Here is a 115343-nt window from a genome sequence, read left to right on the forward strand (position 1 = left end):
TTTCCTTTGAAAATTATGGTGCCGTCATCGGGTTGATATATACCAGCCAGTATTTTCATTAATGTTGATTTACCGGCGCCATTCTCTCCCATTAATGCATGAACTGTCCCTTTTCGGATTTTTAACTGGACGTTGTCTAAAGCCTTAACACCGGGAAACGATTTGGAAATATTACTCATTTCTAAAATATATTCCTTAGTCATAGGCATTACCTCATTTTCTAATTTTTAATCTTTTTTCATTTTCTCATATAAAGGATACCTAATCTTATACGGTATCCTTTATATGATTTTATTTCCAAGTTAGTCAACAGTTTATTTATTTACTTTTGCCATTTTTTGATATACTCATCACATTTTTCAGGTGTTACTAATTCATACGGGATCCATATTGTTTTGTCAATTTTTTCACCTTTTGCTACTTTATAAGCTGCTTCTATTGCGCCTTTACCCTGTCCTGCCGCATCCTGGAACACAGTTACATTCAATTTGCCTTGTTTCATAAATTCCAGTGCGTCAGGAGTAGCGTCCACACCACCAACAAGAATTTTTCCTAACTTTCCAGCCTGCTCAATTGCCAGGATAGCTCCGATTGCCATTTCATCATTGTTAGAGGCAACAGCATCAATTTGCATACCGGACTGCAGCCAGTTTTCCATTATTTGCATCCCTAATGGTCTCTGCCATTTTCCTGTTTGCTCTGCAACAATTTTAATATCAGGATATTTTTCTTTTATAACTTTTTTAACTCCCTCAGTTCTCATTCTTGCTGCTTCGTGTGCCAGGTCGCCCTGGAGGATTACAATATTACCTTTTCCACCCATTTTTTCGGCTAAATATTCCATTTGCATGATACCGGCCTTAATAGAATCTGAACCTACATATGCTGTAGCCTCTTCCTGATTCTTGAATATTCTGTTAACGCTTATAAGCGGAATGCCTGCATCCTTACACATCTTGGTATAAGGCTCTGTAGCATCCGTATCTACCGGGTTAATTACAACTACATCAACTTTCTGAGCTATAAAGTTCTCCAACTGTGCCAACTGTTTTGCTGTATCAGCTTTCGCATCAACAAATATTACCTCTGCATCCGCTAAAGTATTAGAATAAGCTTTCATGGCATCTATCATATAAGACAGCCACTTATCATCAAAATCAGACATTGAAACACCGATTCTAACTTTTTTCTGTGTCTTATCCTCTTGTTTTACTTCCTCCTTTTTAGGTTGCTGCTCACTTGACGAGTTATTAGGTGCCGTTTGTTTTTGGGCACATCCTGCAAATAAGCTTAGCACCAACATAAAAATCAGTACCCCAGCCAAAAGTTTTTTGTTTTTCATTAGACATCCTCCTCTAAAAATATAATATTTTTATATAATCTAAATCCTTATATATAATAATAAGGACTTAGTTTATAACTATAGAAATTTTTTTAAGAACTTTAATTAAAAGCTGTGTTTTATATCAACTATTAAAGAATAATAAATCATAATCAAATAACATTTTAAGGAAAATTATGAGCTGCAATAAATACTATCTATATATTCTGAATTGTCAAAAAGTCAAGATATTAGAGCCGTAAAATTAAGCATTGAAAATTATTGCAATTAAATTGAATATTTATCAGAAAATTAATGATGATTATATAAAATAAGAACTACCTATATATAATGCGCTAAATATTTTGCATAACTAGTCAGTGCTTTTGTATAAAATATTTAATTCTATTTATATAGTTAAGTGTATTTCTAGTTTTTATACTTTTGTGCCCGAGCACGTGAAATGTAAAAAAAAATTATATATCTATATTTTCTTTTGTTATTATTTCCATCTTAGTATATATTTGTTGACTATCAGGCAATTTATTGTAGAAAAAGTACTCAAACAGTATCCTGATTGGCAAATATCCTTGCATGAAAGGGTCTTGAGTTATAGTAAAATCTACTATTTTATCTTTTATTAACTCTATCGTTTCGGGAATTTTATCAAAACATACAAATTTAATGTGTCGTTTGTTTAATTCTTGGATAGCCTTGCCAACTCCTCCGGTTCCTATTCCATTTGTTACATAAATAGCATTTAAAGAGTCCTGCCTTTTTAAAAATTCAACCGTCTTCAGATATGAAGATTGACTATCATGTATATTTTCTAAAACTTGAATGATATTTATATTTGGATATTCCTGCTCAATAATTTCTTTAAAACCGGCAAGTCTTTCTTGTAAAGCTTTAATTTTTCCAATTCCAGTTATTACTAGTACATTTCCTCCATTCGGAAGTAACTTGCCAATCAAGTCTCCAGCAACTCTTCCGCTCTTTTTCAAATCCTGACCTACAAAACACATTCGCTCTATACCGGTTATATCAGTATTGAAAGTTATAATTTTTATATTTTGAGTAGTAAGTTTTTTAAGTTCTTCTCTTATTATTTCTTCATCTAGTGGTGATAAAACCAATGCAGATATATTTTTATTATGTAACTCTCTAATAAACATTAACTGTTCCTGCACATTGACACTGCTCATGACGCAGCATTCCACAGCAATACCAAATCCTTTTAGTTCATAAGAAGCTCTTTTTACACCTTCATAAACTTCCTGAAATAAAGGGTCATACTTGTTTAAAATGATAACGCCGATTCTTAATGGCTTTTTTTGAAAAGCTAACGCTTTGCCGGCAACATTTGGCTTATATCCCATTTCTTCTGCTATCTTTTTTACCCTTTCTCTAACTTCTTGGCTTACACCCGGCCTATTATTTAAAACCTTATCAACAGTTCCCCTTGATACATTTGCTGCTTCAGCTATTGATCTTATAGTAACCCTCATATCTATCTCCCAACTAAGTGCTCGGACACGTTTGAGTTTATTATACATTACTTTAGTATATAAAGTCAATATTTTAATAAAAATCTTTCAAAAATTTTTACAATTTTCACAATTCGACTGAATATCTTTATTGGTAAAATTTATCATTAATTCCAATACCAAAAAACTTAAAGTAATATATTAGAGTACATTCCAATGCATACCAACGTTCCGATGACATTAGAAGTATAATTGTATTACTTAACATATTTTAAGAAATATTTACATCTTAAGACTATATGCTACAAATACAAGTGTAAAGTTTTCGGGAAACAAAAATTTATCAAGATGAAACTTATATACTAACTCCAGAATCATGTCAGGTATATATAATATATCTATAAATAGTGGAAATCCTGCTGCAACATGCTTTACAATCTTATTTAATTCTCAAAGTCCTGATATGCCTTATCTTAAATTCTTTTGCGTAAGTTCAGTTATTTTAGTTTTAGTTGATGAATATTATTCTGGTCTCCAAGCTTTTGTGCAATATTTCACCATAATATTCATCAACTAAAAATAATAGATATATCCAGCACTCCAAATTTTAAATTTATTAATTTTTTAAATCACCTTTCTTGCAAATTGTATAATGCAGGACGTTTTGGAATAGAAATTGGAACTATTTGACCTGTTTGCTGAGCTTTCACACAAGCATCAGCTGTCACTGCAGCAACATAACCATCCCAAGCTGAAGGACCATGGAACTGACCTTTTTTAACTGAATCAATCCACTCTTTAAGCTCAGTATCATAAGAATCACTAAAACGTTTTTTCCAATCTGTTAAAATTTCTACAGAACGTTGAGCACCACTACGCATGAGGACATTGGACGGTTCTGGCAATCGTGCAGTCCCAGTCTCTCCTACAACTTCACACTGAATATCATACCCATACTGGCAATTTACAAATACTTCTACATCAATTCGTACTCCACCTGCAGTTTGCAATAAAACAATTTGGGGATCTTGAAGATGATTTTCTGCATGACGGGTCTTCTTGGGCATAAGTATCTGAGCCGAAATAAAATCGTCATTGATTAACCATCGTAAGACATCGATTTCATGAATAACCGTATCAGTAATGGCCATATCAGTGGTATAACTGCTTGGCACCGATGGATTGCGGTGAGCACAGTGTGCCATTAATATCTCTCCAATCTTCCCATTTACAATTACATCTTTTAAAGCACGATAACCTTTGTCATACCGACGCATAAAACCTACTTGTACCAATTGTTTGCCATGCGCAACTTCTGCTTTAACAATGTTCATACAGCCCTCTGCAGTGGTAGCTAATGGTTTTTCGCAAAATACCGGCTTACCTGCCGCAATAGATGCCAAAACATATTCCTCATGAGTCGGTCCCCAAGAAGTAACAATAACTGCGTCCACATCAGCAGCTCTAATCACGTCTTGTCCGTTTTTTTCAATCCTTACTCCCTCTAAGTTTTTAACAGCTGCTTTTGCTCGTCCTTCATCAATATCTGTAACTGCAACAATTCTAGCTCCTGATAAATTTTGAGATATTCTGCGAATATGATCCTGACCAATAGCTCCCGTACCAATAACCCCTAATTTTAAAGCCATAGATTTAATTCCTCCTTTTAGATTTTATCTTGTCAACGTGCCCGGGCACGTTGACAAGATAATTATATATCAATTTATTTATAAAGTCAACATTTTTAACAAAGCAAGTTTCGTATAAATGTAAACATTGATTCTCCTGCAATAACTCAAAAATATAAAATCTTTTGAATAATTATACTGCTTTTAGGTCTTACAAAGGTGCATTCACTGTATATTTATAATCAGAACTTAATAAAAATGAGTTATTGCAGTAAAATCAACATTAAAAATGTAATATATTGGACACCATAATACAACAGTAGGTGAGAATTGTCCCCTGTAGCAAAATTATCTTGTTAAAGATACACTGGTAAAGCTTTCTGATATTCAAAGGATAACAGACTCATACTAAGGGTGGATAGCGGTTACGGTTCTGATGATAACATTCAGAAGATCCGTCATAGCGTTTTGTTTGTGCTTCCCCAAATAAGTGCTTTGACCCAAAAGTTTATGGAATGCATGCAGCCCATATCCTTCTTTCCAACATAGCAATTGGTATTAATTGTTATATTATGGAGTTTTCAAGGGTCACTATAACCTTAATCTGTAAATATTTATCAAAATATGTTAAGTAATACAATTATACTTCTAATGCCATCGGAACGTTGGTATGTATTGGAATGTACTCTAATATATTACTGGAAAACAATTTACAAATCGCACCTGAGTCATTTGTACAGAACTTGGGCAACAAAAAAAATTAGAGTGCATTTAATATTTTTTATAATATCAAATGCACTGGTAAAATGGTACAGTTATTTTAGTTTATACAATATATAATTTTTTATTAAACAACTTCTCAAAATTCTTCTCACTCTTCATAGCTGCCGCAATCTCCAGTTCAGGATAATTGCTGGACTTAAGCATAATTTGGATACTGTCGTCAGTAATATAACAGGCTATATCTTCAACACTGCCATATTCATTTCTATCCAATTTTTCTGCTATCCTTAAAAATAAGCTTAGCTTTTTAATAGTTTCATAATCACTTTTATCAATCAGTGCATCATACTCTTTCCAGTCTTGTTTGAAATCTTCATTCTCATGCATTGCAACGATAAATGCACACATTACCAATTCCCTGGCAGTTAATCCATTGATCCTTGAATTTAATACCAGGTAGAATCCATGCTTGTGATGGTTGTAGTAGTCAACATACATCCCTATATCATGCAGTAAGGCCGCAGTGCTTAAAATCTTTCTCTCTGCTTCACCCAAGCCGTGTAATTCCTGCATCTGGTCAAAGAGAGACAGGGCTAACTTTTCTGTATGCTCACTGTGCCCGATATTGACATCATAATTTTTCAACGTATTTTCAATGCTATGGCGCAGGACATCGCTAACGATTTCATCTCCATTGTTACATACCTCAAGATATTTCTTAAAAAATACCCCTTCTCTCAGGCCGTTGCCGCTGATGATCAATGTGTCTGATTTAAGATAGTCCATTAAACATCTTACCGGTGCAAGTCCGGCTGCAATGATGTCCGCCCGTTCTTTACCCACACCCGGAATGCTCTTCCTGTCCTCGAGGTTGCTTTTTGTTACTCTGTCATAGGCATAGGTTACTGCATTATAGGACATCTGATAATTATGTAAGCTTTCAAGAGGAAAACCGGCCTTCTTTTTATCTATCTTTGCCAGTGTTCTTATTGACCCTCCCAGCCCAACAATAGGCAGCCCTTTCGCCTCTTTTAACCACTTTATATCTTCCAACTGTTTGTACATAAATTCTTGCAGCTTTTCAAGGCTATCCGACGTAATAACATCTTTTAATAAAAACTTTTCTGTTAATACCACAGCTCCATAAGGCAAGCTTACAGCATTTTTGACTCTCCTGTTTTCAACCCGGACCAGCTCGGTACTTGCTCCTCCTGTATCTATGATTACACAATCCTTTATTTGTATTGTATTGATTACTCCCAGATAGCCATAATAGCCTTCATCTTCACCGGATATTACCTGGAAATCGAAGCCTGTCTCAAATTTAACCTTATCAAGGAAAAAACGCTGATTGACGGCATTGCGTACAGCTGCTGTAGCAATGGTAAAGACTTCATCTACTTTATGTACCTCTATCAATTTCTTAAAAAGCTTTAATGTATACAAGGTTCTCTTTATTGCCATGGGTTTAAGCGTATTTTCTTCACCCATCCCTTCGCTGAGCCTTACCATTTCCTTAGCCTGGTCTATCATCTTATACGAGCCATCTTCATACACCTTCATGATAATCATACGGACTGAGTTAGAGCCTAAATCTATGATGGCAAATTTTTTATTCAATATCTTCCACCTTCTATTTTAATTATTCTTCATCTTTATTAAACACACCGTCTGAAGTAATTGGCTCAAAAACCGGCGTAATCCGTTCTCTATTATACCGCTTTACTTGTTCATATGCAAGGTGGCAAAAATACTCCTGGGAATTCAAAGGTTTTTTCCCCCTTTTATCAACTTTTTTATATTTCCCTTCAGAATTTAATATTCTCGCTTTCACAGTATCTTCCAATGTGATATCAAGAATGCCCAGTACCCGTTCTTTTAATACCCTATCCTCAATGGGGAAAAGTAATTCTACCCTTCTGTCCAGGTTTCTGGGCATCCAGTCGGCACTGGATAAAAAGATATCCTCTCTGCCGTCATTATAAAAATAATAAATTCTACTATGTTCCAAGAACCTTCCTACAATGCTCCGTACTGTAATATTTTCACTGATACCCTGCATACCCGGCCTTACACAGCAAATCCCTCTTACAATAAGGTCTATCTTTACTCCTGCCGATGAAGCTTTGTAAAGAGCCGTAGCAATTTCAATATCTACTAAAGAATTCATCTTGGCTATAATTCGAGCCTTTTTACCGACTAAAGCATTATGCATTTCGTTTTCTATAAGCTCTATAAATTTAGTTCTTAGCCCCAGAGGCGCCACTTCTAACTTATATAATTCCGGCGGCTCGGAGTACCCAGACAACATATTGAATACAGCAGACGCATCGGCCCCAAAGTATTCATTACTTGTAAACAACCCCAGGTCGGTATAGAACCTGGCAGTAACATCATTATAATTCCCTGTACCCAGGTGAATATATCTTTTAATTCCCTTTTCTTCTCTTCTCACAACAAGCGTAATTTTGCTGTGGGTTTTTAAGCCTACAAGTCCATAAATAACATGACATCCTGCCTTTTCCAATCTTTTTGCCCATTGAATATTATTTTCTTCATCGAATCTGGCCTTTACTTCCACCAACACTGTTACCTGTTTTCCCCGTTCTGCCGCTTCAGCCAAAGCTTTAACAATGGGAGAATCACCGCTTACCCTGTAGAGCGTTTGCTTGATTGCCAGCACCTTTGGGTCCCGTGCGGCTTCCTGGACAAATTCCACCACAGGTTCGAAAGCCTCATAGGGGTGATGTAATAAAACATCTCCATTGTTGATTACTTCAAAGATATTATGCTCCTCCGGTAAGTCTTGAGGAGTTTGAGGATAATGTGGAAGATATTTTAAATGTTCATAACCTTCAAAGGAATATATTTTCATAAGAAATGTCAAGTCCAAAGGCCCGTTGATATAATAGATATCATCTTGATGGGTCTCCAATGCATCTTTTAAAATATGGACCAGTCTTTCATCCATGTCGCAACTCACTTCCAGCCTTATGGCCGCACCCCATTTTCTTTTCTTGAGAGATTTTTCAATCTCCAGCAGTAAATCTTCCGCTTCATCTTCCTCTATGCTTAAGTCTGCATTTCTGGTTATTCTATAAGGATAAGTACAGATGACATCGTGCCCTGCAAATAGGCAGCCTATATACATCGTAATGACTTCTTCCAGAAGAATAAAGTGTTTGCTGCCATACCCGGGACTGGGGAGTTCCACTATACGGGGTAGTACAGAGGGTACCTGTACAGTTGCAAATATATATTGGTTTTCTGTTTCTTTATCTTTAATCAGGACACCCAAGTTTAGACTTTTATTTAGAATAAGAGGAAAAGGCCTGCTGGAATCTACTGCCATTGGCGTCAAAACAGGGTAAATTTCATTGGTAAAATATTCATCCAAAAAGTTTCTCTGCTCATCGGTCAAGTCTTCTTCATAAACCATATGAATCCCGTTTTTCTTCAGTCTGGGAAGCAAAGCCCTGTTAAACATATTGTATTGTTCATCTACCATTTTATGAGTTCTTATTGAAATCTTTTTTAACTGTTGTTTAGGTGTAAGACCAGCCGGATCAGGCTTGTTAAACCCTACATTTACCTGATCCTTTAACGACGCAACTCTAATCATAAAAAATTCATCCAGATTGGAGCTCACAATAGATAAAAATTTTATCCTTTCTAATAGCGGATTACTTCTATCTTTTGCTTCCTCTAAAACCCTATCATTAAATTCCAACCAGCTTAATTCCCGGTTAATAAAATATTCCGGTTTGTTAAAGCTCATTTCATTCATATCCTATCTTCCTTTTTATCTTTAGTATGGGTGTTACGCCAAAAACCTCTTGAAAAAATTCTGCTTTTGTTTCAAAAGTCCATTCTTCTAATAAGGCGTCCTCTACAGTTTCTACCTTTATGATTACTTCCTTTTCTTCAAGGTTAATCTTCATTCCTCTGATTTTTTGCTTATGACTTCTATCCAGTGCATCAGCAAGTCTTATAATTGCAACCAGCTTGGCTACAATAACCCTGTTTTTTTCATCCAATTTGCGGAAGTTTTCATGACTGTATCCTGGTACCTCCCTGCTGTGGTATCTTGCTACATTTGCTATAATTTCCAGCTCTTCCTTCGAAATACCAATTAAATCGGAAGCCATAATAATTTCATAGGAATGTATATAATGCTCATTAAAATTAATATATTTTCCTATATCATGCAGTATGGCAGCCAGCTGAAGCAGCAATCTCTCCCGTCCTCCCAATCCGTGCAGCTTATAAAGTGCATCAAACAGGGCAAGAGACTTCTGCTCTACATCCTGTGCATGAGGTTGATCATACCGGTATCTCCGGGCTAAAAATCCAGCTGCAGAAATAATATCCTCCACAAAATCCTCTTGTCTTTGTGTATCAAAATTTCTGTCTATGATATCCGAGATAATCCCATCGGCTAGTGATATCTGCGGGGCATACATACCTTTAGCCTCTGTCATATCTAAAAACATTTTAAAAATCATCATAGAAGGCAGTAGAATATCCGCACTCTCATGAGGGACACCATAATCCTTTATAAGCGAATGGGCAGACTTGTACATAAGCTCTTTATAAACAGTCTCAAAATCTTCCCTTTTTATAAATCTCAGTTTTTCATGATCATCGGTTTTATTGCATAACTTGCTGATAATTCTGATTTCTCCACTCAAAGCTATAAAATTTTTATAAGTATCCTGTGGTTGAAAAACTTTCAATCTGTCAATATTGCTAACGATGTATTCTTCCAGTATTTTCGGAAAATTCAGCGTCCTTCCCTCTATACTGGCAAGAATTTCTCTAATCCTTAGCGAACCAAGCTTGATATTCTGGCTAAATACAAGGGATTTATGATTATACGTTGATACTTGTATACTCCCTGAACCTATATCCAGTATCATTGTTCCCGCATTTCTTATTTCTCTATAATTCGGTATTTTTTCCCTCAGAGATTTATATGTTAAAAATCTTTCTTCAGAGTTACTTATTACATCTATGTCAAGTCCTGTTTTCAATTTAATCTGGTCGACAATATAATCCTTGTTCTGTGCTTCCCTGACAGCACTTGTTGCCACTGCCCTGTATGTCTTTATATGATAATCGGTCATTAACCGCTTAAAGCCTTTTAATATTTCACAAGTCTCGTCTACTGTTTCAAAACTTACTTTTCCCATGGCAAATGTATCACGGCCAAGAAATATAGGATGCCTCAGCATTTCCAAAGTCTTTATTTCCCCGTTTTCCCACACTTCAGCGATTTTCATTCTTAATGCATGAGAACCCACATCAATTCCGGCAATAATTTCACTTTTGTTTTTCCTGCTCATACAATTCCCCCATGGTGAATACAATATATATTTATTCTTTTAATTATAACATAAATTATTTATATTTTTGTTAAAGTTGTGTTAATTATTACCGTAGTATCAGTGTAATAGGATGTTTTATAGGGCATGATCAGATTTTACATTTTGTCCCGACCAAATTTTCTGAGAAGTCCATTCACTCGGTGCATCACTCCAGAATTCATCCTCAGGTGGAAGTCCAAGCGGCAGGAATGCTCCCATGCAAAGATAGAGACTGCCAGTTGATATGTATGTTTCCCCCATATCGGGCTGGCTACCACAAAAGCCAATTTTAAGCCATCCATCCTGATCAAAAGTGCCGGGTACACTGAATATTCTATTAATCACTGCCGTCAACGCACATCTTACCTGGGATGGGGAAACTTCATCAGGTAAATTCTTCTGGAGTGCCATCTGTGCCAAGTGCTGGAAAGCCCCACACCGGTAGGCCATAGAACGACCAATTACCGGAAATGTCCCTTCTGGCGAAATCATACGCTCCTGAATTGCAGCATATCTCTGTGCCCTTTTTAATATGTTTCTTTTTAAAGCTTCCCATTCTTCATATTCATCACCCACTGTAAGAATGATATCTACAAGCATGGGCTGTATTACAAAACTGTTATAGTAATCCCAGCGGAATTCAGGCCCATCACCATATACGCCATCTCCCAAGTACCATTGTTCATGCTGCTTCAACGCATAGTCCACACGCATCCGGTCCCACGCTTCTCCTATTTTGAAGAAAGCGGTTTCAATCATTGCAGCAAATAATAGCCAATTATTATAGTACGGTTTGCGGGTTCTTGTAGCTTTAAGTGCCGTGACGAGATTTGTTTTAACACGGTCATCCAGTTTCAGCCATAGTTCATTCGGAGCCCTGAGAATAGCATGAGCTAGGAAAGCCGCATCTACGATAGGTTGATCCCCGAAGGTGAAATTGACACAGTCAGGCGAACCTGGATCGGTCGCGGCGTCAATCGCCTCCCTTGCCAGAACACTAAACTTTTGTCTGAGTTCTTCCTCCTCCCCATGAAGATTACAGCACTCAAGCCAGGGAGATACCCCTACAAGAGTTCTAGCCAATGCTTCAAGGTGTGAAAATTGTCTTCTATCATGCCTACCTTCCACAGGCATACTTATTTTAAGTCTTCTTTCAGCTAATGCTTCCAATACAGGTGTTGATATTTTAACAAGTATGTCTACCCAAAGTTTTCTATCATATATTTTTTCTGGCATTTGCCCACATCCTTTAAACTTTATTGATGCAAAAACATCATCTGTCTTCACTTCAATTCTCAAATGTCAGCAGCGTAATAATAAAAATATGTATAGCCATATATTCCTTAAATATATGGCATACTTCATAAATTTTTTGAAACCGCCTCTTATAAGCTACCAATACAGCTTCCAGTCCTTTATGAGTCTCACCAGTGCCTCAAAATAATAATAATCACCCCATATATTGCACTCATCGACCCCTTTTCTATGGGGCTTGCTGTAAACCGCATGGAGAAGTATCCCGTTGGATTGTGGACAGCTTGCAGTTGTATAATTCTCCGCAAGTGACTTGACAATCATTAAAGCAGCGTTTTCATATATTCTTTTGTAAGGATCGCTAAGAGGCAAGTGCTTCGCAATTTCCAGCATACCACATGCCGCAATGGCAGCAGCTGAGCTGTCCCTCTCCTCTTGTCCGTCAGTAAAAATTAAATCCCAATAGCAAACGTAATCCTCGGGCAACCTGTTCAAGAAATAATTGGTGACCTTTTTTGCCAGCTCCATAAGCTCCCAATCACCCGAATATATATAACTCAAAGAAAAGCCGTATATGCCCCACGCCTGGCCCCTTGACCAGCAAGAGTCATCGGAATAGCCCTGTGCAGTCCTGCCATATTTCGGTTTTCCTGTCTCAACATCCATATAGAAGGTGTGATAACTTGAAGCATCTTCTCTAATGATATATTTCATCGCCTGGCTTACATGGCTGTACGCAATGTTATAATATTTTTTATCTCCGGTCACTTCACTGGCCCAATAGAGCAGCGGCAGATTCATACAACAGTCAATAATCATCCTTCCCCTTTGTCCAGGATCATTTAAGTCTCCCCATGCCTGTATTATCCCTGCTTTATCAAAGTATCGGGTTATTAACAGATCTGCAGCCATCAATGCAGTCCTTTTAACCTCCTCATTCCCGGTCAGCTTGTAGGCAGCCACACACGAAAGGCTATATAAAAATCCAAGGTCATGGGTATCAATGCATATTTTCTCATCAATCCGCTTCTTAAAGCTGTCAAGTTGTATTTCCGCGACCCTGCGGTATTTCTCATCTCCTGTTACTTCATAGGCCAGCCACAGCATTCCTGTCCAGAAGCTTGACGTCCAATCGGTATTGTCAATGGCAGGATATACATTATTTACACTAGCCGGTGCTGGAAACCTATATGTAAATTTCTCAAGGTTTTCATCAATTTTCTTTAATATATATTTAATAGAACTCTCGCAAAATTCCTTAGTGACCCCTGGCAGCTTGTCATACCTATCAGGAAATCTGATCCCTTCATCTCTTATCTGTCTCAATTTTCTCCCTCCCATTCTGTTTAGAAATTTACCTGTCAAAAGTATATTTATTAAACATGCAGTCTTACAAAATATTAGAAATTATTCTATTTTAACACACTAAAACAGACATGGAATAAAATATCCTCCCCTTCGTTCAATAGTGTCAGTACAATTCGAAAAGCAATTTTTTTCTCCCCAAAATGCCCGGAATATTCATGTTCTTCTATGGCAGCGGAACATTTACCGCTATCGTATTGCATAAGAACGGCTACATCTTTTTCAGATATTTTAATTTGTCCTTCCTTGAGAACTTCCGGTTTATAATGGGTAATAAAAGCTTCTATCACATTATTACCGCCCCTATTGAATGTAAATCTATCCTGAATACTTAAAACAGCTATTTCTCCCATATTCTCATTCCAATTGTTTTTTATCAATTCAAACTTTCGTGTATAAAGGCTCAAGGAATCCACTGAATATGCATCTGTCAAGTCGAGCAAAAACTCGCTGCTGTTCTCTTCCGTTTTTATATGAATCACCTTGGCAGCCGATGAAATACCTGGCTTTTGGAGCTGTCCGTTAATCATCGGAACAGAATGGCCCAAAGAGGACGCATTAATAAAGCTGTATCGAGTCCCATCTCTAAAAAATTCTTTTGTGTATTCAGGACAGCCCAAATCCGGAAGTAAATTGAAACCTTTATAATGCAGGATGAAATGTCCCAAATCGTTATGGTTGTGCGGTTCATCGTTATTGCCACCCTTTGCGGCAAAAGCAATTAAATCCCCGTTCAAGCTCTCATATTTTTCAATAAACCACTGTACATTCGGAAAATAATACTTCCCTTTTTTCAGCCTGCTTTTACTCTCTATGTTTGCACTAACCCCCCAAAAAAGGTCCCTTATGAGATAGGTCCATTTATTTGTATGATCTTCACCATATAACGAACATAAACTATAGTCGTACCCCATATCTCCAAAAATACTTTCAAGGCGTTGAAACAACCCAATATTGGGTTTGAAAATTTCTAAAGAATCTGAAAAATTCGTCGTTATACCATTTGAAAGCTGTAAAGCTGCCGGGAGTTCAGCAATCTTTCTCTTTTTATCTTGTTTAGACCCGGTATGGAATAAATCTATTTCCCCATTAGTCCTCTCCTTCAAAAGTTCTGCAAAAAACACATAAAAACTAAAGCCATATCGCCAGTACCCTAGACCCTCGGGAGTAGCGCCGTCATCCCCGAAGCCTTCAAGATAAGAATCAAGAATGCCAATAACACGCTGAAGTATTAATGTTAACCTTTCAATATTTTTAACCATATAAATGGCAGTGCAGCCGATGGATCCCGCACACACAGAAGCCCAGTTCATCCTGGCTGTTTCCCACCAAAACATATGCTCTCCCATGAAGGGCTTTAAAATCCTTCTTTCAAGTTCCCTCTGCACTCTGTCAACTACGATTGGATTTATTCTATCACCAATCAAATAATTGATTTCAGCAAGGGAAAATCCCGTTTCTGCAGCGAACAGGTCAATAAATTCTTCCGAAAGCCAAGGATTGTTTTTAATCCCCTCAAGACTGGTTGGAAGGTGCGCAGGAAGAGCCCATGTATACTGGTCACAAAAATCCCAGAGCATATCTTCAATTTGGTTTATATATTGGTCCGTCTGGTCAATCAAAGTAACAGCTGCGAGAGAGAACAGGATTTTCCAACGGGTAAAGTACTCTCTTTCATATATTATTCGATTTCCATCGATACTGAATTGGTGAAATAAGTGAAAGCTTAAATCTGGAAGCTTATTATAGCATATACCTTCCGCGTATGTCTTAATCGCATTGTAATACTCTTTTAAAAAGGGATGGTTTTTAATTTTTAAGAAATTATCATTGTTTCTGGCTTCATTAAAAAGGCTATACCCTTTCTGATTTCCATTATATAAACTGTTTTTTATCATACTGGAGCTGATAGTATCCATGTTTCTCTCCTCTTTCGCTTATAAACTTATTCGTTAGCATCAAAATAAGCATGTGTACATTTTCTCTGCAATTGTGCTTGTAGTGGGGGCATTTAATATATTTGAAGAATATTATTAACAGGCTCTAAGCCTTTTCGCAACGTTCTTTCCATAATATTCTTCAAATATAAAATAAAATATACACCCCTTGTAGTGCATAAGCTTGATTCTCTCTACAGACTTTTCAAATCATCTGCTTTACCCGTTCTACCTCCACAACTTTACATTATATTCTATTTACTGGCGTAAAATTCCTGCATTACATAAAATGCCGGTTTTCTATACTTCTTGTCCGCTGAAAGTAGGCCCTTAGTATTATAGTAGTTCTGTGTAAAGTGCAATCTTCTCGGACATCTGAAGTCGTAAAGAATCCAGGGACTTGTTCCTTTAACATAAGGTATTCTTCCCAACACATCCACCTGTTTTTTGAAAATGTCAAGCTGGCAATCTTCCGTACCTTTTTCATCCACTGTACCTCTCTGCCTAGATTTTGCATCTGCGCCAAACTCTGATATTACTACAGGCTTACCTGGTTTACTGTTATCAAAAAGTTTGATGAGATTATTGAAATCGGTCTGATACCAGCCATAATACTGGTTTGCACCGATGATATCCAGATACTCCGCAAGCCTATCGTTTATAATATGATTTACATGGTCGAGCATACATGCAGCCGACACAAGTCTCGTAGAATCCAGTTCCTTTGCCTTTTTAACAAGTGAACTCATAAATTTTAGTCTGGGTTCTGTGTCTGCATTTTCGTTTCCAACAGACCATATGATAACACTTGCCCTATTTCTATCCCTCTTAATTAACTCTGTCAATTGATTTTCTGCATCCCTGTAGGTTTCTTCATTATTAAAGTCTATCGCCCAGTAAACAGGTATCTCTTCCCAAAGCATGATTCCCATTTCATCCGCCAGTCTGGCAGCCTTTTCGGTATGGGGGTAGTGCGCCAGCCTCATATAGTTGCAGTTCATTTCCTTTGCCAGTTTGAAATTTTCACGGATTTCTTCTTCGGTCACCGCTTTTCCATTAACGACACTTTCTTCATGGGTACAGATGCCTTTTAGAAATATTTTCTTACCATTGAGGTATATATCTGTCCCTACCACCTTGATTTCACGAAATCCGATATTTTCATGTATAACATCTTTGCCGTATGAAAGTGATACATCATACAGCACCGGATTTTCAGGGCTCCACAGTTCCGGACTGGTATCTATAAAGGCAGAACCTTTACCATTGCTTATGCTGATCTCGCAATCAACGTTTAGCCGGTTGATTCTTAACCTGGCCGTACCTTCAGTAACAGGACCATCCACTGTTACTCCAGCCTGTATCTTGCTAAAATTGCTGCCGGGCATAAGCGTAATAGTGAAGTCCTTTATGAATGTTCCCGGAAGCCTTATTAACTCCACATCTCTGTACAATCCGCCATAATTAAACCAATCTGTGTTTTCACAAGGCACATTCGTTCTTTTGCGGGTATTGTTTACCACCACGATGATCCTGTTAATCTCCTTCAAACAGCTGGTAACTTCAACATAGAAAGGTGTTGAACCTCCTTTATGATATCCAAGATATTCCTTATTTAAGAATACTTTTGCATCATAATTTGCAGCCCCGAATTTTATAAAAACTCTTTCTTCCCCTTTGTTGAAATACTTGAAAGTGCGTGTATATACGATACTTCCTTCATAAAGGAATAACTTCTCCTGATGCATGTTCCAGCAGGATGGGACGTATATCTTTTCCCAATCATCAAAGCTAAAATCGATCGGATTATATCTTCCCTCCTCGTCCTGGTATTTTTCCTCATACCATTTTGCTCTGAGACAGGTATCATACTGGTCTATTCCGAAATTCCACCATCCATTCAGCAGTTCTTTATCCCTTCCGCCGTCATAAATCATCGAATCACTGGTAATTTTCTTTGATAAATATTCATCTTCATAGTTTTCGTTATGAATGCAATTAACAAAATTATCTGCCTTGTTTGTCATTTCATTCACCTCAATTTCAAATAGATTATCCTTTTAGTCCTGACATTGCAATACCTTCTACAAAGAACTTCTGTGCGCTTATAAATATAATGATTACAGGAAGCAACGAACAAACCGAAGCTGCCATAATCAGGGAATATTCAGCTGAGTACTGCGAAATGAACATTCGAATCCCCAATTGGATAGTTTTCTTTGCATTAGAGTTAATATAAATTAAAGGCCCCAGAAAATCATTCCATACAAATACAAATGTAAAAATACCTAAACTGGCCAGCGCCGGCTTTGCCAGTGGCAGCATTACCTTCAAATATATCCCAAACTCACTAAGGCCATCTATTCTTGCAGCTTCTGATAATTCATTAGGGATATTCAAATAAAATTGCCTCATAAGAAACACTCCAAACGGACTAAAAGCTTGCAACAATATAAGGGCCATATGGGTATCCGTTAAATTCAGATACTTCATTATAATGAATTGTGGAATCATAACCACCTGGAACGGCACCATCATAGTAGCAATATAACCTAAAAACAAAAGATTGCGTTCGGGAAATTCAATTTTCGCAAAGGCATAAGCCGCCAAACTGCAAGTTACAAGCTGTAACGTTGTAATGATAAACGTTAATTTAATGGTATTAAAGTAAAACAGCAACAGATCAATCTTCTGCCATATGACTATGTAATTTGACCACACAGGGTTCTCTGGAATCCAATTTATCGGAAAATCAAAAACATTCATCTCTGTTTTCAAAGAAGCAGAAAGCATCCATAAAAAAGGCAAGATCATGGTAATGGATGAAAAAACAATAATAGCGTAAAGGAAAGTTTTACCCGCAATATGATATAACTTCATTTTTGTAATACGTGACAATGTTGACGGTTTTATCGGATTTACATGAATGTTTGTTGTCATAGCCTAATCCCTCCTGACAATTTAAATTAATTGGTATAATTGACCCACTTTTCCTGAAAACGAAACTGAATAAACGTAATAATAAATATAATCAAAAAAAGAATAAGTGCCATTGCAGAAGCATAGCCAAATTTAAAGTTAATAAATGCCTGAGAATATATTTGATAAACTAAAACAGAAGTAGCTCTACCAGGTCCCCCTTCTGTCATGATGTAAATCTGGTCAAATACCTTAAAGGAATTGATTAAGCACATAATGACAACAAAAAACATTGTAGGACTCAGCATAGGAAGCGTAATACTCCAAAATTTCTCCCATGCATTTGCCCCATCGATAGTGGCAGCCTCATAGAGCTGATTTGAAATAGATTTTAAACCTGATAAGAACATCACCATGTAATATCCGGCCGATTTCCATACGCTCATGATAATTACGGCCGGCATAGCCCATTGAACCGAGGCCGTCCACCGCGGAGGATCATTGATTCCCATGGTTTTTAAGAACATGTTGATGGGTCCGAAATCTGCATTATATAAAAATTGCCACACCACCGAAATAGCTACTATAGAAGCAACATGCGGAAAAAAATGAATGGCACGAAAAACTGTAATCCCTTTCACTCCGTTGTTCAGGGCAACTGCTAATGCAAGTGCTACAATAATGGTTAAAGGTACCGTGGTGAAAGTATAACAAATAGTGTTCCAAAAGGAAATAATAAAGCTACTGTCCTTAAACATGAGTTCAAAATTTTTCAGTCCTATAAATTTTGCAGGATTGGCACTATCCCATTGCATAAAGCTTAAAACAAAAGCTGCCAATACAGGAATAAAAGTAAAGATAAAAAAACCAATAAAATTTGGAAGAAGAAAGCAGTATGCAGTAATTCTATTTCGTTGTATGATTGCTTTTCCTTTTTTAGATTTTGACTTTTTTTCTGTCATTTTGATTCTCCTTTATCCCCAATATATTCTCAATGCCCTGCAGCAAAACGCAGGACATTGAGAAGCCATAAACTTTTATTTATTTTGCTCCATAATTTCTTTTCTTCTCTTTTCCATATCGGCTATCGCAGCATCAACCGTTTTATTTCCAGTTGCTACCATTTGAATTTCTTCATCTACCATTTTTCCTAATAGCCCACTAAGTTTATGTGCAGGCCACTCTAAATATATATTATTTGTTTTTAATGCATCCTGACCCTCTTTCGGAAAATCGGGGTTTTCATTGAATATTTTCATAACTTCTTCATCCATGTATCCAGGAATCAAAAGATTTTTCGCAAGTATTTTTGCCCCTTCTTTACCTCCTATAAATTTCGCAAGTTTCCAGGCTGCATCTTTATGCTTGGTTTTGGAATTAATTACAACAGGAGTGGTTAAACCAATAGTAGCGTCATTACTCCCTTCCCAAACTGGCATTTGAACTATGCCCCAATTTATATTGTGCTTACCATCTTGTTTATCTTTTACCAGTGCATTGATAAACCATGTGCCCATGTATAGCATACCAACGTTGCCTTTCTCAAAAATTCCTCTATAGTGAGCCCCCATAGATTTGTTGGTTGCATAGTCAGCAGCAGATTTATCTTTTAATTGTATATCACAAAGCAGCTCCAGACCATCCTTCAACATACTGTAACTGCCTTCCACCATGTTGCCCGCCCCTTTTTGTAAGCCCATCAAAAAGTACGCGCTAGCCCAGGTCTGAATATATGAACCATAAATCTTATTGTTTCCTTCACCTGAAGTCAATTTTTTAGATGTTTCTTTAAAATCATTCCAAGTCCAGTCATTAGTCGGATAAGCAATTTTTGCCTGGTCAAATAAGTCTTTATTATAGAATAACAGCCAATAATCACTCCGATATGGTAATCCGTAAAGTTTACCATCAATTTTAAGTTTCTCCATCATACTGCCATATGGCTCTAAGTTCAAATTATCCTTTGCAACTAGTTCATCGATAGGCATTATCTGATTTTTCAGAACCATACCGGCAAAACTTGAAGGGTCCTTTGCATAGAATACATCAATAGCTTCCCCTCCGGCTAGCATGACGGTTAATTTATCTGCATATTCTTTTGCAGCAATATCCAACACTTCAATACCTATATCTGGATTCATCTTCTTAAAAGTCTCAATAATCTCCTTGTCATACCCTGATGTTTCATAGTCCCAACAAGAAAATTTTAGTTTTACCTGTTCTTTCTCCTCTGGTTGTGCTTTAGATTCTTTTTTTTCTGTGTTCGCCGCAGACTGCGTCTGTTCTACTTTTTTTCCACATCCTGCAAAGAATGTGACAACCATTAAGAACGTGAGTAATAATGCTATACGTTTTTTTGCATTTTCCATATTTATTCCTCCTACACATTAATTTGTTCTACATTTTTATGATAGCTTTTTTTTAATGGGTTTAAAATGGAGGATTATTGTATTTGTTGCATTTCCATTGGTAAATTTGCATCGTTATTTAGCTATAATTATTGTTGAAATTAATCGTAAATGAAAATTATAAATATTATTGTATTATCCCCAGATTTATTGCATTTTTACTGAATTCTTAAATTCCCCTGGACTCATTCCGGTTATTTTTTTGAAAATTCTATTAAAATAGTATGTATTCTCATATCCCACCTTCAAGCCAACTTCATATACTTTATATTGAGTTGTCTGTAGCAGTACTTTGGCCTTTTCAATTCTCATTTGAGTAAGATATTCCGAATAGCTTTTACCGATGTACTGTTTAAGCAATGTGCTAAAATAGGAAGGGTTTAAATTGACCTCATTTGCTACCTCTTTAAGTGAAATATCTTCATTATAGTGTTCTTCAATATATTTTTTCGCCTTTACAATAATACGTGGATAGTCCATTTCCTCCTCTTTTTTTATATAACATATCAAATCCTCCATCACCATACGGATCCATTCTTTAGCCTCTTTAATACTTTTTATGTATAAAAGTTGATGGTAAGAACGGTAGCTTCTGTTCATTATATCCATAATATTTAGTTGGTTTGTTTCACAAAACTCTGATATCATGTAAAGAAGTTCCAGCATTACATTAAAAACAGACTGCGGACTTAAAGGCAATGTAAAAATATCTTTAAGAATTCTTGCAGATAATTCTTCTATCTCATCTTTACTATAAAAAGCTAATGCTCTGTGCAATCTCTCCTTCATATTCAATATAGAAATTTCGTCTTTTTGGAATCCACATTCCTTTACATCGTTCCATAGAATAATCCCCTTATCTCCCTTGAAAAACCGGTATTTTACGGCATCTGTTGCCTGATAATAGGCCTCGCGTATTCCCTTTATTGTTCTTTCACCTTCACCCACCCCAAATACCGCAGTTATATCCAAATACTGTTTCAACATTTCAATTAGCCGCTGTGCTACTGTCATAATAAGCTTCTCACTAATTTCTACGTTACCATTTTTTGAAGAAACAAGAATATAGAACTCACTGGGTTTTCCTTCAAAACAGTATCCATTTAGGGAATCGTTCACGATTTCTTCGGTGATGTTTATGATTGAACAATTCAATACATGTAATTCATCATCCGATACTTCTTCAAACCGGTGCATTTCTCCAATCTTCATCATCATACAATAAACATGTTGCGCATTTAATTGAATATTCAAGAATTCCATGGATTGCCTTAATTCTTCTTCATCTGTATAAAAACCGCTTAAAATATCTCTTAAAAAGTTCCTTCGCATTACATGCAGGTTTTTCCTTACATGACGGTCAAAACTCATCTTTTTATCTTCATTTTCATTTTCTTCTTTAATCCTGGCACGTACTTTTTCCAATATCCTGATCAGATGTTCAGGCTCCATTTCCAGCTTAAGTATATAGTCCTCTGCTCCCAGCTTCATAGCTTCCTTTACCAGCTGAAAATCATCATAACTGCTTAAAGCAATTACCTTGGGACTTTTGGTCAACAGCATAATCTGCCTCATCAGCTCTATTCCATCCATGACCGGCATTCTGATATCTGTAATGACAATGTCAGGGTGGGTGTCATAAATTATTTCCAATGCCTTTTTGCCGTCGCTTGCTTCCCCGATAAGCTCAAATCCATTTTCTTCCCAATTAATCATAGATTTAAGACCAACCCGTACAACTGCTTCATCATCAACAATCAATATTTTCAATGTTGTCATCCTCACTTTCACAAAATACTACTGGCAATCTTACAGTTACTTTTGTATACTTATCTTCTATACTCTCGAAAAGCAGACCATATTGCTCTCCATACATCAGTTTTATACGTTGATGAATATTACTTAGTCCTATACCTTTAATACCTCTGCCACTTCCACTGTCATTGTCTTTTTCCAAAATAGACGTTATTTTTTCTTTACTGATCCCCACACCGTCGTCCCATATTTCCAACTTAAGATCTCCGCCGTCTTTTTGGACTGATAGCAGTATATTACCGGTTCCATTCTTAGGTTCAATTCCATGAAATATTGAATTTTCTACAATTGGCTGTAAAATAAATTTTGGCACTAAACATCTTTGTAAATTCTCGTCCTGTAACTTTTTTTCAAAATTAACCTTGCCTTTGTAACGAATTTTCTGGATATGTATATAATCTTCTAGAATATCTAATTCCTCACTAAGAGTAATTTTTTCATTCATATCCCCCAAAACAGCTTTGAGAAGCCTTCCCAAGCAACCCACCATTTTTTTTATTCCTTGTGCCCCCTGCATTGCAGCCATCCATTTTATAGAATTTAACGTATTATACAAAAAGTGTGGATTTATCTGGTTTTGAAGCATTTTTATTTCGACTTCTCGCTTTTCCTTTTCTTTTCGAAGGCTTTGATGAATAAGATTTTGTATATCTGTCGCCATCTTGGTAATACTTTTGCCTAACTCACTTATTTCATTACTACTATTTAAAGTGATTGAATAATTAAAATTTCCTTTGGCAATCTCATTGACCTGTCTTACCAGAATCTGGATTGGTCTTGTGAAATTACCGGACAAGTAAAATGAAAGAAATCCACTTATCAGCATTGTGCCCACAATAAGCAGGATAGTTGTATTTGCAACAATTCTTAGCTGCTCTTCAATCTGAAACATAGGAACAACTTCTATAATTCTCCAACCTGTCTTGTAAGATATTTTATGTACGATAAGACTCTTCTTTCCATCAGTATCTATTTCAAAAAAATATGAATTATCCTTTAACATTTTAGCAAACATTTCAGTATTTTTTATATTACTAGCAACCAAGTTTATCTGATTACTAAACAGAACATTGCCCTCCTCGTCAATCAAATAAAATTTTTCTCCATTTTCTAGAGGTATTCCTTTATAACAGTCCTCAAAAAATTTCTGCCTAAAAAACAAAATAGAACATCCGAGATTCTTGCCACTATTTATATCTAAAATTTGTCGGTATAAAAGAATGACATATTTATTATCCGAAATATTTGTATAGTTCTTAAAGATACCACCCCATACAACCTTACCGTTGGCCTGTTCTCCTTTTCTAAACCACTCCTCCTGTTTCAAATCGTTTATATCAATCAAGTAGGCATCAAGACCATTTCTTAAGTCAAGTGAATTATTCCCAAGAATAAAAAATGAAGAAATATAACTTGTAACCGGAAGATACTTGAATTGTTTTTCTATACTTTCAATCACTTGCTTCTTTTCTTGATCATAATTATCTACTTCTGTAGGATTTCTTTTAAGTAATTTCATAATATCCTTATCTACATATATCCAATCTGTCAATTGATTGGCTTGTTCAACATGATTCTCAATATTGTTCATGATTTGAGAAATAATCTTATAGTGGCTATCACCCACACTTTTTTTCACTGCACTCTTTGAAGTAATATAATAATAGATGCTAATTATACTGGTAGGTATAAAAGCGATTAAAATAAAATATATTAAAAGTTGGTCTTTTAACGATAATCCGGGTCTTAAATGTATTTTTTTCATACTGCTGCACCCCATAAATTAAGAATAAAAGCACTGCGCTTTTATGATTGTTACCTTTATATTTATATAAAACAAAGGAATTTTACACTTCTATTATACTCTGTACTTGGTTTTGCTGCAACAACTCAATATCAGCGGCTCAAAAACTATAAAATTTATTCTGCTGTTAAAAACACCGTTAACACCTTCTTTGGGTTAGATGATGCTGCGCAATAAACTTGTAAACTGGTATTTACTTTTTTAACTTTTATGATTATTTATACTTGCTCTGGGTATAAATAATACCGAAATAAAATTTCATTACTGAATGGAGGCATAATTATGGAAAGATTAGTCGGAAAAGCAGCTCCCGATTTTTCAATGAAAACCGCTTTGGGAGATGGACAGGGATTTGGAGAGGTAAGCTTGCAAAGCTATAAGGGGAAATGGCTTGTAATGTTTTTCTATCCATTAGACTTTACCTTTGTCTGCCCGACGGAGATTACCGGATACAGTAAAAGATACAATGATTTTAAAAATGCCGGTGCCGATGTATTAGCTGTAAGTACTGACAGCCAGTATTCCCATCAGGCATGGATTAACCTGGATCCAAGTAAAGGCGGGCTTGGCAAATTGAACTTCCCAATTGCATCCGACCTTACAAAATCCGTTTCAAAAGACTATGGCGTTTTGATTGAAGAAGAAGGAATTGCTTTAAGAGGATTATTTATCATTGACCCTCAAGGAATTTTAAGGTATTCGGTGATTCATGACCTTAATGTTGGAAGAAGTGTAGATGAAACGCTTCGCGTGCTGCATGCACTCCAGACTGGTGGATTATGTCCGGTCGACTGGAAACCGGGAGAAAAAACACTATAAAAATACACAAACATAGGGCGGATACGCAGATCCGCCCCTATTAAATATTATTAAATGTATCGTACAGGATGAGTAGTATCATGTATTAGTCACTAATTTTGAATCTCCATACAACACTTTGAAAATCACCTTTTAATTCAGGAATATTGAGTCCAATAAACATAAGTTCATCTCCACCATAAATTTTATCGGTATCCATTAACCTGTAATTTATAACAGGATTTAATCCTTTCAACCGTAACTTTTTCATCGGTGGATTTGGTTGAGCCAGTATATTAAAGTAAGCAACCAAAGCCTCCGTTTGATCTTCCGAGACAAACATCCATGCCGCTTCATTTCCTTCAAAAGGACTTATAAGACGATAAAATTCACCAAACTGGACAAGGTGTCTGATATCTTTATAGTAAGCAACCTGTTTTTTCACAATTCCTTTTTCTTCTTCGGTTAACTTTGTAAGGTCAAGTTCATAACCAAAATTTCCTGACATCGCTACATTTCCACGCATCTCCAGAGAAGTATTACGGTGCACCTGATGGTTGGGAACAGCGGAAACATGGGCACCCATGGTACTAACAGGGTAAACGATACTGGTACCATACTGGATATACAGCCTGGATACCGCATCAGTATTATCGCTGGTCCACGTCTGCGGCATATAATATAAGATGCCGGGATCAAACCTTCCTCCTCCGCCGGAGCAACTTTCAAATAAGATGTGTGGAAAGGCCCTGGTAATCTCGTCCATAATCCTGTAAAGCCCCAAGACATATCTGTGGGCTGTTTCCCTCTGTTTTTCAGCCGGCAGACTGGCCGAACCTATTTCTGTCAAATGCCGGTTCATATCCCATTTTACATAAGTAATCGGGGCACTCGAAAGAATATCGGAAACCATTTTGATGATGGCGTCGCATACTTCCTTACGCGACAGGTCCAGGACCAATTGGTTCCTTCCTTCGGAACAGGGCCTATTGGGGACATGCAGGCACCAATCCGGATGTGCCCGATACAAATCACTATCTGCTGAAATCATCTCTGGTTCAAACCACAAGCCAAACTGCATCCCCATATCATTTACCTTTTTTACGATATCTTCCAATCCCTCCGGGAACTTTTTCCTGTTAACAAACCAATCGCCCAATGAACAGTTATCACGATCCCTTTTACCAAACCATCCATCATCCAGAACAAAAAGTTCTATGCCCAATTCCTTTGCACTCTTTGCGATACTTTCAATTTTTTCGGCATTAAAATCAAAATATGTCGCTTCCCAGTTATTGATAAGGATAGGTCTTACCCTGTCCCTGTATTGTCCACGGCAGAGCCTGGTCCTGTATAGTTTATGATAGGTCCTGGACATCTTTCCTATACCGCTGTCCGAATAAACAAGTACAACTTCCGGTGTCTGAAATTCTTCACCCGGTCCCAGTATCCATGTAAAATCAAACGGATTAATACCTATTGAAACACGCGTATTATCATACTGGTCAACTTCAGCCTGAGCAAGAAAATTCCCGCTATAGACCAGATTGAAACCATAAGCCTCTCCATAGTCCTCATTGGTATCTCTGCGTAAAAGTGCTATAAAAGGATTTTGTTGATGACTGCTGGTCCCCCTGCGGCTTTCAACCGATTGGCTGCCCGATACCAGTGGACGCCTTTTAATATGCCTTTCCCTGGCCCATGCTCCTGAAAGCTGCATGAAATCAAAATTCGCATCTGAAAAATCAACACTCATGCTTAAAGCACGAAGGATTTTTAATGGTTGGTTTCCTTTGTTCATAAAAAGTACTGATCTGGTAATTGCATTAAATTGTTCATAAACTGTATAGGATAGTATCACCTCCAGGCCGGTTACCGTATCAACCAATTCCAACTGCAATGTTTCCGCTTCATCCTCACTTTCAATATAAGTAGCCGGAAGACCCTTTAATTGCGGTTTGCCTTTTAAAATTTTATGGGATTTGTACCTTAAATCCGAAATTGTAGAGCCATTCTCAAGTTGTATCTGGTATGCGGGACTACGGAAATCCGTATTCCCATATGCCGGATATTCCTGCGGAAGGGTATCCAAAGACAAGCTGAGGTCGTATGGATACGGATTAGGAGAAAAAGCCCTCTCTTTAAATTGTAATAGATGAGACAAATTGGATGTTTTTACCTTTTTCCCCCAATAAAGGTGAGCAACATAGCCCCGTTCCAAGACCTGCAAAACATAACTTGTATCTTTGGCCTGTAAATGAAAGATTCTATTCGACTCATTATAAATAATGCTCATAATCTCCTCCTGTTTTAAGTATTGATTTTACTTTTTCATATTATAATTGCCCAGGACAACCTCCCAGGCAATTATTTGAGACTATTTATTTTGCGCTCTCAACCGGTCAAATTCTTTTTTCATATTTTGAGAATATTGTTGCGGTGTGATTGCACCGGCGAGCAAATCCTGGCCGTTTTTGCACATAACATCCCACATGCCGCTGGGAAGATATGCACGGTCAAAATACGGGAAAATACGTAAATTACGATATTTCTCATAATAAGGGGTTAATTCACCTAGATCTTCATTTGCACCCGTAAGGCCGGCAGGAACTCGGTTAACTTCGGCAACTTTTCTGATATTCTCGGGCCGCGCCAGAAAAGCAACATATTTTTTGGCAACTTCTATATTGGGAGAATCTTTCCATACTCCAAATGTTGTCCTCTCTCCTCCCACAAAGGTCGGCTCATCTCCTTCCACCATAGCCGGAATGGGCATGATGCCGGCCTTCAGATCCGGATTGATTTTCTTTGCCTCACCGATGATGGTAGGATTGCTGACACCTGCAAATGCAACTTTGCCTGCCGCAAATGCTGCGATTGCATCGGAACTTCTCGCCGTTAACACATCCTTATTAATTAGTCCTTTGTTTTTAAGTTCCAAAAGTTTTTCAGATAATAAGTCATATTTAGACCAGTCAAACGTACCATCCAGAATTTCCTGCGCATAATTATTTTCCGGGCTGATTAAAAGAGGAGTCGAATACAAATCATAAAAGTTGCCAATCCCGCCGGGATTCCCTCCATCAATATACATTGGAATAATTGTCCCGTTGCTTTTTTCTTTGATTGCTTCACAAGCGGCAATCAATTGGTCAAACGTAGCCGGTACTTTTATTCCGTATTTTTCCAAAATTTCTACGTTGAAGATTGGGCCTGTCCTATCCTCATCCATGGGCAAGACATACAATTTTCCGTTTTTATCCGTTACAATGGGCCTAATGGAGTCTTTAACCCTCGGCGCCCATTCTTCGTGGCTCAAGTCGGCTAAAAATGCCCCGTAACGCCTGACTGCCCATCCGTGCGTCCCAAATACGTCAGGCATATCGCGGGATGCCATTTTTATTTTCATGATATTTTCATATTCCGTCGTGCTTGCATTGAAATCTACTATAATATCGGGATTCTCGTTTTTAAAATTCGCGGTAATTTCTTCTATAACACCTTCTACAGTCATCCCTTTTGGATAATAAATACTGATTCTTACTCCCGAATCTTTTTTGGCTTCTTCCACATGTTTTAATTGTACATTGCCATTACAACCGGTAAGCATTATGCCAGACACAAGCAGGGCGCCTAAAACTGCCAGCTTTTTATGATTTCTCATCGAAATCAACTCCCCCGGGATTATTTTATTTTTTATATTACATTACGCTTTTGTCCCTGTCAAGGCAATTCCCTGCACAAATTGTTTCTGGAAAATAACAAACACTAAAATCATTGGCCATATGGCAATAACGGAACCTGCCATGAGGACCGGGTAATCGGTAGAGTACTGGCCCACAAGGGAAGCCAATCCTGAAGCCAGTGTCATTTTTTGCATGGAAATATTGACAATCAAAGGCCACATAAGGTCTTTCCATGCAAATAGTGCAGTAAAAATTCCAAGAGCAACTAATCCAGACTTGGCAAGGGGAAGCATTACATTCCAGTAAATTCGCCAGTGGTTGCATCCGTCGATCACCGCCGCCTCCTCCAGGTCATTGGGTATGCCCATAAAAAACTGCCTTAAAAGAAAAGTTCCGAAAGCACTTACAATACCGGGTGCGATTAAAGCCTTGACGGTGTTTAGCCAGCCCAACTTTGCCATTAACATATATTGGGGAACAATAAATATTTGTCCCGGTACCATAAGCTGCATTAAAACCAATATAAAAAGCAAATTTTTACCGGGAAACCGAATCCTGGCAAAAGCATAGGCCGCCATAGTACTAAACAAGGACACTCCCAGTACCCTTACCCCTATCATTACAATGGTATTGTAGTAGAAGGCAGCGAAAGGCAATATTGCCACTGCTTTTGAATAATTTTGCCATACGGGTACTTTAGGAAAAATTATTGGAGGAATAACCGTAGCTTCACCAAAAGATTTAATAGAAGTAAGCACCATCCATATAAAGGGTGTAACCATCAATACCGAAAATATGATTAAAACTGTATGAATAATTCCTATATTGATTTTAGCGTTTCTTTGCACAAAACCACCTCCTGTATCATCACTGGTAATGGACCCATTTCTTCTGCATCTTTAGCTGTATCGCTGTAATTAACAAGATAATTACAAGAAGCACCACTACAATTGCTGAGGCATAACCCTTTTCGTTCATTTGAAATCCGTACTTGTAAAACAGGTATGCCATGGATTGCACGTCTTCCAGCACAGGACTTTTCTTTTCAAACATCATGAAAATGGTATCAAATACCTGCAGTGAAGATGTCAAGGACAATACTACAACAAAAAACAGGGTTGGCGATACAAGTGGAATGGTAATCCTGAAAAATTTATAGAGAGGTCCGGCTCCGTCAATATCCGCTGCTTCATAGAAGGTTTTTGGTATTTCTTGAAGTCCTGATAGCAAAATAACCATATAATAGCCTGCCATGCTCCAAATACCCACAATAATAACAGAAATAATTGCAAATTTAGGACTTGTCAGCCACTGAATTTTATTTATTCCTACAAGAGATAATACGTAATTTAACAATCCGTAGTCGGTAATAAACAGCATTTTCCAAACCATGGCAATGGCTGCCGGTGTAGAAACCACAGGAAGAAAGTAAATAGTCCTGTAAATAGTCTTTCCCTTTATATTGGCATTTAGCAAGACTGCCAGCACCAAAGAAAGAAATACGCCAAAAGGCACAACACCTATGGTATAGACGAATGTGTTGTACATTGACTTGAGGAAAACTGTGTCATGAAATAATTTTACGTAATTTCCCATTCCAATCCATTTCGTCCTTCCAAAGTCGCCATATTTGGTGAAACTGAGATAAATAGTCTGGAAAATGGGCCAAATATTCAGGATAATAAGTCCCGCCATTGTGGGAAAAACCATAAAATAAGCCCAGGCGTAGTCGTTGAGCTTTTTTTTCATCATGGCACTGCTTTTTTTCTGTTGTTGAATAACTGCCGTACTTGTATTGATTTGCTGATTTACCATACCTACACCTCACATAAAATTGAAAATATGGGATGCATTTAATTTAGTTGAAAATATATTTTGCCTAGGTGAGCAGCAACATGTATTCCATGTTTTGCCATCAGCTTATATTATTATTCATGCGGACAAAGGCGCATTGTTTCACCCGCAGAGTTTCGAGGTAAAGAACGGGTTTCACAATTGCGCACCTTTGTCTACGGCTCTTTGCGCAAGCTTTAAATTCCGCCTCTTAGGATTCAAACTATTTTCACATTATTCTTCAACTAAAAAATATACACCCCTTTTCGACAAATTCCTACTCTTCTGCCAGATATTCGTCCATCTTTTGAGCAAGCTGTTTGCCGCCTTCTTCAGCAGACAGTTCCTTTGTCCAAACTTTTTTCAGTATGTCATTTTCTGCTTCCTGCCACTTCGGTCTAGTCTTTGAGTTGGGGTAAATTACACCATACTCAAGCTGGTCAACATAAATCTTCAAGTTAAAGTCTTTGTTAAACTCTATCCATGGCTGCTGGGTGCCCTTAAATGCCGGAATAGCAGACCCGTGCTGTGCTTGGATGAGGTTTGCCTCCTTTGTAGCCAAGAAACTTAGGAATTTCCATACTGCTTCCGGATTTTTGGTATTTGCAGCACCGGCATTTCCAAGACCGTTATATATGGTTGCCCGCTGTTTTCCTTTGGGAAGAACGGTTACATCACAATTTTTTCTTACATATTCGGTATTTTTCATGTCGGTTACCATCCATGAGCCCATCTGGATCATAGCCAGTTTACCAGATTTGAACATATCTGTTGCTCCGGTATCGGCAAACTGCTCTAGTGTAGGAGATACTTTGTGTACATGAATTAAATCTGTCCACCACTTGATTGCTTCTATGGTTTCAGGCTTGTCATATCCTGATTTTTTCTTATCCTTTGAGATAACTTCTCCGCCGTTCTGATAAACTGCGTTATAGAAGCCTTCCTGGTTGTTATCAGGCTGTGTTGCAGCAAATCCGTAGATGCCTTTTGCAGGGTCGGTCAATTTCTTTGCCGCTTCCAAAAGCTTATCCCAATCCCAGGTTTCATCCGGATACGGTATTTTGGCATTATCAAACATTGTTTTGTTGTACCAGAGGCCGATGGTGTCGAAATCTTTTGGAATGGCCAACAACTCTCCATCGTATTCGTATGTCTTAACAAGGTCTTCGGGGAAGTTTTCCAGTTTTACTTCCGAGCTGGATTTTATTTTGTCACTGAGAGGCATCAGCATTTTAGCATCTGCATATTTCTTGAATTGTGCGACATGCATCCAGAATACGTCAGGCAGTGCACCACCGGTTGCTGCCGCCTCAAGCTTTGTCCAGTACTGATCCCATGGGGTAACTTCAACTTTTACCTTGATACCAGGGTTCAGTTCTTCAAATTTGTCTGCCATTGCCCTCATGCCGGGTTCCTGGTTCTTATCCCATATTGCATAGGTAATGGTTGTTACTTTTCCTGAATCTTTTTGGGCAGAATCGTTTTTTGTTTCGGCAGCACCCTGGTTTTGCCCGTCCTGAGCGTTTTCACTGCTGCTCTTACCACATCCTGCCAAACTCATCACAATTAAAAGTGTACACATCAATACTGCAATTATTCTTTTGGTTTTTTTCCTCATTTGAAATTTGCCTCCTTGACTTTTATTATTTTATTTGCAGCTATATTTGAATTATAACATGGACTCCGGCATGTTCATATGACACAAAACTATAATAGCAGCGCTCATTTCTATACAAAGTGCATAAAATTTTTACACCACTTGTCGTTTTTCTGTTAACTTGTTATAATACTTATTAAATTTATATTAACTTTTGTATTTTGAACGTGTATAGAAATTATAACAAAGTTTATTATGGAATATATATAAATAACACTAAGTATGTTACATTATTGTTATTTAGTTCACGGTTCACAGTTCTCAGTTCACAGAAATTAGCCAAGAAAATACTGTGAACCGTGAACCGTGAACTGTGAACCGTGAACTAAAATAAGTACTTAGTAATACTTATATAGAATTCTATTTCAGTGGGTGTGAAGTATTTTATGAGGTTTATTTATTCATTACGTTTTAAATTAATTGTTCTTTTTCTGCTGAGTATTGTGATACCTGTTTTAACGCTTTCCTTCGCCATGCCTTTTTATTATCAAAATTTAATGGAGAGGGAAACCAAAATACTGACAGCCAGTACGCTGACGGCAATGGCCCAAAACATCTCAACTTATCTGGATGATTTGGAAAGATTGACCATAATGCCTTATTTAAATGACGACATTTTATTTGCCGTCAAGTTGAAAGCCAGGGGGGAATATGAACACTCGGACGAGTATGCCCGGCTGATTGCTGACAGGGCTCTCAATAGTACTTTGCCTAATTTTTTGCAAAATACCAGAAAAGATATTTTAGGCTTTATTCTTTTCACCTATGATAATTCGTTGTTTGCTGCATGGAAACACGACTACACACAGATAATTAAAGATTATCCTGTTTCCGGGCAGGAATGGTATAGAGAAGCGGTGAAAGCAGACGGGAAGGTCGCATTTATCGGATTGCATACATCGGACTATTTTTCCCCGCCGAATGTAACTGAAGTTTTTTCGGTAGCACGCCTGATTAAAGACCCCAACACACACGAACCGCTGGGTGTAATCATGGCAGATGCAGATACTTCGATATTTGGAAAAATGGTGAGCAGGATTAAATTCAATGTAAATTCCATTGTGTCCATCCTGGACCACAATGGACGCTTATTATACTCTAATCAGCCTTTGTCAGCTGATATCCGGAGTCAGATACAAAAAAATGCTCCCATTATAAAAGGTGAACAGGACTCTTATACATTAGTTGCAAAAAACATTGAACCTGCTGATTGGAAAATCGTTGTCCTGCTCTCTTACTCCGAAATTGCATCACGGGTAAGATGGATGTATACCATTGGCGTTTTATTTGCAATAGGCGGTTTGTTTGTTACATTTTTACTATTCTCCGGGCTTTCACACGGGATCATTACTCCTTTTAAAAAAATGATAGAAGTGATGAAAAAGGTTGAACAGGGAAATTTAAAAATTCAATTCCAGACACGGGGGAATGATGAGATAGCACAATTAGGAAATGCATTAAATAACATGATATTTAAATTAAATGAACTCATTGACCGGGAGTACCGAGCCATACTCAACCAGCGCAATGCTGAATATCATGCACTGCAAGCCCAGATTCAGCCGCATTTTTTATATAATACCCTGAACGGATTTATTGGACTCAACCGGTTAGGCGACCGTAAAATGTTGGAAAAAGCGATTTTATCCTTAACAGGCATGCTTCGCTATATTCTAGAACATGATGATTGGACATCGATTGCGGAAGAATTTCTCTTTTTGCAAAGATATTGTGGACTTCAAAAACTTCGGTTTGACGACCGTATGAAAGTAAATATTCAATTTGATGATAAAATAGGAAGTTATAAAATTCCAAAGCTGCTTTTACAGCCAATTGTTGAAAATGCCATTATACATGGCATCGAACCGCTGGACCGAACATGCCTTATAGATATTTGGGCAGGATTAGAGCAAAAAAATGATCAATCCCTATTGAAAATTTCTGTAAAGGATGATGGAGCAGGCTTTGATAAAAGTTCTCAATATATCAAGCCCAATATAGGTCTTTCCAATGTCCAGGAGCGGTTAAAGATGGCATATCAAGATGCCATCTTTGAAATTGAAAGCCAAATAGGTTCGGGGACACACGTTGTGATTACAATTCCAGAAAAGGAAGTGAAAAGATGAAAATATTGATAGCTGACGATGAAAAAATGGTCAGGATAAGTCTTAAAAGCATGTTGATGGATATGAATTTACCATTGGAAATTGTCGGTGAGGCAAAAAATGGGGAAGAATTTGTGAATATGTTAGAAACATTTACTCCTGATATCGCTTTTGTGGATATAAAAATGCCTAAGCTCAATGGGTTAGAGGCAATCAAAATTGGGAAAACCGTTTCACCCCATACCCAGTGGGTTATTCTTACAGGATTTTCACAGTTTGATTATGCTCAGGAAGCCATTAGACTTGGTGCCTCCAACTATTTGCTAAAACCGGTAAGCCCTGAAGAATTGGAAGAAACACTTAAAATATTAATAAAACAAAATAAAGAATATCAGATAACCTTGAATAAAAAATTTGAGAGAGATATTATCTCTTTGTACTACGATATAGATTTTATACAGGAAAAAGATGCTGAACATATTATTTTAAAATCAAAACTTATGGGAGCGGTTTTTTGCATAGACAGTTCCTTAAATGAGAATTGCAAAGCAGAACGCCAGCGGAAATTTTTTTACGCGCTGCGTTCAATTATCGACAGTTTATTGGTTAATGATATAAAAATTGCATTATTTAATCTATCCAACGGAGATCTGGCTACAGTTTGTGCCTGGAATTTCATACAAGAAAATGAATGTAAGCAGCTGATTAACAGTTATTTTGAAAAAGTTGTGCACCTTGTTAATCAATTAAACGATTCTCAATTTTCCATAACAGTTTTACAAACCGATGAGTTTTCTCATTATAAATCATTCTATGAACAACTTTATCAAATTCAAAAACTAGCTCCTCTTCGGGTAATGCTGGGAATAGGGATAAAATGGACGATACAGGACCTTATTCTAAACGAAAAGGATCCGGCCAAACTTAGGCTTAGTACCTTACTCATTAATTTATGCGAGTATTATAATGAAAACATGTACCTGCATTATGGAAAAGTTTTAAAAGAGTTGAAATCACTGATGTTAGATTTTAAATGCATCAATAATTCAAAAGTCAAAAAAGCTATATCCGGATTTTTATTTTGTTCAATGAATTGTAAGCTTGAAATAAACCAAGATATGAATTCATGGATTAACACGCTGGATAAGTATGGAGAACACTTACTGGTTCAAAATAAAACAGAAAAAATAAGCCAACCGGACCTGGTAAGCCAGGTTATTTCCTTTATAGACCAGAACTATATGTATGATATTGGCATCGGTCCTATTGCAGAAAAATTAAATATTACGCCAAACTACTTAAGCAGCTTGTTCCATAAAAAAACCGGTATGAAATTTATAGATTACTTAACAGAAGTCCGTATATTAAATGCAAAAAAAATGCTTACAGACAATCCTCAAATGCAGGTAAAACAAGTTGCAAAGGAAGTTGGATATTATAGCACTCGTCATTTCACAAAAGTATTTGTAAAATTTGTTGGCTGCTATCCTTCTGAGTACCAAAAAAATTTTAACAACAAGAGAGCTGAATAAGTACTATAGGGCGGACACATAGGCCCGCCCCTACAAAATAAATATATATGGTATACTGTAAAACTCAGCCTACAATTTTCTTAAACTTTTCATAGGCCTCATTCCATGCATTTACATCCTGAGGTTCATATATCGTTGTAGGGAAGGATTTCTTTACAATCTGCCTTACTTCCCTTAAAGTCTTTACTTCACCCAGCGCCATTGCCTGTACCATAAGATTTCCTATGGAAGTTGCTTCTACCGGCCCTGCCATTACTTCTTTCCCTGTGGCATTTGCCGTAAACTGGCACAGCATGGTATCTTTTATACCGCCGCCCACCATATGAATGACGGACAATTCTTTGCCTAGAATATCCTGCAGGCTTTCTACCGTTTTTCTATACTTTAAGGCAAGGCTTTGTGCAATACAACGTACTACCTCGCCTTTACTTTCCGGAACCGGTTGATTTGTATTTTTACAGAATTCCCTGATTTTATTCGGCATATCTCCTGGGGTAATAAAAGATTCATGATCAGGATCTACAAAAGATACAAAGGGTTTTGCCTCTCTCGCCATTGCTTCCAATTCTGCAAAACTTGTCTTATCTCCCTCCCTGTCCCACTGTCTCTTACATTCCTGTACAAGCCACAGTCCCATAATATTTTTGAGGAATCTTATCTTATTATTTACACCGCCTTCATTAGTAAAGGATAGTAAACTGCTTTTATTATTAATAACCGGTTGGTCAATTTCAACACCCATCAATGACCATGTCCCGCAGCTTATATAAACATAGTCTTCATCTATGGCAGGAACCGAAGCTACTGCTGATGCAGTATCATGGGATGCAGTGGCTATAACTGATATTTCTCCGGTACCTAATTCATGTACAATGTCTTTGGACAATGAACTTATGACAGTTCCTGAAGGCACAATACTGGTAAATAAGTGTTTTGGCAATCCCAGCCGTTCCAGTATTTCTGCTGACCATTCCCTTTTTTCCGGATCTAACAGCTGAGTTGTACTTGCAATACTGTATTCCGTTGATTTTACCCCAGTTAAGAAATAGTTAAACAAGTCGGGCGTTAACAATAAGGTCTTTGCTTCTCTCAATAAAGGTGAATTGTAATATTTCATAGAAAACAATTGAAAGATAGTGTTCAATTTCATGAATTGTATTCCAGTCTTGGAATATAATTCATCCCTGGGAATAATCTTAAAAACTTCCTCCATCATTCCATCGGTCCGGGTATCCCTGTAGTGATAGGGATTTCCTAAAAGATTTCCCTTTTCATCCAGTAAACCAAAATCTACACCCCAGGTGTCAACGGCCATAGAAGCGATGTCTTTATGTCCGCTGTTCACGCATTTTAATATTCCCTGCTTGATTTCATAAAACAGCCTCAATGTATCCCAGTAAAGGCTGCCTCTAATATTTACCGGATCATTGGAAAATCTATGCATTTCTTCAGTAGTTAACTTTTCTCCGTCAAAAGTACCCAGAATTGCCCTACCACTGCTTGCCCCAAAATCAAATGCCAGCATTTTTAATGGTTTTTTCATTGTGCCCTCCCTATCTTTATCTCTTACCGTATAATGGTCCAAAGTTAGCGCAAGCCCTATAATCAGCACCTTCTAAGTCTTTTGTACCAAAAGCAGCCCATGCGCTTGGTCTGTAAATTCTATCCTCAGATACGTTATGCATGCATACCGGAATTCTCAGCATGGATGCAAGGGTAATTAAATCTCCTCCAATATGTCCATAGCTGAATGCACCGTGATTTGCACCCCAGTTTGCCATTACAGAGTAAACATCCTTGAATGCACCTTCACCAGTTAAGATTGGCGCAAACCATGTGGTTGGCCATGTTGGATTAGTACGTTTATCCAGGATATCATGAACTTCTTCCGGTAACTCTACCGTATATCCTTCAGCAATTTGAAGTACAGGACCAATTCCCTTAATAATATTAATTCTTGACATGGTTACAGGCATTCCGCCTTTTGTCAGAAAATCGGATGAGTAACCACCACCCCTGAAATATCCCATATCGGCCGGTCTCCATAATGTAGCATCAAGGCATTTGCCGGCTTCTTCAGGAGTAATTTCCCAGAAAGGCTTCATAGCCGGTTTCCCGTCGATGGATTGTTCTCCACATCCATCCAACGCAGCAGGACCGGAGTTGATAAGGTGAATAAGCCCATTTGCTGCCAAACCGGTTAATTCATAACCTGTAACCCGTTTTACTGCTTCCGGACTCCAGTAAGTTCTAACATCAGCAAATACCTGGGCTGTATTGGTTAATAAGTGTCCAAACAGCATAGCAACACCATTTAAGCTGTCATTTTCCGTCGCAACAATGAAAGGTTCTCTGATACCGTTCCAGTCAAAGGATGAATTAAGGATTGCTTCCATAAAGTCACCATTTGGAAAATGGTCGGTCCACTGTCTCTGTCCCTGGAAGCCAGCAGCAATTGCATTATGGCCCAATGCTTCTTCTCCAAAACCAAGTTCTGCAAGTTTTGGATTACCAACCATAAGGTCTCTTGCGATCATTGTCATTTTTATAACGGTTTCCCAATCCTTATCCTTTTTTTCTCTGGAAGTCTGAAGTTCAGGAGCATTATCATCGGGACCTTCTTTGCAATTTTCCTTTACCCATTTCAATGCTTTTTCAAATTCTTCTTTGTCATAAATTTCTTCATCCATTCTTCTAACAAATTCAGACATGTCAACGTATTCATTTCTCATACCGAGATAGTTCTGAAAGAACTCTTCATTGACAATAGACCCGGCAATACCCATAGAAACTGACCCCATGGATAAATAGGATTTGCCACGCATGGTCGCTACAGCTAAACCGGCCTTAGCAAATTGAAGGAGCTTTGCTTTTACATCTTCCGGTATAGTAGTATCCCCGGCATCCTGAACGTCCTTTCCGTAGATGCTAAACGCAGGCAGTCCTTTCTGGTTATGTCCTGCAAGCGCTGCTGCAAGATAAACGGCACCAGGACGCTCAGTACCGTTAAATCCCCAGATTGCTTTTGGAATCATAGGGTCCATATCAATCGTTTCAGTACCGTAACACCAGCATGGAGTTACAGTGATAGATACACCAACTCCCTCTCTGGCAAATTTCTCAGCGCATTGTGCAGCTTCAGCAACACCGCCGATACAGGTATCGGCGATTACACACTCTACCGGCATACCATTTGAATGTCTTAGGTTTTCTTCAAGAAATTTTGCAGCGGCTTTTGCCATGTTCATGGTCTGTTCTTCAAGCGATTCCCTTACCCCTCTTCTTCGTCCATCAATGGTAGGACGGATACCTATTTTAGGAAGAGATCCGCGCAACCTGTTTTGTGGTTCATTCACTTTTAAATCTTTAATGTTCGCCATAGTTTTATCCTCCCTTAATGTATTAAAAATATGTTTTATACTTTATGCACTCGATTACATTAGAGTGTTATTTAGTTGTTCATTAATAATTAATTTTGTCTTCAATCTTATAATCTGGGGAAAAGGTATTTCCTCCTGGTTAATTCTGTCCATTAATAATCCGGCTGCCTTACTCCCAATTTCCATCATAGGCTGCGCAATAATAATGTTAGAAAACCCCAGGATAGAAGTTAGCTCAAGGTCGTCAAAACTGGTAATAGATACCGGCTGCTTTAATTTTCCCCTATTTTCTATCAGATATTTGGTAGCACCTATATGCATGAAATAGTTTGAAATAAATACATTATGTGGCGGATTTTCGATCTCTGTCAGCTCCTTCATTAACTCATATCCGCTTTGTATGTGGAAGTCGCCAAACTTGATAATCTCTTCCTCTAAAGGTATACAGTAATCTTTTAAAGCTCTTCTGTAACCATCATATCTCTCTTTTGCTGAAGTAAGCCTCATATCACCACCAATGAAGCCGATCCTTCTCTGACCCTGATTAATCAGGTATTCTATAGCACCATAACAACCATTGATGTTGTCAACAAGTACCGCATCAGCTACAAAATCTTCTACCAGGCGGTCTACCAGTACCACAGGGATCTTTAAATCCTTTAATTGATTAAAGTGTTTCCCCTCATTGGATGCAGGAATGATAATAATACCGTCAACGCATTTTTCACACAGAAGCTTTATGCGTTCCTCCTCTTCTTCAACACTCTCATTAGAGTTACAAATAATGACACTGTAGCCTTGCTTTCGAAGTTCATCTTCCACCCCTTTGGCAATGGTCATGAAAAAGTCATTAGGAATCTCGGGGCAAATGAAACCTACAGTATAGCTTTTATTAGTTTTTAAGCTTCGTGCAATGCTGTTAATTTTGTAATCCAGTTTTTTTATGCAGTCAAGCACCTTTGCTTTTGTCTCTTCACTTATTCTGGGATCGTCATTTATCACTCTTGATACTGTTGCTGTGGATACTCCGGCAAGTTTTGCAACATCTTTTACAGTAACTGCCATGTATTCTACTCCTAACCATCCTATCTATGCATACGATTACACGCTATAATAAATATATTCTACATAAATTAAAAAATTCCTTCTTTCTACTAAAAAAAGTTCGCAATTTACAAGTAGCAATTTTTAGCAAAGACAAGGGGAAAGGCAAGAAGGACAGAAAAACCGTCCCCTTGTCTTTGTTTTCCTACGATGCCATGATAATTTCTACTTTCTTCTTCTTTAACTCATCCTGCCATTCTTTATCCATTTCAACATCCGTGACAAAATAATCTATCTCATCCAAGGATGCCAGTATGGGAAAGCCCAGCTTGCCAAATTTGCTATGGTCGCATAGAAAGACTACACTGTCTGAACATTCCATCATTGCCTTTTTTATTTCTGCTTCCTGTTCATTGGAGTCAGTTAAGCCCCTATTTAGCGTTACACCCCGGCAGGAAAGGAAAGTCTTATTGGCATAATAATTATTTAATATGGTATTTTCAGCTACTCTGCCCACATAGGATAAGCTGTTTTTTCTTAACACCCCGCCGATGCAGATAACATTAATTCCATCACTTTTAGATAATTCCGCTACAACCTTTTCTGCATTGGTTATGACAGTAATTCCTTTACGGTCTTTTATATGCCGTGCCACATGAAGTGATGAAGTACTTGCATCTAAAAAGATGGTTTCACCTTCCTTGATGAGCTTAGCGGCTGTTCTTCCAATAATATCTTTTCCCTCATAGTTAATGGTCTGCCTTTCTTCTACCGGTATCTCATTGACAGATTCATCAGGCAGTGTAGCCCCGCCATAGGTCCTAACCAGTACACCCTGCTGTTCCAATTTTTCAAGGTCGCGCCGTATGGTTTCTTCGGTAACCGCAAACAATTTACTGAGCTCCGGTACTAATACACTCTTTTTTTGATGAATTAATTCTATTATTTTTTTTCTTCTTTCTACAGCTAGCATACCGTCACTCCATCCTATAATAGTTCGGAGTTTGGAGTCCGGAGTTCGGAGAATTTTCATTTTGAACTCCCCCTATAAATCCGCCTTTCCATCTCCTGGTTAGATAATTTTTTCCCATAAATCTTTATGGGGATTTGCAATTACTATTTTATTCACAAGTAGTCCTTGTTCTTCCACTTTCTTAGCTCCTGCTTCTACTGCTGCTGTAACATCTGCCACGCCTCCTGTCATAAGTGCAATGCATTTTCCTCCCATGCCCCTTGCAAGTCGAATTTCTATCAGGTCTACTACAGCTGCTTTTACTGCCAGGTCTGCCCCTTCTATTGCTGAAGCTACTGTAAATGTTTCAATGATACCTAATGCATTTTTATTTCTAATTTCGGTGGTAGCTGTCAGGGCAGGGAAAACTTGCTGACTCACATTGCCAATTACAAAACTGTCTATAATATTATCTGCAACTACCTGCTTTGCATAGTCTACAGCACTGTTGACCGCTGATAGTTCTCCTCCTATGAGGACAACATACTTTCCAGGACAAAACGGAGTAGCCTGGAGCAGTTCGATTCCTGCGCTCTTCATCATGCCGTCAGCAGTTTCTATACCTTTTGATATACTTTTGAATTCTACTAATCCTATTGAATTTCTCATTAAAACCACCCGTCATAATGAATTGAGAATTATAATTTTCTATAATATTCATCACCTAAAAAATATACATCCCCGCCTTACATACAATTCTCAATTCTTAATTATTATTATCTCTTTATCATTTATCTCATAAACCATTCCATTAATGCTTGAGTGTATATTAGCACCCAAATCTTCGTATGCAACCTGCGCTATCAGTTGTCCCTGCTTTACCTGTTCGCCCACCTTTACAACCGGGGTAGCTGGTTTACCTATATGTTGTTTTAGAGGTATACGGACTTCTGGGACCACCAGCGGCATCTCAACAGTCTTTGATTCTATATCATATTTTTTTAGTCCGCATCTTTCAATAATCCTTTGTGAAGGAAGCAACCGATATTGTCTTTCATTACGCACCTTTTGAGGAGCTTTACCATTAGTATATCTCAAATTATTCTTAATCATCTGATTTTTAACTTCTGAACATATTGTTCTAGGGATTATATCCTGGGTACAGGCGATATAGTCGCATACACCGCAGGCTGAACACAAATGTGATTGCAAATAGGGTGCTGCATCGGTAGTTATTTCATTTGCAACTGACCTTACAGTTTTATGCACCTCTATTGAATAACCTAAAAGATAGCGAGGGCACATATCTGTACACATCCTGCATTGACAGCATGCCGAAGATGCTCTTTTATAAGCCACGCTTGCCTTAATTTTTTTCTTTTGAATAAGTGGATGATTAGCCGGTAATACGATAATCCCTTTGGTAGTCTTGGTAACTACTTCCTTTTGGGGATCACAAATGGATCCCATAAGCGGTCCACCCATAACCACTGTATATCCAATAGTATCATAAAATCCTGCAAAGGCCAATAGTTTTTTTACAGGTGTCCCCACAGGAACACAAAGAGTAACAGGCTCATCCACTTCTCCGGTAACAGTAACATATTTGTATGTTACAGGACTGCCATTTAAAGCCTTGTATATATTAAATAAAGTCTCGATATTTATTACCATTACCCCTACCGATAAAGGAATATTTCCTTCGGGAACAATTTTTCCTGTCACCTCATAAGTTAAGACCACTTCATCCCCGGCAGGGTATATATCCGGTATTTCTTTTATCTCGACCTTACTTGTTTTCAAACTCAATTCATCTATATTCTTCAGATACTTGATATTCTTTGACTTCAAAGCAATGTAAGCTTTGCCGGCATTTAGTGCATCTATTAGTATTTTTAAAGCTTGGACAGCTTCATTTAAATATTCAACAACAAGATGGCGGTCTACTTTTAGCAGCGGCTCACATTCTACCGCATTTACAATAATTGTTTCCACCTTTTCACTTATTTTTTTGTGTGTAGGAAACCCAGCCCCTCCCGCACCTACAATTCCTGCATTATATATGATTTGTTGCAACTCGTTTATATTCATTTACATCACCAAAATCCACCATATTTAAAATTAACCTATAAAAAACATAGCAATAAATCCTTAACAATTCTTAATTGTTAACTAATCCACAATTCCCACTATCGTTGCATCTACCGGAGCATCCTTTTTATCTAATGCCAATCTGGCTGCACTGCCTGTAGCGACAAGGACAGTTTCTCCTATTCCTGCGCCTGCACTATCTACTGCAACAATATATTTTTCAACCAACTCGTTATTCTCAATATATTGGACCAGCATAAACTTAGAGCCGATAAGTAATTCGTTTTTTCTGGTACTGACAACCGTACCTATTACTTTACCAAGTATCATGTTTACACATCCTTATACATTTTCAGACAGTCTTATTCCACATCTATTTTTTGAAGACTTGCCTAAAATTTTAATAATATCACCGGTTTTAATTCCTACAGCATTTCCATCATCGGTATCTATATGCATCTCAGTGTTAAATTTCTCATGAACCCTTACCTGAACTCCACAAAAAAGAGCCGGTCTGCAGCTTCGTGTTTCAACATCCACATAATCGTTATCCTTTAATCCATATCTTTGAGCATCAGCGGGTGTCATGTGAATATGACGATTTGCAATAATGCAACCTTCCTTAATGTGTACAACCCCTCTCGGTCCTACTATTACAATTCTTTCAGAACCGGCAATTTCTCCCGAAGGCCGGACAGGAGGATTTACTCCAAGACGTATTGCATCAGTTTTCGCAATCTCAACCTGCGTATTTTTTCTAACCGGTCCTAATACCCTTACATTTTCTATACTTCTAAGGCTTGGCCCGACAAGGGTAACCTGTTCTTTTGCCGCAAATTCATCCCCCATAAGTTCTTTAAATTTTGTTAATTGATACCCTTTTCCAAATAAGGTTTCCAGGTCTTCCTGAGATAGGTGCACATGACGGGCAGAAATCCCAACCTTGATACCTTCTAATTCTTCTTTTTCTCTTTTATTTACTTTAATACTTTCTTTTTGCTTCAATTCTTTTACAACCTCTGAAACAATAAGAGATACTAATTCTTTTTGGTCCATTATAACACCACCCTTGAACACTATTGTCATATTAACTGCCACGCCGGGCACGCCCGTCACAAATAACGATGAAAATAGCGCTGACTGGTCAGGGCTTCGACTTGGGGACGGTTCCTCAGTCGCATGAAAATCACATGCAACAGACGAACCGTCCCCAAGTCGCATCCCTTCTACCTGCTAAATTTGACTTTTTAGCGGCTTTTAACTCCGAGCTCCAAGCTCCGAGCTATTTTCATATTACTTGATTGATGGAAGTATCTTTTCAATGTCCCCATGTGGTCTTGGTATTACATGCACAGCGATTACTTCGCCCAGCCTGCTTGCGGATGCAGCACCTGCTTCTGTTGCAGCTTTCACTGCTCCTACGTCTCCTCTTACCATAACGGTTACAAGTCCTGAACCTATTTTTTCTGTTCCTACAAGCACTACATTTGCTGCTTTTACCATGGCATCTGCTGCCTCTATTGCAGCTACCAATCCTCTTGTTTCTACCATTCCTAAAGCTTCATTATTCATTGATTTGACCTCCTTAATTTTTTCATTTTCATTATCTTTTTCCTGCTTTGGAGCTTCTTGCTTCTCTTCAAGCTGTAATGCCTTTTTAGCAGTTTCTTTCCTTTTTGATTGAATAGGTTTTTCCGTTGTCTTTTTTTGTTCTGCCTGCCCTTGAGTTTTTTGAGCAATATCTTGCTCTACCTGTTTTGTAATTTCTTTTATGTCTACTTCCGGGATTTGTGCCATTTTCGCACCTCATCCTTTCATTAATTAAAAAACTTCATTATTTCCGGGTGTGGTCTGGCGATAACTTCTGAAGCTACTACCCTGCCAACCCTATTTGCGGCTGCAGTCCCTGCCTCCAAAGCTGCCGTAACTGCGGAAACACTGCCGCGAATAACGACTGTTACCAGTCTTCCGCCTAATCGTCTTTCTGTAGCAATAAGCTCCACATCTGCAGCTTTTAACATGGCATCCAATCCTTCAATTGCAGCTACAAGGCTTTGAACTTCCATTAACGCGATTGAATAATCCATATTGACCTCCAAGTTTGAGATAAAGATATTGATGAAAATAGATTTGCCAGGCTTATTTTCATACTATCATTATTTAATAGTTGGCAATATCTTTTCGATATCACTATGTGGTCTTGGGATTACGTGTACTGCTACAAGCTCGCCAAGTCTCTTTGCTGCTGCAGCACCTGCTTCTGTTGCGGCTTTCACTGCTCCTACGTCTCCTCTTACCATAACGGTTACAAGTCCTGAGCCTATTTTTTCTGTTCCTACCAATACTACATTTGCTGCTTTTGCCATAGCATCTGCTGCCTCTATTGATGCGGTTAATCCTCTTGTTTCTACCATTCCTAAAGCTTCCATGTTAATTAATTCTCCTCTCATTTAATATTTATTTATAATATTTTGATTTAAAGCTCGGAGTTAATAACTCTCCACTCCTCACTGTTTACTCCCCACTTTTCTTAACTTGTCTTTTCCTACATTTGAAATGGTTACGAGCTTTTGTGTTTCATCATCCGGTCGTGCGATTACATGATGTGCTATTACACCGGATGCCCTTTTTGCAGCTTCTACTCCTGCAGCTACAGCGGCCTGGACTGCTGAAACACTTCCTTCAAGCTTTACAAGCATCACCAATGGGACCTCTGCTGCGTCTCCGGCTGCCGGCTTTGTGGAGTCAAGCGCTACAATTCTGACATCTGCTGCTTTCGCAGCTGCATCCGCTGCTTTAATTGCTGTAACATAGCCGAATACTTCAATAAAACCTATTGCTTGATTCCCCATACACTATATCTCCTTATTCACATAGGCTACTTTTATACCTTTCAATGCTATATTTGTTTCCATTGCCTCATTAAGTTCATATAGTCCATACCTATGTGTAATTAATTCTTCCAAAGGAAGACCGATTTCTTTGGCCCTCTTCATAAAAGCAATTGTGACCGGATATTCCTTAGGTGAATATACCCATGAACCTACAACAGTGATTTCTTTATTACATATATCATAATGAGGATTAATCTTACTGTCACCGTTGTCTACAAAGAAGCCTACTTCACAAAGTCCTCCGCCTCTTCTGATATACTTCCATATTTCTGAAGAAGCTGCTGGAACCCCAGTGCACTGGAATGCAAAATCCACACCCAACCCTGCTGTTTTGTCCTTAACGAATGCAATTCTATCATCCAATGTATTGATTTCTTTAAAGTTTATAGTATCTAATGCGCCTAATTTTCTAGTCATCGCTAATCTCTGGTTATCTCCGTCAATAGCAATGATATGTCTTACTCCCAGGGTTTTTAATACAGCGATCACCATTTGCCCTACCGGACCGCAGCCCTGTACCAGTGCTTTGCTGTTGAAGTTTAAAATTCCTGTTGTCTTAGCTCTTTCTACTGCATGTACTGCTACCGCAGCCAATTCAATCAACATTCTCTGCTCGAGGCTCATATCTGAAACTTTATAGAAGGTTGAGCCTTTTCGTATCACAAGATGTGTTGCAAACCAACCATTTAAATGATATTCCTCACTGTCGGGAATCAAACCATAAACTCCTTGATTCTCACAAAGGTTTGGTTTATCAGGATGATGTAAACACATGTTGCATTTTCCACAGACTGAAACCGAAGTTACGATTTTGTCGCCAACTTTTACAGGGTTTCCCACAGTATCTTGTGTAACATTCTTGCCCAGGGCTATGATTTCACCAGTGCCTTCATGTCCTAATACCACCGGTATTAATCCAAACGGGTCACCTTTCCACTCGTGCACGTCAGTTCCGCAAACACCGCAACCCTCCACTTTAACAAGAATTTCATCATCTTTTATTTGAGGAATCGGGAATTCTTTTACTTCTATTTTTTTCAATCCGGTTAAAACTGCTGCTTTTGCCATATTTGATTTGCTGCCGGCAAAAGACTTAACAGTACTTCCACTTAACTCTTCCAGCACTGCCTTTACTAAAGATTCTATATCTTTTTCATTAATCGACATTACTATTCCCCCCATCTTTTCTTATAATGTTCTATATTAGTTCTTTATTTCATGTAGATCTTATAGCTCGCAGTTCACAGTAGTAAACGATTTAATATCTTTTACTGTGAACCGTGAACTTATTGACTTTATCTGCCATGTAAAATTACTTTCAGTAAATGTATAGTAATTATTCAAATAATCGACAACGAATCAACCAGTACGCATCTTCTTTCTCTTGTAAATGTCTTGGTTGAGGTGAGGCCTTCACCCGTTGGTCCGGCAATGGTAAACGTAGCATATCCTTCGCTTCCTACACCAATTCCGGCATAGGATGGTGCATTCTTTACAAAGATTGTAGTTCCGATTGCTTTTGCAAACTTTGTAAGATTGTCTATATTTTTTGAGTGCATATGTGCTGTATGTCTGTTGCCATGTTCTGCTTTTACTGCTAAACGAATAGCTTCATCCACATTATTTACTCTCACGATGGGCAGAATAGGCATCATCAACTCTTCCACCACAAAAGGATGATCTGCACCGGTTTCACAAATGATGCAGCGAATATCATCTTCAACATAGATACCCAACTCCTTCAAAATCAACTTTGCATCTTTTCCTACCCATTTTTTATTAATCATTAATTCTCTCTTAGGCCTATCGGTACATCCCTTACCCTGAAGTTCTTCTTTTTCAGTTAGCACTATTTTTACCAGTTGTTCAATCTCTTCTCCTTTAATAAGGTATGCTCCGTTTTGCTGCATATAGTAAACCAGTTCATCAGCAATATTTTCTAATGCAAATACCTCTTTTTCTGCAATGCAGGGAAGGTTGTTGTCAAAGGTTGCTCCATCTATAATATCTTTAGCTGCTTTCTTAATATCAGCGGTATCATCCACAATTACCGGAGGATTTCCCGCTCCGGCCCCAATGGCTTTCTTACCCGAGGAGAGCAGGGCACGTACAACCCCCGGACCCCCTGTAGCAACAAGAAGTTTCACAGCTGGGTGTTTCATCATAATATCCGCCGATTGCAGTGTTGGCTTATATACGGAACAGACCAGGTTCTTCGGTCCCCCTGCATACATTACTGCTTTATTTACCAAATCTACTGCAAAATTTGATACATTGACTGCATTAGGGTGAGGATTGAATACCACTGCATTTCCCGCTGCAATCATTCCAATACTGTTACAGATTACTGTTTCACTTGGATTGGTACTGGGTGTAATGGCTCCAATCACACCATAGGGTGCTCTTTCTACCAGGGTTAGCCCCCTGTCCCCCGACCATGCTGTAGTGTTTAAGTCTTCAGTTCCCGGGGTCTTGTTTGCTACCAGTTGGTGTTTTAATATCTTATGATCCACCCTTCCCATCCCGGTTTCTTCCACACCCATTTTTGCCATTATTTCTGCATTCTCTAAAGTCAACTTTCTGATTGCAGATATCATTTGCTCTCTTTGCTCAATAGAATACTCCCTTAAGCTGTTATAAGCTTTTTCTGCTGCTTCAAGCGCATCTTCCATCGATTCAAACACACCTAATAGCTTTTTATTTTCTGTTTCTCTTATATTACCAGCTGCTATATTCTTAAGCACCTTTTCTACTATCAGGTTGATTTGTTTTTCATCTATCATTGGTTTCGACCCCCTTTTTCAAATATTTGAGCACCAAATTCAGCAAGCTCTATATCCTGTTCAGCTGTTCCGCCACTTACACCTAACCCACCTACAACTTTATCTGCCTGCTTTAGCGGAACACCACCACCAAAAATGACAATCCTGCCGCTGTTGGTAAACTGCAATCCATACAAAGGACTTCCCGGCTGTGACAAGTTTCCAACTGTTTCAGTAGACATTTTTAATGCTGCCGATGTATAGGCTTTATTAACTGCAATATCAATACTGGCAATAAAGGCGTCATCCATCCTGTGTAGCAGTATTAAATTACCACCTTCATCGGCAATAGCAATTACAACTTTCATGCCTTTCTCTATCGCCTTTTTCTCAATTTCCAACGATAATTGCTTCGCAGCTTGGAGTGTTAACTTACCAAAATCACCTTCATTCTTTGCAGCGAAGAGTCCATCATGTTTTAACTCCTCACTCCCCACCGTCCACTCCCCTCTTTCCTTAACAACTTTTTTTACAATCTCTTTAACTTTCTCCTTAAGTTCTATATATCGCGCCATCACATATATTAAGTCGGAAAGCCTGTTTAAATAGATCAGTCCAAATTCGTTTATTTCTCTTTTTTCCTTTAACCCGACAGCAATTCTTTCAGCCCGGCGTACAATCGTTCTTGCCATATCCAATGCTGCTGTGGAATGGAACGCTCCTGGAAGTATAAAACCTTTAAAGCTTCCAACTTGCTGCTGGTATTTATCTATGAGTTTTTCAATAAATTCAATCTTCTCCTGGGTGATAACATATTTCCCACCAACGACCTGTGCATTAAAGGCTATAATATCTCTTTGAACATATATCAAATCTTTCAGTACATTTTCATCGTCCAAGAATGACCGGGCCAACCCCAGGGCAGAAGTAAATTCATCCATTGTACCGATCAAATGGATTGACAGGTCATTTTTTGATACTCTCTTTTTGCTTAAAGTGTCCGTCATTCCTTCATCACCGGTTTTGGTATATATCATCCTCTAATTCTCCATTCTCAATTGTCAATTCTCAATTCCATGAATTACTCACTTAACACCAAACCAGTAGCAACGGCATTTCTTGGTCCTTCGGTGCCCCGTATATTTCCCCTTCCTGCTACAATCCGGTATTGAGACAACTCATTCGAAATCATTTCAGGAATTTCAAAGTCTAATGCTGACCCTCCTACCATTACCACAAATCCTATATTTCTGATATTTCCTTCCGGAGCCACTGCCGTTAGTGCTCTTAACGCATTGGTAATAAATACCTTCCTTTTGGCTTCCCGTCTTACGAACTGAATCTTTTCCATCGTATACTGCTTGCTTGATTTTATTGGAATCAAAAATTCATCGGTTACTACCACTACCCTGGCATACAGTTCAGGGTCCAGCGGTGTCTCTGAGAATTGAACTGAACCATCTTCAAACCGCAAATGCAGTAAGCTCTCTACTTTCGCTAAAGGAAATTTCTTTATTGATTCAGCCAGTTCTTTATCTTCTAGTGCCAATTCAGAATTAATAAGCATTGTAACCATGTCTCCGGCTCCGGCCAGGTGAATACTTTTGATACTGCCGTTACCACCAATAAGGGCTGCATCAGTAGAACCTCCCCCCATATCCAGTACGGCCAACGGCTTTTCTGTTCCCGGCGTCGTTAATGCTCCCAGTAATGCCATATTTGCTTCCGCACCGGCTATTTTTACATACACCCCTGTCCTTTTGCTGAGTTCCCGGGCTATGCTCTCCATTGGCAGCCTGTTAGTCCTTACCATTGCAGCCAAAAGAACTGCATTTTCCAGCGCATATTCCCCGGCCAGCCCCCCCGCTACCTTCACCGGTATAAAGGTATCTACCGCCAATATATCCCTGATATTCAGGTCTTCAATAGGCTGCCGGGTAAGCTGTGCCATTATTCCTTTGACCCTGGCCATCATACCTCCAACATTTGTACCCGCTTCTCCTGCGATATCTTCTACATTTCCTACACTGCTAAGTGCCGCCATAATTTTGTGGGCGCCATCCATGACATCTATCCGGCTTGAAGCCCGGTCACCCCTTATGGTAAGTTTCCCGGCAGGTATTTTTCTATTTTTCACATCTCCTCCCGGTGTCTTGATAACTACTGCCGAACGGTTTCCTATCAAACTACGGGATATTGGAATTATATTTTTTGTTTCTGCCGGCGACAGATTAAATATAGATGCCAGACCATAGGGGTTGGGCAGTACCTTTATAGTTTCTCCATTGCCTGCTACTTCCACTGCTGCAAGTTTTTCAAGAGGTACCTTGTGTATTAATGTTACTTCATCCACAATGGGAATTTTAGCAATAAGCCGGTTCGAAATTAGTACTGCATCGTCTTTTTGCACAATTGCTCCTCTTACATATATTCCTTGTTGTACTGCCTGGTTAATGATTCTGGCAGCATCTTCATAGTCCCAGTCTTCAGGGATTACTACAATCAGCTCTTCACCCTTCTTGCTTGATAGAAGCTTGCTAATTTCTCGGGTAATACCGGTTGCTATACCTCTTCCACCTGGCGTTGAAGGGTTATGTCCGATCATTGAAGACTCTACAATTACTGTCTCTGAAATTGTTTCCATTGCTGTTTCACTTATTACAGGGGTAGCCTCATTAATCTTGATCACAGCCAGGTCCTGTATCCTTATTCCTGCTTTTTGTACCGCTTCTTCCAATGCAGTGATGATACCGCTGATATTATCCAGCGTACCTTTTATTCCTGTTGTCTTGGTTAATCCTGTGGATAAAAACTTTAAAGTCCCTATATCGTCCTTGGCTGCAATACAAACTTCGGTAGTAGAGTTCCCTATATCAACGCCGGCAATTAACTTAAACAATTTCAAAACCTCTTTCTCTCTCCTACATTTCTATCTTAGTATCTTTCTTGTTTCATATACTTCCGCTGCTTCCCTGATTAGTTTCGCCGTGATTTTGGCCTGATATTTGGTTTCCAGCTCCTGTGCAGCATCCAGTAACTGCTGTTTTGTGGCTCTTCTGGGTCTTAAGAGTTCATATATTTCCAGTACTTTTTCATCTGGAATTCTTGTTAATTCAGCAGCCCTTCTTAAATTATGGGCAAACTGCTTTTTACCATTTGCCTCTGCTACCTGTGCCTGCAGCTCCAATACTTCAGCACTGATTCGAATATCCTCCGGCTTCACTTCTTCATCTACTACTTTTTCCAGCGTTATATCATTCAACGTTTTCCCCGTATAACTCTTAATCAATTCCGGCCTTTTCTGTGCCAGCGGATAATCACTTAGCGTTAGCTTAGAAGTGTTATTTGCAGAGTTCAGAGATTTTACTCCCCACTCCTCACTCCCCACTCCTAACTGTGTTTCCGCTATCCTCTTTACCAGCTGCTCTATTCTATTCTCTTCCATCTACACCACCTGCTTTCCAAAAGAAACCTCTAACGCTACAGGTTTTGCATCATCTTTAACCTTTTCAGTTTCTTTTATATGAAGTAAAGCGGCCTTTGCCTGGAATTTAGGTCTTACCATGCAGTCATTCTGGACAGTAATTGGTGTTGGCGATAATCCCTTGGCATATCTGGCAGCATTTTTTCCTATTTTTCTATATATTTCCTTAGTAATCAATGGTGCCTGTGGAAACAACTCCAGGTTTGTAAGGGGAAATAAGTCTTTCTGGTGGATTACAGCAGTGCCTTTGGATTGCAACCCTATTCCTATTCCGGACCCGCTGAGTTTTGCCGCTGTTAACGCAATAAACGACACATCGGAAGTATTATAGACTTTTACAAATCTGTACCTTAGTCCTTCTTCTTCAATCCCGGCAGCAATTTCTCTCAATACATCATAATGAGATAGTCCATTGATGGTTTCAGTCTGTGATTCTCCAAAAGCGGGAGCAACTCCTATCACCACTTCGTCATTGTATAATCCAACAGCTGCTTCCCCTGTTTCTCTAATAAATAGCTTCTGCTCATTGCTATCAGCTTTAACGCTGGTTGTATTATCTATATTAAAGTTTTGACTTTGTTTTAACCGTTCTAATACTTTAGCAGTAATAAGTTTGACAAGTTGTTCATTGTATTCCATATTGAATCACCCTTCTATCAGCTAGGAGTTCGGATCTTGGAGTAATCCACGGCTTTGGATTTTCATTTCTCCGGGCTCCAGGCTGCAAATCATATCTTCTCCGGATCAATCGCCATACTTATATTTTTAATCTCTTCCCAGCGTTTGCCGTCTACCCTATACCCTGTACCCGGGCCCATATAATCGTTAGGTGCATTGACAGCACTTATTACATTGAATTGGTCATCTAGTATCGAGGAGGTCTGGAGGTAGTCTCCCGATATTCTCTGCTTCAACATATTCAGTACAGCACTGGCCAAATCTTCAAATCCACTGTTATATAAGGCTTTTACAACATCCAAACCTGTTAGCTCTCCGTCAAGCAACTTTTGTGCTGCTCTCAAATCTTCTGTTATATTTCTATCCGGCATGTCCTTGCTGCCGTGAGCATACGTAGCAGCTTCTACCTCTTCATCAGTAATGGGAGGGAATCCAAGTTCTCTGAATACAGCCTGCAAAGCCCGTGCCGCTTTGTTTCTCGCCTGAACTACAGCATGCTCTGTTACCGGCTTTAAGCCTCCGTCAATCTTTAAATCCCGTTGAAGCACATTGTAATCATCAAAGTCTTCTGCATCAAAGTTTGATCCGGCAAACATATTATCGTAGTTAGGTGTTGCGCTATATCCTGAAAATATAAAGTCTGTTCCAGGAAGCATTTGCATTAGCATTCTCGCAGTCCTTCTGATATCTGAATGGGAGAAGGTCTGGTCATTTCCCGATGCAACCTCTAGTCCAAGCATGGCAGCAATAAGGTTCTCCGCCAGAACTGCCCTAATTCCGGAAGGCACAGCCCCCGCGATACCTATACAGCTGATAGCACCGTTCTGGGTTCCCTGGACACCGGCACCTTTAATAACTAGAAGGCAACGCGCTTCCAGGTAGAGCATGGATTTTCCTTCTGCATTTCCCATCAATACTTCTGATCCTGTGCCTGAGGTGCATCGCATTTTCATGCCTCTCGAAGCATAAGCTGATGCCAAAAATGCCTTTGAATAGGGTGTATCATCACCATCTATAAAAACTCTTTCAGTTCCATATACTGAAATGGTTTCAGCATAACAGGTAAGTCCCTTCATACCCATTTTCAACTCAACTGCTTCTTCTACTGCACACTGGGTAAGAATCCCCCGTCTGCCCGATTGGGATCCGATAAGCAGCGCTAAAGCATTTAAAGGGGCGTATCTGGCTATTCCCACCGTGGTTTCTTCTTCATCAAACCCTCTTACAGCAGCTTCAGCTGCATCTGCAGCAATCTGAACCGGATGGTCTTTTAAATTTGTAACATGGCACTGGTTGGAAGGAATCTTTCTTTCCCTCATTTTCTGCATTGCCATCATCATCTCAACTACATTCAGGTACTTCATGATTTCCACCAGCTTGGCCGGGGTGAAACCATTTGCCAGCCGCGCAATATCCTTTTTACTGGTATTAATATCCACCAGCATTCTCGCTACTTTTAGTGAATCGGTATTCATTGCTTCCTGTGCAATTTCTATATCAATAGCATAATCAGCAATAAATCTATCTATAAAATCAAATTCATTTCTTGGTTTTCCGTCCATCTCTACAATAATTCCGTTTTGAATTTTAATAGAAGGCCGTGGGTCCGAATCACTCTCCATAGCGATAAAACCAACCTTAGGCCATTCCTTTACAAAACCGTCATTATGCACGGGACGTTGACTAAGCACTTGGAATCTTTTGGATTTATGCATGTTTGTTCACCATCCGCTAACCCTTGCATTGAGCCAGTACCCGTTTTGTAACTTCAGCCACAATTGCTGTAAGCTCTTTTTCGTCAAAACCTGATTCATTAGTTTTAAGTTCTTGTTTAACCGGCTCGCCCACTCCTTCAATGTTGCAGCTTGGGCACCCAGGATGTTTACCGGGAACATTGAATTTTCTTCTAATATCCATTAATTTTCCGATTTGTTCGCATGAAAGTTCTCTTTCTCCACCCAGCAATCTTGCGGTTAGACTGATTTTCGCATAGAATTCTAATGTTTCCATCTTGAAATAAGCTGTCATCAGATCCTTACCAACTGTTAATGCTCCGTGATTTTCTAATAGAAATGCATCATAACTTTGAAGATACTTGCTAAGTGCATCTGGAATCTCATCGGTAGATGGAGTACCATATTCAGCAATAGGTACGCTTCCCAAGAAGATAATTGCTTCCGGCATTGTATATTTATCTAGTGGAACACCTGCAATGGCAAATCCGGTAGCTGTTGGCGGATGGGCATGAACAACAGCACCTACGTCCGGCCTTTCCTTATAAACTCTGAGGTGCATTTTTAATTCGGAAGAAGGCTTCCATGTACCTTCCAATACTCTTCCTTCTGCGTCGACTTTGATAAGCATATCGGGAGTCATAAATCCTTTACTTACCCCTGTAGGAGTTGCCCAGAATTCATTATCACTTACCTTAACAGTAATATTACCATCGTTTGCAGCAACAAAGCCTTTGTTATAAATTCTTCTGCCGATTTCGCATATTTCTCTTTTTATCTCAAAATCAGACCTCATAATTCAACCCCCTATTTTTATTTATTATTTTTTGTTTATGTTGTTTTTTCTTTGTTTATATTATACACCTTTTATTTATCCATGTAAAGTTATTTTTTGTTTTTGTGTATAAATTCTTAAAGCAGTACAAATAATATATAGGTTTAGGATCAATTATACAAAAACAAAAAAGGAACCACGTTATTTTAACGTTGTTCCTTTAGTTCTCATTCTGCTGTTTTGCTTTTTTTATCTAGCAAACCCAATAAGTTATTATTAAATTCACACTCATATTTTTGTATATTATTTTTTCTTCAACCTACTAGATTATAGGACTATCTACTTGAGAGGGATCATTCAATTTGGGTAAAAGGTGCACAAACAACGAACAAGCACCTAACACCAAACCGGATAATGCAAAAATAATCTGCATATTTGAGACAGAAAACGCAACAATGCTAAAACGATATTCTTCCAGGATCCTTAAAATTGCAGAACCTGCAAGCGTACTTACAAAACCGACAAGCCCTCCGACGGCTGCATTAGAGGCAAGGTACATGGTTCTTCCTTCACGTGGTGCAAAAACAAACTGGATATTAAATAAAGAGATATTAATCCCTGCCCACGCAATACCTCCAAGGATATGTACAACAGGAATCATCAACCATGCAGTACGACTATTCACAAAAAACCACATAAAATGGGTAATGGCTAGAATACCAACGGAAGCTTTGGTAGAAAAAAACCAGGACTTTTGGTCCGCCAGCTTTCCCCAATAAGGTGCCAAAATCACTCTGATAACCGAAGAAATTACTCCCATAGCCATAATGTACGTATAGCTGATTTTTAAACCCGTTACCATATAAACGGCAAAAAAAGGTCCAGCTACCTGAAGCCCGGCATTCCAGAGGATAAAAAGAACTATAATTTTTCTAAACCTGATGTTTTTAAGCGGAATTAGTAAAACATCTTTCAATCTAACCGGAGTTCCATTTTTAACGGGTATAGGTTCTTTGGCTGAAGATAAACAGTAAAAATTAATGATTGCAAGTAGAAACACTACTATTCCAATAACTACAAATCCACCATATTCATTACCGTTTTGCCGGAAAATATCCAGGACCCTGCCCATCAAAATGGTAATAATGGTAAGAAAAGCAAGAGAATAAGCATCTTTTTGCGCAAGGTATTTTCCACGTATATATTCAGGGGTTAAATCCACTATCCAGTTAGATGCCGGCGGAATGATAAATGAAGCAATCAAATAAGCAACTCCATAACCCCCACCCAGCAACAGTAATCTCGTAGTTGCGTCAGTTGCTATAAGCGGAATAAACATTATCAATCCGAGCATCGAACGAAAAAACAAACACAAAATTGAAATTAAAAATTTCCGCTGTTCTATTTTTTCAAATACAAAAGATGAAAGTATCTGAACCACGCCGGCAAGTACCGGAATAGCTGCAATGATGCCATTAAATTCATCATTTGCCCCCATATAATTTGCAAAACCAACCAGGAACGCACCACTGGTTAAAGCAAATATACCCATCGCAGAACTTCCTTCAAATAAGAAAAAACGCCTGCTTATTTCATAATCCTCAGGTTTTAACGGTGTCTTGCTAAAATAAATGTTTTGTATAAAAGAGCGAAAGGTCATGTGATTGCAGCCCCCAAATTTCAAATATCTAGAACATTGCAGTATTATATATTAATGTAGTATTATAAATCAATCATATTTATTACTAAAGTTTTCCTTGCTTTATTGACAATTATGTATATAAAAAAGAGAGACTGTAAAATGTTTCTTTGGGAAATTCCCAGATATTTTACAGTCTCATTTATGTTTTTCATGTTCATTTCCAGGATTGGTTTGGTTTATCAAGTATTGTTATTCTCTTTTACTTAATACCTCTTTTTCATACTGTTTCACTTCATCTAACCATGCTTCCTTCACAGGAACATTTTGCTTCAAACAATAATAATCCCAGATTGCTCCAAAAGGATAGGATTTGAATTCTTCCAATAATGCAAGTCTTGATGTAAAGTCCCCTTCCAACTCATACTGTTTTAGCTTTTCAACAGGTTCCAGCATGGCTTTTAAAAGTGCTTTAATTGCATTTCTTGTACCTATCACCCATGCTGCAATTCGGTTGATGCTTGCATCAAAAAAGTCCAGTGCAATATGGGTCCTATTTAAGAAATCACCTCTTACAATTTCCTGCATAATAGCCTGTAACTCGTCGTCAAAAATGACAACATGGTCACTGTCCCATCTTACCGGCCTGCTTACATGCAGGAGTATTTCATCTAAAAAGTTCATCATTGCGGAAATCTTATTAGAAATCACTTCCGTTGGATGGAAATGTCCTGCATCCAGACAAAGTAAAGTATTATTTTTTACCGCATAGCCCATGTAGAATTCATGAGAACCTACTACATAGCTTTCTGAACCAATACCAAATAATTTACTTTCAACTGCATCAAGGTTGTATTCCGGAGAAATCTTCTCTTGAAGTATTTCATCCAATGCCTCTTTTAGTCTTTGCCTTGGGCCAAAACGGTCCACAGGAATATCTTTATATCCGTCAGGAATCCAGATATTTGTTACACAGGGTGTCCCAAGTTCTTTTCCAAAATATTCTCCAATCTTTCTGCATGCTTTGCCATGCTCAATCCAGAATTTTTGAATCTCTTTATTTGAATGGCTTAATGTAAACCCGTCATCACTGAGTGGGTGAGAAAAGAATGTTGGGTTAAAATCCAATCCCAATCCCTGTGCTTTTGCCCATTCTACCCAATTTTTAAAATGCTTTGGCTGCAACTCGTTTCGTTCTACCTTTTCTCCATCGGTCTCTGCATAAATGGCGTGTAAATTGAGACGATGTTTACCCGGAATTAGAGAAAGCGCTTTTTCAATGTCCGCTCTCAATTCCTGCGGTGTCTTTGCTTTACCGGGATAATTACCGGTTACCTGAATACCCCCCGTCAAGTCTTCGGAAACACGTTCAAAACCAGCCACATCATCCCCCTGCCAGCAATGCAGAGAAATCGAAACCCTTTCCAATTTTTCCAATATTTCATCGGTATCAATTCCCCATTCCGCATAGGCTTCCTTGGCTCTCAGATAGTTTTCTTCAATTCTTTTTTGTACTTCACTCATACTGTTTCCCCTTTCATTATGTTTCAACTCGAAGCTTGGAGTTCGGAGCTCGGAGTATAAAATTTTAACGTGGTGTTATTGTTTTTTGATAAAATAAATATTATCTAAGCTCTTAGCTTAACCAACCGGGTAGGCCATGGTTGTCATTAATGTCATTTCAGCCTGTGTCGTGTCCATCCTGCTGTGCTGTACAACGATTGGCTGGTCGCTTTCCACTTTCAATGCATAAGGTACTCCAACGGGTATCTTTTGACCATCTGCATCTTCAATCTTATCCAGACGGATATGATTGGTTCTTTTAGCACCACATACCGCTGTAAATCTTTCCATAGGCTCCCTGTCTTCAAAATACACAGTAATGTTAATATGTGCATCCTTTTCACCAGTGTTCAAAACACATACAGCTTCATGGCTGACAAAATCCCCGTTACTTTTCTCCGGGAGAAAACCGTCAGGAATAACCCATATTTTTTTCCCAACTGCATCCGACATACTTGATACTCCTTTCTTTTTCTACTATCAGGATAGGAAGAAACCACTGAAAAAGTACCTCTACAGCCAGGGGCAACACACGGGGACAGATCCTCTGTCTTGCCCCTTCTTCTTGCTAAATCGGACTTTTTCAGTAGTTTCGGATTAGGAACATTCTCAATTTATTACTTCTCTGCACTAATCAGCTTCACAAATTTACTATATGCTTCGTCCCATTCACTTATATTTTCCGGCTGATATACTGTGGTTGGGAACGAGTTTTTAACAATCTGCCTCGCTTCTCTTAAATTTCCTATCTCTTTTAACGCCATTGCCTGGACAATGATATTTCCTATAGAAGTAGCTTCTACCGGTCCTGCCACCACTTCCCTGCCTGTAGCATTGGCAGTAAGCTGGCACAACATTTTATCCTTTATGCCTCCGCCTATCATATGGATGACGTTAAGCTTCTTACCTAAAATCTCCTCAAGACATTCCACAGTATAACGGTATTTTAAAGCCAGGCTTTGAGCAACACAGCGTATTATTTCACCTTTACTTTCAGGTACAGGTTGGTTGGTATTTTTACAGAAATCTCTAATCCTTTGCGGCATATTCCCCGGAGTTGCAAAGGAATGGTGGTCAGGGTCAACAAAGGACACAAATGGCTTTGCATTCCATGCCATCTGTTCCAACTCCGCAAAGCTTAATTTCTCCCCTTCTCTATCCCATTGTCTCTTGCATTCTTGAACCAGCCATAATCCCATAATGTTTTTGAGGAACCTTATGGTGTTATTGACTCCGCCTTCATTTGTAAAGTTTAGGCCAAAGCTTTTTTCATTGATAATCGGTTTATTTGCTTCAACACCCATCAGCGACCATGTTCCGCAGCTGATATATATATAGTCTTCCTCATCTATCACCGGAACTGCAGCAACCGCCGAACCAGTATCATGGGAAGCTACCGATACCACAGGTATATCCCCTACTCCTAATTCTTTTGAAATGTCTGGTGAAAGCGAACCGATGATTGTTCCCGCATGGACGATATCTGTAAATATTTCTGCCGGTATCCCCAGACACCTCATTAATTCCTTAGCCCAGGTGCCTTTTGTAGGATTAAACAGCTGTGTTGTAGTTGCATTGGTGAACTCTGTTGATTTTACCCCGGTTAAAAAGTAATTAAACAAATCCGGCATTAACAGAAGTGTCTTTGCTTTTTCCAGCATAGGTGAATTATTTATCTTCATAGATAACAATTGGTATATGGTATTAAACCATATAATCTGGATACCAGTCTCACCATATATCTCTTCCTTTGGTACCAGCTTAAAAGCTTCTTCCATCATACCTTCGGTTCTCGTGTCCCTGTAATGGTATGGATTCCCTAACAGATTGCCCTGCCCATCCAGCAAACCAAAGTCAACACCCCAGGTATCAATTCCAATGGAAGCAATATCCTTATGTCCGCCATTTGCACATTTCAAAATGCCCTGCTTGATTTCATAAAATAGCCTTAGCACATCCCAATAAAGACTGCCCCGGACATTTACCGGGTCATTTGAAAACCTGTGCATTTCCTCCAAACTAAGCTTTTCCCCATCAAAATTAGCCAGCATTGCCCTTCCGCTACTTGCACCAAAGTCAAAAGCCAGCATTTTTACATTGTTTTGCATCTTATCCCTCCCTGTTACCGATTTCATGTTATCGTTTTCATAAATAGTAAAAATACATTCTTGTATTGAACGCACTAAAGATTTTACATTAGCTTCTGTACTTTGCATGTGAGCAGCAATTACAGTAGCGTTTCTACTTCTTGCTTTTTTATATCTGTAGACCTTCTTATAATGAGTTCTCCCTTCAAGGCAATTTGCCTGTTTTTTGCACTAGGGTGATTTAATTTATGGATAAATAGTCCGACAGCTTCTGCGGCTATTTTTTCTATAGGTTGCCTATAGGTTGTAAGTGGAGGTGTTATAATCCTGCTCATGTAGATATCATCAAATCCTGCAATTGCAATATCTTGCGGAATTTCAAGTCCCTGGGATTTTATATAATTCATTGCCCCTATCGCCATCAAATCGGTTGCTGATACAATTGCCGTCGGTCGAACCTCCACCTGGGTCAAAAAATATTTTCCGGCATCATACCCGCTTTGAATATGGTAGTTTCCCTCATATACCAATTCCTGTTTGAATATTAACCCTGCCTCTTTAACAGCATCTACATATCCTTCATAACGGTCATTTGCTACTTTATATCTTGCCAAGGGCTTGATAAAAGCAATTTCTTTATGTCCCATATCAATCAAGTGCCCGGTTATTGTCTTGACGCCCTCGTATCCGTCTGTATAGACCGCATTTACCGGTTTGTTTACCTGGAGGTTATCCATAAAAATAACAGGCAGTTTTTTGGATGAATCCAGAAGGTATTCTATTGTTTCTTCGGCTCCCCTGTAAGAACATACGATAATACCATCTATATTCCTGTTGATGAGGTCATTGATATAACTGATCTCATCAGAGGCCTCTTCCCCGGTAGAGGCAATAATTACATGGTACCCTTCCCTTCTTGCTGCATCTTCCAGGTATTTAAACAATTCATGATAAAAAGGGTTTATATAATCCGGAATGATAACCCCTACCGTCTTGGATTTTTTTGTTCGCATCCCCTGCGCTATAATACTTGGTGTGTAATTTAGTTCCTCAATTGCCTTCATTATTTTTTCTCTTGTCGCTTCGTTGACAGGTGCTGTATTGTTGAGTACCCTGGATACTGTGGTAACAGATACACCTGCGCGCTTTGCTACATCTTTTATGGTTGCCATTGTAATACCCCGATCCATGGAAAACGATAACATGAAATTATTTTCTATAATAATTATATTCTACTTCAAAATAAAAATTCCTGCAAGACGGAAAAGAAAATTAATGTTTTATTTTGCTATCTACAAATAAAAAGAGGATTTAATAAAAATTTGTCGAAATAAATAAAGAGACTATCAGTGAGATAAGGAGTTTAATACTATGAAGTCAAAGGATAGTAATGTAATGAACTCTAATGACTTAATCTTTGCTCTTGACATAGGAACCAGGACGGTTGTAGGAATTGCCGGTGTCCAGGAAAAAGACAAGTTTAAAGTGCTTGCGGCAGAAATTATAGAGCATAAAAGCAGGGCCATGCTGGATGGCCAGGTTCATGATATAGAAAAAGTTGCTGATGTAGTAAGGGAAGTTAAAGGTATTTTAGAAAAAAAAACAGGCATTAAACTCAATAAGGCTGCTATTGCCGCCGCCGGTAGAGTTCTTAAGACAAAACAGGTAAACATTCAGAAAGACATAAACCCTGTAAAAGAAATTGATAGAGAATTAATAAAAAGTCTGGAAATGGAAGGCATTCAGCTTGCGCAGCTTCAACTGGATGAAGAACTGTTCAACGAAGAGAAGGTGCCGTATTATTGCGTGGGCTATGACGTTATTAATTACTATTTAAACAATTATGTCATATCATCGCTGGTGGGCCATAAAGGTAAGACAATTGGTGCCGATATCCTTGCCACTTTCCTCCCTCATACAGTGGTAGACAGCTTGTATACGGTAATGAACAGGGTGGGCCTCGAAGTTGAAAGCCTTACCCTCGAACCTATTGCAGCAATAAATGTTGCTATTCCCAAGAATTTGAGGCTTTTAAACCTTGCGCTTGTAGACATCGGTGCAGGCACTTCTGATATTGCAATCACAAAAAATGGTTCGGTAGTGGCTTATGCTATGGTGCCGGTAGCAGGTGATGAAATTACAGAGCTTATTTGCCAGCACTATTTAATTGACTTTAATACCGGTGAAAAAATCAAGACAGCCCTGTCTTCTTCTTCAGGCAGCATCAGTTTTGTAGATATCATGGGTAATAAACAGACTAAAAAGATTGATGAAATAAAGGCGCTGATACAGCCGGCTATAGAGCATCTGGCTGACACCATTACACAAAAAATATTAGAATATAATCAAAAGGCCCCTAATGCAGTATTCCTGGTAGGAGGAGGAAGTCAGATTGGCGGACTTCCGCAGCTCATCGCCAGCCGTTTAAATCTGCCTCCTGAAAGGGTTGCTGTAAGAGGAAGAGATGTTATTCAAAATGTAAAAATAAGCGGCAAGAAACTTTCCGGGCCCGAAGCTATAACACCAATCGGTATTGCTGTGACCGCCCAAATACAGAAAGGTCATGATTTCCTGTATGTTACGGTAAACGGAAAGAAAATAAGGCTTTTCAACTCAAGAAAGTTAATTGTGGCAGATGCTCTGATACTTGTCGGCTTCAACCCCGGAGACCTGATTGGTAAGACCGGTAAGCCGCTCAACTTTGAACTTAATGGAGAAAAGAAAACACTGAGGGGCGAGTATGGAAATTCTGCAGAAATCTATGTAAATGGTAAAATCGCAAATCTTGAGACGGCAATAATCACAGGCGACAACATTACTATAAAACCTGCAGAAGCGGGAAGGCCGGCCCAACTCAGTGTAAAAGAAATAATGGACTACTATGCTGATGCTGACAGCGTTATAACAGTAAACGGACAGGTTGTGCCTGAAGATTATATGGTTCAGGACGGAGATAAAATTGAATTTGTAAAAAAAGTCCATGAAGAAATGATTGAACCTCAACAAAAAACTGATGTGAATCAAGGCGTAGATAAAAATAAGGACCAAGATTTTTCTGTGTCAATAAACCAATTTTCATTTGTTCCAAACCAGTTAAAAGTAATGGTAAATGGCAGGGAAGTTATCATCAACGGAAATAAACAGGAATATATGTTTGTGGATATTTTTAATTTTATAGATTTTGACCTGTCCAAGCCTCAGGGTAGTATAGTACTCAAGTTAAATGGAAAGCAGGCTGCATTTACCGATATTATTAAGCCTGGTGATGAGATTGAGATTGGGTGGGAATAATATTTTTTGAAAAGAATTTTGTAACAGAAACGGGAATCAGGATTGCGAGAGAAAGATATTTAAAATAAGTTTATAGTTCACGGTTTGCAGCAATTTTATAAACAGAGGTGTTTAAAAAAGATTTTAAATCTGTGAACCGTGAACCTTTTATAATGAGCAAAGTTTAAAATTCAATATTTCCTTAATACAAACTTCGCGAATTTCATCGATAACTACATTAATTTATTTATAATTTTAAAGTGCGTTATCGATATAATTCTATTGAATAAAACTTGTAACCAAATAAATAACCAGTGTAACAGTGAAAGCACTAAACACTGTTGCTGAAAATACAGCATGAGACGCGAATTCAGTTTCATTGTCAAATTCAATCGCCATTAAAGCAGTATTAACCGCTGTAGGCGCAGCTGCAGATATAATCATTACCTGCGCAATAACACCATTCATTCCCATTATCAAAGTAATAATGTAAGCTATCATTGGACTCAATACCAACCTAATTACATTGGATAAATACACTTTTGGAATTTTAAAATTAATTGATACATTCGCCAGTTGCACTCCCAGCGTAAATAATGCTAGCGGCACCAGTCCCTCTCCCAGGATACTGACTGTTGACAACAAGGGTCCCCACATATTAATTTTCATCGCTTTTAATAAAAGGGCTAGTGCAATGGCATAACCCATCGGCATTTTTAAAGTACTAACTAATGCCTGTATCTTGTTTTGATTTCCACTGCTGGCATTAAAGATCCCTATGGTATTGGATGTAATATTTTGTGCCATTATGATAATTACTTGTATGGATAGGGCAAAGGGATCATTATATAAAAGTTCTATAATAGGCAAGCAGTAGTTGCCACCGTTATAAAAGCATACTGAATTTATAAACGCTTTAGCAAGTGGCGCAGGATATTTATTAAGCTTCGTTACTAACCAACTGACAAGATATAATATACTAAATAAAATAAGGCTATATAGGATAATGGTAAAAATTATTTCCTTACTCAATTCTGTCTCATAGATTTTCACAAATAATAACGATGGCAAAAATGCATAAAATTGGATTTTTGTCAATGTCCCCACATTCAGATTAAATTTTTTATGTAATCCATAACCAAGTGCAATTTGTAGAAATACCGGTATAATAATATTGATAAATATAAATATAAAGTTCCCCATTACTAGCTCCTTAGATAATCTAGAACTTATTTTCCAGATAAACGGATATAATCACATTATATATGAATATATTATATAAAACAATAGAAAAATAAACATGATATGATAAATAAGGGATGAAAATATGCTTTAGATTTACAAACAAAAAGAGCCCATGATGATTTACGCTACAGCATTTTTTATTACCCGATGTTTCATGACAGCAAAAAATTGGTATAAAATTGTTAATTACAAACTTCATAAGGAGGTCTCTCTATGCTCTCTCACGAAAATTTAATTAATAAGTCAAAAGATACCGCTGAAAAAATTGTAATCATCGGAAATGGAATTGCAGGCCTTTCTGCTGCAGATGCAGCCAGAAAACAAAACAGCCAGGCATCTGTTACTATTATATCCAACGAAAGTTATCTGACCTATTACCGCATCAGGCTCTGTGAGCTTATTAATAATAACCTGGAGGATGATTCTTTGCATATGCATTCCATGAACTGGTATAAAGAAAGAAACCTGGATGTCGTGCTGAATAAGAATGTAACAATGATTAATCCCGTTGAAAAATATATCGTACTTGATGAAAAAGAAAAAATTCCTTATACAAAGCTTATTATTGCCAGTGGAAGTCAAAGCTTCCTTCCACCTGTGCCCGGAATAAATAAAAAAGGAATATATACCCTGTGGACAATACGGGATGTAAAAACAATGAAAAAACAATTAGAAAACTTAAGGCACGCAGTTATTGTAGGTGGAGGGCTGCTGGGCCTGGAGGCTGCATACCATATCAATAAGAGTGGAATTCAGACAACTGTTGTCGAACTACTGCCCCGCCTTTTACCTAACCAGTTAGATGAACAGGGAGCAAAGATTTTTAAAAATAAAGTAAACAGTTTAGGAATTGATGTTGTAACAGGATCCTCGATAGAATTATTAACCGGCGATGAACAGGTAGAAGAAATAAAATTAAGCAATGGTAGTACTATTGCTGCCAGCTTTGTTCTCTTCGCTGCCGGTGTACGTCCAAATTTGGACATAGTAGAAGGTACAGGTATTAAAGTAAACAAGAGAATCAATGTTAATCAATTCATGCAAACAAACCTGGATGATATTTACGCTGCCGGAGATGTTGCTGAATTTGAGGGGAAATGGTACGGACTTTGGTCAATCGCTCTCAACCAGGGTAAAGTTGCCGGAACGAATGCCGCCGGAGGCCGTATAGCATACACCTCTGAAGTTCCTCCATATTTTTTAAGCACCATGGATACTAAAATTTCTTCACTGGGAGATATAGGCATGGATAAATCTGCTATATATGAAACGGCAGAATTTATAGATGAACAAAATTATATATATCAAAAACTCTTCTTTAAAAACGGAACATTAGTAGGAAGCATTTTGATTGGAGATACGGCAAGTTCCAATAGAATTAATGCTGCAATAAAAAGCAGGATGAGCAAAGAAGATGCTTTGAGAGCAAACTTTATATAAGTTAATAGCTAAAACCCTTTCCTCAAGCAGCGGGAAACTTACGTTAACTGCAAACCATAATATTGGTACGCGGCCACGGCCCTTTTACCTGAAAGCAAGGCTGCGGTTTATATTACCCCGTGCAGTTTTTTAAAGTTTCCCGGGCTGACACCTTCTATTTTTTTGAAAACAGCACAAAAGTAACTCACATCATCATATCCAACTAATCTGGAAATATCGCCAATTTCAAGTTCAGGCTTACCCATCAGCAAATCCTTGCTCTTATTGATTCTTACATTATTGATATATTCAAAGGGCCTCATGTTCATTATTTTTTTAAACAGGAAGCAAAGATACTGCGGCGTTACATTGATGGCAGCGGCTAAATCATTCAGGGTGATGACTTTATAATAATTATTTTCAACATATTCAAATACCGGCTGGAGTCTGGAATACTGATGCTGCACAGAGTCGTCATGATTTTTTGAAATAAATTTAAATAAATCTATTAATAAATCATATACAATAGCAGAACATTCAAGTCCCTTTAAAGTGTTATCAGATTGTACCGTACTTAAGGCCTTCCTCATTTTCGACAGGATGCTGCCGCCGTTTACTACGGAATAAACTCCCGATTGGTGTATTCCCATGGTTCTTACAAAGCTTTCAACCTGAGACCCGCCAAAAGTAATCCAATCTACTTCCCATGGTTTTTTGACCGCATAATACTGGTGGGGTTCATTGGGATATAAAAACATCCCCTGCTGTTCTTTGACAGTATAAGTTTTTCCTTCAAGCACTAATTCTCCCTCTCCCCGATGACACTGTATCCACTGAAAATTGGGATACCCGTCCGAGCGTATCACATCCTCCTGGCTGTACCAGCACCCTACCCCTATCAGATAAAAAGGCAGTTTGCGCTCATTATCCGTCACTATGGGAAATGCCATGTTTGTAATGAGAATCACCCACCTTAATACTTTTATATTTTAACAACAGTATTTTATTGATTTAACTCATTGTGCCAGCTTAAATAGGGTAATATTCTTCAAATATAAAATATACGCCCTCTAACAGAAAACATGGGTGCATTAATAGACGTACATGATAACCAGTTAAAAGTTATAGCTGAATAGCCTAACCCATTTAGTAAAAAGGGCTAATTTTGGTGATTAGCCCTTTTTGAGCTCGAAATTCTGAATCTTATTCCTCATATTCATATTCAAACGGTTCATAAACCATCGGTATTCCACATGCTTTTGCAACCATTTCATCCAGCGCTACAAGGTCTTCCTTATTTACCTGACTTAGTTTTGTTTTCCCCAGAGCTTTGATTCCTTCCCCAATTTCTTCTTTACAGGCATTAAGGAACTTTTTCAATGATTCTGCCGCTTCTTCTACATGAAGCTTGCTTTCACCCTTTGCATGGTGCCAAACCAATTGTGTAGGTGGTTCATAGGGCAATACCTTTAAAATCTGTGTGTGTGACATTGCAAAAAGAGCAATCGATCCTATATAAACTGCATCTGCTCCTAATGCGATAGCTTTTAACATATCTCCCGGCGTTCTTATCTTTCCGCTGGCAATCAAACTAACACTATTTTTAAAGTTGTTTTTATACAACCATTCAGCCGCACGGTTTATCGCAAAAATTGCAGGGATGCCAAAATCGTCCTGTAATATGGGAGGAGCTCCCTTTGTTGCTGCTTCGGCACCATCGAGGGAAATATAATCGATACCGCTGTTACAAAGAATATCCAGGTCAGCTTCAAGATACTTGCCGGCACCTATTTTAGCACCGATGGGAACACCACCGCTAATCCTTTTTAACTTGTCTACCAATGTCGGAAGCTGCGATGGATGATTTACCTCCGGCTGTCTTGAATGGGCAACAATATCTTTTCCTGGCGGAAACCCATACGCTTCACGCATCTCATTGTCTATATATTTTGCATTAAAAACATGTCCTACTCCTGCGATTGCTCCTTGTCCAAATTGAATTTCAATGGCATCACAATTGGCAATATCTTCTTCCCTTTTTCCCCAGGTTCCTCTGTGATATTGATAAATATATTTTTTGGCTGCCTGTCTCTCCTCTTTAAGCACAGGCCCTTCCCCTGAACATATTGCTGTACCTGCCAGAGCAGCCCCTTTCGCCAGGGCAACCTTTGCTTTCTTACTGAGTGCTACACCATAGGCCATTGGTGCAATCATTATGGGCATTTCAATTTCAAGAGGTTTTTTAGCCATTTTACCAATTGTTACTTTCACATCTATTTCTTCTTCAAAAGGTGTAGGCATAACATATAATTGAGAGATAGAAAACATCAGGCTGTCCATGTTGGGAAACTTCTTTGGTGTGCCCATGGGTCTGGAAATTGCTTTACCTTCTGTAGCTCTAAGATGTGTCTCCATTACCTCTTTTATACCTATTCTGGAGGTAGACGATACAAGTTCATATAAATTCTCATCATAGATGTCCGTCATAAGTATTCTTCCAATATGACTATTCGCGGACTGTATGGCTTTTCTCCCAAGCTGTTTTGCACCCCATAATCCTGCTACAGTACCTGCTGCACCTGCCCCATAGGTGATTATCTTTTTTGTATCTAGCTTTTTTATCTCTTTTTTTAGATTCATTTTTTTTAGTTTCATAAATAATGCCTCCTTATTAGATGAGAAACTTCCGGAAAAAGATTCACACCTATTAAGAGTATTATTTGCTCAAATTAAATTTTTAATAAAATTATATTCACTTTTTATTTTCGTTTTTGTCTCTATCGTTTTCATAACCACACTTTTCGCAAATATAAACTCTATCCCTAAGTTTCAAGTCTTTTATGAATTTTCTGGATTTTTAGTATCTGTTTTTCTATATTCGCAGATTTAGTGGCAGATTTTCCACCTCTCTTGTAATGTTTTTACTGACACTCCTATCATTTCAGCAAATTCTTGTGGTTTATAATTACTCATATGTTATACCTCATGAGTATATGTTAACACATATGAGTATTTTTGTCGATGTTTTGGTGAACTACCACCGAGACAAGCAACGGTGGCTTCGTGAGAGGTTTGGTATTTAAGTTTCCACCTTAACAGGCAACCCTTACTCTCAACGGGAAGGACACTCTCCCTTTATCCCTCATAGTTTTTACTATTTCGGGAATACATTTCTCTTCTTTTCTTAGTATATTTAAACTTCCATTAACATCTGCATTTACTAATCCAAAGTTTGATTTAAAAAGTCCTCTAACTACTCTACGAGTTTTGTTATAGTATTTTTTATTTATAGGTTCTAAATCGAAAGCACTGCATCCACTTGTATAACTCTCTTCCTTAAATTTAACCTCAATCCCTTGTAATTTAGCCTTATACTTAATTAGTTCTACTAATTTTTGTATAGGTATTTGAACAAACGATTTATTATAATTCATATTTAGTTTAAGTCCTTCAATTTTGCCTATAACAATTTTGTAAACATTATGCTCTATTGCTTTATCTATAATATTTTTACTTACTTTATGAAGATAATCATTGATATAATTTTCTCTGTATCTTCTTAATGAATTAATCATTTTAGTATTTTTGAATTTATCAGAACCTATTTTTTTCATTTCAATACTTTGATAATAAGAAATTTTCTTATTTACAAAAGCATTTATACTTTTAAGTTTTTTACCACAAAACAAGTAACTTTGATTACCTTCTTTAAATGTTAACGTTGCAAGATTATCTAAACCTAAATCTATAGCCATAACATTAGTTTCTTTTGCTTTTTCTAATTCTTGCTTATTGTAAATTATAATTAAATACCATTGTTTTAAAGAATTATCCCACTTAATTCTTACTTGTTGTATCTCATCCCAATTTATAAGGCTTTGAAGTTTATCTGAAACCTCAAAATTTAAACTCTCTACCTCAAATTTTTTCTGAACTGTTTTGGAAAGAGATAACATTAGCCTATTTTCTTTAAATCTTATAGCAAGATTGGTAAATATAATCTCATTCTTTCTTTTATCTGTATTTTTAAATTTTGGAGGTTTTGGAACTCCATTATATTTACTTTTATTCTCCTTATAATCTTTAATACTTGCAAAATAAGATTCCCAATTTTGCTCTACCACTTTAAAACAATGTTGTCTTGTATGGCTATGTAAATAATCACAGTGCCAATTATTTTTATATATCTTTTCAATTTCAACATAAGGCTTAAATCCATTTTCTCTTAAATCATAATTAACTATGTTATAGAGTTTTGTTGTATGAAATGATAATTCTTCTATAATCTTTAATTGTTCTTCGTTTAATTTAGGTTTAAATTTGAATGCTAATTTCACTTTTTTCACCTCCTTTACATTTTTATCTATGTATTTATTTTAACATGTCATTGATACATGGTCAACTATGTGGTAAAATTAATTTATACTATTTAGGAGGTGCTTAAAATGGCAAGAAAAAATATTAATACAACAATAGATGAAGATTTATATACTGAAATTAAAATATTGGCTATTAAATTAAAAGTCAATGCTAACGACTTAATCGAAGAAGGTATGAAATATGTCATTGAAAAATACACAAGAATGTTTAATTTTTAGGCATTTAACCTAAAAATTAAAGGCACAATTCATCCTCCGAGATAAACAACGGAGGTTTTCTTGTGCCAATATTATAAATTATTATGTTCTTCCTAAAAGTTTTGTTCTGCATGTATATAAATAGATGATAAACACATTTTTACTCGGATAATCTTTTTATTAGGATAATTCAGATTCCACCTCGCGATGGACACCCTTGCCTTCGTCTAATGGTTGGTGCTATCAGCCCCCGTAACGGATTTTCACCGTCAAGGTCGAGCGTATGCCGCGCACACAAAAAAAATAGTCGGAATACCGTTTTTATCCGGCTTTCGGCTTGTTAGTTACATTGGTCTTTTTGCTTTAAGTCAGAAAACCGTGCCCTAACTCATATCTAATTCAGATCAAGGATTTATAAGGACTTTCAGACTCTGTTTCCCCGACATTACAGTTTCAAGTCCTTTACTGTACTCATCAAGACTAAACCTATGTGAAACAAGTTTATCAACCTTCACTATACCCTTTTCGAGAGCATTGACTGCCCGGTCAAAACAGTGTGTCTGGGCAAATGATCCAATAATTTTATATTCATTTGAAAAAATTTCGTATGGACTTATAGTGATCCGGTCAGCATCGTTACATACGCCATAAATTACAATTTTTGATCCTTTTTTAGCATATTTGAAACATTGCTGGGTTACAGTTGAAGCCCCTGTTGCATCAATAATGATGTCAAACCCCCTTGGATACATGCTTTTAATTTTCTTTTCATGGACACTTTCATCCTGCCTGTCCATGACCACAGTCTCACCTATACCAAGTTCTTCTATTATGTCAAGTTTGAACTTGGATGGTGCTGCAACTACAAGATTACCTGCACCCCCATATTTAAGCAGCTGAGCAAGTATGATTCCAGTAGGGCCTGCTCCAAAAATCAGTATATTATCACCGTTTTGAACATCTATCATGTCCATTCCATGGATTGCGCAGGCTGTCGGCTCTGCAAATGCAGCTTGATCAAAGCTCAAATTATCACTTATCTTAAAGACCTTATCCTGGTTTACAACTACGTATTCCGCAAACCCGCCAGGTCCTGTACATCCCAGGGAATAGAAATTCTCACAATATAAGGGCTGGTTCCTCCTGCAATAGTAGCATTCACCACATAGAATGGTGTTGTCAGCAACAACTCTGTCACCCTTTTTAAAAGCAGTAACTTTAGACCCTACGAATTCGACGACACCTGTAAATTCATGACCTGGTGTAAGCGGAAATTGAGATATAAATTCTCCGTTGTGTATATGGACATCCGTCTTGCAGATGCCGCAGGTAACAACCTTGATTAAAACCTGGTTTTCCTTGCATTTTGGTGTCTCGGCCTCTATAATGTTAAATTTCCTAGGCTCTGTATATACCAAAGCTTTTATAATCAATCACTCCTTTGCATTGAATGCAATATTCAAAATAACAATTTATAACCCCTCTCACCATCTACGAATGAAAAGGTTGTGGGGTCGACCCCCACCGGGCACGATAATTGAAAAGTCTTTAATAATTAAGGGTTTTATTTAGTTTTTTATCTCAAAAAATATATGAAAAGGGACTCAACCCATAGTTTCATATTAGTTAGCCCCTCTCATATATTTAATTTTCTTCCATATAGCAAAATCATTAAAACACCAGCCCATTCTGTTTATTTAATTAAAATAAACAGTTATTTCGGCAGTTTGGATAGATACTTAAAAGACTCCTGTAAGTCAGTGTACAATTTCTTATAAAGTTCATAATATTCTTCATACTGCTTTCGTGCAGAAAGATTTGGGTACTGTATACTTTTCTTTCTGATCAAAGTGTCACAAGCATTTTCTACAGAATCATAGATACCTGCCCCTACCCCTGCAAGTATTGCATTGTACACCCCCTGATTAATAATAGTCCACAAATGTTTGTGCTATATAAGTTCCCTAGCCTATTTTTATAACTGCCTTAACTACATCTTGTTTATTGTTGATTACGAATTCAAACGCTTTTGCAACATCATCAAAAGCAAACTCATGAGTTACAATTCCAGATACATCAATAATGCCATTTGAAAGTGCTTTTATCGCTTGTGGATAGATATTCCTGTAACGAAATACTGATTTAATTTCCGCTTCTTTAGCCATAATTTTTGCAAAGTTATATTCAATAATATCTTGAGGTGCTAAGCCAACAAGAACTATACACCCACCATTTTTTACAAGATAAGGGGTATGAGCAATAGTTTTGGCAGATCCTGCAGTCTCTATTACAACATCAACACCTTTTCTATTCGTAAGTTTATCAATTTCAGCTAAAACATCCGTTTCATCTGCATTTATGACTGTTGTAGCCCCCAGTTTTTTAGCATATTCAAGTCTTTTTGGAATAATATCTACAACTGTAATATCAGTTGCACCAAAAGCTTTGCAAGCAAGAAGTGTTACTAGCCCGATACAACCTGAACCAAGAATGACAACTGAATCTCCCAATTTAACGTTACCTTGCTTTGCCGCATGCATGCCAACTGCCAATGGTTCAACGAGGGCTCCCTCTTTTGTAGAAATTTTATCTGGCAACTTAAATGCCATATTTTCCGGAAATGCAATATAATTCATTAAACAGCCGTGATAGGGTGGAGTGGCTAGAAACTCCACATCCGGGCATAAATTATATCTGCCAGTCTTGCAGAATTCACACTGACCGCAGGTGCACCCTGGTTCTAATGCAACTTTATCTCCAACCTTTAGATTTTTTACGCCTGGTCCAACAGCAGCTACAGTTCCTGCACATTCGTGTCCCAGTATAAAATCACCATTGACAATAAAATCACCTATCTTTCCATGCTCCAAATAGTGCACGTCAGAACCACAAATTCCTACATATTCAAGCTTTACAAGTACTTGTTTCTCTTTTGGTACGGGGACTTCGATTTCCCTTATTTCCATTTTGTTGAGACCAGTCATGTACGCTGCTCTATTTTTCATTTAATAACCCTCCCTAATGAAAGGGTAGTGTCAAACGCCACCCTTTTTTGTATCATTTCGCTCGATAACTTATTAACAATATTATTTTTTATTCCATGTATTACCTTGCCTTCTATTCTTTAGCACAAATACTGCATAGTAGGTAACGTTAAGTTAAAAATATGCGTGAACACATTGTGCTCACGCATATTGGCTGCTTATATGAAAACATAATGTGATTATACTTTTTTAATTCCTGCTAAAGAGTATTATTTAATTGCTCCAGCTTTTTTAAGCAAATCAATATATTGATCAACATTATCCTTGGTAATTAGCGGGTTGCCAATATCTATATCTATTTGCTTTTCTTGGCCTGTTAAAAGCTTATTGCTAGTATCCAGTATTTTCTCAGCAAGCTCAAAAGCATTTTGCAGGCATGTGGAAGTCATCCTGCCTTCTTTTATAAGTAGAAGCGCTTCAGCAGTCCCGTCAACACCATATGCAAGCATGTCTTTATATTTGGGATTATCTTTTACAACTTCAAGTGCTCCTGCAGCCATGTTATCATTCATCGAAATAACAGCATCAATTTTGTCATTAGCCTGTACCCAGTCTTCCATATACTTCATAGCTTCATCTTTGTTCCAGTTGGCAATTTGCTCACCAACAATTTTTACATCAGGGCGTTTGTCAAAGAACTCTTTCTGCCAGCTTTTACGCCTTTCATCCGCATGGAAGTTGCCAGGAGGTCCGTTTAATACAACTACTTTTGCATTCTGCGGAATTTGTTGCACAGCTGCACGTGCATTAACTGCTGCCTGTTCATAAGGATTAGCATCTACCGAAGACGCGCCTTGAATGCCGGAAATACGTGCGTTTGTTGTAATGGCGAATATACCGGCTTTAACAACCTTTTCTACGTATGGTCTCTGAGCTTCACCGTTGTTTGGCTGTACGATAATTAAGTCATATTTGCTGGCTATGGCGTTCTCAATCATGGAGTTCTCTTTATCATCATTAGCTTGCCCATCGAAAACATCAAGTTTAATGTTTGGATACTTCTTCGCTTCGTCTTTTATTGCATTTGCAAGCCAGGCAGCAAATGAGTCGGCTTGAGCACGAGCTACATACGCAACTCTATACACTTTCTCTCCGCCACCCTTGCCACTTTGATCAGATGATGTTGATGCAGGAGGTGTTGTCGCAGTTGACCCGCATCCAGCCAGTAAAACCAGTACTAGCAACATTGAAAACACGCTTAAAATTGTTCTTCTCATCTTTCTCCCATCCTTTTTTTAGTTTATTTTAAACAGCCAAGCTGTTTAATCCAGTTGTTAGTAAAAATAACAAGAGTTTACAATTAATTTCTACTCATTATTAGCCTTATCTAATATTTATGCTTTTTTATCAACGCCCTTATCCTCTATTCTGCCTAACATACTCTTTGTTCTGCGGTTCTTTGAACGGATATCGTAGATTACAGCAAGTGCAATAATTGCGCCACGAATTATTTGCTGCATATAGGAATCTACATTTGTCAGGTTCATTATATTATCTAGAAAACCAACAATGAACGCACCGGCAAGTGTACCACCAGCAGTACCAACACCACCAGAAAAGCTTGTTCCACCAATAATTGCTGCTGTAAGAGCAGTAAACTCATAATTGATAGCACCATTTGGAAGACCTGCATTTACACGGGACATAAATATAACACCTGCAAGTCCTACAAAAATGCCATTTATAATAAATGCGGTATATTTAACCTTATGAACGTTGATCCCTGAGGCAATTGACGCTTCTTCGTTGCCTCCGACAGCATATAGAGAACGTCCAAATCTTGTATGATTTAATATATACCACGTAAGAATTGCAAATGCCACTAGAAAAATTACAGGAATAGGAATTATCCCAATTGACCCTTGTCCTAATACTACAAAATCTCCTAGTTGGAGGATATTCTGTCCTTTAGTGAAAAGGAGTGCGACACCACGAGCCATTGTCATCATTGACAATGTGGCAATAAAAGGTGGTGCTTTAAAAGTACTAATCATGAAGGCATTTATTACATTACATATAAGCCCGGTCAAAATACCTACTAAAATTGCTACTAACAATGACCCCGTCGATTTATAAACAGATACTGCAAACACTCCTGAGAGGGCAAGTACAGAACCAGCTGACAAGTCAAGCATTCCACATATTATAAGCATAGTTTCGCTGAATGCCAGAATAGTTGTTACTGACAACTGCCTTGAAATGTTTGTCAAGTTGTTTACTGATAAAAAGTTAGGATTTGCAAGCGAACAAATAATAAACAAAGCTGTTAGAACCATATAAATGCTGTACTTCTTTTTTGCTGTACTCCAAAAATTATTTCTTAAATCCATTTTATTTCACCTCATTAGATGTTAAAGTTCCAGTAGCATATTTCATAATGAGCTCCTGTGAAAAATCTTCTCGATTAATCTCGCCTGTGATAGTGCCTTTGGCCATTACATAAATCCTATCACACATACCTATTAACTCAGGAAGTTCAGAAGAAACCATGATAACAACTTTACCTTCTTTGACCAGATCAGTCATGAGCTTATATATCTCAAATTTGGCGCCCACATCGATACCCCGGGTAGGTTCATCTAAAATCAAAATATCCGGATTTCTTATCAGCCATTTGGACAAAACTACTTTTTGCTGGTTACCACCGCTCAATGATGCTATAACTGTATCAAGTGTGAGTGTTTTCACTCTCAATCTATTAAATATATCAGAGACAATATTTTGCTCAACTTTCTTATGGCGTCTGAAACCATAAAAGACTTTTTTCAGGTAGGATATAGTTGTATTTTCCATAACAGACCGCATTGGAATTATACCGTATCTCCGCCTATCCTCAGAAAGCATTACCATACCGTTATCTATACTCTGTCTGACGTTTTTAATATTAACTTCCTTACCCTTAATTTTTATAATACCGGATGTTCTAGGATCCAGTCCAAACAGAGAACGCATAACCTCGGTTCGTCCAGCTCCCACCAGTCCTGCAAATCCAACAATTTCACCTTTTCTGGCATGAAAGTTAATATTATGGAACACGTTAGTACAATTCAGGTTTTCAACTTGGAGCAAATCCTCTCCAATTTCAACTTGTTCCTTTGGATATGTGTTGGTAAGTTTACGTCCTACCATCAGGGAGATAATCCTTTCGATGTCCAGTTCTTCTTTAGGGTGGCTCTCTACAACAGTTCCGTCTCTAAGCACCGTTATCCCATCGGCTATCTGGAAAATTTCATCTAACTTATGAGATATGTAGATTACACTTACTCCTCTAGCTTTAAGTTCTCTTATTTTTACGAATAGTTTTTCTACTTCCTTAAGTGTGATTGCAGAGGTCGGCTCATCCATTATGATAATATCGGACTTGTAAGAAATAGCCTTAATAATCTCCAGCATTTGGATATCAGATACGGTTAAATCCTTAAGCAATGTAGTAGGAGCATAAGGTAAATTTTCTGCTTTTAATAACTCTTTTGTACGCTGTCTTACCTCCTTCCAGTTAACTTTACCAAATTTGTTCACGGGGAGATTCCCAAGAAAAATATTCTCTTCTACCGTCATCTCCGGAACATAATTCAACTCTTGAAATATCATTGAGATGCCTAAATTCCTCGCTTGCATGGGACTGTTTATTTTGACAGGTTTTTCATCAATGTAGATCTGCCCTTTATCCGGTTGATAAATTCCATTAATAATTTTCATTAATGTTGATTTCCCTGCCCCGTTTTCTCCGCACAAAACATGCACAGAACCCTTTTTAACAGCAAAATCAATCTTATCAAGAGCTTTAACCCCCGGAAAGGATTTTTCAATTTGAGATACCCTTAGTTTAATATTTTCTTTCATTTTCTTCCCCCATAAGATTCTCTTGTTTAAAAATTTCTCAATCTAATCCTTAAATCAGACTGGAACCTCACATTATGAGATCTCACTCATAACATTTTTCAGCTAAACCACTGCAGGTATTCCATCTTAATTTATGTGATTTTAATAACACTTTTGTAAAACGTCTTTAATAATATTATACAATTTTTTGTATAAAGTCAACATATTTTAAATAAAAATATATACTTCTTTAGTATATTTGTTTAAAATTCACCATGAAAATTTATGCATAAAAAGCATAGCAATGTAAAAAGTTATGGCAACGCAAGGCGTAAAGGGTCAATTCGCCCATTATATAAAATTATTGCCGGAATTATTAAGGTCAAGCATAAACCCTGATAAAACCGGCAATAATCATTATTGAAATACAATATTTACTTGAAATTTTTGGGGCTGAACTTCTTACCGGAAACACAGTATTCGGTTCCCATACACAAAATTAATATCAGCCCCCTAGAAACTGTAAACTAAACATTATTAATAAAATTTTCAACATGTTGTAAGGCCGCACCAACAGCTGTAGCCTCCAATTTATATTTACAAACATGTAGATATGTTCCATCAACTTCAAATGTATTTCTTTTAGATACTAATTCTCTTATATGCTCAATGTATTCATCCAAGTACGCTCCAACATATCCACCTAGAATAACATTGCAATCGTAGAGCATTCTCAAATTATTAATAGTGACAACTAAATGCTTAAGATATTCTTCCCATAGAGCCTTTTGAGGCTCACTATTTAATCTTAAAAGCCTAAAAAACTCAGCAATACTTCCATTTGTGCTGTCTGATAAAACTTTAGCTGAACAGTATGCATCAACACAACCTTTTTGTCCACAGTAACAAGTACGGCCGTCTGGAACAATTGTCATATGTCCAAATTCACCGCTGCGTTGATTTTCCCCTGTATATATATTTTTACCTATTATAATAGCTCCACCAACACTATTATTAAGAGAAAGATATACAACATTTTGTATATTTCCTTCGACCCACAGTTCTGCCAAACCTGCAGCATTAGCATCGTTACTCAAAATGCACGGATATGGTATAAATTCAGAAAAACTCTTTACGCTTCCGCCCTTAAAATCAATAACTGTAGCGTAACTTACCGTTTGTTTATCATCTGATAATATCGCAGGTAAAGCAATACCAACTCCTAAAATTTTACTACTTTCAATTTTACAATCATCGATAAAGTGTTTTACTAAGTTACCAACTCCTTCAAAATACTCTTTAGAGTTTACAAATGGATACTGCTTTCTTTCATTTTTAATCACCTTGCCGCTTAAATCAATTAATACAATTCCAATGTGATTTCGAGTAATATCTAATCCAACAGCAAATTTTGCAGCACTATTATATGCAATTGCCTTTGCTTTTCTTCCCCCTGTAGATTCAAACAAACCTGTTTCAATCACTAAATCTCTTTCTTGTAATTCTTTAATATTTTGTGTAACAGTGGGCAAACTCATATTTAGAGTATAAGCAATTTCTTGTATAGAAATAGGATCATGCTTATATAAAAATTTATATATAGCATTTCGATTAATCTTTTTTACTTCGATGCTATTCGCTCTCTTAGTTGCCAATTTTCTGACCCCAACTTTCATAAAAGTCTTTTTACAATGTATTTATTTTACTACATTTTAATTGCTTTTGCAATGACCTTGTTTCGAAATTTCGAAATATCATGGTAAATTCATGAACCCATTTCCTACCAAAACCTTTTTACAAGGCTTTTTAAAAAATGCCATTTGGAAGTTCGAGATATTTCCTTAGCCACTCTTCTTTTTTCTTAGCCCAGACTTCCATCTCCTCCCATTCGTTAAACCCGCAAACCGATGCAACTACTGCTATAAATAATACATCAATCAATTTATGCCAAACTTTACCTGTCTGTCTTGGATCAAATCTTATCATAAAATGTTAAAAAAGCTCCCTTTATATTTTTTATTGACCATCGATATCCCCAATCTAATTTATATCTCTAGTCAATATCTTACTATAAAAGGATTTACTTTTTTACAGGTAATTTATTCATTGGCTAAATGTTCCTTCATGAATTTGCCGTGATAAAATTCTGTTCTAAACAGATTGCACATTACACCACTGCTCTAAAACCACAGGAATTTCCCGGTCTAAAACAATTTGTCTGCTGTCAATAATACATCTATATGCCCATAAATTGACACCTGCCTGACAAGCCTTTCTTAAGGCTATTCCAAAATCCTTATCCGTCCTGTCATTAGGCATGATAGCATCAGCATCTTCCCTTTGAATAATAAATATAACACCTGTTCCCTTTCCTTCTAACTTTAACTGTGTTAATTCTTCCAGGTGTTTTGTACCTCTTGCAGTAGGAGCATCAGGGAAGTATGCCTTTCTAGCCTCCACAAGCGTGACGCCTTTTACCTCTATGTAATACTCTTTGTCTTGTGAAAAAAGTCCAAAATCAAACCGGCTATTTCCTACAGACACTTCCTTTTTTATTTGTTTATATTCACTAAACTGGCTAAATTTTTTCTGTTTTAACATTTCAAATACAATCCTGTTGGGAACATTGGCCGAATCAATAGATACCCATACTCCGTCTTTTTTTACTAACAACAGGCCAAATTGTGTTTTGCGATTCGAATTATTAAACTTTCTCACAAGTACTGCAGCATCATCCACCAAAAGCTCTTTTAGTCTGCCTGTATTGGGCACATGAACCAGGTTATCCACTCCATCTATATTCACAATTGCTTCAAATCTATTCAACCTTTTTCTGAATTTACCTTCTACAAGCTGCCCTTCAATCTGCAAAATCATCACCCCAAAAAAGCATAAGTTATGAATCTTTTAAAGTCTACATCTATGTTCTATATAGTTCACAGTTAACAGTTCTTGGTTCACAGCAGCAAACGATTTAATAGCTTTTACTGTGAACTGTGAACCGTAAACTGTGAACTTATTTACTTTATCTGCCATGTGAAATCATTATCAGTAAATATATAATAAAATATTAATACCCAAAAACTGCGTTAGTCTTTCAAGAAAACTAATTACTTTCTAGTTAACGCAGTTTTTGGGCTATCTTAATCTCAATCTGAATCTAAGTCTTAATTTTAATCTCTCAAAATATTAATATCTTCCCCGCTAAGCACCTTCTTCATATTTCTCATGGAACACATCTTTCCACACATGGTGCAGCTATCTTCATGCTCAGGAGTAGATTCCGCCCTGTACCTTCTCGCCTTTTCAGGGTCCATAGCCAATTCAAACATCCTGTTCCAGTCAAGGTTTGCCCGGGCTTCACTCATCTGGTTATCCCATTCCCTTGCTCCCTTGATGCCTTTTGCGATATCTGCAGCATGGGCAGCTATTCTTGCTGCAATGATACCTTCTTTCATATCTTCCAACGTAGGTAGCCGAAGATGTTCTGCAGGAGTCACATAGCAGAGGAAGTCAGCTCCGTTCGCAGCTGCAATGGCCCCTCCGATTGCACTGGTAATATGGTCATAGCCGGGGGCTACATCCGTTACGATGGGTCCTAGTACATAGAAGGGTGCGCCGTGGCATAGTCTCTTTTCCAGCATCATATTTCCTGCAATTTCATTTAAAGCCATATGTCCCGGACCTTCTATCATAACCTGCACATTTCTTTCCCATGCTCTTTTGGTAAGCTCGCCTAATACAATCAACTCCTCTATCTGTGATGCATCGGTTGAGTCATGTATGCTGCCCGGTCTGCAAGCATCTCCCAAACTGAGTGTAACATCATATTTTTCACATATGTCTAGGATTTTATCAAAATATTCGTAAAATGGGTTTTCCTTTTTGTTTAGCTCCATCCAGGCAAACATTAAAGAACCTCCGCGGGATACAATGTTTGTAAGCCTTTTATTCTTTTTAAACCTTTCAGCTGTAGCCCTATTAATTCCGGCATGGATGGTCATAAAATCAACACCGTCCTGGGCATGTTTTTCTACTACATCCAGGAACTCCTGCTCCGTAATATCTTTTAACTCTTTGTCATAAAATCCTACAGCATCGTAAATTGGTACCGTACCGATCATTGCCCGGGAAATATTTATCAATTTCTGTCGAAACTCTTGCGTTTTACCATAGGAACTTAAGTCCATAATCGCTTCTGCCTTTAACTCTAACGCCTTTTTTACTTTTTCTATCTCTACATCTATGTTGCAGCAGTCTTTTGATATGCCTAAGTTTACATTAATTTTTGTCCTTAAGCCTTCCCCTACGCCCTCAGGGTCTAGATTAGTGTGATTTTTATTTGCTGGAATGACTACTTTCCCCTGTGCAACCAATTCTCTTAAAAGGTTAACATCCATTTTCTCTTTCTGGGCAACAATATTCATTTCCCTTGTAATAATACCTTTTCTGGCTGCATCCATTTGAGTCGTATATGCCATCATATTCCATCGCTCCTCATATTAAAAATAGAACTTAATCTCAACCTCACTCTTAATTCTCCATTATCAATTCTCACTTCTGCATTGCTTAATTATGTTTCTTATACTCTCTACCTTCTGTTTTATATCGTCTGCTCCGACAATTTCAGTAACCATTGCAATACATTTTGCTCCACGTTTTGCAACTTCAGCAACATTATTCTCCTTTATTCCTCCGATTGCTACAAAAGGGATATTTACGCTTTTTACTGCATATTCCAGATATTCCAGGCCAACAGGATCGCATACATCCTTTTTGGTAAAGGTTCTAAATATTGGTCCTACCCCGATATAGTCTGCTCCCCTGGCTATGGCATCTTGGGCTTGTAGAGGGGAATGAGTGGAAAGCCCGATAATCATCTCGTCTCCCACCAACTCCCTTACTTTCTCAATAGGCAAATCTTCCTGCCCGATATGTACCCCGTCTGCTTTTACAAGCAGCGCTATGTCAATATCATCATTCACGATAAAGGTAACTCCCGCCTGCCTGGTTAATTCTCTTATTTTTTTACACTCTTCATATTTATACAGCATCTTTTTGTCCTTCTCACGGTATTGTATTATTTTTACTCCTGCTTCAATCATCTGCTGTACTACTTCAATGTTATTCCTGCCTCTCGAATATTCTTCTGCTGTAAGACAATACAAGTCAGTGTCCAGTAAATTCTTTTTAATAATTTTATTAACTTTAGAAAAATACAATTTCTCAACTGTATAGGAATCATATCTGCAGGCTTCATAAACTTTTGATACTTCATAGTGCCCGGCGATTTTAAAGTTTTCTTCTATAACTCTTAACCCTTCCTGTACCCGCTTGAAATTACCCATGATTAATTCTTTTATATTTACTTTATTATCCAAATCATTTTTCTGCGAGATTTCAAGTCCCAGGTCATTTATCGAATCCCTATGGTCTAAAAAATCGGAGTAAAAGTTATTTGCTGATTTTCTCACTCGGTGCCGTATTTTTTTTATTTCTTCCGTAAGCTGTGGTTCTTCATAATAGAAACGGGCCAGATCCTCTAATACTCTTAACCCTTCAGCTACGCGGTTTATGTTAGCATCAATAATCCGGTAAATCTTATCCACTTTTTCACTTCCTTTCTATCGAAACTGCTGAAAAAGTGCTTGATCGGTCAGGGCTTCGACATGGGGACAGTTCCTCAGTCGCATGAAAACCGCATGCGACAGACGAACCGTCCCCAAGCCGCCTCCCTTCTTACTATGCAAACATGACTTTTTCAGCAGTTTCGAACCGTACCCAAGCCGCATTCCTTCTCACTGCTAAACCAGACTTTTTTAGCGGTTTTGGTTTTACTCCTCACTGTCCACTCCCCACTATTTTCTATTAATCTGAATCTTAAATGGTTTGCCAGTCTTTAAATACAGGCTGGTAACCCAACCGTAAAATTGCTTCTCTCATTTCCTGAACGCTTCGCTCATCAGATATATCAAACTGTCCTGTATTTTCTTCCTGCTGCGTATGCCCTCCCACTGCCGTGCTGGAACCGGCAGACATTTTTGTTACACCCAACCGGATAATATTATCTCTAAATTGTGCATTTTCTCTCGTAGAGATGGTAATTCCTGCCCTGGGCATAAACAACCGGAAAGCTAACATTATCTGGACCATATTTTTATCACTGACAATACAATTAGGCTGAAAACCTCCCACATGTGGCCTTATTCTAGGTAAAGACAGGCTAATCTCTGTTTCCATATAGCGATTTTGAAGATAATTAGCATGTAAGCCTGTAAAAAAAGCTTCCCTTCGCCACTCTTTGTCCAACCCCAGGAGTGCACCTATATTTACTGAACGCATAAAAGCTTTACACGCCCTCTCAGGAGCATCCAATCTGAATCTATAGTCTTTTTTGGGGCCCTTCAAATGAAGCTGGTCGTATAGTCCTTCATTGTACGTCTCTTGATATATAGTGAATGAATCTACGCCTGCTTTTATGAGCCGCGCATATTCCTCTTCCTCCAGCGCGTAAATTTCTATCGCTATGGAAGTAAAATATTTTCTTAATATCTCAATACAATCTTCGAGATATTCCAGAGAAGCTATTTTTTTTGCATCTCCCGTAAGAATCAGGATGTGCTTTAATCCTGTAGCAGCAATTGCTTTTGCTTCAGCTTCAACTTCATCCAGTGTGAGCTGCTTTCTTTGTATTTTGTTTTTAGTATTAAATCCGCAATACAGGCACTGGTTAGTACAATAATTAGACAAATATAAAGGCGTATATAGCAAAATGGTCTTACCGAAGTTATGTATTGTAAGCGTATGCGCTTTTTGTGCCATCTCTTCGAGATATTTTTCAGCCCTTGGAGATAGTAAAGCCAAAAAATCCAATACTGTCAGTTTATCTTTGTTTATAGCACTTTGCACCTGGTAGTCAGTAACACTTTTAAAAAAATCATTAAATTTAAAATCTTTATATGCTAAATATTCATTGTAAAAGCTCATTCGTCATTCCTTCTTTTTATGCATTAATATCTACTCGTGTAGAAATCCCGTCAGTGGAGATGAGGCCCTCGCATAATCCGCTGTAGCACCTAAGCCGGCTAAATACGCCTGTCTGCCTGCACTTACTGCTTTACCAAAGGCTTCGGCCATCAGGACAGGATTGCTTGCGCTGGCTATTGCCGTATTCAATAGACATGCTGCCGCTCCCATTTCCATCGCTTCACATGCATCTGAAGGTTTACCAATACCTGCATCTACAACGATGGGAAGCGGAATTTCGTCAATTAGAATCCTGATCAGCTCTTTTGTTTTCAACCCTCTATTGGTACCGATGGGGGCACCCAAAGGCATTACAGCTGCTGCTCCTGCTTCTACCAGCTTCTTTGCTACCATGAGGTCGGGACTGATATAAGGAAGTACTACAAATCCTTCAGCTGCCAGTACTTCTGTAGCTTTAATCGTTTCATAACCATCGGGAAGAAGATATTTATTATCTGAAATGACTTCAATTTTAATCCAGTTACCACAACCGGCCGCCCTGGCAAGTCTTGCAATTCTTATTGCTTCCTGGGCATTTCTTGCCCCGGATGTGTTGGGAAGCAACTGAATGTCTTTTGGTATGTAATTTAAAACATTATCTGTTTCTGAATCAAAATCTATTCTTCTAAGAGCGACAGTGATTACCTGGGCTCCAGACTTTTTTAAAATCTCGGGAATAAGTGCATCAGAAGAATATTTGCCTGTTCCAACGAACAAACGGCTGTCCAATTCTTTCCCGCCAATGACCAGTTTATCATTCATATCGTCAACCCCCTCCTACAAACCTTAAAACTTCCAGGACATCGTTTTCTTTTAACATAATGTTGCCCCAGTTTTCTTTTCCGATAATATCATAATTATGTTCTACAACGACAGTGTTAGGATCGATTCCTTTTGATTTCAGCAAATCAAGCAGGCTCATTTCATTTTCCAATGTTTCCTTTTTACCATTAAGCGTTATAACCATTTTTCCTCTCCCCCCAATACAAAAAATTAAAGCTTACCCGAAGGTAAGCCTTATTATCAATTATCAACTCATATGCTTGCTTCCCTACGGTGGTACTAACCACATCAGGTTCAGAGGGTTAGGATTTCTCCTTCTCAGCCATATGGCACCCCTAGCTGCCATTATTTAATTTTCATTGCTCTTTATCAATAAGTATACTCCAATATTTTCAATTTGTAAAGCATTTTGTATACAAATTTGTTTACCTTCACAATAAAACTAAACAAACGGTTAAACTGGCCGCCGTCTTAAACTTCGGATAGCAACTTCGTGTTCACCTAAAATTTCACATTATACACTAATTCCAGGATGTCGAAAATATCTCTTATCTTTTTTCTTTCATGCAAGGTCTCTTACTGTGCCATCCTGTCCTGTTGCTGATAAACAGCAAAGTTAGATTTACTTTGTGCTATTCTTTTCCATTCCGGCTTCCGGTTGTTAAATACAGTAATGTATTCAAAACCTGCTTCTCTTGCAATTTCAATTCCTTCTTCAATTCCTTTGCCTACATCAGCAGCAGAATGGGCATCAGAGCCTACGGTTATTACCTCACCACCCATATACCTGTACAATTTTACAATATCTAACGAAGGCAGGCAGGATTTCGAATGCTGTCTTAACCCTGACGTATTGATTTCTATTCCTTTACCATTCTGTATTAATATTTTAAATATTTCTTCCAGGTCTTCCCTGTATTCCATCAGAGAAATGACAATTCCATGGATTGCAGCATAACGTTTTGGTAAGTCCAGGTGCCCGATACAATCAAACCTGTTCCACTGTGCAAGTTTTTTTAACTGTCTTAAGTATTGTTTGCAGTAATATCTTACATCTGCATTTTTATAATCTATCTCCCCTACATCTATATCTCCGGGTATTTTATGTGCCGAAGCCAGTACATAATCATAGGGATAGCTCTCTATCAGCCTGGTACTATACTCAGGGTACATGTGGGGCTGCCCCAGTTCCACTCCCGTTTTTATCTTTAGTTTATTCTTATAAACTGCCCGTGCCTTCATAACATCAAATATATAATATTCAGGATTATATTGTTTATATTCCTCATTCCCCTCAACAGGCTCAAAATGATCTGTAATCGCAATTTCATTCAAACCTATTTCTGCTGCTTTTTGGCACATCTCTATGACGGAATTTTTTCCGTCAGTTGAATTACTCGAATGCATGTGATAGTCACAGAAATACATTGTTACTCCCCTCATTATATAATGTAAAAATTTAATGTAAAAGTTTTTGGTACTTATGACTTTCCAATACTATATTACCATGTTTTTGTAAATAATATATTAAATTTTTATTAAATTTAACGCATTGTGCTAGCTAAATTATATTCCAATCACTGAGTTTCAAGGCTAAGAGTCTGTAAATTTGCTCCGGGTCGCATCAAACTCGCTATCGCTCAAACAGGTGATGCGACTTCTCCTCCGCTGCATTAACAGACTCTAAGCCTTTTCACAACGTTCTTTCCATATAATTTAGCTAGCACAAAAAGTTAAATTTAATGTTCCAGAGTGTTAAATTCATCCAGATTCATTACATTGACAGGCGTAGGGTGCTCAATTTCATCCCTGGCAATAAGGAATATTTCTGATAATTTCGCTCCATCGGACAGTGCCTCTACAACCTCATCAATAATTTCCAGGGATTTCTCTTCGTCTTTATATTTATAAATCAGATTACGTATATTATTATATACCTCTTGCTCGTCAGTTGCATCTATTTCATTCTTTAGCATGTCTGTAAACGTATTGCTTAACTTGTTTTCACCGTCTTCATACTTTTCCACTTCTTTTATAACCGAATAAAGATTTATATTTTCTATCTCGTCCATAAAAATACACTCCTTTTTATAAGTTTTTTTATTATTAGCATTACCAAATAAAGCAGGTAATTTTCATGGAGATTGTTGGCTAAAAACAAAAGAGCTGCCAGCCTTTTAGTCACGTAAATAATACACATTTAAATACATTGTTTTGTACTGAAGGGCTGGTTGTAAAATTTGTTTTATGATATTATATCAATAACCAGTATAAAATTAAAAAATAAATTAATGCAGTTATTGATGAAATTAAGCAACTTTAAATCATAATATTTACTTTAAAGTTGCTTAATTATAAACTATATTTAGTCAAACAATATTATAATAATAGGGTATATATTTTATGCTATTTCCGTTTAACAGGAGTTGAAAAAAATATGGATTATGGATATATTCGAGTAGCAGCGGCTGTTCCTGACCTTAAAGTAGCAGATTGCAAATATAATGCCGGGAGAATTATTTATCTGGTTAACGAAGCTGTAAAAAACAATGTGCAGGTAATTGCATTCCCCGAGCTTTCCATCACAGGTTATACTTGTGCAGATCTGTTCCACCAGCACTTGCTGCTGGATAATGCAGAACAACAGCTTGGTGAAATTCTTAATATTACTCAGAACACCCAGATTATTATTATTATTGGTTTACCTGTTAGAGCTGACAGCCAACTCTTTAACTGTGCAGTTGTTTTACAAGCTGGAAAGATTTTAGGTGCAATTCCTAAAACTTACATACCAAACTATAGTGAATTTTATGAAGAAAGATGGTTTGCATCTTCTGTGAATGCAATAAGTGATTCCATCGTCTTTTGCAACCAGAATGTGCCCTTTGGTCCAAACATACTTTTTAAAGACGGAAAATTCTGCTTTGGAGTGGAAATATGCGAAGACCTCTGGGTCCCTATTCCTCCCAGCAGCTTTCACTGCCTGCATGGTGCAAATGTAATATTTAATCCTTCGGCTAGTAACGAAGTAATTGTTAAAAATGAATATAGAAAAGAGCTGGTAAAGCAGCAATCAGCACGCTGTATGGCAGGTTATGTCTACGTTTCAGCCGGCGGCGGGGAATCTACTACAGATGTCGTCTTTGCCGGTCATGCAATTATTGCTGAAAATGGCTCTGTCCTCTCGGAATCAAAGCGTTTTTGTGAATCAGAACAGCTTATTATTAATGAAATTGATATAGACCGTTTAGCCTCTGACAGGCAGAAAGCTACCAGCTTTATGGGACTTATGGGAAGCAATATTAATCTGAATAGAAACTATAAGGTAGTGAACTGTCATTTAAAGAATGCCGACATTCGTTCTCTTCACAGAAAAGTAGATCCTCATCCCTTTGTCCCTCGAGGTAATTCTGAAAGAGACCAAAGGTGCGAAGAGATATTCTCCATTCAGGTAGGAGGACTGGCAAAGCGTATCAGCCATACCGGGTCCGAGACTGCCGTCATCGGAATTTCAGGCGGTCTGGACTCTACCCTGGCACTTTTGGTAACCGTAAAAACCTTTGATAGGTTGAATATGGATAGAAAAAATATTATAGGTATCACGATGCCTGGTTTTGGAACTACAGGGCGTACTTATCATAATGCCCTTAATCTTATGAAGTCCTTGGGGGTAACAGTTAGAGAAATTAATATAAAGGATGCATGTATGCAGCATTTTAAGGATATCGGCCATGATCCCGGAATATGTGACGTAACTTATGAAAATACTCAGGCAAGGGAGCGTACACAAATTCTCATGGATATTGCCAACAAGGAAAAGGGACTGGTAATAGGTACCGGTGACCTGTCAGAACTGGCTTTAGGCTGGGCTACCTATAATGGCGACCATATGTCCATGTATGCAGTGAATTCAGGAATCCCAAAAACTCTTGTACGCTTCCTGGTACAATGGGTTGCTGAAAACCTGGTTGACGAGAGTTCCAGGGAAACTTTACTGGATATACTGGATACTCCTGTAAGTCCTGAACTGCTGCCTGCAAATGAGAAGGGGGAAATTGACCAAAAAACTGAAGACATCGTGGGTCCTTATGAACTTCATGACTTTTTCCTTTACCAGGTTGTAAGATTCGGATTCAAACCTGCCAAGGTCTTATTTCTGGCTGAGATTGCATTTAAAGATAAATATTCAACGAAAATAATAAAGAAATGGTTGAAAGTATTCTACCGCCGTTTCTTTACGCAGCAGTTTAAAAGGTCCTGCCTCCCGGACGGACCTAAAGTAGGTTCCATCAACCTCTCACCGAGAGGTGACTGGCGTATGCCGAGCGATGCGAGCTATAGGCTGTGGATGGATGAGTTGGAGAATATTTAACCCTTCATAAATCCCTTAACTTTCACCACTGAGCTGTCACCCATACAGGCGCACAATTATGAAAAGGGATGACTGCCACATCATCCCTTCACCGCTCCTGCTGTCATTCCCTGTATTATCTTTTTATAGAATAAAAGGTAAATAATAATAACTGGCAGGACAGCGATCACCAGTGCTGCCATTAGCTGAGTATAATTGACTGAATATTGACCGTTGAAATTGGTCAATCCTACCGGGAGTGTCTTTAATTTCTGACTTTTTACAAGGATAAGTGCAAAAGGAAATTCATTCCATGCATTTAAAAATGACAAAATCAATACTGTTGAGATAACAGGACGGCATATGGGCAAAATAATTCTCATAAGGGTGGTAAAAATGGGGCTGCCGTCTATTACTGCTGCCTCTTCAATTTCTACAGGAATGGATTTTATAAAGCTCTCCAGCAAAAACACCGCCATAGGAAGTCCAAAAGCTATATACGGCAATATAAGCGTAAACCGTTTATCCAGAAACCCAAGCCACTTAAACTGGATGAAAACCGGAATAAGAAGGCTGTGGATTGGTATCAGCATTCCGGATAAAAAAAACACGTATAAAAAATTGCGCCCCCTAAACTGATACCGTGATAAAAAATATCCGGTAATAAATGCAATGATTATAATGCCTATTACTGAAATAATACTGATGAACAAGCTGTTAAAGAAGTAAATCTGCATTTTACCTACTTTAATCGCTTGAATATAGTTATCAAATTGAGGTTTTAATGGCATTGAAATGATATTTAATGAAAATTCCTTTTGCGTCTTAAGGGATGAATACATCATCCATATTAATGGAAAAATACATGTAAAAGAAAACAACATCATCACTATATTTAATAAAAAGCCTAATATTTTTTTTATTATCAAGCTATGCTTCATTCTTGTTACCTCCCATTATCTTTCTACTCAAAAGGATGAGGGTAAGACTTAGAAACAAAATGCCAATGGAAATTGTGCTTCCATACCCAAGCTTAAACATGATAAGCGAATTATTATAGGCATGCTGTGCCATTACCATGGAGCTTTTCCCGGGACCTCCACCGGTCATGATATAAATATGGTCAAATACCTTCATATTTCCCGAAATGCACAGCATAATTGCTACTTTCAATGTATCATATAGGAGCGGGAGAGTAATATACAAGGACTTCTTTATTCCAGTAGCACCGTCAATATCGGCTACTTCAAAGATATCCTTTGGGATACTCTGTATGGCAGCCATAAAAATGATTAAATAAAAACCGATATACTGCCAGATAATAGGGATGGTAACTGTATAAATAACATAACGAGGATCGTCAAGCCATGGTAATATTAGAGATTCCAGGTGAAGAGCTTTTAAAAACCAGTTTAATAAACCCAAATCCTTATTATAAATAATTGTCCAAAGAAAACCTACTACTACAGCAGATATAACAACAGGCAAGAAAATAACGGTTCTATGGAATTCTTTAAACTTTAATAACTTAGACATTAATAGTGCAGAAATAATAAATGCAATACCTATCTGTCCAATAATACTTAAGACTGTAATAATTATATTATTTTTGAATGCAAACCAAAAATCTATATCTTTGAGCAAAGTCATGTAATTTTGCAGTCCGACAAACTTCATATTTGCCCCGCCGGACCAGTCAAACAAACTATATCTAAAAGATAAAAACAGCGGAAAAATAACAATAAAGGAATATATAAGTATACCTGGTAATAAAAATGCTATTAAAATGTGTGCTTTTGGTCTAATTAATCTACTATTCATTGCTAAAACTCCTTATTGAAAGTTCTCCGAGAGTAATCTCTCTCGGAGAACACTCTTATACATTAATTTTAAAATTTTTTAATCAGATTATTTAATTTTTAATTTTTCTCTACACTCATAGCATATTTATTTATATTACTGTTTCTCATACTCTGTCTGAATCTTTTTTGCAAGGTCTTCTGGAGATACAACATTAATAAGAAGTTCTTGTAATCCACTATTCATTACTTCAATTACAGGAGGTGTGAGCTGAACATCGTATACCGGCACTACTTTAGTATTTGAAATCAACTCGACGTATTTTACTGCCAGAGGAGATAATTTACTTTTATCGTAGCTATCAGGGTTAACAGCAGGCATAGCATTATTTTCAACAGCAATTTTAGCAACATCCTTATTCATTAATGCTCTTAACAGAGCTTCTGCCGCTTCTTTTTTTACTCCATTTAATTTACTGTTCATATTGTATGCCCATCCGGCTCCTCCTGAAATAGCCTTCGAATCTCCTTTTCCACCTTTAACAGCTGGAAGAATGGTTAACTCTGTTGCATCAATAACTTCTTTTGGGGCATCGGCAACCACTTGGCTAACAGCCCATCCACCCTCAAAAAACATGGCAGCTTTCCCATTATAATAAAGAGTCCTTTGCTGTTCATTGTCAATACTGTTCATATCCGTGTTAAAGGCACCCATTTTTGCAAGCTCTTGCAAAGCAGATAATGCATTTACAAATTCAGGATCTGTAAATTTTGCTCCTTGTTTTTCTTTTATGCTTAAAAACCAATCAGTACCTGTAAATCTATCACCCAAAGCACTTAAGATACAGGATTCTGCTACCCATTTTCCTTTATTCCCTAATGCTATTGGTACATAACCCTTTGCTTTTATTTTTGTAACTGCATCCTTAAATTCATCCCAGTCTTTTGGAAATGCTGTAAAACCAGCTTCTTCAAATATCTTTTTATTATAATAAATTGCATGTGTGCTCATCATCTGGAATGGAATACCATAAATCTTGTCATCAATTGTAAAATCATCAAATACTCCTTCTTTAAAACTATTTTTCCATTCAGGATCTTTATCCAATAAATCATTTAGAGGATTTATAAGTTTATTTTCAATAAAAGTAGAAAGCATTGATCCCTTCAATAAAAATAAATCCGGTAATTCGTTCGCTGCTGCTAATGTTTTAATTTTTGTTTCATAAGCATCAGGAGAAAGTATTTCTTCTTCAATCGTAATATTAGGATTATCTGCCTTATATTTTTCCATTGCAGCTACAAATGCTTTACCATTGCCAGCTAGATTGTCTCTAACGAAATAGTTTATAAAGGTTAATTTTACAGGCTCTTTTTTCCCATCAACACTTTGCTTGCCAGATTCAGGTTCAGTTTTCTCTGATTTTTTTACGCCACAACCTGCAAAAGTCAGCAGCATTGATGACACAATAACAATAGATAAAAGCTTTAAAATATTTTTTTTCATGAATGTTCCTCCTCTGTTATATAATTTTTAATGATAGGGCCCTAAGTTTTTTATATACTTATTGTAAGTATTATAATACTAAATAGAAAGGGGATAATTCTATAAAAACATCAGAAATATTATACAATTTTTCTGTTTTTGAGAGCAATAATATTTTTTAACACATCTGGTACAATTATTATCTTTTTCTTTAATCGTCTATAATGTATAATATAAATAAATAAAAAAGTACTTATGAGGTGATAAGAATTTTACAAAAAAAATTCTTTAGTCTTCAATATAAGGTGGCAATATTTTCGCTTGTTTTAATAATAGTTCCGCTTTTGACGGTAGGAAGTATTTCTTATGTAAAATCATCAGAAATCCTCCAAAACAAAGTCAGTCTGTCAAACCTAAATACCGTTAGGCAGATCGCTAACAGTATTGAGCTCATTTTACAAGATGTCAACGATACCTCTTTGCACTTACTGCAAAATGAGCAAATAAGGGATTTTTTAAAACTATCTGAAAATGAACCGCGTGAAAATATTCATAAGTATAACATCAAAATTCAACAAACAGTAATGTACCTGCTTAATTCCAAAAAATATATACATTCAGTATATATAAAAGGCTTTAATGGTATTACCATTGATTCCAAAGGAATTAACTATCAGATGGATGAAAGCATTAAAAAACAAATTATTGAATTAAGAGGCGGACGTTTATGGATATCTGATGAAATCGTCAATTATGATAACACTACAACAAACGTTTTTTCCCTCGTAAGAATAATGAATGATATCAACAATATATCTAATAAGCTTGCAATCATGAAAATCAACATTGACGAGGGACAAATCTCAAATATATATAAAGACAAGATCATCGGTGAAAAAGGTGACTTTTTTATCATAGACGCTCAAGGTAAAATTATCTCCGCCTTAAATAAAGATGTACTGGGGAATCTGCTTCAAAACGAGTTGGTCAATAATATGACAGACACTGCAAAAGATGGTTATTATAAAGTCAAATTGAATGATCAGGATTTTCTAGTCACATATTATCATATCGATGTTACCGGCTGGACACTAATTAATCTCGTACCACTGGAAGAACTGCTCAAAGAAAATATTGTTATACAACGGGTTATGTTGCTTGGAATTATAACAAGCTTTATCATATGTCTTATATTCGTAATCATATTTACTATAAAAGTACTTGGCCCCTTAAAACAAGTCCGAATATTGATGGGCAGCTTGGAAAATGAAGACTTCGACGTCAGCATAGATATAAGCGGAAATGACGAAATTGCCCTGCTTGGCAGCAGCTTTAATAAGATGTCTAAGCGTCTTAAAGAACTTATGAATGTGGTGTATGTAGCGCAAATAAAGCAGAAAGAAGCAGAACTGAAAGCTCTCCAGGCACAGATTAACCCTCATTTTCTCTATAATACGCTGGATACCATATACTGGATGGGAAGAATGGAAAATGCTTTTGAAACTTCCAGACTGGTTGAAGCCCTCTCCAAGCTTTTCAGATTAAGCTTGAATAAGGGAAGTGAATTTACCACTGTTAAAAATGAAGTAGAACACCTTAAAAACTATATCATTATTCAGCAAAAAAGATATGAAGGCATGATAGACTTTTCTATCAATGTATCGGAGGAAACTCTAGATTGTAGAGTAGTAAAATTAGTTATTCAACCTTTAGTAGAAAATGCAATCTATCATGGAATTGAAAAAAAGGGTGAATCAGGTAAGATTGATGTATCTATCCGAAGACATGGCGATAAATTATTATATATCATCACCGATGACGGAAACGGTGCTGATGAAAAAGAGATAAATGAATTGCTTCAAAAGGTTGAAGATAATAATCGCGGATTTGGAATAAAGAATGTAAATGATAGAATAAAACTTTACTTTGGTGAAGAATATGGCCTTAAGTTTTACACTATTCCCAGTATGGGAACTAAGGTAGTTGTTACCCAGCCATATGTAAAAGGAGAAGGTTGAAATGATCAATATAATGATAGTAGATGATGAACCATTCATCAGGAAAGGTATTATTACTTCTATAGACTGGCAAGCATACGATATTGAAGTTGTCGGGGAAGCAAGTAATGGTAAGGAAGCCTTGACAAAAGCACTTGAACTTAAGCCTCATATTGTGCTGACAGATATCCGCATGCCTATTATGGATGGATTGGAATTTTCAAAACTGTTAAAAGAACAACTGCCAGGCACAAGAGTAGTCATCCTGAGTGGTTATGATGATTTTGCCTATGCTCGGGAAGCTGTACGTCTCGGGGCTCGCGACTACCTTCTCAAACCGGCAGGCGCTCAGGAACTAATTAGTCTGGTTCTAAAATTAAAAGAAGAAATTGTTAAGGAGCAAGAAAGAAAAAGCAAAGAAATTACTAAAAACATAGCTTTTAATGCTAATTTTCAACTTATCAAATCGAATTTTATGAATAGTATATTAAAAGGAGAATATAACAATTATAATACAATCATTCAAAAAGCAACTACATTGGAACTAGACCTATCCGGCCCGGAATATCAAATCGTTGTAATTGATATTGACGACTATGTGTTAATCACTGAGGATTTGCCGGCTAGAGACAAAGAAGCCATGAAATTTGCTGTTTTAAATATTTCGGAAGAAATATTTAAAGCAAAAGCTTCTGCACTTGTCTTCTATAGCGAATTCGATTACTTGATAGGCTTGATAAATATAAACAATCACAATAAATTATGGACAATTGAGGCATGTAAGGAAATTCAATATCATGCAGCAAACCACCTTGACCTATCATTAACAATTGGGTTAGGAAATGCGTATAAAAGTCTCACCAAAATTTCTGAGTCATATAAAGAAGCACTTATTGCTATGAGAAATAAAGCGTTTAGAGGAAAAGGAAGTATTATTCACATTAATACAGTTAATAGTAATGCTTCCTCCATGCCTTTATTATACCCTACAGAGGAGGAAAAGGAATTATTAACCCAATTGAAATCACTAAATACCAGCAAGTTGGATGAAATAATCGATAAAATATTTTCCAGATTTATAAATTCTCCGGCAGGCTATAATGAAATTAAAAATATTTGCATACGGCTGATTATCATGTCCATAAGTACGTTAGAGGAAATGGGCATTAATGTTGAAAAAAGCCTGAGTAATAATTTTTACCCCCATATTGAAATTGAAAAGTATGAGTTTATAGAAGATTTAAAAAGCTGGTTAAAAAATCTTTTTGATAAATTTATATTTCTAATACAAGATAATAAAACCCAAAAATATAAGAATATCGTCTCAGTTGCAATACAGTATATTGAGCAGTATTACCATGAAAATATTGCACTCGCTGATATTGCTAAAGTGACTTATGTAACTCCTAATTATTTTAGTAGAGTTTTTAAGGAAGAAACAGGAGAAAATTTCACCGAATGGCTCAATCAGTTTAGAATTGAAAAGGCAAAGCTTTTGCTCAGGGATGTTAAAGCAAAAACATATGAAATTGCCGAAAAAGTAGGATATAACGACTACAAATACTTTTTCTATAATTTTAAAAAGTATGCCGGCTGCAGTCCTAAGGAGTACAGGGAATTAAAAATATGATTCAAAAGGCATATAAAAAGGGAATGTAAATAATTAAGTGTATTTGATTTATCTAAGTCCTTCTTAAGCAAGAGGTTTAGATATTCATTTAGTTTACAGAATATTACAAGTACATCTTTACATTAGATAGTATTGCCAATTTTGTTCAAGTTTATGCATACATTTGAATAATTTTGGCAATAATTTTGTAAAATGGTGTATTTTATGTTCTTGTCAAAGATCAATTTTGTGAGGTCTAGCCCGTGCGGCAATGAGCACCGGTTTTCTTTGCTTCTTTCTTTTTTCGTGAAAAGAAAGAAGGGGCCCTTGGGGGCGGTGGGGGAACTGCTCTACATGTAGTTTTCCAGCCGCCCCGGGAAGAGGATCAGTAGTTGGCTTAGTACTCTATCCCAATTCCTATAACGCTGTGTCCATTTTTGCATTACGTTCTTTGATGCAAGATACAGCATCTTTTCCAGCGAAGCATCTGACGGGAACATTGTCTTGGACTTTGTAACTTTTCTATATTGTCGATGCAAACCTTCTATAATATTAGTCGTATAGATAATCTTGCGTACTTCATCAGGAAACTTATAAAATGGACTTAATACATCCCAGTTGTTTTCCCAACTGCGTATTGCAAAAGGATAGCTTTTTCCCCATTTGTCTTTAAGTTGATAGAGTTTCTCTAAAGCAGCTTCTTCATTGATAGCATTGTATACTCCTTTAAAGTCCTTACTAAATTCCTTAAGATCTTTATAGGATACATATTTAAAGGAATTGCGCAGTTGATGAATAATACACCTTTGTACTTCTGCTTTGGGATAGGCAGCATTTATTGCTTCTTTTAGACCTGTAAGACCATCTACACAAAACAGTAAAATATCCTGTACACCCCTGTTTTTAAGGTCATTCATTACACCCAACCAGAACTTAGAGGTTTCGTTTTCACCTATCCATATACCTAAAATATCTTTAGTCCCGTCTACTGTTATACCTAGCACAACATAAGCTGCACGATTAAGAATACGTCCGTCATCACGAATCTTATAATGGATGGCATCCATAAATATGAATGGATATATTGGTTCTAGGGGTCTTTGCTGCCACTCTCTGATCTCAGGCACAATCCTTTCGGTAATTTTACTTACCATTTCGGCTGAAAGGTTAATACCATAGATTTCTCTAATTTGTTCTTCTATGTCCCTGGTTGACATACCTCTGGCATAAAGCGAGATAACCTTTTCCTCAATGCCTGATACATTACGTTGATACTTAGGAATAATTTTAGGCTCAAACTCACCATTACGGTCTCTTGGTATCTGGATGGGTATCTCTCCAAATTCACTCTTTATCGTTTTTTGATTATATCCATTACGGCTATTATCAGTGGTTTTATTCTTGATATCATTCTTGGAATATCCTAATTGTGTTTCAATTTCAGCTTCAAGCATTTCTTGAATAAGGTCCTTGAAGATATCTTTTAGATAGGAACTGATATCTCCTACATTTTGAAAGTTGTTCCCTTTGATAATATCTCTAACCTGTTCTTTTGTTAATGTTGACATAAAGAATCTCCTCCTTAGCTTTAATTATTTCTAATTCTTGCCAAGAAGGAGATATTTAATCATCTATACACTAAATTTTTTACATCCTCTATAAAAAGTGTGTGCGGATAACCGCACACACTTTTTATATGCCTTATTTTATCTTCTACAACGACGTTTTCTTTAATGTAATATTTCGATTGGGTAAGTTTTGTGGCGACCATACAATCTTATACGCTGTGAGTAAAGAAACGAAACAAGCAAGCAAAACAAAAATGGCTACAGACTTTCTAACCTGAGTCTTTGACACAAACATTCCCCCAACTTTTAAGTTTTTTATCTATTTTTATCTAGTATTATATATATTCTACATTTATTATAAAATTCCTTCTTTTGTTGGGGATTTTTTTGTTATTTTAACTAAAATATTTTTATATTTCTCAATTATTTCTCTTCGTACTATTTAGTGCTGCTACTTTTATGTTTAACTGCTCAATACTATTTTTTATACTTTCTATTATAATAACTTTCTCTTGTCCAGGCATAAGGTCAAAGTAATTGTCACTTACCTTCATGTCGTCGATAAGATATTGGATTTTAACAAATTTCGCAAAATTGTCAGTCTTTATCTTTAATTCTTTTTTGTTATCTGATAGATTCCTAATCTCAGTATGCAAGGAACAAGGCGGCAAATTCAAATCCTTATAGTCTTTAAAAAACATGATATTGGAATCAATACTATCATTATTAGGAGTTACATATAGGAATTCAAAATTCGTATACGTTACATTTAATCTATTTTTTGAGAATTCTTTCACTTTAACGGACACATTTGCTGGAACAACCACCGGTATCTGCTCATAATACTCAGTGTTTCCGAAGAAATCTTTGAGTCCAACCTCCAGCGTGTCTGCGTACTCATTTAATGTATCATTGGTAACCCATAATGAGACGATATCAGAACCCTCTTCTTTAAATGATAGCAAGATGGGTTTGAATACTCTCTTGGTGTAGTAGAATCCTGCTTTAGGTCTAAGATAGAAATCTACAATACTCCAGCTTAAAACAGGCCAACAATCATTAAGCTGCCATATCAGCGCGCCGCTGCATTCCGGCTTTCTTCTACGATAGTGCTCAATTCCGAATTTTAGTCCCTCTGCTTGCGCTAACATAGAATAGTCTATATATTCATTCAAATCAGAAGGTAAACCGGTGTAGTCCTCCATTAACAATATTCCTCTGTCCGGCCTCTTATCCCTGTTTCTATACCTCAGCTCAAAACTTCCATAATATAAATCTTTTTCAGGAATACAGTCTTTGAGTGTTTCAAGCACAGGGGCGGCATGCATACCGAACTCCGATATGAATTTACCCATATCTTGTGTGAACCTTTTAAATGAAATTCCCGATGGCGTATTATCCTGACGCATTGGTTCACCTTGCTTGTGTGGATATACTTGCCCCGCCCAAACCTGCCAATTATGCTTATCCCCTTCTTCATCACTATTGGGGTCATTACCCCCAAATGGAGAACTCGGCCAATATAATCTTGTAGGATCAAGGCTGGACAATAACTCCGGCATGAGGTCATGGTATATCTTCTCTCCATACAGCCTCATATCTTTTAGTTCAGGCATTTTTTGGCCATGAATCCACTGTATCTCGTTATTGCCGCACCATATGGCAAGGCATGCATAATTTCTAAGAGCTTTTACTACGTATATAATTTCTTCTCGTACATTATTCATGAAGTCATGATCGAAATCCGGGTAGGATGAGCATGCAAACATAAAGTCCTGCCATACTAGAATACCCTGCTTGTCACACTCCTGGTAGAATATATCTTTTTCATATATTCCCCCGCCCCATACTCTTAACATATTCATGTTACATTCTTTGGCAGTGTCTACCCATTTAACATAGGTTTCATTTTCTATCGCCCCTATGAAATTATGTGCGGGAATCCAATTAGCACCTTTTGCAAATAACTCCACTCCATTGAGTACAAAAGTAAACCTGTTGTTTCCTTTACTATCTTTTTGCTTTACTTCTAATGTGCGAATACCAAATTTTGTAACGTATTCATCAATTACATCATTATGCTTTTTCAACCTGATAACAAGGTCATATAGGCAGGGGTCACCTAAATCGTGTGTCCACCACAGTTTAGGGTTTGTAACACTCAACTTTAAGGATGCACCATCACTTATCGGTACAACTTCATTTATTTTCTCATTGCCATAAATTAGTTCAACTTCTGCTACGAGCTCTACATCCTCTTTAAACGCTTTTGCATTTATATCTATCGAAACTTCAGCTATATTATTCTCTACTTTTTCTGTACGTACAAATACATCTTCTATTTTTGCTATATCATAGATATTCAATTCCACATCTTTCCATATACCGACCGTAATAATCCGTGGACCCCAATCCCATCTAAAATTCATCTGAGCTTTTCTTACCCAGGCCCTGTTACGGTTATAAGAATACCACATTTTATCGTAGTTTTTCCTGTTGGTTACGGAAATAGTTGAATCAAATTTAACAGCAATATAATTTGCTCCCTGTTTTAATTTTTCTGTAACATCAAAAACAGCAGGGGTAAACATGTTTTCATGTTTTCCAATCTTCTCTCCATTTAGATAAACAGTAGCAAAAGTATCCAATCCATTAAATTTAAGTTCAATAGTCTTATCGGCATATTTATCTTTATCAAAAATGAACTCTTTGTGATACCACCATATTTTATCTTCTATCCACCGGCATTTTTCAACATTAGTAGAAAAAAATGGGTCTTCTATCTTTCCATGCTTTAGAAGCGTTGAATGCACGTCCCCGGGAACATCCACATCCAACCAACTGTCAGTATTCATATCGGTAGATACAATTTCATGGTCACAAGCTGAGTCTTCGAAGTATTGCAATTTCCAATGCTCATTTAGTAATACTTTCATTAATATTTCCCTCCAGCATTAAAACCCGTTATTCTTTATAACATCTTTATACCAAAGTGCACTTCTTTTCCATATCCTTTCCTGTGTTTCATAATCTATATAGATTAATCCGAATCTTTTGGTATATCCATGAGCCCACTCGAAATTATCCATTAACGACCATACATAATAGCCTTGGACATTTACTCCTTCTTTTACTGCTTTAGCGGTTGTTTCAAAATGCTGTTTCAGGAAATTCAGCCTGTCTTGGTCCTCAACAATACCGTTAATCGGTTTACTGTCTTTGAAGGCTGCTCCATTTTCAGTAATATAGATTAGCGGATTATTATAATCCTTTTTAATTCTCATCAATAGGTCATATAAGCCCTGTGGATACACTTCCCAGTTCATTTCGGTGTATTGGCCTTCAGGTTTAACTTCATCAAACAGAAGTACAGGGTCAATATTTCCCTTTCTTACTACTTTTCTGAAGTAATAATTAATTCCCAGGAATTCCGCCGGATTTGCGGCAATAATTTCCATATCACCCGGTTGTATAACAGGGGAATTCAACTTTTCCTTGTAAAAATTCAACATATCTTGGGGATACTGCCCCTTAAACGCAGGGTCAAGGAACCACCGATTGTGATATCCGTCAACCAGCATGGCAGTTTCCGTATCTTCAAATGAATCAGAAGCTGGATAAATCGGATAGAGGTTAAGGGTTATACCGATCTTACCTGTTTTGCTGTTGAGTGCCTTATAGGCCTGGACAGCTTTCGCATGGGACAGCATCAAATGGTGGGATACCTGCACAGCTAACGAAAAATCGGTAAATCCCGGCGCATGCCTGCCCTGACGGTGTCCTGCAAAAGCAACGCACCAAGGTTCATTATGGGTAATCCATTTATTTACCCGGTCACCTAATACTTTAAATATGCTCTCAGCATATTCTGCAAAATAATCGGCAGTATCATGGTTTGACCAGCCTCCCGAATCCTGGAGAGCTTGCGGCAGATCCCAGTGGTAAAGCGTTACAGCCGGATCAATCCCGTTTTCCAGCAACTCATTAATCAGCCTGTCATAAAAGTCAATCCCTTTTTGATTCATTTTGCCTTTACCTTCCGGAAATATTCTCGGCCATGCGATAGAAAATCTATAGCTTTGAAGCCCTATTTCCTTCATTATCTTTATATCTTGCTTATACCTGTGGTAATGGTCGCAGGCTACATCGCCAGTATCGCCATTTGTTACTTTACCGGGCGTATGGCTGAATCGGTCCCAGATGGATTCTCCTCTCCCATCTTCATTTACTGCGCCTTCAATTTGGTATGAGGCTGTCGCTGAACCCCATATGAAATCTTTTGGGAAAATGATTAGACTCAAGGTAGCACCTCCAATAAAATGTTAGTTATACAATGGAAATCAATTAACCTTTTACAGCTCCGGCAGTCATTCCGTTTATTACCTGCTCCTGCGTGAACTACCACCGAGACAAGCAACGGTGGCTTCGTGAGAGGTTTGGTATTTAAGTTTCCACCTTAACAGGCAACCCTTACTCTCAACGGGGAAGACACTCTCCCTTTATCCCTCATAGTTTTTACTATTTCGGGAATACATTTCTCTTCTTTTCTTAGTATATTTAAACTTCCATTAACATCTGCATTTACTAATCCAAAGTTTGATTTAAAAAGTCCTCTAACTACTCTACGAGTTTTGTTATAGTATTTTTTATTTATAGGTTCTAAATCGAAAGCACTGCATCCACTTGTATAACTCTCTTCCTTAAATTTAACCTCAATCCCTTGTAATTTAGCCTTATACTTAATTAGTTCTACTAATTTTTGTATAGGTATTTGAACAAACGATTTATTATAATTCATATTTAGTTTAAGTCCTTCAATTTTGCCTATAACAATTTTGTAAACATTATGCTCTATTGCTTTATCTATAATATTTTTACTTACTTTATGAAGATAATCATTGATATAATTTTCTCTGTATCTTCTTAATGAATTAATCATTTTAGTATTTTTGAATTTATCAGAACCTATTTTTTTCATTTCAATACTTTGATAATAAGAAATTTTCTTATTTACAAAAGCATTTATACTTTTAAGTTTTTTACCACAAAACAAGTAACTTTGATTACCTTCTTTAAATGTTAACGTTGCAAGATTATCTAAACCTAAATCTATAGCCATAACATTAGTTTCTTTTGCTTTTTCTAATTCTTGCTTATTGTAAATTATAATTAAATACCATTGTTTTAAAGAATTATCCCACTTAATTCTTACTTGTTGTATCTCATCCCAATTTATAAGGCTTTGAAGTTTATCTGAAACCTCAAAATTTAAACTCTCTACCTCAAATTTTTTCTGAACTGTTTTGGAAAGAGATAACATTAGCCTATTTTCTTTAAATCTTATAGCAAGATTGGTAAATATAATCTCATTCTTTCTTTTATCTGTATTTTTAAATTTTGGAGGTTTTGGAACTCCATTATATTTACTTTTATTCTCCTTATAATCTTTAATACTTGCAAAATAAGATTCCCAATTTTGCTCTACCACTTTAAAACAATGTTGTCTTGTATGGCTATGTAAATAATCACAGTGCCAATTATTTTTATATATCTTTTCAATTTCAACATAAGGCTTAAATCCATTTTCTCTTAAATCATAATTAACTATGTTATAGAGTTTTGTTGTATGAAATGATAATTCTTCTATAATCTTTAATTGTTCTTCGTTTAATTTAGGTTTAAATTTGAATGCTAATTTCACTTTTTTCACCTCCTTTACATTTTTATCTATGTATTTATTTTAACATGTCATTGATACATGGTCAACTATGTGGTAAAATTAATTTGTACTATTTAGGAGGTGCTTAAAATGGCAAGAAAAAATATTAATACAACAATAGATGAAGATTTATATACTGAAATTAAAATATTGGCTATTAAATTAAAAGTCAATGCTAACGACTTAATCGAAGAAGGTATGAAATATGTCATTGAAAAATACACAAACCAAGACAACAAGCCACAGTAAATATAATATCAATTACCATATTGTTTTCTGTCCTAAATATCGTCATAATATTTTTAGAAATGAATTAGAATATGAATTATCAAAATGTTTCAAAGTAATATGTCATTGCTATGGATACGAACTTATTGAACAAGAGATAATGCCTGACCATCTTCATCTTTTCATATCTGCTCCACCAACTGTTGCTCCAGTAGATATAGTTAGAAAACTAAAAAGCATATCTGCTAATGAAATATTTAAAGGCTTCCCAAAATTAAAACAATCCAAGTTTTGGGGAAGTGGATTATGGAGTAGAGGATATTATATTGGTACTGCTGGAACAGTATCTTCTGAAACAATCCAAAAGTATATACAAAACCAAAAGAATGTTTAATTTTTAGGCATTTAACCTAAAAATTAAAGGCACAATTCATCCTCCGAGATAAACAACGGAGGTTTTCTTGTGCCAATATTATAAACAAGCAACCCTGGCTACATTTAACCCTTTCCCACCTGCTGTTGCCGTCATATCCCGCGGCCGAAAAACTTCTCCTACTTTAAAATCGTCTACTGCATAAACTTTATCAATGGCAGGGTTCATATTAATAGCTAAGATTATTGTACTCCCCCTGTTCTATTGAGAATCCATTGGATAACACACAAGTCTTAAGATTATTCAACAACTACACCCTTCTTGATAATGATATTGGCATACAAAGCTTTCTCACCTGTTGCTACAACTGCATAGGCATTTTTAGCCCTTTCATAGAAAGCAAACCTTTCAACAAATTCAATTTTATTGGTAACCGGTTCATGCTTTTTTACGATCTCCTTGTAAGTATCCCAAATTATAGGCTTAACAGTGTCCCCAGGTACAACTGCCATTAGCGCAACTGGCGCTTCCGCATAAGAATCCAGCGGAAAGAATTTCAGAACTGCATCAAGAAGTTCAGGGACATTATGTCCGTCACATCTTACAAGCCTTTTCGCAATGCTTGCAGCCGGAAAATTACCGTCTGCAATTACAAGCTCGTCTCCATGCCCCATTTCCATCAATATTTTTAAAAGTTCAGGTGATATAATTCCTGGTATTCCCTTAAGCATATAAATCTCTCCTTTTTTACTTAACTCGGTTATATCGATAACCAATATTAAAGTTAAAAATAAATTAATGTAGTTATCGATGAAATTAACCAACTTTAATATCTAAATATTTAGTTTTAAAGTTGGTTAATTATATTGATAACGCACTTTAAAATTAGAAATAAATTAATGTAGTTATCAATGAAATTCGCGAAGTTTGTATTAAGGAAATATTGAATTTTAAACTTCGCTCATTATAAAGATTTACTCTAAACAATTGATTTTTTATTTGATTAAGTAATAGAACCCAGGTATATCTTTACTCATTATGTTACCTGGCATATTACTTCTTATTTCTTCAACGAGAAGACTTTAGATGGAAGCGCCTATTACGGAGGTGTAATCTCTCCATTAAGGTCCCACAGGTCTTCCCAGCTCTGGCCATCCTTCCACAAGAATACCTGTCCCTTGATAAGGCGGCAATTCTTGTCAATCCCCTCAATCTCTTTCATTTCTTCATCCGTAAGCGGGTCTGTCACTGTACACTGAAGGCTACTCAGGTACTGATCACGGCGTATTGAAAATGGTATCGGTATCTGCCCGCGTTGAACCGCCCATTTAATGCAAACAACAGCCGGGTGGACATTCAACCTCTGGGCTATTTTGACAATGACAGGATCTTCAATGTCAACGGTGTCATTCTCTGTCTTATCACGGTCAGGACGGTTTGGTGAACCGATAGGGCAGAAGCCAATGGGCTGTATACCGTTGTCGATACAGTATTTGAACAGTTCTGGCTGTTGGAAATGAGGATGCAACTCCATCTCATTGCATGCCGGCTTGATTTTAGCATCTCTCAGTAACAGTTTCAACTTTGGTATCGTCATATTGGATGTACCGATGTGCCTTACCAGCCCCATCTCCACCAGCCTCTCCATCTGGCGCCATGTCTTCATATAATTCTCATGGATATATGGCTTAGCATCAGGACTGCGTGAGTCAACACTACATCCGGGTGCATGGTAGTTCGGAAATGGCCAGTGGATAAGATACAGGTCCAGGTAGTCCAACTTCAGGTCCTTGAGCGTTTTCGCACATGACAGGAGGACATCTCCTTCGCCGTGCATATCATTCCACACTTTTGAGGTAATCCACAGCTCTTCGCGTTTGATACCGCCTTCCATGGCTTCTTTTAAAACAGGACCGATCAAATGCTCATTTCCATATACGGAAGCACAATCTATATGTCTGTAGCCAACGGAAATCGCACCTCTGACGGCTTCTGCAATTTGTTCCCCTGTGAAGCGGTCAGAACCAAACGTACCAAGCCCTACACCAGGGATTTTAGCTCCGGTATATAAGATTCTTTGGGGAACCTTGTTTGGGTCTACTCCATCACTAGCGATGGTGAATTTTTGTTTTTCCATTATAAACCTCTCCTTTACGTATTTAGTAGTATTGTAACTATTCAGCGGTTGATAAACCAATCCTAGAAATTGAAGCCGGAAAAATGCCATGGACGGCGTTTTTAGGCATCATTTAATAGCAAAATTTTTCCCTTTACCGTTCCCGGTGTTTTATACATGTCAAATGCCGCTTTAATCTCACTTAATGGCATTTTTTTAAAGATCAAGCTTTCATCAAATTTTAGTGCACCAGTGGCAAAAAAGTGTGCTGTAAGCTCCCATTCCTTACCCGGGAACGGAGCACTGTATGACATCCATGAACCTGTAAGGTAAAATTCCTTTCTATTCATGTTTTCAAACAATCTTGGCGTAAAAATTAAATCCTTAGTAGGTGTGCCTATGAAACATAAGCTTGACCGATTACCTGCCAGTTCAAAAGCCAGTTTCATGGTTGCATCCACACCAGCCGTTTCAAAAACAAAACCAAAACCTTTCTTATTGGTATAATCCATTGCAATCTCATAAAAATTGCTATCCAGCGTATTAATGGTTACATCGGCTCCAAGCTTTTTCGCCAGGGCAAGCCTGTCATTATCAATATCAAAAACAAATACTCTTTTTGCCCCATAGATTTTTGCCCACTGCGCAGTAAAAAGACCGATGGTGCCGCCTCCTAGTATTGCTACATCTTCACCACCATGATAATTGGCGCGGTTTAAGCCATGAAGTGCTACGGTGGATGGTTCAAAAAACGCTCCCTGCTCAAAAGAAACACTTGTATCAAACTTTACTGCATTTCTTTCAGGTAATTTTACATATTCCGCAAAACTTCCCTGCGTCCTTGAGCCAATAAAGCTGTAAAACTTACATTGGGAATAGCTGCCCCTTTGACAATCCTCACATTTAAAACAAGGTAAAAGAGGGGCTCCTGCTACCCGGTCACCGACTTTAATGGTTGTAATCTCTTTTCCTACTTCCACAACCTCACCAGAAAACTCGTGTCCCAGTACTATCGGATAGTAGTGGGCACCGTTTCTCAGTACACGAGGTATATCCGAGCCGCATATTCCCGTTGCTTTGATTTTTACCAGTACTTCTCCATCATTGATTCGAGGGGTCGGATATTCCTCATATCTTAAATCATCATTTGCATGTAACACAGCTGCTTTCATTATCCCACCTCACTTTTTATAAAAGTATCCTTTAGTCTTTCATAGATCTCCAGATAGATTTCATAGTATTTTTTATAGGTTTCATGTACTTTCATATCCGGTTCATGTACCCTTGTAATGTGAATAGTTCTATTTACTGCTTCTTTAAAATCACGGTACATGCCGGTTCCAACCCCGGCAAGAATTGCAGCACCCAGAGTCGTTGCCGTATCAGATGTCGGCACCTTAATAACCTTTCCGGTTACATCGGATTTGATCTGCGTCCACAGCCTGCTGTTTGCAGCCCCTCCCATGGCAACCAATTCATCCACCTTTACGCCTGCTTCTTCTGCAGTCTTTAAGTTGTGCCGAAGTGCATAGGCACATCCTTCCAGTGTAGCACGTATCATATGAGCCCTTGTCTTGCTGTAATCAAGTCCGAAATAAACGCCCTTTGCATGTTTGTCCCATATGGGCGATCTTTCTCCTGCCATGTAGGGTAAGAATATTAGTCCGTCTGAACCGGCTTTGACCTGAGAAGCTTCATCATCCATTATCTTAAATGAATTGATACCGGTTAATTGTTCCTTCTGTATTTCATAAGCTCCCAATTCCTGCCTGAACCACTTTAAGGTTCCTCCGCCACCAATGGTACCACCTTGCAGCAGCCATAAATCAGGAACCACGTGAAAGCTTAAGATTAATTTGGGATGGGCCAGGGCCTGACCTACACATATACTCATGCCTCCTGCCTGGCCTCCCTGTTCCTGAGTCTGTCCAATTTCAATAACACCGGCTCCAAGGGTACCACATGCTGCATCCAACCCTCCTGCCACAACAGGAGTTCCTACTGCCAACCCTGTCGCTCCCGCTGCCTCTTGGGTTACTTCACCAACTACCTGATGGCAGGCAAATATTTCAGGGAGTTTTTCCAATGGAATCTCCAGTTCATCACAAAAATCCTCTTCCCATTTTCCTGTTTTCATGTCAAATACGTGGAGACCATACCCCTGGCAAATATCCTGCGTCATCATACCAGTGAGCTTAAAAACGATATAACTGTTACTCTGCAGGAACTTAAAGGCTTTCTTATAAACGTCAGGTTCGTATTCTTTAAACCAGAGGATTTTAGGCGTGGAATAGGTCGGCTCAAAAGGGTTTCCACTGATTTCAAAAATCCTATCGTGTCCATACTTCTCAAGTACTTTTCTGGATATTTCCGACGCTCTTGTATCCATCCATATGGGCGTATTGTACAGTACATTGCCCTCTTTATCCACAGGAATTGCTGACCAGCTCTGTCCATCTACTCCTATGCCTGCTATTTGCTTCGGGTCAATCTTCGCCGTGTTAATTGCCTCACGGACTGCATCACAAATTCCTTTCCACCATTCCTGCGGATTTTGTTCTACATATCCAGGTGCCGGATAGTAGACAGGATATTCCTTTGTGGATTGGGCAATGACTTTACCTTCAAGATCAAAGAGCGCTACCTTACAGGCTGAGGTTCCAATATCAATTCCCAATAAAAGTTTCTCCATAACATTACTCTCCATTATTACAACTTGTAATTATGATGTGTCATAGTGGGGAGTGGACAGTGGGGAGTGTTTTTTGAACTTGATCGGTAATTTACTCCCCACTCCTCACTCCCCACTACTTCGCACTTTAAATATAAAATGACGCAGGTAACAGATTAATCAAAAAATTTATTGCCTATTGCCTGCTATAATTGATTATTAACGTTAAATATAGTATCTTTTCTTTATAGCTAAACGTTTCGTTTTAAGCCGTAAAGAAAATTACACACCCCTGATTTCATCTGCTAGTCCACTACAGCTACAAAGACGAATTTTCTCCCTCACTACTTTCTTTACAGCTTCCTTTGCTGCCCCCATATATTTTCTTGGGTCGTTTTCCTTGGGATTACTTCTAAAACACTCCTGTATCGCTTGAGCCATAGGAAGCTTAAGCTCTGTCGCAATATTTATTTTACAGATTCCTCTTTTAACAGCCTCTTTGATGCTGTCATCCGGAACTCCTGATGCTCCATGGAGAACCAGAGGTAAATCTACAAGATTTCTTATAGCAGATAATCTTTCAAAATCCAGTTTCGGCTCTCCCTTATATACGCCATGGGCAGTACCAATGGCAATTGCCAGCGTATCGATACCTGTAGCTTCTACGAAATCCTTGGCTTCTTCGGGTACGGTAAAGGTAGCTTCCCGCTCATCCACCGTCATATCGTCCTCGGTACCGCCAATCCTCCCCAATTCTCCCTCAACAGCTACTCCGGCAAAATGAGCCATCTCAACCACTTTTTTTACCAGAGCAACATTCTCTTGATAGGGAAGCTCTGCACCATCAATCATTACGGAAGTGTAACCATTTTGAATACACTGGACAATCATTTTATAAGATGGACAATGGTCTACATGAAGAGCAACAGGAACATCATAGATTTTTGCTGCCTCTTTTACACAAGCTGCTACAAAAGGAATTCCGGCATGTTTTAAAGTACCCGGAGTCGTCTGAATGATAACAGGTGCCCTTTCTTCTGCCGCCCCCTCTACTACAGCCTGGATCGTCTCCATGTTATGGACATTAAAAGCGGCAATCGCTACACCTTTTTCTTGTGCCTTTCGTATAAAAGACAATGGGTTTATCAGTGACATATGATATCAATCCCCCCTCTAAGCTTATATATAACTTTAAACGTTTCGCATTGCAGTTAAAAAAATTTTTTATCCTGTAAGCTTACTAACTGACTCTTTTAGCAGAATCTCGGTCTTTAGCCGATAAATTGCAGGAAAATTGCTTCGATCTCCTTTTAGCCTTTTTAATAAAACCTCTGCAGCAGTTTCACCAATTTGCTGCATTGGCTGGACAACAATGGAAAGAGGCGGCTTAACGATCTTGGCCATTTGTATATTATCAAATCCAATGATAGACAGCTCCTCAGGAACCTTTATGTCCCTTTCATTAATTGCCATGATAGCGCCTAGGGTCATCTCATAGTTGGTAACAAATACAGCCGTAGGCCGGGGATTATTATCTATTAATTCTAAAAGAAGCTTATACCCGCTTTCTATTTTATAATCACCATATTTAATCAGACTGCGGTCAACTTCCATTGCATAATCTTCATGCACCCTTAAATACCCTTTTAGTCTCTCCTGCGCAGTGTAAATATTCTCAGGACCGCTAATAATGCCTATTTTTTTATGCCCCCTCATAATAAACTGCTCCGCTGCATCATAAGCCGCATTAAGATTGTCGGTTAATACTACGTCACAGCTAATGCCTTTTAACATCCTATCTATCAGCACAATGGGAATATTTTTTTCAATAGCTCCTTTTATGCATTCAATGTTTTTGCCGGAGGGGACCATGACAATACCATCTACCAGCTTATTGATAAGAAAATCGAATTTTTCCTTTTCCAGCTTTTCATCTTCACGATAATCACAAAGGATGGCACTATATCCATTTTGTATAAGTATGTTTTCAATGTTGGATACTATACTTGTAAAAAATATGTTTTCCAGACTCGGGATCAGAATTCCTACCGTCATGGTACGGTTAGTCTTCAGCCCCCGGGCGATTTCATTAATCTTATAATCCAGAACCTTTATCGCTTCTTCAATCAGTTCCTTATTTTGCTCCAGGACATTACCGCCATTTAGATATTTTGAAATGGTTGCAATAGAAAGTCCTGTATATTTAGCTACATCTCTTATTGTTGCTATTTTTCTCACCTCTATCGCGAAACGTTTAGTTCTGATTTTATTTTATCAGTAATTTATTTTTTCGTCAATTATTTTTTTGATGGTGGCGGACATGTCAAGGGGGCGTGTCAAGGGGACGGGGGGCGTGTCAAGGGGACGGGGTTATTGACAACCTATAGATTAGGAGGTGTTGTCAACAACCCCGTCCCCTTGACAGTCCAAGTATTTCGGTTACTATTAATGCCTGTTCAGGCTTTACAACCGGTTCTGTATCATTTAATATGCACTCAATCCAAAGTCTAGCTTCCATATCGGCGGCACTTTCCTCACTGCCATCATAGAAATCAACACCCTTGGCGTCCAACGAAGGAGTGGTGGTATACAGTCTGCCAAATTCAACTCCGTTGATGCGCAGTCCATCCATCATGTCCGCTCCGGCTTTGGTCCCACATAAGGTTGTTCTGGCCTCTCCAGTCTGCAGTGTATTAAGCGCCCAACTGGATTCTAGTATAATGGTTGCGCCATTTTCCATTGTAATAAATAAAAGACGGTTTTCAAACCCGCCAAAACCAGCGAATAGAAAACCGTCTCCAGATTTTTATTTGATTATCCTAAATACATATTGCACCTATTTTTAGTTCTCAATTGTTTTTATCATCCAAACCTACCCGTAATGTAGTCCTCCGTACGTTTATCATCAGGATTGCTGAAAATCTTAACCGTCGGGTTATACTCTACCACTTCTCCATGTAAGAAAAATGCTGTATTGTCCGATATACGCCCTGCCTGCTGCATGTTGTGAGTAACAATTATAATGGTATACTGCTCTTTAAGTTCTGTAGCCAGGTCTTCTATTTTTAATGTAGAAATAGGGTCAAGGGCTGATGTAGGTTCATCCATTAGCAACACTTCCGGTTCTACCGCCAAAGCTCTTGCAATACAAACCCTTTGCTGCTGTCCTCCTGACAATCCTAAGGCATTCTTTTTTAAATGGTCTTTTACTTCATCCCATATTGCTGCTGCCCTTAAGCTCTTTTCTACAATTTCATCTAATACGGCTTTCTGGGAAATACCATGGATCCTTGGACCATAGGCTATATTATCATATATACTCATTGGAAATGGATTGGGCTTTTGAAATACTAATCCCACCTTTTTTCTTAGCTGAATTACATCTACATCTTCATATATATTCTGACCGTCCAGTCTTACTTCTCCTGTAATTTTACACCCTTCCACCAGATCATTCATACGATTTAAAGTTTTCAGGAAAGTGGATTTTCCACATCCGGAAGGACCAATAAATGCCGTGATTTGCCTTTCAGGAATTTCCATATTAATTGATTTTAATGCTTGAAAATCTCCATAAAACAGGTTCAGATCCTTAATCGAAAATTTCGTATTACTCATATTTACACTCCTTTTGCTTTTCCTATATTATATTCAATCAACCATTTATTCCTAAATATATTCAATTGCATCAAAAATTCACCTTATCAATTATATTACATATCACTTTTTGGATTTCATTATAAGTTCATTAAAATGTGCATGCAATTTTCAATAATTTTAAAATACTGCAAATAGATCGCTGCACTTTCATTTAATAAGCACATAAGACTTTATAATATGTCCAATACTTAAAATAACTACTGCTAAATGTGGGAAATCTCTTAGGTCAATACAATGTTTTACCAATCCTTATGTGAAAATTATGCTCCTAAATCTAATTTCATATAGTATGTATTATCCACATCAGGTGGTTCCGACAAAATAAATATATAACTTCCGCTTATATCAACGTAATTATACTTCAATATTGTATACTTGTAAAGTTTTTTAATACTACTTCCCTCATTATTCTTATATGGGTTGTAGTGCCAAATATTCAAATATTTAAATGCTCATCTTTATATATCGTCTGTTTAAATTTAACATAAACTTAACAAACTATTAATACACACTTAAAAAAGGACAACTATTATTATGTTTGTCCAATTACTTCAAAAATTAATTTAAAAAATTTAGGAGGTTAATACCATGAATTTAAGAAAATCCGCATTGATTCTTTTAACTCTTGTCGTGGCAATTTCCTTGGTATTTGCAGGTTGCTCTTCAAATGCTACAAAGACAGAACCAGAAAAAACCGGACCAGCAAAAACAGAGGCTCCACAGAAAGAAGAACCTAAAAAAGAAGAAATTAGCGGCTCTATCGTATCTCTTGGTTCAACTGCAATGCAGCCGTTGGTAGAAGAAGCTGCAAAGCAATTCATGTCTAAGAATCCAAAAGCTCAAATCCAGGTTCAAGGCGGCGGTAGTGGTACCGGATTAAGTCAGGTAAGCTCCGGCGGTGCAAACATCGGCAACTCCGACGTATTTGCTGAGGAAAAGATAAAAGAAAAAGAAGTGGTTGCTTCATTAGTAGACCATAAAATTGCTGTAGTAGGTATGGCTGCAGTTGCCCATAAAGATGTTGGTGTTGATAACTTAACAAAACAACAATTAATTGATATTTTCACCGGTAAGATTACCAACTGGAAAGACGTTGGTGGAAAAGACCTTAAGATCACTCTGGTTAACAGACCTAAGAGCTCCGGTACAAGAGCAACCTTCAAAAAATATGCTCTTGACGGTGCTGAAGAAGCTGAAGGCATCACTGAAGAATCTTCCGGAACAGTTAGAAAAATTATTAGTGAAACTCCTGGTGCTATCGGTTATCTTGCCTTCTCCTATTTTGATGATTCAGTAAAGCCTTTAAAATTAGATGGCGTTGAACCAACAGAAGAAAATGTTATTACCGGTAAATTCCCTATCTGGGCATATCAACACAGCTATACTAAAGGTAAGCCAGAAGGTTTAACTAAAGCATTCCTTGACTTTATGATGAGTGCCGAGGTTCAAGAAACAATTATTCCAAAACTCGGATATATTTCTGCCACAAAAATGAAGGTTGAGAGAGACGCAAGTGGCAAGATTACAAATAAATAATCGATTTTAGTACTTAATATTCATATCATAATTGGACTGTACTAAAAGGGGGGCAAATTCAAAATTTTTGCTCCTCTTTAGTGCTGTCTAAATGGTGGATGTATATTACTTATATACTATAATTATCCACATAAAATAAAATGTGAAGGAATGATTATATTGATTAGAACAACGAGAGAAAACGATAAGGTAAAAGATGTTTCGTCTTTAAACGCCAAATATTATGACACTAAAAATAAAATTGTTGCAAGCATAGGTAAATATTACACTTACTCCTGCATTTTTTTTAGTATTATGATTATTACTTTCCTTACCTATTTTATT

The 115343-nt window shown here is 37.5% G+C and carries 95 protein-coding genes and 1 riboswitch (1 of these 96 running past the window's edge); of the genes, 13 read left to right on the forward strand and 82 right to left on the reverse strand.

Annotation, left to right across the window (positions count from 1 at the left end; translation table 11 throughout):
- From CIB29_RS07785 to CIB29_RS07860, 16 genes are all read right to left on the reverse strand, one after another.
- The coding region (locus CIB29_RS07785) for an ATP-binding cassette domain-containing protein (protein WP_157910247.1) at positions 1-203 on the reverse strand (203 nt) is incomplete at its 3' end.
- A 119-nt stretch (positions 204-322) separates the two neighbouring features.
- Positions 323-1342 (reverse strand): sugar ABC transporter substrate-binding protein, encoded by a 1020-nt coding sequence (locus CIB29_RS07790; protein WP_094548467.1) that lies wholly within the window; start codon positions 1340-1342, stop codon positions 323-325.
- Positions 1343-1797: 455 nt separating this feature from the next.
- Positions 1798-2829 (reverse strand): LacI family DNA-binding transcriptional regulator, encoded by a 1032-nt coding sequence (locus CIB29_RS07795; protein WP_094548469.1) that lies wholly within the window; start codon positions 2827-2829, stop codon positions 1798-1800.
- Positions 2830-3437: 608 nt separating this feature from the next.
- On the reverse strand, positions 3438-4457 hold the full coding sequence (iolG, locus tag CIB29_RS07800; RefSeq protein ID WP_094548471.1) for a bifunctional inositol 2-dehydrogenase/D-chiro-inositol 1-dehydrogenase: 1020 nt from the start codon (positions 4455-4457) through the stop codon (positions 3438-3440).
- Positions 4458-5261: 804 nt separating this feature from the next.
- On the reverse strand, positions 5262-6779 hold the full coding sequence (gene ppx / locus CIB29_RS07805; RefSeq protein ID WP_094548473.1) for an exopolyphosphatase: 1518 nt from the start codon (positions 6777-6779) through the stop codon (positions 5262-5264).
- 22 nt (positions 6780-6801) lie between these two features.
- Entirely contained in the window at positions 6802-8937 is a 2136-nt protein-coding gene (locus tag CIB29_RS07810; RefSeq protein ID WP_278335840.1) for an RNA degradosome polyphosphate kinase, read from the reverse strand.
- A 1-nt stretch (position 8938) separates the two neighbouring features.
- Positions 8939-10504, reverse strand: a complete 1566-nt coding sequence (locus CIB29_RS07815; protein WP_094548477.1) for a Ppx/GppA phosphatase family protein — start codon at positions 10502-10504, stop codon at positions 8939-8941.
- Positions 10505-10621: 117 nt separating this feature from the next.
- Positions 10622-11761 (reverse strand): DUF2264 domain-containing protein, encoded by a 1140-nt coding sequence (locus CIB29_RS07820; RefSeq protein ID WP_094549148.1) that lies wholly within the window; start codon positions 11759-11761, stop codon positions 10622-10624.
- Positions 11762-11917: 156 nt separating this feature from the next.
- A complete protein-coding gene (locus CIB29_RS07825) occupies positions 11918-13105 on the reverse strand; it encodes a glycoside hydrolase family 88 protein (RefSeq protein ID WP_094548479.1) in 1188 nt (395 codons plus the stop codon).
- Between the two features lie 86 nt (positions 13106-13191).
- Positions 13192-15063, reverse strand: a complete 1872-nt coding sequence (locus tag CIB29_RS07830; protein WP_094548481.1) for a heparinase II/III domain-containing protein — start codon at positions 15061-15063, stop codon at positions 13192-13194.
- A 272-nt stretch (positions 15064-15335) separates the two neighbouring features.
- Entirely contained in the window at positions 15336-17108 is a 1773-nt protein-coding gene (locus tag CIB29_RS07835; RefSeq protein ID WP_094548483.1) for a glycoside hydrolase family 2 protein, read from the reverse strand.
- Positions 17109-17133: 25 nt separating this feature from the next.
- A complete protein-coding gene (locus tag CIB29_RS07840; protein WP_423241295.1) occupies positions 17134-18021 on the reverse strand; it encodes a carbohydrate ABC transporter permease in 888 nt (295 codons plus the stop codon).
- A 26-nt stretch (positions 18022-18047) separates the two neighbouring features.
- Complete coding sequence (locus CIB29_RS07845) at positions 18048-18962, reverse strand: carbohydrate ABC transporter permease (protein WP_094548485.1); 915 nt, start codon at positions 18960-18962, stop codon at positions 18048-18050.
- A gap of 75 nt (positions 18963-19037) precedes the next feature.
- The gene (locus tag CIB29_RS07850; RefSeq protein ID WP_094548487.1) at positions 19038-20369 is read right to left on the reverse strand and encodes an ABC transporter substrate-binding protein; all 1332 of its coding nucleotides are present in this window, start codon (positions 20367-20369) and stop codon (positions 19038-19040) included.
- A 186-nt stretch (positions 20370-20555) separates the two neighbouring features.
- Positions 20556-22178: a response regulator transcription factor gene (locus tag CIB29_RS07855; protein ID WP_198543803.1), complete on the reverse strand. Its 1623-nt coding sequence runs from the start codon at positions 22176-22178 to the stop codon at positions 20556-20558.
- A complete protein-coding gene (locus tag CIB29_RS07860; protein WP_198543804.1) occupies positions 22159-23988 on the reverse strand; it encodes a cache domain-containing sensor histidine kinase in 1830 nt (609 codons plus the stop codon). Before CIB29_RS07860 ends, CIB29_RS07855 begins: the two co-directional genes overlap by 20 nt.
- 321 nt (positions 23989-24309) lie before the next feature.
- On the opposite strand from CIB29_RS07860, the gene CIB29_RS07865 reads away from it, so the two are divergent.
- Positions 24310-24846, forward strand: a complete 537-nt coding sequence (locus tag CIB29_RS07865) for a redoxin domain-containing protein (RefSeq protein WP_094548493.1) — start codon at positions 24310-24312, stop codon at positions 24844-24846.
- An 85-nt stretch (positions 24847-24931) separates the two neighbouring features.
- Here the strand turns inward: CIB29_RS07865 and CIB29_RS07870 are convergent, their stop codons facing one another.
- The 5 genes from CIB29_RS07870 to CIB29_RS07890 all read right to left on the reverse strand — a co-directional run bounded on the left by CIB29_RS07870 (position 24932) and on the right by CIB29_RS07890 (position 31962).
- Positions 24932-27121, reverse strand: a complete 2190-nt coding sequence (locus CIB29_RS07870) for an alpha-galactosidase (protein WP_094548495.1) — start codon at positions 27119-27121, stop codon at positions 24932-24934.
- An 81-nt stretch (positions 27122-27202) separates the two neighbouring features.
- Positions 27203-28489 (reverse strand): ABC transporter substrate-binding protein, encoded by a 1287-nt coding sequence (locus CIB29_RS07875; RefSeq protein WP_094548497.1) that lies wholly within the window; start codon positions 28487-28489, stop codon positions 27203-27205.
- Positions 28490-28531: 42 nt separating this feature from the next.
- The gene (locus CIB29_RS07880; RefSeq protein WP_242965108.1) at positions 28532-29359 is read right to left on the reverse strand and encodes a carbohydrate ABC transporter permease; all 828 of its coding nucleotides are present in this window, start codon (positions 29357-29359) and stop codon (positions 28532-28534) included.
- Positions 29360-29378: 19 nt separating this feature from the next.
- Positions 29379-30326, reverse strand: coding sequence for a carbohydrate ABC transporter permease (locus CIB29_RS07885; RefSeq protein WP_094548499.1), 948 nt, complete (start codon positions 30324-30326; stop codon positions 29379-29381).
- Between the two features lie 295 nt (positions 30327-30621).
- Positions 30622-31962: an ABC transporter substrate-binding protein gene (locus CIB29_RS07890; RefSeq protein ID WP_094548501.1), complete on the reverse strand. Its 1341-nt coding sequence runs from the start codon at positions 31960-31962 to the stop codon at positions 30622-30624.
- Between the two features lie 425 nt (positions 31963-32387).
- On the opposite strand from CIB29_RS07890, the gene CIB29_RS07895 reads away from it, so the two are divergent.
- Together CIB29_RS07895 and CIB29_RS07900 are read left to right on the forward strand one after the other, a co-directional pair.
- On the forward strand, positions 32388-34127 hold the full coding sequence (locus CIB29_RS07895; protein WP_094548503.1) for a cache domain-containing sensor histidine kinase: 1740 nt from the start codon (positions 32388-32390) through the stop codon (positions 34125-34127).
- Positions 34124-35638 (forward strand): response regulator, encoded by a 1515-nt coding sequence (locus CIB29_RS07900; RefSeq protein ID WP_094548505.1) that lies wholly within the window; start codon positions 34124-34126, stop codon positions 35636-35638. The genes CIB29_RS07895 and CIB29_RS07900 overlap by 4 nt, the downstream gene beginning before the upstream one ends.
- Positions 35639-35702: 64 nt before the next feature.
- On the opposite strand, the gene CIB29_RS07905 is transcribed toward CIB29_RS07900, so the two are convergent.
- From CIB29_RS07905 to CIB29_RS08025, 25 genes are all read right to left on the reverse strand, one after another.
- Entirely contained in the window at positions 35703-37181 is a 1479-nt protein-coding gene (locus CIB29_RS07905; RefSeq protein ID WP_094548507.1) for a rhamnulokinase, read from the reverse strand.
- Positions 37182-37197: 16 nt separating this feature from the next.
- A complete protein-coding gene (locus tag CIB29_RS07910) occupies positions 37198-39018 on the reverse strand; it encodes an L-fucose isomerase (RefSeq protein WP_094548509.1) in 1821 nt (606 codons plus the stop codon).
- A gap of 54 nt (positions 39019-39072) precedes the next feature.
- Entirely contained in the window at positions 39073-40083 is a 1011-nt protein-coding gene (locus CIB29_RS07915; protein WP_094548511.1) for a LacI family DNA-binding transcriptional regulator, read from the reverse strand.
- 184 nt (positions 40084-40267) lie between these two features.
- Positions 40268-41095: a DeoR/GlpR family DNA-binding transcription regulator gene (locus CIB29_RS07920; RefSeq protein ID WP_094548513.1), complete on the reverse strand. Its 828-nt coding sequence runs from the start codon at positions 41093-41095 to the stop codon at positions 40268-40270.
- Between the two features lie 39 nt (positions 41096-41134).
- Positions 41135-41683 (reverse strand): BMC domain-containing protein, encoded by a 549-nt coding sequence (locus CIB29_RS07925; RefSeq protein WP_094548515.1) that lies wholly within the window; start codon positions 41681-41683, stop codon positions 41135-41137.
- 90 nt (positions 41684-41773) lie between these two features.
- Positions 41774-43105: a 4Fe-4S dicluster domain-containing protein gene (locus CIB29_RS07930; RefSeq protein ID WP_094548517.1), complete on the reverse strand. Its 1332-nt coding sequence runs from the start codon at positions 43103-43105 to the stop codon at positions 41774-41776.
- An 81-nt stretch (positions 43106-43186) separates the two neighbouring features.
- Complete coding sequence (locus CIB29_RS07935) at positions 43187-43435, reverse strand: EutN/CcmL family microcompartment protein (protein ID WP_094548519.1); 249 nt, start codon at positions 43433-43435, stop codon at positions 43187-43189.
- 12 nt (positions 43436-43447) lie between these two features.
- On the reverse strand, positions 43448-44326 hold the full coding sequence (gene pduL, locus CIB29_RS07940) for a phosphate propanoyltransferase (protein ID WP_341444398.1): 879 nt from the start codon (positions 44324-44326) through the stop codon (positions 43448-43450).
- A 72-nt stretch (positions 44327-44398) separates the two neighbouring features.
- A complete protein-coding gene (eutM, locus tag CIB29_RS07945; protein WP_094549154.1) occupies positions 44399-44677 on the reverse strand; it encodes an ethanolamine utilization microcompartment protein EutM in 279 nt (92 codons plus the stop codon).
- A 245-nt stretch (positions 44678-44922) separates the two neighbouring features.
- Complete coding sequence (locus CIB29_RS07950) at positions 44923-45192, reverse strand: BMC domain-containing protein (RefSeq protein WP_094548523.1); 270 nt, start codon at positions 45190-45192, stop codon at positions 44923-44925.
- Positions 45193-45261: 69 nt separating this feature from the next.
- A complete protein-coding gene (gene eutM / locus CIB29_RS07955; protein WP_094549156.1) occupies positions 45262-45540 on the reverse strand; it encodes an ethanolamine utilization microcompartment protein EutM in 279 nt (92 codons plus the stop codon).
- 72 nt (positions 45541-45612) lie between these two features.
- The gene (locus CIB29_RS07960) at positions 45613-45957 is read right to left on the reverse strand and encodes a BMC domain-containing protein (RefSeq protein WP_094548525.1); all 345 of its coding nucleotides are present in this window, start codon (positions 45955-45957) and stop codon (positions 45613-45615) included.
- A gap of 3 nt (positions 45958-45960) precedes the next feature.
- Positions 45961-47166: a zinc-binding dehydrogenase gene (locus CIB29_RS07965; protein WP_094548527.1), complete on the reverse strand. Its 1206-nt coding sequence runs from the start codon at positions 47164-47166 to the stop codon at positions 45961-45963.
- A 173-nt stretch (positions 47167-47339) separates the two neighbouring features.
- On the reverse strand, positions 47340-48782 hold the full coding sequence (locus CIB29_RS07970) for an aldehyde dehydrogenase family protein (protein WP_094548529.1): 1443 nt from the start codon (positions 48780-48782) through the stop codon (positions 47340-47342).
- Positions 48779-49798, reverse strand: a complete 1020-nt coding sequence (locus tag CIB29_RS07975) for a cob(I)yrinic acid a,c-diamide adenosyltransferase (RefSeq protein WP_094548531.1) — start codon at positions 49796-49798, stop codon at positions 48779-48781. Before CIB29_RS07975 ends, CIB29_RS07970 begins: the two co-directional genes overlap by 4 nt.
- A gap of 44 nt (positions 49799-49842) precedes the next feature.
- Positions 49843-51660 carry a diol dehydratase reactivase subunit alpha gene (locus CIB29_RS07980; RefSeq protein ID WP_094548533.1) on the reverse strand — a complete coding sequence of 606 codons (1818 nt, stop codon included), beginning with the start codon at positions 51658-51660 and terminating at the stop codon, positions 49843-49845.
- A gap of 30 nt (positions 51661-51690) precedes the next feature.
- Positions 51691-52206: a diol dehydratase small subunit gene (locus CIB29_RS07985; RefSeq protein WP_094548535.1), complete on the reverse strand. Its 516-nt coding sequence runs from the start codon at positions 52204-52206 to the stop codon at positions 51691-51693.
- Positions 52207-52884: a propanediol/glycerol family dehydratase medium subunit gene (locus CIB29_RS07990; RefSeq protein ID WP_094548537.1), complete on the reverse strand. Its 678-nt coding sequence runs from the start codon at positions 52882-52884 to the stop codon at positions 52207-52209.
- 89 nt (positions 52885-52973) lie between these two features.
- Positions 52974-54638 carry a propanediol/glycerol family dehydratase large subunit gene (locus CIB29_RS07995; protein WP_094548539.1) on the reverse strand — a complete coding sequence of 555 codons (1665 nt, stop codon included), beginning with the start codon at positions 54636-54638 and terminating at the stop codon, positions 52974-52976.
- A 16-nt stretch (positions 54639-54654) separates the two neighbouring features.
- Positions 54655-55452, reverse strand: a complete 798-nt coding sequence (locus tag CIB29_RS08000) for a class II aldolase/adducin family protein (protein WP_094548541.1) — start codon at positions 55450-55452, stop codon at positions 54655-54657.
- A gap of 301 nt (positions 55453-55753) precedes the next feature.
- Positions 55754-56983: an MFS transporter gene (locus CIB29_RS08005; RefSeq protein ID WP_157910248.1), complete on the reverse strand. Its 1230-nt coding sequence runs from the start codon at positions 56981-56983 to the stop codon at positions 55754-55756.
- A gap of 339 nt (positions 56984-57322) precedes the next feature.
- Entirely contained in the window at positions 57323-58594 is a 1272-nt protein-coding gene (gene rhaA, locus CIB29_RS08010) for an L-rhamnose isomerase (protein WP_094548545.1), read from the reverse strand.
- Between the two features lie 117 nt (positions 58595-58711).
- Positions 58712-59086 (reverse strand): sensory rhodopsin transducer, encoded by a 375-nt coding sequence (locus CIB29_RS08015; RefSeq protein ID WP_094548547.1) that lies wholly within the window; start codon positions 59084-59086, stop codon positions 58712-58714.
- A 164-nt stretch (positions 59087-59250) separates the two neighbouring features.
- Entirely contained in the window at positions 59251-60741 is a 1491-nt protein-coding gene (gene rhaB, locus CIB29_RS08020) for a rhamnulokinase (protein WP_094548549.1), read from the reverse strand.
- A 119-nt stretch (positions 60742-60860) separates the two neighbouring features.
- On the reverse strand, positions 60861-61892 hold the full coding sequence (locus CIB29_RS08025) for a LacI family DNA-binding transcriptional regulator (protein ID WP_198543805.1): 1032 nt from the start codon (positions 61890-61892) through the stop codon (positions 60861-60863).
- Positions 61893-62091: 199 nt separating this feature from the next.
- Here CIB29_RS08025 and pilM point away from each other — a divergent pair, with 199 nt between their 5' ends.
- Positions 62092-64011 (forward strand): pilus assembly protein PilM, encoded by a 1920-nt coding sequence (gene pilM, locus CIB29_RS08030; RefSeq protein ID WP_094548553.1) that lies wholly within the window; start codon positions 62092-62094, stop codon positions 64009-64011.
- A 258-nt stretch (positions 64012-64269) separates the two neighbouring features.
- On the opposite strand, the gene CIB29_RS08035 is transcribed toward pilM, so the two are convergent.
- Positions 64270-65193, reverse strand: coding sequence for an AEC family transporter (locus tag CIB29_RS08035; protein ID WP_094548555.1), 924 nt, complete (start codon positions 65191-65193; stop codon positions 64270-64272).
- A 255-nt stretch (positions 65194-65448) separates the two neighbouring features.
- Here CIB29_RS08035 and CIB29_RS08040 point away from each other — a divergent pair, with 255 nt between their 5' ends.
- Positions 65449-66675, forward strand: coding sequence for an NAD(P)/FAD-dependent oxidoreductase (locus tag CIB29_RS08040; RefSeq protein WP_094548557.1), 1227 nt, complete (start codon positions 65449-65451; stop codon positions 66673-66675).
- Between the two features lie 107 nt (positions 66676-66782).
- Here CIB29_RS08040 and CIB29_RS08045 read toward each other — a convergent pair whose 3' ends face one another.
- The 3 genes from CIB29_RS08045 to CIB29_RS08055 form a co-directional block, all read right to left on the reverse strand.
- A complete protein-coding gene (locus CIB29_RS08045) occupies positions 66783-67604 on the reverse strand; it encodes an AraC family transcriptional regulator (RefSeq protein WP_094548559.1) in 822 nt (273 codons plus the stop codon).
- Between the two features lie 253 nt (positions 67605-67857).
- The gene (locus CIB29_RS08050; protein WP_242965109.1) at positions 67858-69309 is read right to left on the reverse strand and encodes an FMN-binding glutamate synthase family protein; all 1452 of its coding nucleotides are present in this window, start codon (positions 69307-69309) and stop codon (positions 67858-67860) included.
- A 437-nt stretch (positions 69310-69746) separates the two neighbouring features.
- Complete coding sequence (locus CIB29_RS08055; RefSeq protein WP_094548561.1) at positions 69747-70991, reverse strand: RNA-guided endonuclease InsQ/TnpB family protein; 1245 nt, start codon at positions 70989-70991, stop codon at positions 69747-69749.
- Between the two features lie 108 nt (positions 70992-71099).
- On the opposite strand from CIB29_RS08055, the gene CIB29_RS08060 reads away from it, so the two are divergent.
- Positions 71100-71252: a ribbon-helix-helix domain-containing protein gene (locus CIB29_RS08060; RefSeq protein ID WP_094548563.1), complete on the forward strand. Its 153-nt coding sequence runs from the start codon at positions 71100-71102 to the stop codon at positions 71250-71252.
- Between the two features lie 383 nt (positions 71253-71635).
- On the opposite strand, the gene CIB29_RS08065 is transcribed toward CIB29_RS08060, so the two are convergent.
- From CIB29_RS08065 to CIB29_RS08140, 16 genes are all read right to left on the reverse strand, one after another.
- The gene (locus CIB29_RS08065; RefSeq protein WP_242965110.1) at positions 71636-72664 is read right to left on the reverse strand and encodes a zinc-dependent alcohol dehydrogenase family protein; all 1029 of its coding nucleotides are present in this window, start codon (positions 72662-72664) and stop codon (positions 71636-71638) included.
- 281 nt (positions 72665-72945) lie between these two features.
- Positions 72946-73173, reverse strand: coding sequence for a hypothetical protein (locus tag CIB29_RS08070; protein ID WP_242965111.1), 228 nt, complete (start codon positions 73171-73173; stop codon positions 72946-72948).
- A gap of 22 nt (positions 73174-73195) precedes the next feature.
- A complete protein-coding gene (locus CIB29_RS08075) occupies positions 73196-74236 on the reverse strand; it encodes an NAD(P)-dependent alcohol dehydrogenase (RefSeq protein WP_094548565.1) in 1041 nt (346 codons plus the stop codon).
- Between the two features lie 248 nt (positions 74237-74484).
- A complete protein-coding gene (locus tag CIB29_RS08080) occupies positions 74485-75492 on the reverse strand; it encodes a sugar ABC transporter substrate-binding protein (protein ID WP_094548567.1) in 1008 nt (335 codons plus the stop codon).
- Between the two features lie 117 nt (positions 75493-75609).
- Positions 75610-76605 (reverse strand): ABC transporter permease, encoded by a 996-nt coding sequence (locus CIB29_RS08085; RefSeq protein ID WP_094548569.1) that lies wholly within the window; start codon positions 76603-76605, stop codon positions 75610-75612.
- A gap of 1 nt (position 76606) precedes the next feature.
- The gene (locus CIB29_RS08090; RefSeq protein WP_094548571.1) at positions 76607-78118 is read right to left on the reverse strand and encodes a sugar ABC transporter ATP-binding protein; all 1512 of its coding nucleotides are present in this window, start codon (positions 78116-78118) and stop codon (positions 76607-76609) included.
- Between the two features lie 506 nt (positions 78119-78624).
- On the reverse strand, positions 78625-79752 hold the full coding sequence (locus CIB29_RS08095; protein WP_094548573.1) for an ROK family transcriptional regulator: 1128 nt from the start codon (positions 79750-79752) through the stop codon (positions 78625-78627).
- A gap of 151 nt (positions 79753-79903) precedes the next feature.
- Positions 79904-80083, reverse strand: a complete 180-nt coding sequence (locus CIB29_RS08100; RefSeq protein WP_094548575.1) for a transposase family protein — start codon at positions 80081-80083, stop codon at positions 79904-79906.
- Between the two features lie 165 nt (positions 80084-80248).
- Positions 80249-80968 carry a DNA/RNA nuclease SfsA gene (sfsA, locus tag CIB29_RS08105; protein ID WP_094548577.1) on the reverse strand — a complete coding sequence of 240 codons (720 nt, stop codon included), beginning with the start codon at positions 80966-80968 and terminating at the stop codon, positions 80249-80251.
- A gap of 302 nt (positions 80969-81270) precedes the next feature.
- Positions 81271-82578 carry a phosphomethylpyrimidine synthase ThiC gene (gene thiC, locus CIB29_RS08110; RefSeq protein ID WP_094549162.1) on the reverse strand — a complete coding sequence of 436 codons (1308 nt, stop codon included), beginning with the start codon at positions 82576-82578 and terminating at the stop codon, positions 81271-81273.
- Positions 82579-82644: 66 nt separating this feature from the next.
- A complete protein-coding gene (locus CIB29_RS08115) occupies positions 82645-83706 on the reverse strand; it encodes a thiamine phosphate synthase (RefSeq protein ID WP_094548579.1) in 1062 nt (353 codons plus the stop codon).
- Between the two features lie 271 nt (positions 83707-83977).
- Positions 83978-85084, reverse strand: coding sequence for a 2-iminoacetate synthase ThiH (thiH, locus tag CIB29_RS08120; protein WP_094548581.1), 1107 nt, complete (start codon positions 85082-85084; stop codon positions 83978-83980).
- Positions 85085-85114: 30 nt separating this feature from the next.
- Positions 85115-85885 (reverse strand): thiazole synthase, encoded by a 771-nt coding sequence (locus CIB29_RS08125; RefSeq protein WP_094548583.1) that lies wholly within the window; start codon positions 85883-85885, stop codon positions 85115-85117.
- 4 nt (positions 85886-85889) lie between these two features.
- Positions 85890-86090, reverse strand: coding sequence for a sulfur carrier protein ThiS (gene thiS / locus CIB29_RS08130; RefSeq protein ID WP_094548585.1), 201 nt, complete (start codon positions 86088-86090; stop codon positions 85890-85892).
- Between the two features lie 64 nt (positions 86091-86154).
- A riboswitch (TPP riboswitch) is annotated at positions 86155-86253 on the reverse strand.
- Between the two features lie 229 nt (positions 86254-86482).
- Positions 86483-87334: a histidinol-phosphatase HisJ family protein gene (locus tag CIB29_RS08135; RefSeq protein WP_094548587.1), complete on the reverse strand. Its 852-nt coding sequence runs from the start codon at positions 87332-87334 to the stop codon at positions 86483-86485.
- A 311-nt stretch (positions 87335-87645) separates the two neighbouring features.
- Positions 87646-87978 carry a hypothetical protein gene (locus tag CIB29_RS08140; protein ID WP_094548589.1) on the reverse strand — a complete coding sequence of 111 codons (333 nt, stop codon included), beginning with the start codon at positions 87976-87978 and terminating at the stop codon, positions 87646-87648.
- Positions 87979-88343: 365 nt separating this feature from the next.
- On the opposite strand from CIB29_RS08140, the gene CIB29_RS08145 reads away from it, so the two are divergent.
- On the forward strand, positions 88344-90278 hold the full coding sequence (locus tag CIB29_RS08145) for an NAD(+) synthase (RefSeq protein ID WP_094548591.1): 1935 nt from the start codon (positions 88344-88346) through the stop codon (positions 90276-90278).
- 80 nt (positions 90279-90358) lie between these two features.
- Here CIB29_RS08145 and CIB29_RS08150 read toward each other — a convergent pair whose 3' ends face one another.
- The 3 genes from CIB29_RS08150 to CIB29_RS08160 all read right to left on the reverse strand — a co-directional run bounded on the left by CIB29_RS08150 (position 90359) and on the right by CIB29_RS08160 (position 93563).
- Positions 90359-91198: a carbohydrate ABC transporter permease gene (locus tag CIB29_RS08150; RefSeq protein ID WP_094548593.1), complete on the reverse strand. Its 840-nt coding sequence runs from the start codon at positions 91196-91198 to the stop codon at positions 90359-90361.
- Positions 91188-92078: a carbohydrate ABC transporter permease gene (locus CIB29_RS08155; protein ID WP_094548595.1), complete on the reverse strand. Its 891-nt coding sequence runs from the start codon at positions 92076-92078 to the stop codon at positions 91188-91190. The genes CIB29_RS08150 and CIB29_RS08155 overlap by 11 nt, the downstream gene beginning before the upstream one ends.
- Before the next feature lie 135 nt (positions 92079-92213).
- Positions 92214-93563 carry an extracellular solute-binding protein gene (locus tag CIB29_RS08160; protein WP_094548597.1) on the reverse strand — a complete coding sequence of 450 codons (1350 nt, stop codon included), beginning with the start codon at positions 93561-93563 and terminating at the stop codon, positions 92214-92216.
- Between the two features lie 284 nt (positions 93564-93847).
- Between CIB29_RS08160 and CIB29_RS08165 the strand changes: the two genes are divergently transcribed.
- Together CIB29_RS08165 and CIB29_RS08170 are read left to right on the forward strand one after the other, a co-directional pair.
- Positions 93848-95560: a sensor histidine kinase gene (locus tag CIB29_RS08165; RefSeq protein WP_242965112.1), complete on the forward strand. Its 1713-nt coding sequence runs from the start codon at positions 93848-93850 to the stop codon at positions 95558-95560.
- Between the two features lies 1 nt (position 95561).
- A complete protein-coding gene (locus CIB29_RS08170) occupies positions 95562-97169 on the forward strand; it encodes a response regulator transcription factor (RefSeq protein ID WP_094548599.1) in 1608 nt (535 codons plus the stop codon).
- 329 nt (positions 97170-97498) lie between these two features.
- Here CIB29_RS08170 and CIB29_RS08175 read toward each other — a convergent pair whose 3' ends face one another.
- The 4 genes from CIB29_RS08175 to CIB29_RS08190 all read right to left on the reverse strand — a co-directional run bounded on the left by CIB29_RS08175 (position 97499) and on the right by CIB29_RS08190 (position 104417).
- Complete coding sequence (locus CIB29_RS08175; protein WP_094548601.1) at positions 97499-98716, reverse strand: IS256 family transposase; 1218 nt, start codon at positions 98714-98716, stop codon at positions 97499-97501.
- A gap of 419 nt (positions 98717-99135) precedes the next feature.
- Positions 99136-101652 carry a beta-mannosidase gene (locus CIB29_RS08180; protein WP_094548604.1) on the reverse strand — a complete coding sequence of 839 codons (2517 nt, stop codon included), beginning with the start codon at positions 101650-101652 and terminating at the stop codon, positions 99136-99138.
- Between the two features lie 18 nt (positions 101653-101670).
- Positions 101671-103017, reverse strand: a complete 1347-nt coding sequence (locus tag CIB29_RS08185) for a GH1 family beta-glucosidase (RefSeq protein WP_094548606.1) — start codon at positions 103015-103017, stop codon at positions 101671-101673.
- Between the two features lie 155 nt (positions 103018-103172).
- The gene (locus CIB29_RS08190; protein WP_094548608.1) at positions 103173-104417 is read right to left on the reverse strand and encodes an RNA-guided endonuclease InsQ/TnpB family protein; all 1245 of its coding nucleotides are present in this window, start codon (positions 104415-104417) and stop codon (positions 103173-103175) included.
- Positions 104418-104525: 108 nt separating this feature from the next.
- Here CIB29_RS08190 and CIB29_RS08195 point away from each other — a divergent pair, with 108 nt between their 5' ends.
- Both CIB29_RS08195 and tnpA read left to right on the forward strand, forming a co-directional pair.
- The gene (locus CIB29_RS08195; protein WP_094548610.1) at positions 104526-104684 is read left to right on the forward strand and encodes a ribbon-helix-helix domain-containing protein; all 159 of its coding nucleotides are present in this window, start codon (positions 104526-104528) and stop codon (positions 104682-104684) included.
- On the forward strand, positions 104641-105057 hold the full coding sequence (tnpA, locus tag CIB29_RS08200; protein ID WP_094548612.1) for an IS200/IS605 family transposase: 417 nt from the start codon (positions 104641-104643) through the stop codon (positions 105055-105057). The genes CIB29_RS08195 and tnpA overlap by 44 nt, the downstream gene beginning before the upstream one ends.
- 78 nt (positions 105058-105135) lie before the next feature.
- Here tnpA and CIB29_RS19435 read toward each other — a convergent pair whose 3' ends face one another.
- The 9 genes from CIB29_RS19435 to pstB all read right to left on the reverse strand — a co-directional run bounded on the left by CIB29_RS19435 (position 105136) and on the right by pstB (position 113441).
- A complete protein-coding gene (locus tag CIB29_RS19435) occupies positions 105136-105264 on the reverse strand; it encodes a hypothetical protein (protein WP_278335836.1) in 129 nt (42 codons plus the stop codon).
- A gap of 71 nt (positions 105265-105335) precedes the next feature.
- Positions 105336-105767: an L-fucose mutarotase gene (fucU, locus tag CIB29_RS08205; RefSeq protein ID WP_094548614.1), complete on the reverse strand. Its 432-nt coding sequence runs from the start codon at positions 105765-105767 to the stop codon at positions 105336-105338.
- 368 nt (positions 105768-106135) lie between these two features.
- Entirely contained in the window at positions 106136-107152 is a 1017-nt protein-coding gene (locus tag CIB29_RS08210) for an aldo/keto reductase (RefSeq protein ID WP_094549166.1), read from the reverse strand.
- A 122-nt stretch (positions 107153-107274) separates the two neighbouring features.
- A complete protein-coding gene (locus tag CIB29_RS08215) occupies positions 107275-108324 on the reverse strand; it encodes a galactitol-1-phosphate 5-dehydrogenase (protein WP_094548616.1) in 1050 nt (349 codons plus the stop codon).
- A complete protein-coding gene (locus CIB29_RS08220) occupies positions 108324-109844 on the reverse strand; it encodes a xylulokinase (protein ID WP_094548618.1) in 1521 nt (506 codons plus the stop codon). Before CIB29_RS08220 ends, CIB29_RS08215 begins: the two co-directional genes overlap by 1 nt.
- A gap of 261 nt (positions 109845-110105) precedes the next feature.
- A complete protein-coding gene (fba, locus tag CIB29_RS08225) occupies positions 110106-110978 on the reverse strand; it encodes a class II fructose-1,6-bisphosphate aldolase (RefSeq protein ID WP_094548620.1) in 873 nt (290 codons plus the stop codon).
- Between the two features lie 69 nt (positions 110979-111047).
- Positions 111048-112061, reverse strand: a complete 1014-nt coding sequence (locus CIB29_RS08230) for a LacI family DNA-binding transcriptional regulator (RefSeq protein WP_242965115.1) — start codon at positions 112059-112061, stop codon at positions 111048-111050.
- Positions 112062-112224: 163 nt separating this feature from the next.
- Complete coding sequence (locus tag CIB29_RS08235; RefSeq protein ID WP_198543806.1) at positions 112225-112563, reverse strand: hypothetical protein; 339 nt, start codon at positions 112561-112563, stop codon at positions 112225-112227.
- 122 nt (positions 112564-112685) lie between these two features.
- Entirely contained in the window at positions 112686-113441 is a 756-nt protein-coding gene (gene pstB / locus CIB29_RS08240; protein ID WP_094548622.1) for a phosphate ABC transporter ATP-binding protein PstB, read from the reverse strand.
- A gap of 630 nt (positions 113442-114071) precedes the next feature.
- On the opposite strand from pstB, the gene CIB29_RS08245 reads away from it, so the two are divergent.
- Positions 114072-115019 (forward strand): phosphate ABC transporter substrate-binding protein, encoded by a 948-nt coding sequence (locus CIB29_RS08245; protein WP_094548624.1) that lies wholly within the window; start codon positions 114072-114074, stop codon positions 115017-115019.
- Between the two features lie 240 nt (positions 115020-115259).
- Positions 115260-115343, forward strand: partial view of a phosphate ABC transporter permease subunit PstC gene (gene pstC, locus CIB29_RS08250; RefSeq protein WP_423241299.1) — the 5' portion only. Its footprint extends 789 nt past the window's final position; 84 of the gene's 873 nt are visible here — the first part of the coding sequence; the start codon lies at positions 115260-115262; its stop codon lies off the right edge, out of view.

The organism is Petroclostridium xylanilyticum, assembly GCF_002252565.1.
GTDB classification, from domain to species: domain Bacteria; phylum Bacillota; class Clostridia; order SK-Y3; family SK-Y3; genus Petroclostridium; species Petroclostridium xylanilyticum.

Bases quoted from the DNA above. Each gene is read 5' to 3' on its own strand.
- CIB29_RS07790 (WP_094548467.1), bottom strand. From the start codon at position 1,342: ATGAAAAACAAAAAACTTTTGGCTGGGGTACTGATTTTTATGTTGGTG.
- CIB29_RS07795 (WP_094548469.1), bottom strand. From the start codon at position 2,829: ATGAGGGTTACTATAAGATCAATAGCTGAAGCAGCAAATGTATCAAGG.
- iolG (WP_094548471.1), bottom strand. From the start codon at position 4,457: ATGGCTTTAAAATTAGGGGTTATTGGTACGGGAGCTATTGGTCAGGAT.
- CIB29_RS07810 (WP_278335840.1), bottom strand. From the start codon at position 8,937: ATGAGCTTTAACAAACCGGAATATTTTATTAACCGGGAATTAAGCTGG.
- CIB29_RS07815 (WP_094548477.1), bottom strand. From the start codon at position 10,504: ATGAGCAGGAAAAACAAAAGTGAAATTATTGCCGGAATTGATGTGGGT.
- CIB29_RS07820 (WP_094549148.1), bottom strand. From the start codon at position 11,761: ATGCCAGAAAAAATATATGATAGAAAACTTTGGGTAGACATACTTGTT.
- CIB29_RS07830 (WP_094548481.1), bottom strand. From the start codon at position 15,063: ATGGATACTATCAGCTCCAGTATGATAAAAAACAGTTTATATAATGGA.
- CIB29_RS07835 (WP_094548483.1), bottom strand. From the start codon at position 17,108: ATGACAAACAAGGCAGATAATTTTGTTAATTGCATTCATAACGAAAAC.
- CIB29_RS07840 (WP_423241295.1), bottom strand. From the start codon at position 18,021: ATGACAACAAACATTCATGTAAATCCGATAAAACCGTCAACATTGTCA.
- CIB29_RS07845 (WP_094548485.1), bottom strand. From the start codon at position 18,962: ATGACAGAAAAAAAGTCAAAATCTAAAAAAGGAAAAGCAATCATACAA.
- CIB29_RS07850 (WP_094548487.1), bottom strand. From the start codon at position 20,369: ATGGAAAATGCAAAAAAACGTATAGCATTATTACTCACGTTCTTAATG.
- CIB29_RS07860 (WP_198543804.1), bottom strand. From the start codon at position 23,988: ATGAAAAAAATACATTTAAGACCCGGATTATCGTTAAAAGACCAACTT.
- CIB29_RS07865 (WP_094548493.1), top strand. From the start codon at position 24,310: ATGGAAAGATTAGTCGGAAAAGCAGCTCCCGATTTTTCAATGAAAACC.
- CIB29_RS07870 (WP_094548495.1), bottom strand. From the start codon at position 27,121: ATGAGCATTATTTATAATGAGTCGAATAGAATCTTTCATTTACAGGCC.
- CIB29_RS07875 (WP_094548497.1), bottom strand. From the start codon at position 28,489: ATGAGAAATCATAAAAAGCTGGCAGTTTTAGGCGCCCTGCTTGTGTCT.
- CIB29_RS07885 (WP_094548499.1), bottom strand. From the start codon at position 30,326: ATGGTAAATCAGCAAATCAATACAAGTACGGCAGTTATTCAACAACAG.
- CIB29_RS07890 (WP_094548501.1), bottom strand. From the start codon at position 31,962: ATGAGGAAAAAAACCAAAAGAATAATTGCAGTATTGATGTGTACACTT.
- CIB29_RS07895 (WP_094548503.1), top strand. From the start codon at position 32,388: ATGAGGTTTATTTATTCATTACGTTTTAAATTAATTGTTCTTTTTCTG.
- CIB29_RS07900 (WP_094548505.1), top strand. From the start codon at position 34,124: ATGAAAATATTGATAGCTGACGATGAAAAAATGGTCAGGATAAGTCTT.
- CIB29_RS07905 (WP_094548507.1), bottom strand. From the start codon at position 37,181: ATGAAAAAACCATTAAAAATGCTGGCATTTGATTTTGGGGCAAGCAGT.
- CIB29_RS07910 (WP_094548509.1), bottom strand. From the start codon at position 39,018: ATGGCGAACATTAAAGATTTAAAAGTGAATGAACCACAAAACAGGTTG.
- CIB29_RS07915 (WP_094548511.1), bottom strand. From the start codon at position 40,083: ATGGCAGTTACTGTAAAAGATGTTGCAAAACTTGCCGGAGTATCCACA.
- CIB29_RS07920 (WP_094548513.1), bottom strand. From the start codon at position 41,095: ATGAAAATTCTCCGAACTCCGGACTCCAAACTCCGAACTATTATAGGA.
- CIB29_RS07925 (WP_094548515.1), bottom strand. From the start codon at position 41,683: ATGAGAAATTCAATAGGATTAGTAGAATTCAAAAGTATATCAAAAGGT.
- CIB29_RS07930 (WP_094548517.1), bottom strand. From the start codon at position 43,105: ATGAATATAAACGAGTTGCAACAAATCATATATAATGCAGGAATTGTA.
- CIB29_RS07935 (WP_094548519.1), bottom strand. From the start codon at position 43,435: ATGATACTTGGTAAAGTAATAGGTACGGTTGTCAGTACCAGAAAAAAC.
- pduL (WP_341444398.1), bottom strand. From the start codon at position 44,326: ATGCGACTTGGGGACGGTTCGTCTGTTGCATGTGATTTTCATGCGACT.
- eutM (WP_094549154.1), bottom strand. From the start codon at position 44,677: ATGAATAATGAAGCTTTAGGAATGGTAGAAACAAGAGGATTGGTAGCT.
- CIB29_RS07950 (WP_094548523.1), bottom strand. From the start codon at position 45,192: ATGGATTATTCAATCGCGTTAATGGAAGTTCAAAGCCTTGTAGCTGCA.
- CIB29_RS07960 (WP_094548525.1), bottom strand. From the start codon at position 45,957: ATGGGGAATCAAGCAATAGGTTTTATTGAAGTATTCGGCTATGTTACA.
- CIB29_RS07965 (WP_094548527.1), bottom strand. From the start codon at position 47,166: ATGTCGATTAATGAAAAAGATATAGAATCTTTAGTAAAGGCAGTGCTG.
- CIB29_RS07970 (WP_094548529.1), bottom strand. From the start codon at position 48,782: ATGATAGATGAAAAACAAATCAACCTGATAGTAGAAAAGGTGCTTAAG.
- CIB29_RS07975 (WP_094548531.1), bottom strand. From the start codon at position 49,798: ATGATATATACCAAAACCGGTGATGAAGGAATGACGGACACTTTAAGC.
- CIB29_RS07985 (WP_094548535.1), bottom strand. From the start codon at position 52,206: ATGGAAGAGAATAGAATAGAGCAGCTGGTAAAGAGGATAGCGGAAACA.
- CIB29_RS07990 (WP_094548537.1), bottom strand. From the start codon at position 52,884: ATGGAATACAATGAACAACTTGTCAAACTTATTACTGCTAAAGTATTA.
- CIB29_RS07995 (WP_094548539.1), bottom strand. From the start codon at position 54,638: ATGCATAAATCCAAAAGATTCCAAGTGCTTAGTCAACGTCCCGTGCAT.
- CIB29_RS08000 (WP_094548541.1), bottom strand. From the start codon at position 55,452: ATGAGGTCTGATTTTGAGATAAAAAGAGAAATATGCGAAATCGGCAGA.
- CIB29_RS08005 (WP_157910248.1), bottom strand. From the start codon at position 56,983: ATGGGTATATTTGCTTTAACCAGTGGTGCGTTCCTGGTTGGTTTTGCA.
- rhaA (WP_094548545.1), bottom strand. From the start codon at position 58,594: ATGAGTGAAGTACAAAAAAGAATTGAAGAAAACTATCTGAGAGCCAAG.
- CIB29_RS08015 (WP_094548547.1), bottom strand. From the start codon at position 59,086: ATGTCGGATGCAGTTGGGAAAAAAATATGGGTTATTCCTGACGGTTTT.
- rhaB (WP_094548549.1), bottom strand. From the start codon at position 60,741: ATGCAAAACAATGTAAAAATGCTGGCTTTTGACTTTGGTGCAAGTAGC.
- CIB29_RS08025 (WP_198543805.1), bottom strand. From the start codon at position 61,892: ATGGCAACCATAAAAGATGTAGCAAAGCGCGCAGGTGTATCTGTTACC.
- pilM (WP_094548553.1), top strand. From the start codon at position 62,092: ATGAAGTCAAAGGATAGTAATGTAATGAACTCTAATGACTTAATCTTT.
- CIB29_RS08035 (WP_094548555.1), bottom strand. From the start codon at position 65,193: ATGGGGAACTTTATATTTATATTTATCAATATTATTATACCGGTATTT.
- CIB29_RS08040 (WP_094548557.1), top strand. From the start codon at position 65,449: ATGCTCTCTCACGAAAATTTAATTAATAAGTCAAAAGATACCGCTGAA.
- CIB29_RS08045 (WP_094548559.1), bottom strand. From the start codon at position 67,604: ATGGCATTTCCCATAGTGACGGATAATGAGCGCAAACTGCCTTTTTAT.
- CIB29_RS08050 (WP_242965109.1), bottom strand. From the start codon at position 69,309: ATGAAACTAAAAAAAATGAATCTAAAAAAAGAGATAAAAAAGCTAGAT.
- CIB29_RS08060 (WP_094548563.1), top strand. From the start codon at position 71,100: ATGGCAAGAAAAAATATTAATACAACAATAGATGAAGATTTATATACT.
- CIB29_RS08075 (WP_094548565.1), bottom strand. From the start codon at position 74,236: ATGAAAAATAGAGCAGCGTACATGACTGGTCTCAACAAAATGGAAATA.
- CIB29_RS08080 (WP_094548567.1), bottom strand. From the start codon at position 75,492: ATGAGAAGAACAATTTTAAGCGTGTTTTCAATGTTGCTAGTACTGGTT.
- CIB29_RS08085 (WP_094548569.1), bottom strand. From the start codon at position 76,605: ATGGATTTAAGAAATAATTTTTGGAGTACAGCAAAAAAGAAGTACAGC.
- CIB29_RS08090 (WP_094548571.1), bottom strand. From the start codon at position 78,118: ATGAAAGAAAATATTAAACTAAGGGTATCTCAAATTGAAAAATCCTTT.
- CIB29_RS08100 (WP_094548575.1), bottom strand. From the start codon at position 80,083: ATGATAAGATTTGATCCAAGACAGACAGGTAAAGTTTGGCATAAATTG.
- thiC (WP_094549162.1), bottom strand. From the start codon at position 82,578: ATGGCATATACGACTCAAATGGATGCAGCCAGAAAAGGTATTATTACA.
- thiH (WP_094548581.1), bottom strand. From the start codon at position 85,084: ATGAGCTTTTACAATGAATATTTAGCATATAAAGATTTTAAATTTAAT.
- CIB29_RS08125 (WP_094548583.1), bottom strand. From the start codon at position 85,885: ATGAATGATAAACTGGTCATTGGCGGGAAAGAATTGGACAGCCGTTTG.
- thiS (WP_094548585.1), bottom strand. From the start codon at position 86,090: ATGGTTATAACGCTTAATGGTAAAAAGGAAACATTGGAAAATGAAATG.
- CIB29_RS08135 (WP_094548587.1), bottom strand. From the start codon at position 87,334: ATGTATTTCTGTGACTATCACATGCATTCGAGTAATTCAACTGACGGA.
- CIB29_RS08140 (WP_094548589.1), bottom strand. From the start codon at position 87,978: ATGGACGAGATAGAAAATATAAATCTTTATTCGGTTATAAAAGAAGTG.
- CIB29_RS08145 (WP_094548591.1), top strand. From the start codon at position 88,344: ATGGATTATGGATATATTCGAGTAGCAGCGGCTGTTCCTGACCTTAAA.
- CIB29_RS08150 (WP_094548593.1), bottom strand. From the start codon at position 91,198: ATGAAGCATAGCTTGATAATAAAAAAAATATTAGGCTTTTTATTAAAT.
- CIB29_RS08155 (WP_094548595.1), bottom strand. From the start codon at position 92,078: ATGAATAGTAGATTAATTAGACCAAAAGCACACATTTTAATAGCATTT.
- CIB29_RS08160 (WP_094548597.1), bottom strand. From the start codon at position 93,563: ATGAAAAAAAATATTTTAAAGCTTTTATCTATTGTTATTGTGTCATCA.
- CIB29_RS08170 (WP_094548599.1), top strand. From the start codon at position 95,562: ATGATCAATATAATGATAGTAGATGATGAACCATTCATCAGGAAAGGT.
- CIB29_RS08175 (WP_094548601.1), bottom strand. From the start codon at position 98,716: ATGTCAACATTAACAAAAGAACAGGTTAGAGATATTATCAAAGGGAAC.
- CIB29_RS08180 (WP_094548604.1), bottom strand. From the start codon at position 101,652: ATGAAAGTATTACTAAATGAGCATTGGAAATTGCAATACTTCGAAGAC.
- CIB29_RS08195 (WP_094548610.1), top strand. From the start codon at position 104,526: ATGGCAAGAAAAAATATTAATACAACAATAGATGAAGATTTATATACT.
- tnpA (WP_094548612.1), top strand. From the start codon at position 104,641: ATGTCATTGAAAAATACACAAACCAAGACAACAAGCCACAGTAAATAT.
- CIB29_RS19435 (WP_278335836.1), bottom strand. From the start codon at position 105,264: ATGAACCCTGCCATTGATAAAGTTTATGCAGTAGACGATTTTAAAGTA.
- fucU (WP_094548614.1), bottom strand. From the start codon at position 105,767: ATGCTTAAGGGAATACCAGGAATTATATCACCTGAACTTTTAAAAATA.
- CIB29_RS08215 (WP_094548616.1), bottom strand. From the start codon at position 108,324: ATGAAAGCAGCTGTGTTACATGCAAATGATGATTTAAGATATGAGGAA.
- CIB29_RS08220 (WP_094548618.1), bottom strand. From the start codon at position 109,844: ATGGAGAAACTTTTATTGGGAATTGATATTGGAACCTCAGCCTGTAAG.
- fba (WP_094548620.1), bottom strand. From the start codon at position 110,978: ATGTCACTGATAAACCCATTGTCTTTTATACGAAAGGCACAAGAAAAA.
- CIB29_RS08235 (WP_198543806.1), bottom strand. From the start codon at position 112,563: ATGGAAAATGGCGCAACCATTATACTAGAATCCAGTTGGGCGCTTAAT.
- pstB (WP_094548622.1), bottom strand. From the start codon at position 113,441: ATGAGTAATACGAAATTTTCGATTAAGGATCTGAACCTGTTTTATGGA.
- CIB29_RS08245 (WP_094548624.1), top strand. From the start codon at position 114,072: ATGAATTTAAGAAAATCCGCATTGATTCTTTTAACTCTTGTCGTGGCA.